The organism is Bradyrhizobium diversitatis (assembly GCF_016031635.1).
Lineage (GTDB): Bacteria > Pseudomonadota > Alphaproteobacteria > Rhizobiales > Xanthobacteraceae > Bradyrhizobium > Bradyrhizobium diversitatis.
This window is the reverse complement of the sequence record NZ_JACEGD010000003.1, coordinates 169,684-266,284: the sequence shown is the minus strand read 5'-3', so window position 1 is coordinate 266,284 and position 96,601 is coordinate 169,684. Positions and strand designations below refer to the sequence as shown.

At 64.5% G+C, this 96,601-nt stretch carries 94 protein-coding genes and 2 tRNA genes (1 of these 96 cut by a window edge); 45 read left to right on the top strand and 51 right to left on the bottom strand.

The genetic code is table 11. From position 1 onward, the window contains the following. Positions 1–410: 410 nt before the first annotated feature. Positions 411–1,391: an MBL fold metallo-hydrolase gene (locus H1B27_RS04275; protein ID WP_197965107.1), complete on the bottom strand. Its 981-nt coding sequence runs from the start codon at positions 1,389–1,391 to the stop codon at positions 411–413. A 517-nt stretch (positions 1,392–1,908) separates the two neighbouring features. Between H1B27_RS04275 and ffh the strand changes: the two genes are divergently transcribed. The 7 genes from ffh to H1B27_RS04240 all read left to right on the top strand — a co-directional run bounded on the left by ffh (position 1,909) and on the right by H1B27_RS04240 (position 7,968). Beyond that, positions 1,909–3,456 carry a signal recognition particle protein gene (gene ffh, locus H1B27_RS04270; RefSeq protein WP_061880171.1) on the top strand — a complete coding sequence of 516 codons (1,548 nt, stop codon included), beginning with the start codon at positions 1,909–1,911 and terminating at the stop codon, positions 3,454–3,456. A gap of 86 nt (positions 3,457–3,542) precedes the next feature. Beyond that, on the top strand, positions 3,543–3,875 hold the full coding sequence (rpsP, locus tag H1B27_RS04265) for a 30S ribosomal protein S16 (RefSeq protein ID WP_061880170.1): 333 nt from the start codon (positions 3,543–3,545) through the stop codon (positions 3,873–3,875). 9 nt (positions 3,876–3,884) lie between these two features. After that, positions 3,885–4,460 carry a ribosome maturation factor RimM gene (gene rimM, locus H1B27_RS04260; protein WP_197965106.1) on the top strand — a complete coding sequence of 192 codons (576 nt, stop codon included), beginning with the start codon at positions 3,885–3,887 and terminating at the stop codon, positions 4,458–4,460. Between the two features lie 126 nt (positions 4,461–4,586). After that, a complete protein-coding gene (trmD, locus tag H1B27_RS04255) occupies positions 4,587–5,342 on the top strand; it encodes a tRNA (guanosine(37)-N1)-methyltransferase TrmD (RefSeq protein WP_197965105.1) in 756 nt (251 codons plus the stop codon). Between the two features lie 110 nt (positions 5,343–5,452). After that, positions 5,453–5,833, top strand: a complete 381-nt coding sequence (gene rplS / locus H1B27_RS04250) for a 50S ribosomal protein L19 (RefSeq protein ID WP_011083318.1) — start codon at positions 5,453–5,455, stop codon at positions 5,831–5,833. Positions 5,834–6,258: 425 nt separating this feature from the next. Beyond that, on the top strand, positions 6,259–7,665 hold the full coding sequence (leuC, locus tag H1B27_RS04245; protein WP_197965104.1) for a 3-isopropylmalate dehydratase large subunit: 1,407 nt from the start codon (positions 6,259–6,261) through the stop codon (positions 7,663–7,665). 93 nt (positions 7,666–7,758) lie between these two features. Further along, positions 7,759–7,968, top strand: coding sequence for a hypothetical protein (locus H1B27_RS04240; RefSeq protein WP_197965103.1), 210 nt, complete (start codon positions 7,759–7,761; stop codon positions 7,966–7,968). Between the two features lie 156 nt (positions 7,969–8,124). On the opposite strand, the gene H1B27_RS04235 is transcribed toward H1B27_RS04240, so the two are convergent. Beyond that, a complete protein-coding gene (locus H1B27_RS04235; RefSeq protein WP_197965102.1) occupies positions 8,125–8,697 on the bottom strand; it encodes a hypothetical protein in 573 nt (190 codons plus the stop codon). Positions 8,698–8,874: 177 nt separating this feature from the next. Between H1B27_RS04235 and H1B27_RS04230 the strand changes: the two genes are divergently transcribed. After that, entirely contained in the window at positions 8,875–9,171 is a 297-nt protein-coding gene (locus H1B27_RS04230) for a DUF1330 domain-containing protein (protein WP_197965101.1), read from the top strand. A 4-nt stretch (positions 9,172–9,175) separates the two neighbouring features. Here the strand turns inward: H1B27_RS04230 and H1B27_RS04225 are convergent, their stop codons facing one another. Both H1B27_RS04225 and H1B27_RS04220 read right to left on the bottom strand, forming a co-directional pair. Continuing rightward, on the bottom strand, positions 9,176–9,439 hold the full coding sequence (locus H1B27_RS04225; RefSeq protein ID WP_194390786.1) for a hypothetical protein: 264 nt from the start codon (positions 9,437–9,439) through the stop codon (positions 9,176–9,178). Between the two features lie 52 nt (positions 9,440–9,491). Further along, on the bottom strand, positions 9,492–9,773 hold the full coding sequence (locus H1B27_RS04220) for a hypothetical protein (protein ID WP_197965116.1): 282 nt from the start codon (positions 9,771–9,773) through the stop codon (positions 9,492–9,494). 252 nt (positions 9,774–10,025) lie between these two features. Here H1B27_RS04220 and H1B27_RS04215 point away from each other — a divergent pair, with 252 nt between their 5' ends. The 5 genes from H1B27_RS04215 to H1B27_RS04195 all read left to right on the top strand — a co-directional run bounded on the left by H1B27_RS04215 (position 10,026) and on the right by H1B27_RS04195 (position 13,780). Further along, positions 10,026–10,424: a metallopeptidase family protein gene (locus H1B27_RS04215; RefSeq protein ID WP_197965100.1), complete on the top strand. Its 399-nt coding sequence runs from the start codon at positions 10,026–10,028 to the stop codon at positions 10,422–10,424. A 135-nt stretch (positions 10,425–10,559) separates the two neighbouring features. Next, a complete protein-coding gene (gene leuD / locus H1B27_RS04210) occupies positions 10,560–11,165 on the top strand; it encodes a 3-isopropylmalate dehydratase small subunit (protein WP_061880161.1) in 606 nt (201 codons plus the stop codon). A 141-nt stretch (positions 11,166–11,306) separates the two neighbouring features. Continuing rightward, the gene (locus tag H1B27_RS04205; RefSeq protein ID WP_061880160.1) at positions 11,307–12,092 is read left to right on the top strand and encodes a glycosyltransferase family 32 protein; all 786 of its coding nucleotides are present in this window, start codon (positions 11,307–11,309) and stop codon (positions 12,090–12,092) included. 292 nt (positions 12,093–12,384) lie between these two features. Beyond that, on the top strand, positions 12,385–12,804 hold the full coding sequence (locus H1B27_RS04200) for a DUF6455 family protein (protein ID WP_061880285.1): 420 nt from the start codon (positions 12,385–12,387) through the stop codon (positions 12,802–12,804). A 154-nt stretch (positions 12,805–12,958) separates the two neighbouring features. Then, positions 12,959–13,780: an LssY C-terminal domain-containing protein gene (locus tag H1B27_RS04195; RefSeq protein WP_061880159.1), complete on the top strand. Its 822-nt coding sequence runs from the start codon at positions 12,959–12,961 to the stop codon at positions 13,778–13,780. Between the two features lie 61 nt (positions 13,781–13,841). On the opposite strand, the gene H1B27_RS04190 is transcribed toward H1B27_RS04195, so the two are convergent. Both H1B27_RS04190 and H1B27_RS04185 read right to left on the bottom strand, forming a co-directional pair. Next, positions 13,842–15,326, bottom strand: coding sequence for a tetratricopeptide repeat protein (locus tag H1B27_RS04190; protein ID WP_197965099.1), 1,485 nt, complete (start codon positions 15,324–15,326; stop codon positions 13,842–13,844). A 179-nt stretch (positions 15,327–15,505) separates the two neighbouring features. After that, positions 15,506–16,387, bottom strand: coding sequence for an HpcH/HpaI aldolase/citrate lyase family protein (locus H1B27_RS04185; RefSeq protein WP_197965098.1), 882 nt, complete (start codon positions 16,385–16,387; stop codon positions 15,506–15,508). A 103-nt stretch (positions 16,388–16,490) separates the two neighbouring features. Here H1B27_RS04185 and H1B27_RS04180 point away from each other — a divergent pair, with 103 nt between their 5' ends. Then, positions 16,491–17,135: a carbonic anhydrase gene (locus H1B27_RS04180; RefSeq protein ID WP_061880156.1), complete on the top strand. Its 645-nt coding sequence runs from the start codon at positions 16,491–16,493 to the stop codon at positions 17,133–17,135. 247 nt (positions 17,136–17,382) lie between these two features. Here the strand turns inward: H1B27_RS04180 and H1B27_RS04175 are convergent, their stop codons facing one another. Next, on the bottom strand, positions 17,383–18,417 hold the full coding sequence (locus tag H1B27_RS04175; RefSeq protein WP_197965097.1) for an aspartate-semialdehyde dehydrogenase: 1,035 nt from the start codon (positions 18,415–18,417) through the stop codon (positions 17,383–17,385). Positions 18,418–18,533: 116 nt separating this feature from the next. On the opposite strand from H1B27_RS04175, the gene H1B27_RS04170 reads away from it, so the two are divergent. Continuing rightward, positions 18,534–19,328, top strand: coding sequence for a hypothetical protein (locus H1B27_RS04170; protein ID WP_197965096.1), 795 nt, complete (start codon positions 18,534–18,536; stop codon positions 19,326–19,328). A gap of 156 nt (positions 19,329–19,484) precedes the next feature. After that, complete coding sequence (locus H1B27_RS04165) at positions 19,485–19,871, top strand: hypothetical protein (protein ID WP_061880284.1); 387 nt, start codon at positions 19,485–19,487, stop codon at positions 19,869–19,871. Between the two features lie 75 nt (positions 19,872–19,946). Here H1B27_RS04165 and H1B27_RS04160 read toward each other — a convergent pair whose 3' ends face one another. Next, positions 19,947–20,582, bottom strand: coding sequence for a DapH/DapD/GlmU-related protein (locus H1B27_RS04160; protein WP_061880153.1), 636 nt, complete (start codon positions 20,580–20,582; stop codon positions 19,947–19,949). 159 nt (positions 20,583–20,741) lie between these two features. Then, entirely contained in the window at positions 20,742–21,854 is a 1,113-nt protein-coding gene (leuB, locus tag H1B27_RS04155; RefSeq protein WP_197965095.1) for a 3-isopropylmalate dehydrogenase, read from the bottom strand. Positions 21,855–22,096: 242 nt separating this feature from the next. On the opposite strand from leuB, the gene H1B27_RS04150 reads away from it, so the two are divergent. After that, positions 22,097–23,299, top strand: coding sequence for a YbfB/YjiJ family MFS transporter (locus H1B27_RS04150; RefSeq protein WP_197965094.1), 1,203 nt, complete (start codon positions 22,097–22,099; stop codon positions 23,297–23,299). 126 nt (positions 23,300–23,425) lie between these two features. Here H1B27_RS04150 and H1B27_RS04145 read toward each other — a convergent pair whose 3' ends face one another. The 4 genes from H1B27_RS04145 to H1B27_RS04130 form a co-directional block, all read right to left on the bottom strand. Then, positions 23,426–24,208, bottom strand: coding sequence for a molybdopterin-binding protein (locus tag H1B27_RS04145; RefSeq protein ID WP_197965093.1), 783 nt, complete (start codon positions 24,206–24,208; stop codon positions 23,426–23,428). A gap of 10 nt (positions 24,209–24,218) precedes the next feature. Next, positions 24,219–24,848 carry a cytochrome b/b6 domain-containing protein gene (locus H1B27_RS04140; protein WP_197965092.1) on the bottom strand — a complete coding sequence of 210 codons (630 nt, stop codon included), beginning with the start codon at positions 24,846–24,848 and terminating at the stop codon, positions 24,219–24,221. 183 nt (positions 24,849–25,031) lie between these two features. Next, the gene (locus tag H1B27_RS04135) at positions 25,032–25,586 is read right to left on the bottom strand and encodes a fasciclin domain-containing protein (protein ID WP_028179646.1); all 555 of its coding nucleotides are present in this window, start codon (positions 25,584–25,586) and stop codon (positions 25,032–25,034) included. A gap of 399 nt (positions 25,587–25,985) precedes the next feature. Beyond that, positions 25,986–26,747 carry an SDR family oxidoreductase gene (locus H1B27_RS04130; protein WP_197965091.1) on the bottom strand — a complete coding sequence of 254 codons (762 nt, stop codon included), beginning with the start codon at positions 26,745–26,747 and terminating at the stop codon, positions 25,986–25,988. 86 nt (positions 26,748–26,833) lie between these two features. Here H1B27_RS04130 and H1B27_RS04125 point away from each other — a divergent pair, with 86 nt between their 5' ends. Next, positions 26,834–28,363 carry a malonate--CoA ligase gene (locus H1B27_RS04125; protein WP_197965090.1) on the top strand — a complete coding sequence of 510 codons (1,530 nt, stop codon included), beginning with the start codon at positions 26,834–26,836 and terminating at the stop codon, positions 28,361–28,363. Between the two features lie 114 nt (positions 28,364–28,477). Here the strand turns inward: H1B27_RS04125 and H1B27_RS04120 are convergent, their stop codons facing one another. Next, positions 28,478–29,338: a sulfite exporter TauE/SafE family protein gene (locus H1B27_RS04120; protein WP_197965089.1), complete on the bottom strand. Its 861-nt coding sequence runs from the start codon at positions 29,336–29,338 to the stop codon at positions 28,478–28,480. Between the two features lie 524 nt (positions 29,339–29,862). On the opposite strand from H1B27_RS04120, the gene sdhC reads away from it, so the two are divergent. From sdhC to H1B27_RS04100, 4 genes are all read left to right on the top strand, one after another. Continuing rightward, entirely contained in the window at positions 29,863–30,261 is a 399-nt protein-coding gene (gene sdhC, locus H1B27_RS04115; RefSeq protein ID WP_061880145.1) for a succinate dehydrogenase, cytochrome b556 subunit, read from the top strand. Positions 30,262–30,299: 38 nt separating this feature from the next. Beyond that, complete coding sequence (gene sdhD, locus H1B27_RS04110) at positions 30,300–30,674, top strand: succinate dehydrogenase, hydrophobic membrane anchor protein (RefSeq protein ID WP_376708965.1); 375 nt, start codon at positions 30,300–30,302, stop codon at positions 30,672–30,674. A 3-nt stretch (positions 30,675–30,677) separates the two neighbouring features. After that, positions 30,678–32,513 (top strand): succinate dehydrogenase flavoprotein subunit, encoded by a 1,836-nt coding sequence (gene sdhA / locus H1B27_RS04105; RefSeq protein WP_197965088.1) that lies wholly within the window; start codon positions 30,678–30,680, stop codon positions 32,511–32,513. Positions 32,514–32,620: 107 nt separating this feature from the next. Beyond that, positions 32,621–33,403 carry a succinate dehydrogenase iron-sulfur subunit gene (locus tag H1B27_RS04100; RefSeq protein ID WP_027573040.1) on the top strand — a complete coding sequence of 261 codons (783 nt, stop codon included), beginning with the start codon at positions 32,621–32,623 and terminating at the stop codon, positions 33,401–33,403. A gap of 136 nt (positions 33,404–33,539) precedes the next feature. Here H1B27_RS04100 and H1B27_RS04095 read toward each other — a convergent pair whose 3' ends face one another. Continuing rightward, positions 33,540–34,703 carry a GAF domain-containing protein gene (locus H1B27_RS04095; protein WP_197965087.1) on the bottom strand — a complete coding sequence of 388 codons (1,164 nt, stop codon included), beginning with the start codon at positions 34,701–34,703 and terminating at the stop codon, positions 33,540–33,542. Positions 34,704–35,127: 424 nt separating this feature from the next. On the opposite strand from H1B27_RS04095, the gene H1B27_RS04090 reads away from it, so the two are divergent. The 7 genes from H1B27_RS04090 to H1B27_RS04065 all read left to right on the top strand — a co-directional run bounded on the left by H1B27_RS04090 (position 35,128) and on the right by H1B27_RS04065 (position 44,887). Beyond that, positions 35,128–36,741 (top strand): GMC family oxidoreductase, encoded by a 1,614-nt coding sequence (locus H1B27_RS04090; protein WP_197965086.1) that lies wholly within the window; start codon positions 35,128–35,130, stop codon positions 36,739–36,741. Positions 36,742–36,990: 249 nt separating this feature from the next. After that, positions 36,991–39,144 (top strand): hybrid sensor histidine kinase/response regulator family protein, encoded by a 2,154-nt coding sequence (locus H1B27_RS04085; protein WP_197965085.1) that lies wholly within the window; start codon positions 36,991–36,993, stop codon positions 39,142–39,144. Between the two features lie 54 nt (positions 39,145–39,198). Then, positions 39,199–41,157 (top strand): ABC transporter ATP-binding protein/permease, encoded by a 1,959-nt coding sequence (locus tag H1B27_RS04080; RefSeq protein ID WP_197965084.1) that lies wholly within the window; start codon positions 39,199–39,201, stop codon positions 41,155–41,157. 202 nt (positions 41,158–41,359) lie between these two features. Next, positions 41,360–41,746: a VOC family protein gene (locus H1B27_RS04075; RefSeq protein WP_061880138.1), complete on the top strand. Its 387-nt coding sequence runs from the start codon at positions 41,360–41,362 to the stop codon at positions 41,744–41,746. A gap of 65 nt (positions 41,747–41,811) precedes the next feature. Beyond that, positions 41,812–42,297 (top strand): pyridoxamine 5'-phosphate oxidase family protein, encoded by a 486-nt coding sequence (locus tag H1B27_RS04070; RefSeq protein WP_061880137.1) that lies wholly within the window; start codon positions 41,812–41,814, stop codon positions 42,295–42,297. After that, positions 42,297–42,536, top strand: a complete 240-nt coding sequence (locus tag H1B27_RS39955; protein ID WP_061880136.1) for a hypothetical protein — start codon at positions 42,297–42,299, stop codon at positions 42,534–42,536. The genes H1B27_RS04070 and H1B27_RS39955 overlap by 1 nt, the downstream gene beginning before the upstream one ends. Before the next feature lie 188 nt (positions 42,537–42,724). Continuing rightward, positions 42,725–44,887, top strand: coding sequence for an OmpA family protein (locus tag H1B27_RS04065; RefSeq protein ID WP_197965083.1), 2,163 nt, complete (start codon positions 42,725–42,727; stop codon positions 44,885–44,887). A 66-nt stretch (positions 44,888–44,953) separates the two neighbouring features. Here H1B27_RS04065 and H1B27_RS04060 read toward each other — a convergent pair whose 3' ends face one another. After that, positions 44,954–45,910 (bottom strand): homocysteine S-methyltransferase family protein, encoded by a 957-nt coding sequence (locus tag H1B27_RS04060; RefSeq protein WP_197965082.1) that lies wholly within the window; start codon positions 45,908–45,910, stop codon positions 44,954–44,956. Between the two features lie 228 nt (positions 45,911–46,138). Between H1B27_RS04060 and H1B27_RS04055 the strand changes: the two genes are divergently transcribed. Then, positions 46,139–46,759 (top strand): TetR/AcrR family transcriptional regulator, encoded by a 621-nt coding sequence (locus H1B27_RS04055; protein WP_061880133.1) that lies wholly within the window; start codon positions 46,139–46,141, stop codon positions 46,757–46,759. Positions 46,760–46,856: 97 nt separating this feature from the next. On the opposite strand, the gene H1B27_RS04050 is transcribed toward H1B27_RS04055, so the two are convergent. The 9 genes from H1B27_RS04050 to H1B27_RS04010 form a co-directional block, all read right to left on the bottom strand. Next, positions 46,857–48,614, bottom strand: a complete 1,758-nt coding sequence (locus H1B27_RS04050; protein ID WP_197965081.1) for an alkaline phosphatase — start codon at positions 48,612–48,614, stop codon at positions 46,857–46,859. Between the two features lie 355 nt (positions 48,615–48,969). Continuing rightward, positions 48,970–49,329 (bottom strand): hypothetical protein, encoded by a 360-nt coding sequence (locus H1B27_RS04045; RefSeq protein ID WP_197965080.1) that lies wholly within the window; start codon positions 49,327–49,329, stop codon positions 48,970–48,972. A gap of 230 nt (positions 49,330–49,559) precedes the next feature. Further along, positions 49,560–50,897: an argininosuccinate synthase gene (argG, locus tag H1B27_RS04040; RefSeq protein WP_197965079.1), complete on the bottom strand. Its 1,338-nt coding sequence runs from the start codon at positions 50,895–50,897 to the stop codon at positions 49,560–49,562. 93 nt (positions 50,898–50,990) lie between these two features. Continuing rightward, positions 50,991–51,767: a phosphatase PAP2 family protein gene (locus H1B27_RS04035; protein WP_061880130.1), complete on the bottom strand. Its 777-nt coding sequence runs from the start codon at positions 51,765–51,767 to the stop codon at positions 50,991–50,993. Continuing rightward, the gene (locus tag H1B27_RS04030; protein WP_156505111.1) at positions 51,764–52,108 is read right to left on the bottom strand and encodes a hypothetical protein; all 345 of its coding nucleotides are present in this window, start codon (positions 52,106–52,108) and stop codon (positions 51,764–51,766) included. The genes H1B27_RS04035 and H1B27_RS04030 overlap by 4 nt, the downstream gene beginning before the upstream one ends. A 26-nt stretch (positions 52,109–52,134) precedes the next feature. Next, positions 52,135–52,626, bottom strand: a complete 492-nt coding sequence (locus H1B27_RS04025) for a hypothetical protein (protein ID WP_197965078.1) — start codon at positions 52,624–52,626, stop codon at positions 52,135–52,137. A 127-nt stretch (positions 52,627–52,753) separates the two neighbouring features. Next, positions 52,754–53,956: a dual-specificity RNA methyltransferase RlmN gene (gene rlmN, locus H1B27_RS04020; protein ID WP_061880128.1), complete on the bottom strand. Its 1,203-nt coding sequence runs from the start codon at positions 53,954–53,956 to the stop codon at positions 52,754–52,756. Between the two features lie 192 nt (positions 53,957–54,148). Next, positions 54,149–54,841 (bottom strand): invasion associated locus B family protein, encoded by a 693-nt coding sequence (locus H1B27_RS04015; protein WP_197965077.1) that lies wholly within the window; start codon positions 54,839–54,841, stop codon positions 54,149–54,151. Positions 54,842–54,957: 116 nt separating this feature from the next. Next, positions 54,958–55,797 (bottom strand): SDR family oxidoreductase, encoded by an 840-nt coding sequence (locus H1B27_RS04010; protein WP_197965076.1) that lies wholly within the window; start codon positions 55,795–55,797, stop codon positions 54,958–54,960. A gap of 147 nt (positions 55,798–55,944) precedes the next feature. Between H1B27_RS04010 and H1B27_RS04005 the strand changes: the two genes are divergently transcribed. After that, on the top strand, positions 55,945–56,919 hold the full coding sequence (locus H1B27_RS04005) for an NADPH:quinone oxidoreductase family protein (RefSeq protein ID WP_061880125.1): 975 nt from the start codon (positions 55,945–55,947) through the stop codon (positions 56,917–56,919). 225 nt (positions 56,920–57,144) lie between these two features. Here H1B27_RS04005 and H1B27_RS04000 read toward each other — a convergent pair whose 3' ends face one another. Both H1B27_RS04000 and H1B27_RS03995 read right to left on the bottom strand, forming a co-directional pair. After that, positions 57,145–57,528 carry a YkvA family protein gene (locus tag H1B27_RS04000; protein ID WP_061880124.1) on the bottom strand — a complete coding sequence of 128 codons (384 nt, stop codon included), beginning with the start codon at positions 57,526–57,528 and terminating at the stop codon, positions 57,145–57,147. A gap of 111 nt (positions 57,529–57,639) precedes the next feature. Continuing rightward, positions 57,640–57,933, bottom strand: coding sequence for a 4a-hydroxytetrahydrobiopterin dehydratase (locus H1B27_RS03995; protein ID WP_283808227.1), 294 nt, complete (start codon positions 57,931–57,933; stop codon positions 57,640–57,642). 152 nt (positions 57,934–58,085) lie between these two features. Here H1B27_RS03995 and H1B27_RS03990 point away from each other — a divergent pair, with 152 nt between their 5' ends. Then, on the top strand, positions 58,086–59,531 hold the full coding sequence (locus H1B27_RS03990; RefSeq protein WP_061880122.1) for a TAXI family TRAP transporter solute-binding subunit: 1,446 nt from the start codon (positions 58,086–58,088) through the stop codon (positions 59,529–59,531). Between the two features lie 127 nt (positions 59,532–59,658). After that, positions 59,659–61,200, top strand: coding sequence for an alkaline phosphatase D family protein (locus tag H1B27_RS03985; protein ID WP_197965075.1), 1,542 nt, complete (start codon positions 59,659–59,661; stop codon positions 61,198–61,200). Positions 61,201–61,304: 104 nt separating this feature from the next. Here H1B27_RS03985 and H1B27_RS03980 read toward each other — a convergent pair whose 3' ends face one another. Further along, a complete protein-coding gene (locus H1B27_RS03980; RefSeq protein WP_061880120.1) occupies positions 61,305–61,688 on the bottom strand; it encodes a response regulator in 384 nt (127 codons plus the stop codon). A gap of 178 nt (positions 61,689–61,866) precedes the next feature. Here H1B27_RS03980 and H1B27_RS03975 point away from each other — a divergent pair, with 178 nt between their 5' ends. From H1B27_RS03975 to typA, 5 genes are all read left to right on the top strand, one after another. Beyond that, positions 61,867–62,631 (top strand): Crp/Fnr family transcriptional regulator, encoded by a 765-nt coding sequence (locus H1B27_RS03975; protein ID WP_061880119.1) that lies wholly within the window; start codon positions 61,867–61,869, stop codon positions 62,629–62,631. A gap of 221 nt (positions 62,632–62,852) precedes the next feature. Further along, a complete protein-coding gene (locus H1B27_RS03970) occupies positions 62,853–63,569 on the top strand; it encodes a prolipoprotein diacylglyceryl transferase family protein (protein WP_197965074.1) in 717 nt (238 codons plus the stop codon). Next, the gene (locus tag H1B27_RS03965; protein ID WP_197965073.1) at positions 63,550–64,992 is read left to right on the top strand and encodes a radical SAM protein; all 1,443 of its coding nucleotides are present in this window, start codon (positions 63,550–63,552) and stop codon (positions 64,990–64,992) included. Before H1B27_RS03970 ends, H1B27_RS03965 begins: the two co-directional genes overlap by 20 nt. Continuing rightward, positions 64,989–65,288, top strand: a complete 300-nt coding sequence (locus H1B27_RS03960; protein WP_197965072.1) for a hypothetical protein — start codon at positions 64,989–64,991, stop codon at positions 65,286–65,288. The genes H1B27_RS03965 and H1B27_RS03960 overlap by 4 nt, the downstream gene beginning before the upstream one ends. A gap of 237 nt (positions 65,289–65,525) precedes the next feature. Next, the gene (gene typA, locus H1B27_RS03955) at positions 65,526–67,352 is read left to right on the top strand and encodes a translational GTPase TypA (protein WP_061880115.1); all 1,827 of its coding nucleotides are present in this window, start codon (positions 65,526–65,528) and stop codon (positions 67,350–67,352) included. Here the strand turns inward: typA and H1B27_RS03950 are convergent. Beyond that, positions 67,349–69,502, bottom strand: a complete 2,154-nt coding sequence (locus tag H1B27_RS03950; protein WP_197965071.1) for a hypothetical protein — start codon at positions 69,500–69,502, stop codon at positions 67,349–67,351. The genes typA and H1B27_RS03950 overlap by 4 nt on opposite strands. On the opposite strand from H1B27_RS03950, the gene H1B27_RS03945 reads away from it, so the two are divergent. Further along, positions 69,431–70,678: a flavin monoamine oxidase family protein gene (locus tag H1B27_RS03945; RefSeq protein WP_197965070.1), complete on the top strand. Its 1,248-nt coding sequence runs from the start codon at positions 69,431–69,433 to the stop codon at positions 70,676–70,678. The genes H1B27_RS03950 and H1B27_RS03945 overlap by 72 nt on opposite strands. Before the next feature lie 8 nt (positions 70,679–70,686). On the opposite strand, the gene H1B27_RS03940 is transcribed toward H1B27_RS03945, so the two are convergent. The 5 genes from H1B27_RS03940 to H1B27_RS03920 all read right to left on the bottom strand — a co-directional run bounded on the left by H1B27_RS03940 (position 70,687) and on the right by H1B27_RS03920 (position 74,753). Further along, positions 70,687–71,586 carry an HNH endonuclease gene (locus H1B27_RS03940; protein ID WP_197965069.1) on the bottom strand — a complete coding sequence of 300 codons (900 nt, stop codon included), beginning with the start codon at positions 71,584–71,586 and terminating at the stop codon, positions 70,687–70,689. 68 nt (positions 71,587–71,654) lie between these two features. Continuing rightward, positions 71,655–72,062 carry a thiol-disulfide oxidoreductase DCC family protein gene (locus tag H1B27_RS03935; RefSeq protein WP_061880112.1) on the bottom strand — a complete coding sequence of 136 codons (408 nt, stop codon included), beginning with the start codon at positions 72,060–72,062 and terminating at the stop codon, positions 71,655–71,657. Beyond that, positions 72,062–73,381, bottom strand: a complete 1,320-nt coding sequence (locus H1B27_RS03930; protein WP_061880111.1) for an SDR family oxidoreductase — start codon at positions 73,379–73,381, stop codon at positions 72,062–72,064. Before H1B27_RS03930 ends, H1B27_RS03935 begins: the two co-directional genes overlap by 1 nt. An 8-nt stretch (positions 73,382–73,389) precedes the next feature. After that, positions 73,390–73,857: a DUF2269 family protein gene (locus H1B27_RS03925; protein WP_061880110.1), complete on the bottom strand. Its 468-nt coding sequence runs from the start codon at positions 73,855–73,857 to the stop codon at positions 73,390–73,392. Next, positions 73,854–74,753: an alpha/beta hydrolase family protein gene (locus H1B27_RS03920; RefSeq protein WP_061880283.1), complete on the bottom strand. Its 900-nt coding sequence runs from the start codon at positions 74,751–74,753 to the stop codon at positions 73,854–73,856. Before H1B27_RS03920 ends, H1B27_RS03925 begins: the two co-directional genes overlap by 4 nt. A 267-nt stretch (positions 74,754–75,020) precedes the next feature. Here H1B27_RS03920 and H1B27_RS03915 point away from each other — a divergent pair, with 267 nt between their 5' ends. Both H1B27_RS03915 and ppa read left to right on the top strand, forming a co-directional pair. After that, positions 75,021–75,530 (top strand): GNAT family N-acetyltransferase, encoded by a 510-nt coding sequence (locus H1B27_RS03915; protein WP_024338772.1) that lies wholly within the window; start codon positions 75,021–75,023, stop codon positions 75,528–75,530. Positions 75,531–75,708: 178 nt separating this feature from the next. Further along, on the top strand, positions 75,709–76,245 hold the full coding sequence (gene ppa / locus H1B27_RS03910; RefSeq protein WP_028177050.1) for an inorganic diphosphatase: 537 nt from the start codon (positions 75,709–75,711) through the stop codon (positions 76,243–76,245). 134 nt (positions 76,246–76,379) lie between these two features. Here the strand turns inward: ppa and folD are convergent, their stop codons facing one another. From folD to H1B27_RS03895, 3 genes are read right to left on the bottom strand one after another with little or no spacing between them, the layout of a single operon-like run. Further along, complete coding sequence (folD, locus tag H1B27_RS03905; protein WP_061880109.1) at positions 76,380–77,264, bottom strand: bifunctional methylenetetrahydrofolate dehydrogenase/methenyltetrahydrofolate cyclohydrolase FolD; 885 nt, start codon at positions 77,262–77,264, stop codon at positions 76,380–76,382. A gap of 10 nt (positions 77,265–77,274) precedes the next feature. Next, a complete protein-coding gene (locus tag H1B27_RS03900; protein WP_061880108.1) occupies positions 77,275–77,619 on the bottom strand; it encodes a DUF167 domain-containing protein in 345 nt (114 codons plus the stop codon). A gap of 16 nt (positions 77,620–77,635) precedes the next feature. Next, the gene (locus tag H1B27_RS03895) at positions 77,636–77,926 is read right to left on the bottom strand and encodes a YggT family protein (protein WP_028177047.1); all 291 of its coding nucleotides are present in this window, start codon (positions 77,924–77,926) and stop codon (positions 77,636–77,638) included. 204 nt (positions 77,927–78,130) lie between these two features. Between H1B27_RS03895 and H1B27_RS03890 the strand changes: the two genes are divergently transcribed. Next, a tRNA-Ala gene (locus H1B27_RS03890) sits at positions 78,131–78,206 on the top strand. Positions 78,207–78,310: 104 nt separating this feature from the next. On the opposite strand, the gene H1B27_RS03885 is transcribed toward H1B27_RS03890, so the two are convergent. From H1B27_RS03885 to H1B27_RS03855, 7 genes are all read right to left on the bottom strand, one after another. Further along, entirely contained in the window at positions 78,311–79,123 is an 813-nt protein-coding gene (locus H1B27_RS03885) for an enoyl-CoA hydratase (protein ID WP_061880107.1), read from the bottom strand. A gap of 98 nt (positions 79,124–79,221) precedes the next feature. Next, the gene (locus H1B27_RS03880; protein WP_197965068.1) at positions 79,222–80,016 is read right to left on the bottom strand and encodes a glutamine amidotransferase; all 795 of its coding nucleotides are present in this window, start codon (positions 80,014–80,016) and stop codon (positions 79,222–79,224) included. A gap of 128 nt (positions 80,017–80,144) precedes the next feature. Further along, positions 80,145–80,924: an SDR family NAD(P)-dependent oxidoreductase gene (locus tag H1B27_RS03875; protein ID WP_197965067.1), complete on the bottom strand. Its 780-nt coding sequence runs from the start codon at positions 80,922–80,924 to the stop codon at positions 80,145–80,147. Positions 80,925–81,146: 222 nt separating this feature from the next. Continuing rightward, positions 81,147–81,635, bottom strand: a complete 489-nt coding sequence (locus H1B27_RS03870; protein ID WP_061880104.1) for a tellurite resistance TerB family protein — start codon at positions 81,633–81,635, stop codon at positions 81,147–81,149. Between the two features lie 286 nt (positions 81,636–81,921). Then, positions 81,922–83,331, bottom strand: coding sequence for an adenylate/guanylate cyclase domain-containing protein (locus tag H1B27_RS03865; protein WP_197965066.1), 1,410 nt, complete (start codon positions 83,329–83,331; stop codon positions 81,922–81,924). Positions 83,332–83,381: 50 nt separating this feature from the next. Further along, entirely contained in the window at positions 83,382–84,752 is a 1,371-nt protein-coding gene (locus H1B27_RS03860; protein WP_197965065.1) for a cytochrome P450, read from the bottom strand. Positions 84,753–84,786: 34 nt separating this feature from the next. Continuing rightward, positions 84,787–86,160, bottom strand: a complete 1,374-nt coding sequence (locus H1B27_RS03855; protein ID WP_197965064.1) for a hydrolase — start codon at positions 86,158–86,160, stop codon at positions 84,787–84,789. Positions 86,161–86,296: 136 nt separating this feature from the next. Here H1B27_RS03855 and H1B27_RS03850 point away from each other — a divergent pair, with 136 nt between their 5' ends. Next, positions 86,297–87,985 (top strand): MFS transporter, encoded by a 1,689-nt coding sequence (locus H1B27_RS03850; protein WP_197965063.1) that lies wholly within the window; start codon positions 86,297–86,299, stop codon positions 87,983–87,985. A 109-nt stretch (positions 87,986–88,094) separates the two neighbouring features. Here the strand turns inward: H1B27_RS03850 and H1B27_RS03845 are convergent, their stop codons facing one another. Beyond that, a complete protein-coding gene (locus H1B27_RS03845; RefSeq protein WP_061880099.1) occupies positions 88,095–88,310 on the bottom strand; it encodes a hypothetical protein in 216 nt (71 codons plus the stop codon). Positions 88,311–88,473: 163 nt separating this feature from the next. Then, on the bottom strand, positions 88,474–88,782 hold the full coding sequence (locus tag H1B27_RS03840) for a hypothetical protein (protein ID WP_061880098.1): 309 nt from the start codon (positions 88,780–88,782) through the stop codon (positions 88,474–88,476). Between the two features lie 253 nt (positions 88,783–89,035). Between H1B27_RS03840 and H1B27_RS03835 the strand changes: the two genes are divergently transcribed. Next, entirely contained in the window at positions 89,036–90,079 is a 1,044-nt protein-coding gene (locus H1B27_RS03835; protein ID WP_197965062.1) for a polysaccharide deacetylase family protein, read from the top strand. Positions 90,080–90,162: 83 nt separating this feature from the next. Here H1B27_RS03835 and H1B27_RS03830 read toward each other — a convergent pair whose 3' ends face one another. The 5 genes from H1B27_RS03830 to H1B27_RS03810 all read right to left on the bottom strand — a co-directional run bounded on the left by H1B27_RS03830 (position 90,163) and on the right by H1B27_RS03810 (position 96,186). Then, positions 90,163–91,704 carry an alpha/beta hydrolase gene (locus H1B27_RS03830; RefSeq protein WP_197965061.1) on the bottom strand — a complete coding sequence of 514 codons (1,542 nt, stop codon included), beginning with the start codon at positions 91,702–91,704 and terminating at the stop codon, positions 90,163–90,165. 422 nt (positions 91,705–92,126) lie between these two features. Continuing rightward, positions 92,127–92,202, bottom strand: a tRNA-Thr gene (locus H1B27_RS03825). A 98-nt stretch (positions 92,203–92,300) separates the two neighbouring features. Then, positions 92,301–94,100: a heme biosynthesis protein HemY gene (locus H1B27_RS03820; protein ID WP_197965060.1), complete on the bottom strand. Its 1,800-nt coding sequence runs from the start codon at positions 94,098–94,100 to the stop codon at positions 92,301–92,303. A gap of 36 nt (positions 94,101–94,136) precedes the next feature. Beyond that, positions 94,137–95,375 (bottom strand): COG4223 family protein, encoded by a 1,239-nt coding sequence (locus H1B27_RS03815; protein WP_197965059.1) that lies wholly within the window; start codon positions 95,373–95,375, stop codon positions 94,137–94,139. Positions 95,376–95,439: 64 nt separating this feature from the next. Then, positions 95,440–96,186: a uroporphyrinogen-III synthase gene (locus tag H1B27_RS03810; RefSeq protein ID WP_197965058.1), complete on the bottom strand. Its 747-nt coding sequence runs from the start codon at positions 96,184–96,186 to the stop codon at positions 95,440–95,442. 151 nt (positions 96,187–96,337) lie between these two features. Between H1B27_RS03810 and tsaD the strand changes: the two genes are divergently transcribed. Beyond that, positions 96,338–96,601, top strand: the 5' end (the start) of a protein-coding gene (gene tsaD, locus H1B27_RS03805; protein WP_197965057.1) for a tRNA (adenosine(37)-N6)-threonylcarbamoyltransferase complex transferase subunit TsaD. Its footprint extends 810 nt past the window's final position; only the first 264 of its 1,074 coding nucleotides appear in the window; its start codon is at positions 96,338–96,340; its stop codon lies beyond the right edge, outside the window.

The following is a 96,601-nucleotide window of genomic DNA, read 5'->3' as shown; positions in this document are numbered from 1 at the left end:
CGTCGATCCAGTCCCAATCGACCTTGCCGGCAAGCTGAACCAGCTCGTGCTTCATATTGATGATCTGGTCCAGCCTGGCCCGGAACAGATCGCCCGATTCCGTCGTCCTGTGCTTCTTCGGTCGCATCGCCACCTCCGATGCGACGACGGAATCATGACTGGCGATTCGACGGAATCCTGAAAATGAAATTGCAAGGTTCCGATGCCCCAAGCATCAAAACCCTGCAATCGCAAAACAGCCCACAAAGACAAATGCGATTCTAGCTCAATCGCTTAGCCGCTCTTCACGGACGACTCGCCAAACTGAACCCTGTGGTTATGGGTCCCGGATCTGCGCGCGCTTGAGGCGCGCTTGTCCGGGACGACGAACAGTATGCCCAGGGACAGCGGAGGACGACGCGAGATCTCTGCTAAATCTCCACCACCTGTCCAGGCTTCATCGCCACGAACCGCTCCTGCGGAATCTTTGCGGCATCGAGCGCTTCGACCAAGGCTTTCGCCGGCGCGTCGATCGCTTCATCCGTCAGCTGGAACGTGCCGTGATGGTGCCCGAGCGCTTGCTCGGCACCGCAGTCGAGCAACGCCTTCACCGCATCTTCCGGGTTCATGTGCTGGTCGCGCATGAACCAGCGCGGCTCGTAGGCGCCGATCGGGAGGATCGCGAGGCGCAGTGGCCCGTGCTTGTCGGCGACGCGGCGAAAGTGCCTGCCGTCACCATAGCCGGAATCGCAGACGACGTAGATCTTGCCGGCCGGCGTCTCCAGCACGAAGCTCGCCCACAGCGCCTTGTTGCGATCGAACATGCCGCGCGCCGTCCAGTGCCGGGTCGGCACCAGATGCACGGCGATGCCGCCGCCGAGCTCGACGCGATCGTGCCAGTCGAAGGCTTCTACCTTGATCGTGGAATCCCGGCTGCGCATTGTGACGTCATTGCCGAGCGGGGTGACGACGCGCGGGGCGAAATTCTTGGTGAGCCGCGACAGCGTCGCGATATCCAGATGATCGTAATGCCCGTGCGAGACCAGCACGACATCGATCTTCGGCAGCTTCTCGAAGGCAATGCCGGGATCGTTGTGTCGCTTCGGACCGGCCCAGGCGACCGGGGAGACCCGCATCGACCAGACCGGATCGACCAGGATGTTGAGGCCGCCGGCCTGGATCAGCCAGCTGGCGTGGCCGACGAAGGAGAGCCGCACGTTGTCGCCCTCGATGCGCTCCGGCGGGATGTCGGCATGGGGGCTCGGCGCCCACATGGGCCATTTCGCGCGCTGCCGTCCGCCGCCCAATTGCCAGCGCAGCAGCTCGCGAAGCGGTTTCGGCGGCGCCCCGTCCGGATCGAAGAAGTGCAGGCCGTTGAAATGGTCGGAGGCGGGGCCGTCATAGGTTTTCATGCGGAGGATCCAGCGCGAGGACGCCGACCAGGGCACCGGCGCCGGCGAGCGGCCCCAAAAGTCGGGTGACCGGCAGGCTCGTAGGGCAGGCTCCTAGGGATAGTCGGGCGGTAAGACATCACCGGCTATATGGGCGGGCCTGGCAGAAAAGGAACCCATGGCCAAAAATGTCACATTTTCAGTACCTTGCCTTATCAAGGCCGCCCCGGCCCCCTAACTTTCCTTGACTTTTGGGCGGGAGCGGCGTTTAACCCCGCCACTTTCTCGGAAAGGCTTTCTTTTCGACCCGCCGACTGGCCCTGGAGGCCAGAGGTCAACGCCCGACAGCGCTGTGCGCCCTCGGGCGCAAAGGTGTTTGGTTTTCTGCTCCCTCGCCCCGCCCTTGCGGGGAGAGGGTCGGGGTGAGGGGCTCTCTCCGCGCATGGTGCGCGTAGATGGACCCGTACCCCCTCACCCGCCGCCAAGAGGGCGGCGACCTCTCCCCGCAGGCGAGGAGAGGTAAAAGAGGACAACGGCATTGTTCGACAATCTGTCGGAACGGCTTGGCGGCATTCTCGATCGTCTGACGGGGCGCGGCGCGCTGACCGAAAAGGACGTCGATGCCGCGATGCGCGAGGTGCGCCGCGCGCTGCTGGAAGCCGACGTCGCGCTCGAGGTGGTACGCAGCTTCACCGAGCGCGTCCGCGAGCAGGCGATCGGCGCCACCGTCGTCAAGTCGGTCACACCCGGCCAGATGGTGGTCAAGATCGTCCATGACGAGCTGATCAACACGCTCGGCGCCGAAGGCCAGACCATCGACGTCAATTCCGTGCCGCCGGTGCCGATCATGATGGTCGGCCTGCAAGGCTCCGGCAAGACCACCACCACCGCAAAGCTCGCCCGCCGCCTGGTCCAGCGCGACAAGCGCAAGGTGCTGATGGCCTCGCTCGACGTCTATCGCCCGGCGGCGATGGAGCAGCTCGCCGTGCTCGGCCGCGACCTCGACATTCCGACCCTGCCGATCGTTGCAGGCCAGCAGCCGCCGCAGATCGCCAAGCGCGCGCTGGAAGCCGGCAAGCTCGGCGGCTACGACGTCGTGCTGCTCGACACCGCCGGCCGCACCACGCTCGACGAAGAGATGATGGCGGAGGCGGCCGCGATCAAAGCCGCGGCCAATCCGCATGAAGTGCTGCTCGTCGCCGACAGTCTCACCGGCCAGGACGCCGTGAACCTCGCCCGCTCGTTCGACCAGCGCGTCGGCCTCACCGGCATCGTGCTGACCCGCGTCGACGGCGACGGCCGCGGCGGCGCGGCGCTGTCGATGCGCGCGGTCACCGGCAAGCCGATCAAGCTGCTCGGCACCGGCGAAAAGACCGACGCGCTGGAGGATTTCCATCCCGATCGTATCGCCGGCCGCATCCTCGGCATGGGCGACGTGGTGTCGCTGGTCGAGCGCGCCGCCGCCAACATCGACGCCGAAAAGGCCGCGCGCACCGCCGAGCGCATGCGCAAGGGTCAGTTCGACCTCAACGACATGCGCGAGCAGCTGTCGCAGATGTCCAACATGGGCGGCATCAGCGGGCTGATGGGCATGATGCCCGGCATCTCCAAGATGAAGAACCAGATCGCGGCGGCCGGCATCGACGACAAGATCCTGAAGCGCCAGGTCGCGATCATCGATTCCATGACCCGCGACGAGCGCCGGCATCCGGACCTGTTGAAAGCCAGCCGCAAGAAGCGCATCGCCGCAGGCAGCGGCCAGAGTGTCGAGCAGGTCAACAAGCTGCTCAAGATGCACCGGAACATGGCCGACGTGATGAAGGCCATGGGCTCGGGCAAGCGCGGCCCGCTCGCCGGCATCGCCCAGGCCATGGGCTTTGGCGGCGGCATGAAGCCTCCCTCGCCGGAAGAGATGAAGGCGCTTCAGGAGAAGATGCAGGGCGGCGGCGGACAGGGCCTGCCGAATTTGCCGAAGGATCTGCCGCCTGGCCTTCGCTCGGGCCTACCGAATTTGCCGGGGCTTACGGGCCTCAGCGGCAAGCCGACCCTTCCGGGGCTCGGCGGTTTTCCCGGCAAGAAGAAATGAGGAATTCGTCGCACGGGGTCATCAGCATCTCGTGCAACGCGAAAATACCGATCAACCGAACAAAACGTACTTTGAAGGAGAACTGAATGTCCGTCGTTATCCGCCTCGCCCGCGCAGGCACCAAGAAGCGTCCCGTCTATCACGTCGTCGTTGCCGACTCGCGCTTTCCGCGCGACGGCCGCTTCATCGAGCGTCTGGGCTATTTCAATCCGCTGCTGCCGAAGGACAACGAGGCGCGCCTCAAGCTCGACCTGGAGAAGGTGAAGGCCTGGGTCGCCAAGGGCGCGCAGCCGTCGGACCGCGTGGCGCGTTTCCTCGACGCTGCCGGCGTCAAGAAGCGCGAAGCGCGCAACAACCCGGAGAAGGCCGTGCCGCGCAAGGAGCGCAAGGCGCAGGCCGAAGCCGCAGCGAAGTCGTAAGGCCCGGCCATGTCGGCGCTGGTCTGCGTCGCGCGGATCGGCGCCGCGCATGGAGTGCGCGGTGCGGTCAAGCTGTGGACCTTCACCGAGGATCCCTTCGCCGTCAGGCGCTACGGTCCGCTGCTGTCCAAGGATGGCAAGCGCCAGTTCGAGGTCGCGACGGCGCGCGAGGCGAAAGATCATCTGGTCGCGACGTTCAAGGGCGTCACGACCCGTGATGAGGCCGAGCGCCTCAACGGCATCGAGCTCTACGTTCCGCGCGACAAGCTTCCCGCGACCGACGCGGACGAATATTACCACACCGACCTGATCGGGCTCGCCGCCGTCACCACGGACGGCAAGCCGCTCGGCCGCGTTGTCGCGATCCAGAATTTCGGCGCCGGCGACATCATCGAGATCGCCCCGCCAAAGGGCCCGACGCTGCTGCTGCCGTTCTCCAATGCGGTGGTGCCGGAAGTCGATCTCGCCGGCGGACGCGTGGTGATCGCGCTGCCGCAGGAAATCGAGGGCGAGGACGGGGACAACGATCCCTCCGTGAGTCGTCCCCGCCTAGTGCGCAAAGCGCACAGCGGCGGGGACCCATAACCACAGGCCGGAATTTTTCGCTAAGCTGATCCTCCAGCCATCGCAAAACGGGCTGTGGTGGCTATGGGTCCCGGATCTGCGCGCGCTTGGGGCGCGCTTGTCCGGGACGACGAGAACCGAGATCGAATGACCAACCCCGCACCCTGGCGCGCGACCGTGCTGACGCTGTTTCCGGAGATGTTTCCGGGGCCGCTCGGCGTGAGCCTGGCCGGGCGTGCGCTGGCCGCCGGACTCTGGCAGCTCGAGGTGCGCGACATCCGCGCCTCCGCTACCGACCGCCACCGCAGCGTCGACGACACCCCGGCCGGCGGCGGCCCGGGCATGGTGCTGCGCGCGGATGTTCTGGCTGCCGCCATCGACGCGGCCGGGAGCGGCTCTGAGCGACCCCGCCTGCTCATGAGCCCCCGGGGTCGGCCACTGACTCAGGCCCGTGTCGTCGAGCTCGCCAAGGGCCCCGGCCCCCTGATCGTCTGCGGGCGGTTCGAGGGGGTGGACCAGCGGGTGATCGACGGACGGGGCCTCGAGGAGATCTCGATCGGCGACTATGTCCTGTCCGGGGGCGAGATTGCGGCCCTGGCCCTGATCGACGCCTGTGTCCGGCTGCTGCCGGGGGTGATGGGCAAGGAGGCCTCGGGAACCGAAGAGAGCTTTTCGGACGGGCTGCTCGAACACCCTCAATACACCCGTCCGCAGCTGTTCGAGGGGGTCCCGATCCCGGAAATCCTGACCTCGGGCGACCATGCCAAGGTTGCAGGCTGGCGGCGGGCGCAATCGGAGGCCCTGACGGCGGCCCGGCGGCCGGATTTGTGGGCGCAAGTGCCGACCCCCGTCCCGAATCGGGCCGGGCGCCAAAAAAAGCCAAAAAGCACGACAGACGGGTGACAAACGCTCCGGCTTGCCTTATAGGAGCGGCCACATCCGCAATGGCTGGATAGACGAATTTCGCGCAGCCCCCGTTTGAAAAGGCTGGGCGCGCCGATGGAGATTTACCCATGAACCTGATCAAGCAGCTCGAGCAAGAGCAATTCGACAAGCTGTCCGCCGGCAAGGACATTCCGGAATTCGGCCCCGGCGACACCGTGATCGTCAATGTGAAGGTCGTCGAAGGCGACCGCACCCGCGTGCAGGCCTATGAAGGCGTCTGCATCGGCCGTTCCGGCGGTGGCCTCAACGAGAGCTTCACCGTCCGCAAGATCTCCTATGGCGAGGGCGTCGAGCGCGTGTTCCCGGTGATGTCGCCGATGATCGACTCGATCAAGGTGGTGCGCCGCGGCAAGGTGCGTCGCGCCAAGCTCTATTACCTCCGCAATCTCCGCGGCAAGTCGGCCCGCATCGTCGAGAAGCAGGACCGCCAGGCCGCCGTCGGCGAGTAAGCTCCGCGACCAGGGCAAGCTTTTCGAAAGCGCGGGGCTCGGCTCCGCGCTTTTTTGTTTTGCCGGATGCCTTCCCCGACCTCGTCATTGCGAGCGCAGCGAAGCAATCCAGGCTGATGCCTCGGAGGGATTCTGGATTGCTTCGTCGCAAGGGCTCCTCGCAATGACGATGCCGCTAAACTCTCGCGCTTTTGCCACTGCGTGCTATATAGCTTCTAGAATGTTTCCAGATCCGACCAGCTTCGCCACCATCCAGCGCATCGTCATCGACGATCGCTCGCGGCTGCCTGGCCGGTTCTTCGGACGCTTCGCGACCTCGGCAACGTCAGAGCTTACGCGCGCAGCCTAAAAGCTGCGCTGACGATTTGTTGCCCGCGCGGCCTGCCGCGCTCATCGCTGACACACATTCTTCGGAGCTCAAGCTCATGTCCAAGCCGACCACCCTGTACGACAAGATCTGGAACGACCATCTGGTGCACGAAGCCGACGACGGCACCTGCCTGCTCTACATCGACCGCCACCTGGTGCACGAGGTGACCTCGCCGCAGGCGTTCGAAGGCCTGCGCGCCACGGGACGCAAGGTGCACGCGCCCGAGAAGACGCTCGCCGTCGTCGACCACAACGTGCCGACCACCGACCGCACCAAGCCGAATCCCGATCCTGAAAGCATCGAGCAGATCAAGGCGCTGGCCGAGAACGCCAGGGAATTCGGCGTCGAATATTACAACGAGTTCGACAGGCGCCAGGGCATCGTCCACGTCATCGGCCCCGAGCAGGGATTTACGCTGCCCGGCACCACCATCGTCTGCGGTGACAGCCACACCTCGACGCATGGCGCGTTCGGCGCGCTCGCGCACGGCATCGGCACGAGCGAGGTCGAGCACGTGCTGGCGACGCAGACGCTGATCCAGAAGAAGGCGAAGAACATGCGCGTCACCGTCGACGGCAAATTGCCTGACGGCGTGACGGGCAAGGACATCATCCTCGCCATCATCGGCGAGATCGGCACCGCGGGCGGCACCGGCTACGTGCTGGAATATGCCGGCGAGGCGATCCGTGCGCTCTCGATGGAAGGCCGCATGACGGTCTGCAACATGTCGATCGAAGGCGGCGCACGCGCCGGCCTGGTGGCGCCGGACCAGAAGGCCTACGACTTCCTGCGCGACCGGCCGAAGGCACCGAAGGGCGCGGCCTGGGATGCGGCGATGCGCTATTGGGAGACACTGCGCTCCGACGAGGGCGCGCATTTCGACGACGAGCTGCGCCTCGATGCAGCAAAGCTGCCGCCGATCGTGACCTGGGGCACCTCGCCTGAAGACGTCATCTCCGTGACCGGCATCGTGCCCGATCCGGACAAGATCGCGGACGAGGCCAAGCGCATCTCCAAGCATCGCGCGCTGAAATACATGGGCCTGACTGCGGGAACGAAGATCACCGACATCAAGCTCGATCGCGTCTTCATCGGCTCCTGCACCAACGGCCGCATCGAGGATCTTCGCGCAGCCGCGAAGATTGCGGAAGGCAAGACCGTGTCGGCGAACGTCAACGCCATGGTCGTGCCGGGCTCCGGCATCGTGAAGGAGCAGGCCGAGGCCGAGGGCCTCGACAAGATCTTCATCAAGGCCGGCTTCGAATGGCGCGAGCCGGGTTGCTCGATGTGCCTCGCCATGAACCCGGACAAGCTGAAGCCGGAAGAGCGCTGCGCCTCGACCTCGAACCGCAACTTCGAGGGCCGCCAGGGTTTTAAGGGCCGCACGCATCTGGTGTCTCCTGCGATGGCGGCGGCAGCAGCGATTGCCGGTCACTTCGTCGATGTCAGAGACTGGCGGTAAGCCGGTTCCTGCAATTGTAGCGATCGCGGCAAACCGCCGTTAATCCGCCTCGCCCACATTGTGTCCTCGCGACGGTTCGCGAGGACACGCCTCATGGCCAACAAGCCGGAATATGTCGATCTGATCAGTGACGCGACGCGCCAGCACCGCCGGCGCGCAACGCCGCTGCGCATCGTCGCCAAGCCCGAGGTCGAGGAGACCTCCAGGCTCAGCCGCTGGCCGCCGGCGATGTTCAGGCAGTGGAAGGTCGAGAATTTGATGCGGTGGAAGGCTTCGTCATGGAAGCTGAAGGATTGGCTCTAACCAGCCTCTCCGTCATGCCCGGGCTCCTCCCGGGCATCCACGAACTCTCTGCGCAAGCCCCAAGAACGTGGATGGCCGGGACCTAGGCAAGCGGAAGCGACGCCGTCCTTCGGACGGCTATGCCCGGCCATGACGAATGCAGGGCCAGCACTCACGTCACCAATAGCGGTACGGATACTGCCAGCGCGGCCAGTGGCAGACGCGGCGCGGGCCGTAATAGGTCCAGATGATCCGGCAGCGGCGCGGATAGTTGTAGTAGGGATAATACCCGCCAACGTAATAGGGCCGGCGGAAGTGTCGATAGCCGTAGTGCGGGCGATGATGGCCCCAGTGACGGTGGTAGCCGCCATATCCGCCATGCCGAAAGCCGCCATAGCGATAGCCACCGCCGACATGACGGTGATGAAAGGCCGGCCCGGCGCGAAAGCCGCCAATATGGCCGCCGCGGAAACCGCCGCCATGGAAACCGCCGATATGTCGCCCGCCGCCATGGAATCCGCCTCCGCGGAAACCGCCGCCGTGAAAGCCATGTCCACCATGCCCGCCGCCGTGGCGAACCTGCGTGACGAGATCGTCGGCCGCGGCCTTCGTTGCGGGTGACGTCGCCGGATTGATCAAGGTGAGCGCTTCAGCGCGACGCGCGGTGCCGGCCGACAGCATCAGCGTCGCGGCGGCCGCAAGCCCGAGCAAGCGCATCGAGCTCGTCCCGAGGCCGAACATTCTCAGCATGGAATCCTCCCTGAATCTGGACAGCAGAGCTGCGGCGCGACGTCTCGGCCGCGCCATTGCTGTTCAATAACGGTCGCTCCCTCGGGTAAACTGAGGAGAGCGAGGTGAACGCGCCATGAATGAACGACGCTGGGTCCCGCGATGCGACGCAGTGCCGCGACGGGAGGAATTTTGCAGATGACTGTCTACGCCATTGCACAATTGAAGATGACGGACCGCGCGGCCTACGACCGCTATCAGGCGCGATTCTTTGACGTGTTCAAGACGTACAACGGACGGCTGCTCGCCGCCGACGAACATCCGCGCGTGCTCGAAGGCGCATGGCCGCATGACAAGCTTGTCATGATGTCGTTTCCCGACGAGGCCGCGTTCCTCGCCTTCTCGAACTCGCCCGAGTACGAGGACATCTCGCGTGATCGCAAAGCCGGCGCGCAGGCCACTGTGCTGCTGGTCAAGGGATTTGCGCCCGGCTAGCGGATCACCAGAAGGGCCCGTAGCTGAACACGAAAGGTGCGGGCACGCCGTAAGGATAAGGACGGTAGTAGACGGGCCGCGCGTAATAGCGTGGATCAGGGCGCGCAGCAGGCCGCACGATGTCACGGGTTCGCGCGTGTCGTCGTGCATCGAAAACCGCGATCCCCGCCGAGGCCTCCGGTATCGTCACCCTTTGCGCAGCGGAAGCCGCGCGAGGCAGGCCGGCGGCAAGCGCGACGGCAACGGCCAATGCGATCCATCTCGCCATCACGACCCTCACGAGGCCTCCGCGCTGTTCGCTGGCGCGGGCATTGAACTGGTCAGCCCCGGCGCCAATAGCAGCTCACGCGCGGCACGATCACGGTGCCGCTCGGCCGGTACTCCTGCACATAGGTGGCGTTGCACACGCGGAGCGCGTCGGGACCCGGGTTGTAGCGGGGATAGACACCATCTGGGCTGTAATAGGGCGTGACGCGCAAGCGCGCCGGGGGCCGCTTGCGCGGCGGCGGAACGTCGTCGGGTGGAGCCGCCTGGGCGAGGCGAACCCCGGGGCTGGCGGTCTGGGCTTCCGCGCCGACGCAAACTAGCGAAAACAACCCCATGCACAGTAGAGTCAGCGCTGTTTTCGCTCGCATTTTTCCGCCCACCTGAAACGTCCCATCGACGGCCCCACGCTCCCCGTTTTGGCGACGCCCGTCAACCTCGCCGCGCTTATAAAGCCAGATGCATCGCCGCGGAACCCGCGGCAGAGCCCGTTCCGATGGAATCGGAACAGGCCCCGGACTCTATTTTGACGCGTCTTCTTCACGCGAAACCGGTATCCACTACGCTCGAAAACGCTTTAGAAGAAGCCCATGTGGACGGAATTGAAAGCGCCCTCGCTGGCCGAGATGGAAGCGATGGCTCACGAGGTGTTCGAGCGGCTCCCGGCCGAGTTTCGCAAGCTCTGCGAGGGCGTGATTGTCCGCGTTGACGACTTCCCGACCGAGGAGGTCCTGGACGAGATGGGGTGCGACAGCGAGTTCGACCTGCTCGGCCTGTTCCAAGGCGTCGGCCTGCCGCAGCAGAGTTTTGGCGACGTGGCGCGGCTGCCGAACATGGTCTGGCTCTACCGCCGGCCGATCCTGGATTACTGGGCCGAGCACGACGAAAGCCTCGGCCATATCGTCCGCCACGTCCTGATCCACGAGATCGGCCACCATTTTGGCCTCTCGGACGACGATATGGCCGCGATTGAGGCGCGGGCGGAGTAGGAAGCGTAGAGGGAGCGCACCTCCTCCGTGGCTTGATCCCGCCAAGCAGACTAGACCTGCCGATTTCGGCCTAGGATTCCCGCCCCGATCGCGATAAATACCCGTTCCTCCAGACCCACCCGGGAAAGCGCAACCATGGACAAGTTCACCACGCTGGAAGGCGTCGCGGCGCCGCTGAAGATCATCAATGTCGACACCGACATGATCATTCCGAAGCAGTACCTCAAGACCATCAAGCGCACCGGCCTTGGCAAGGGGCTCTTCTCCGAGCAGCGCTACAAGGACGACGGCAGCGAGAACCCGGATTTCGTTCTCAACCAGCCCGCCTATCGCAACGCCAAGGTTCTGGTCGCCGGCGACAATTTCGGCTGCGGTTCGAGCCGCGAGCACGCGCCCTGGGCGCTGCTCGACTTCGGCATCCGCTGCGTGATCTCGACCTCGTTCGGCGACATCTTCTACAACAACTGCTTCAAGAACGGCATCCTGCCGATCCGCGTCAGCCAAGAAGACCTCGACAAGCTGTTCGACGATGCCGAACGCGGCGCCAACGCGACGCTGACGATCGACCTGCCGAACCAGGAGATCCGCGGCCCCGACGGCGGCAAGGTCAAGTTCGAGATCGATCCGTTCCGCAAGCACTGCCTGATCAACGGCCTCGACGACATCGGTCTCACCATGGAGAAGAAGGCCTCGATCGACAGCTACGAGGAGAAGCTCAAGCGCGAACGCGCCTGGGCCTGATCTCGTATTTTTTGAGCATGATCTTTCCGGAAAACCGCTGCACACTTTTCCTGATCATGCTCTAGTTCTCGTTCGAGCCCCGGTGCGCCATCCGCGCCGGGGCTTTTTCTTTGCTCCGGATATCCCGTATAGCTTTTCCTCATGCTGCCCGAGATCGTCACCTTCTGGCATGGCCCGATGGATGCGCTGCGCCGGACCTGCCTGCGCTCGCAGCTCGCTGCCGGCCACAAGATCACGGTCTACAGCTTCGACACCATTCCCGGCCTGCCCGCAGGAATCGCCAATGCGGATGCCGAGGCGATCCTGCCGCACGCGTTCTCCGAACGGCTGCGGCCGCCGCAGCCGGACGGCAGCTGGCGCGACTGGACCGCGCTGCAGTTCAGCGACTTCTTCCGCATGAAGCTGATGGCGAAGGGCCTCGGCCTCTGGCTCGATGCCGACGTGCTGCTCTTGAAGCCCATCGAGATCGATCCGGCAAAGCCGTACTTCGCCTGGGAGCGGCCGCGCCAGCTCGGCAACTCCGTGATCTATCTTCCGCCCGGGCACGGCATCGTGCGCGCGTTCGAGGAGCTGATGGAACAGGATGAGCTGACGCCGGACTGGCTGTCGCTGCGCCACCGCATCACCTTCATGATGCGCCGCCTGCGCGGCGGCTCGAACCGCCTTTCGGATATTCGCGTCGCGATCTACGGCCCTGCCGCGCTGACCGCGCTCGCGCGCCGCACCGGCGAGTTGCACAACGCACTTCCGAAGCAATCGTTCTATGCCGTGCATGCCGAGCCGAAACGCTTCTTCGACCCATCGAGCTATCTCGGCCTCGTCACCAGCCCCGAGATCATCGGCCTGCACATCTCGCCCAAGGGCCGCGGCGGCGAAAAGCCGATTCCGGGCAGCCTGTATGCCTGGGCGGCGGAAAAGTTTAGGTAGCTCTCCGCTACCTTGAACGATCGCATAGCAGCATAAGTGGTCGTCATGCCCGGGCTTGTCCCGAGCATCCGCGTTCTTTGCACTGCGCACCAAGGCGTGGATGGCCGGGTCAAGCCCGGCCATGACGATGTCGAGGGACTTACGCTCTTTCGACGACCACATCGTGCCCATCCCAATCGCGCTGCAGCGCGTCCGGGACACGAGACGCTGAATCCTGTTTGATCCAGCGCAACGCGCTCCTGCACCATTGTGCTTAATTCGCTCCAATTCCGACGTCCGAATGGAGCGTTCCATGAGCACCGCAAGCAAGCCTTATCCCATCGTTCAGGACCTCATCGAGTCCTTTGCGAGCTGGCTGAAGCATCGCCGCGAGATGAACGAGATGCGGCAGCTCGATCGCGCCGATTTCGACCGGATCGCGAATGATCTCAGGATCGCGCCCGACGATCTCGAAGAGCTGGTCCGTCACGGCCGGCACGCCGCCGACGAGCTGCCGAAGATGCTGGAGCAGCTCGGCATCAGCGCCGAAGGCCTCGGCCGCGCACAGCCCCTGCTGCTGCGCGACATGGAGCGGGTCTGCTCGCTCTGCGATCAGAAGGGGCAGTGCGACCGCGATCTCGCCGAGGGCACCGCCGCGGAGAATTACCACGGCTATTGCGGCAACGCCTCGACGCTGGAGTCGCTTGATCGCGCAGAGATCGTGCCGCACTGAGTCGCGGGGGGCTCGACCGACGAGTGAGATTTTCGGCGAGAACGGGGCCATCGGCTTGGCGCACGCCCCTGCGGGGGCAAACCTCGCACCGGACGTTGTCACGGACTATGCTGGATAGGTATGCTGTCGCGTATACTGGCTCGAACGATACCGCATGACCAATTCCGCGAAGACCGGGACGAGGAAGCGACGGTGGCCTTTCGTGCTGGCCTTTGTTGTGCTCGTCTATCTAGCCCTCGCATATGTTCTGGTGCCCACCCTGTGGATTCACCACGAACAAGAAGCGGGGCTCGCTTCGTTGCCGATGCTCACCAGGACATCGGACGATATCCCTGGTGACCCTCTGAACGTTGGACTTGTTGGCGAGGGCGGAGATGTCGTCCGCGCCATGAACGCGGCGGGATGGTCTGCGGCCGACGCCGTGACGCTGCGATCAAGCATCGAGATCGTCGGGAGCGTGGTACTGGATCGACCGTATCGCGACGCTCCGGTCAGCCCGCTCTACTATCTGGGAAAGAAGGAGCAATACGCGTTCGAGAAGCCTGCAGGGAAAAGTGCAGATCGGCGGAATCACGTTCGGTTCTGGAAGGCCCTCGAAAAGGGTGATGACGGTCGACCAGTCTGGCTCGGTTCGGCAACTTTCGACCGAGGCGTCGGGCTGAGCCACGATACGGGACAGGTCACCCATCACATCGCGGCCAACATCGATGCCGAGCGGGATCTCCTGATGGCCGACCTGCGAGCGGCCCGCGTCGTCAGCAGTTTCTTTCAGATCTCCGGCATAGGCCCCACTCTGTTCGGCCGAAACGGTGGCGGCGACCCCTACTATACGGATGGCGAGATCCACGTCGCCGTCCTGGTGCCGGGAGCGGCGAGCGGACCCGCCGATCCGCCGACCATTCCACCGCCCTCATTCATCGCTCTCAAGGATGCCATATGGCACGGCATCGCTCGCCAAGCCGAAACGACGCCTTAGCCCTTGCTCATTCCTGCAGGCACTTCGGTAAAGCTCCGGCTTAATTCTACCAAGGCCGACATCACTTGCCGGCCACGAAATAAAAATCCTGCCGTCCGGAGATCGAGCCGTAGCTGAACGGCTTTTGCCTGCGGCCGGTCGCTTCCATGACATCGTCGCGAACGAAATCGAACAGCCTGCGGACTTCGAGGCCCGGCGTCGGAAGATTCTTGACGAAGGCGGTCGCGAACGGACTGTTGATCCCGTCACCGTCGAGCGCGGTCTCGCCGTCCTTGGCGGCATAGACCACCAGCGTTCCAGCCTCCGGCTCGAGCGGGGCGAGGCCTCGCGACACGGAACGTGATGCCACCGTCATCGTGCGTTTCATCTGGGCGGCGAACGGATTGTCACGGCACGCATCGAGAATGACGAGGCGCAATTTTCTGGCGCGCTCGGCGGCATTGAGGACCTGATCGACCGGCACTGCTTCGAATCCGATTTCGCGGTCCGCGGCGATCCTCGCATCGGTCGGGATGAGATAATTGACGCCGCCGACCTCCATGCCGTGTCCGGCATAATACACGACCGCCCAATCCGCCGTCTCCGCGCGTGCTGCGAACTCGCGCAAGGCATTCACCAACGCATCCTTGCGCAGATTGGTCAGCAGCGTGACCGCTTCGAACCCGGTGAGCCTCAGCACGTCGGCGACGAGGCTCGCGTCGCGGACGGGGTTCGGCAGTGCGGCGACGTTTTCATAAGCCGAGTTGCCGATGACGAGGGCGATACGGCGATCACCGTTCGCAACCCCGGGCGCCACGACGGACGGAGGGACGCCCGCTTTCTCGACCAGGATCGTAGCTGGCGGCGGCGGCGGCGGCAGGGCGGAGAGCCGCTCACGCGCCTTGTCCAGAGCCCATCTAGTGGCGCTCTGGGTCAGTCCGAGCGTGGCGTTGAAATCGGCTCTTGCCTTGGCGAAATCGCCGCGCTTCTCGTGGGCCAGCCCGCGATTGACATAGGCGTTCGCATAGGTGGGATCCACGCGTATCGTTTCGGTGTAGTCGGCGATGGCGCGGTCCGCGTCGCCCTTGTTGCCGTAGGCGTTGCCGCGATTGAAATACGCGTTCGCATTCGCCGGCTGCAGGCGCACCGCTTCGGTGTAGTCGGCTATGGCCCGATCGGTGTTGCCCTTGTTGCTGTAGGCGTTGCCTCGGTTGTAGTACGCGTTGGCATAGGCCGGATCGAGCCGGATCGTCGCCGTGTAGTCAGCAATGGCACGGTCCGTGTCGCCCTTGCTGCTGTAACCGTTGCCCCGGTTGTAGTAGGCATTCGCATGCGCCGGATCGAGCCGGATCGTCGCCGTGTAGTCGGCTATGGCGCGGTCCGTATCGCCCCTGGCGGCGTAAGCGTTGCCCCGGTTGTAGTACGCATTCGCGTCCTTGGGATCTCGCCGTATTTGCTCGGAGGCGGCGGCAATGGCAGCGTTCGACTCGGCTTTGACGCGGTCAATAGCGGCTGCGGGTCCTGCGAGGGCAAGAATGACACAGCAATAGAATAATCTGCGAAACATGCGAAAGCCCACTCGCCATATCGGGGACGGGAAGCAGTATTCAAACAACGCAAATTTATCCGAGCAATCAGCCGGACTGTGTGATCTAAGTTACAGGAATCCCGGCGCACCAGGCGAGCGGCCTATCGATACTGACGGGAAATCCGCGCCAGGCGGATATCCGGCGCCAGGACCTCTCTTCAGCCCTTCCCCATCGCCGCGATCGCGTCCGCGATCTCGATGGTGCGGCGGGCCATGTCGGCGTGCAGGCGCTCCACCATGGCGCCGTCGAGGCGGATCGCGCCGCGCGAGGCGTTCTCGGGCAGCTCGAACGCGGCGATGATCTTTCGAGCGCGCGCGACTTCCTCTTCGGGAGGCGTGAAGATCGCGTTGCAGGCGTCGATCTGCGAGGGGTGGATCAGCGTCTTGCCGTCGAAGCCGAGATCGCGCCCTTGCGCGCATTCGGTGGCGAAGCCGTCGGAATTGGCGATGTCGCTGTAGGGGCCGTCGAGGATCTCGAGGCCGTGGGCGCGCGTCGCCAGGATGCAGTGGGTGATCATCGGAACCATCGCGGCGCGGCCCGGCAGCATCCGGATCCGCGTCTCGCGCGAGATATCGTTCGGGCCGAACACGAAGCCGGAGAGGCGCCGCGATGGATCGCGCCCGGCGGCGGCCAGTTCCTCGGCGTGCAGCACCGCGCGCGCGGTCTCGATCATGGCCCAGACCTTCACGCTCGGCGCGGCACCGAGCTCGGCGAGGCGGCGGCCGATGGCGTCGAGATCCTCGATGCTTGAAACTTTTGGAACCAGGATGCCGTCGGGCGAGGCCTTGGCGGCCATCGCGACGTCATCGGCCCACCACGGCGTGTCGAGGCCGTTAGTCCGGATCAAAACCTCGCGCTTGCCAAAGCCCTTGGCCGCGATCGCGGCGGCGATGCCGTCACGCGCCGCCGCCTTGGCCTCGGGAGCGACCGAGTCTTCCAGATCGAGGATCAGGCCGTCGGCGGCGAGATTGCGCGCCTTTTCCAGCGCGCGGGGGTTGGAGCCGGGCATGAACAGATGGCTGCGGCGCGGGCGGGTCATGCAAGCGTTCCTTCCTCGTCTGTCGTCCGACATCAGCCGATAGCACTTGGCCTGCCCATTCGAAAGGCTTGTTCACCCCAGCGGTCTATGATTAGGCATAGGTATGATGACATTCCCGAAGCATTTGCTGGAAGGCTACAAGGCCTTCGCCACCCAGCGGCTGCCGACCGAGCAGACCCGCTATCGCGAGCTGTCGGTGAAGGGGCAGTCGCCCGAAGTGATGGTGATCGGCTGCTGCGACAGCCGCGTCTCGCCGGAAGTGATCTTCGACGTCGGCCCCGGCGAATTGTTCGTCGTCCGCAACATCGCCAACCTCGTGCCGGTGTATCAGCCCGACGGCACCGCTCACGGCGTCTCGGCGGCGCTGGAATATGCCGTGACGGTGCTGAAGGTGAAGCACATCGTGGTGCTTGGCCACGCGCAATGCGGCGGCATCCGCGCCTTCGTCGACAAGATCGAGCCGCTCACGCCGGGCGACTTCATCGGCAAGTGGATGCAGATGTTCATCAAGCCGGGCGAAGTGGTCGAGCAGCGCGAGCACGAGAGCATGGCGCAGTTCGTCGAGCGCATCGAGAAGGCCGCCGTGTTCCGCAGCCTGGAAAACCTGATGACCTTCCCGTTCGTGCGCAAGGCGGTTGAGAGCGGCCAGATGCAGACGCACGGCGCCTATTTCGGCGTCTCGGAGGGCTCGCTGTTCGTGCTGGACAAGACGACGAAGGAATTCAAGAACGCGCGCAGCGCGGCTTGAGCGGTTTCGTATACTGCCGCATCAAACGAGATCGCCGTCCCGGACAAGCGCAGCTCTTGGCAACGCGTAGCGTTGTCCAGGGCGGAGCGCAGATCCGGGACCCATAGCCCCAAGCTTACGTTGTCGTGCGAGCTGACAACCACGTTCTTCGCCAAACCACTTCCTGTGGCTATGGGTCCCGGATCTGCGCGCGCTTTTGGCGCGCTTGTCCGGGACGACGAGAGGGGTGTGACCGCCGAGCGGCGGCTTACGCCGCCTTCTTCTTCGCGCTGATCAGCTTGCGGTTGATCAGCACTTCGGCGATCTGGATCGCATTGAGCGCGGCGCCCTTGCGCAGATTGTCCGACACGCACCAGAGCACCAGACCGTTCTCCACGGTCGCGTCCTCGCGGATGCGGCTGATATAGGTGGCATCCTCGCCGGCCGCCTCATAGGGCGTGGCGTAGCCGCCGGGCTCCTGCTTGTCGATGACGAGGCAGCCCGGCGAGGTGCGCAGGATGTTGCGGGCTTCGTCCGCGCTGATCGGGTTCTCGAACTCGATGTTGACGGCCTCGGAGTGGCCGACGAACACCGGCACGCGCACGCAGGTGGCCGTAAGCTTGATCTTGGGATCAAGAATCTTCTTGGTCTCCGCCATCATCTTCCACTCTTCCTTGGTGTAGCCGTCCTCCATGAAGACATCGATGTGGGGGATGACGTTGAAGGCGATGCGCTTGGGGAATTTCTTCGCGACCAGCTCGTCATTGGTGTAGACGGCCTTGGTCTGCGAGAACAGCTCGTCCATCGCGTCCTTGCCGGCGCCCGACACCGATTGATAGGTCGAGACCACGACGCGCTTGATCGTGGCCTTGTCGTGCAGCGGCTTGAGCGCGACCACGAGCTGCGCGGTCGAGCAGTTCGGGTTGGCGATGATGTTCTTCTTCTTGAAGCCTTCCGTCGCAGCCGCGTTCACCTCCGGCACGATCAGCGGCACGTCCGGATCCATGCGCCAGGCCGAGGAATTGTCGATCACGACGGCGCCGGCGGCGCCGATCTTCGGCGACCATTCCTTCGACACCGACCCGCCCGCCGACATCAGGCAGATGTCGACGTCGGAGAAGTCGTAATGCTCCAGCGCTTTGACCTTCAGGGTGCGGTCGCCATAGGACACCTCGACGCCGACGCTGCGGCGCGAGGCCAGGGCCACGACCTCGTCCGTGGGAAATTTGCGCTCATCCAGGATGTTGAGCATTTCCCGTCCGACATTGCCGGTCGCGCCGACCACTGCGACTTTGTAACCCATCGTTCACTCTCCGATGAAAAAGCCCGTTCCTGAAGCTGACGCTTAAACAGGAAGAGCAGCGCTTCTATGCGAGAACCGGCCTCAAGACAACGTTGGACCATGCCTTAGGGACGTGGATGCAGTCGCCTGAGGCCAGCATGGCCGTTAGCCCTACCCGGACCGCCATCCATCTGGCGCTGCTCGCCTTCGCCGACGAGGTCGTCGGCACGCTGGCGCACCTGTTCGCCTATGTGGGGGCGCTCGCCCTGTTTGCCATCCTCGCCCTCGCAGCGCTGGGCCAGCTGCCCGATCTGCGCGACAACGAGCCGGCCGGGAAACCGGGCTGGAGCGTGGCTGACCGTTCGCACCCGGCCTTCGCCGTCAGTCGACACGATTCTTCCGATAAAACAGTATCTTACCTCATCCTGAGGCACCCCGAAGGCGGTCGCAGGGACGTGCTGCGCTGGAGCGATGACGCGGGCAGGCCCGTGGCCGAGCTCGAAATCTACCGCCAGGGCGCCGAATTCGACGTGACACGTCCGGCGACCGCAGATCTCGCCGCCCGGATGGGCTTGGGAGCGGCCACCGCGCTCGAGCAGGCCGGCCTGATCGACACCAAATTCGGCCCCGTCGCCCTGTTCCGGCCAACCGGCACAATGGAGGGCGCGCAGGCCTGTCTCGGCTACCTCAAGCGCAGTGAGGAGCCGGCGCTCCAGATCTCCGGCTTCACCTGCCAGGGCGACAGCCTGCCCAGCCGGCGCGTGGCGATCGCCTGCACGCTGAATCGGCTGACGCTGCTGGCCTCGGGCAACGAGCCCAGGCTGGCGGAATTGTTCGCCCATGCCGAGCTGAAACGCGTCCGCTGTGACCCCGCAGGCCCGGCGGACTGGCTGCTGGGCGCCGCGAACGCGCAATTGCGCGGAGCGCTTTGATCAGCATCAAGCTCAAGTAGCTGGTTTGCATGCAACTTTTGCTGATGCGCACGATTATTCCCCGCTGGTGTGACCCAATTGACCTAGTTGCAGTCGCCCCCGCCGGGCTAGTATGCGGTGAAATCGACTGGCGGCCTGCCGCCTGAAGGGGACGTGATGAGCTTGAAATTTTCTGCCGCGAACAAATTGGCGACCTGGCTTGCGGCGGGCGCCGTGATTGCCATCGCGTTCGCGACTCCGGCCTCGGCCGACACCAAGTCCAAGCAGCGCTATGACGATCGCGGCCGGCCCATCTACGGCCCGAGCGGCCCCAACGCGGTCTATCAGCAGGGCCGCACCCGCATCTATGTGAGCAAGCGCTCCTGGCTGGATGGCGGCACCGAGGTCAATCCGGGCGACCGCAAGTTCAGCGACTACGCCTTCCCGCCGGCCGTGGGTTATCCGTCCTTCGCCCGCGAGAATCTCAACCGCCCGATCGATCGCCAGCCGCTCTCGCCGCCAGGCGATGTCGGCGGCTATCCGCAGAACTTCCCGCTGTACTGAGCGGACGCAAGGCGACCCGAATCAAAATGGCCGGGCTCTCGCCCGGCCTTTTTTGTTGTGATGAGATGGTCTGCCTCACGCGTTGGCCGCCGGGTCGTAACGCCTGCAAAATTCCTCGATCGCCTCGGAGCGGAAATCGCCGAGGCGCTCGAAGATGAGCGCATCCGGCCAATCCCACCAGGCGATCCGGCGCAGGCTTGCCGCGACGGACTCGGCAAAGCGCCTGCGGATGGGGCGCGCGGGAACGCCGCCGACGATGGTGTAGGGTTCGACATCGCGGCTGACGACGGCGCCTGCAGCAATCACCGCGCCGTCGCCGACGCTCACGCCCGGCAGCAGGATTGCGGCGTGCCCGATCCAGACGTCGTTGCCGACGATGACGCGGTCGCCGCGGCGCTCCGCGAAGAAGTCGCGGTCGCGCGTCGCGCTCGCATCGTAATATTCGGGGCAATAGGTGAAGCGATGCTGGGACGGCCGGCCCATCGGATGATTGGGCGCGCCGATCCGCACCGCGTTGGCGATGGCCGTGAACTTGCCGATCACCGCGTCGGCGACGTCGCAATTCTCGCCCAGATAGGAGTAGTCGCCGAGCGAGGCATATTCGATGCGCGTGCCCGCGAGCACCTCGCAACGGCGCCCGATCTGCGCCTCGCGCAGCCGCACCGTTTCATGGACGATGGTTTCCGCGATCTTGGGGCGGGGTGAATCCATGAGATGACTCCGAGTGCAGGTGCCGTAGGGTGGGTTAGCCGAAGGCGTAACCCACCACGTTAGTTGCCGCGGCGACAGAAGAGGTGGGTTACGCCCCGCGGTCTGCGCTTCGCGCAGTCCGCACGACTAACCCACCCTACGAGTGCGGTGCTTGCCGCCTTATGCGTGCAGCTTCTGCAATTCCTTCAGGATCGCTTCGCCCATCTGCGTGGTGGAAGCAGCCGTGGTGCCTTCCGACTTGATGTCGGCGGTGCGCAGGCCGCTGGCGAGCACCGCGGCGATCGCGGCATCGACCTTGTCGGCGAGATCGCCCATGTCGAAGGAATAGCGCAGCGCCATGCCGAAGGACGAGATCATCGCGATCGGATTGGCGAGGCCTTGGCCTGCGATGTCGGGCGCGGAGCCGTGCACGGGCTCGTACAGCGCCTTGCGCTTCTTGCTCTTGACGTCGATCTCGCCGAGCGAGGCCGAGGGCAGCATGCCGAGCGATCCCGTCAGCATCGCCGCGATGTCGGACAGCATGTCGCCGAACAGGTTGTCGGTGACGATGACGTCGAACTGCTTCGGCCATTTCACCAGCATCATGCCGCCGGAATCGGCGAGCTGATGCTCGAGCGTGACATCGGGATATTCGCGCTTGTGAACCGCCGTCATGACCTCGTTCCAGAGCACGCCCGACTTCATGACGTTGCGCTTCTCCATCGACGTCACCTTGTTCTTGCGCTTCCTGGCAAGCTCGAAGGCAACGCGGCCGATGCGCTCGATCTCGTAGGTGTCGTAGACCTGGGTATCGATGGCGCGCTTCTGGCCGTTGCCGAGATCGGTGATGGTCTTGGGCTCGCCGAAATAGACGCCGCCGGTGAGCTCGCGCACGATCATGATGTCGAGCCCCTCGACCGCCTCGCGCTTCAGGCTGGAGGCATCGGCCAGCGCCGGGTAGCACATTGCGGGACGCAGGTTGGCGAACAGAGCGAGATCCTTGCGCAGGCGAAGCAGGCCGGCTTCGGGGCGCACTTCGTACGGAACCGTATCCCATTTCGGGCCGCCGACCGCGCCGAAGATCACGGCGTCGGCGTCCTTCGCCTTGGCCATGTCGCCCTCGGAGATCGACACCTTGTGGGCGTCATAGGCGGAGCCGCCGACGAGGCCGGTGTCGGTCTCGAACTTGGCGATCCCGGCCGCATTGAGCCAGTCGATCAGCCGCTTCACCTCGCCCATCACCTCGGGGCCGATACCGTCGCCCGGGAGCAGCAGCAGTTTGTGGGTCGCCATGGTCGTGTCCTTTTCGATCCTCTCTCGTCATTCCGGGGCGCGAGCAAAGCGAGCGAGCCCGGAATCCATCAGGCCACAGCGCAAGCGGTGAAATGGATTCCGGGCTCGCGCTGCGCGCGCCCCGGAATGACGGTTCGGCCGGAGTGCTAGAGCGGCGTTGCGCGCTTGGCAAGACACCATTGCCGCCGCGCGGCTGTGCAAGACAGGCAGGGCCTGCCACAGTGCCGGCGCCGGAGTACCCCTTGCACGCCCCTGAGCGCCCCACGCCCAACCCGCATCCTGCGCGGCTGATCCTGACCCTGTCGCTGGCGGCGACGGTCGGGCTCGGCATCGGCCGCTTTGCCTATGCGCTGGTGCTGCCCGACATGCGGGAGGACCTCGGCTGGTCCTATTCGGCCGCCGGTTTCATGAACACGATCAACGCCGTCGGCTATCTCGTGGGCGCGCTGGTGGCGTCCCGGCTGATCCAGCGCATCGGCTGGTCCGCGGCGATCCGCGGCGGGACCCTGGCCTGCGTCGCCGCGCTCGCGACGTGCGCCCTATCGGGCAATTTCGTTGCGCTGAGCCTGGCCCGTCTGGTGCTGGGCCTGGGCGCGGCAGTCGGCTTCGTCGCCGGCGGCGCGCTGGCCGCCACCATCGCGCAGTCGCAGCCCGCGCGGGCCAATTTCCTGCTGAGCCTGTTCTACGCCGGGCCCGGCATCGGCATTCTCGCCTCCGGCCTGATCGCTCCGTTCACGCTGCAATATTTCGGGCCGGGCTCGTGGTGGATCGTCTGGTGGGCGCTGACGCTGCTGTCCGTCGCGATGACGATCCCGCTGTTCCTGATCCGCATCGAGAGCAGCGTCCGCTTCTCGGAAGGCAGCCACGCGTCGTTCGCGATCCTCCCCGTGCTGATCTACCTCGCCAGCTATTTCCTGTTCGGCGCCGGCTACATCGCCTACATGACCTTCATGATCGCCTATGTGCGCGACGGCGGCGGCGGGGCCGCGGCGCAGGCCGCGTTCTGGAGCCTGATCGGGCTGAGCGCCTTCGTCACGCCCTGGGCCTGGCGCGGCGTGCTGGCGCTGGACCGCGGCGGCCTCGCCACCGCCATCATCCTCGGTACCAACGCGCTGGGCGCGGCCCTGCCGATCCTCGGGCATTCGCCGGCATGGCTCGCGGTCTCCGCCGTCGTGTTCGGCGTCGCCTTCTTCGCCGTGGTCGGCTCGACCACGGCCTTCGTGCGCTTCAACTATCCATCCGAGGTGTGGCCGACCGCGATCGCCGCGATGACGATCTCGTTCGGCGTCGGCCAGACGCTGGGGCCGATCGTGGTCGGCGCGATCACGGATGCGCTGGGGAGCCTGAGCTACGCGCTGAACGTGTCGGCGGGGTTGCTGGCGCTCGGGGCGGTGCTGTCGCTGTGCCAAAGGAAGGTGGGACCCGCCAAGCAACCGGTGCCGTAGGGTGGATTAGCGAAGCGTGATCCACCAACTTCGTTCGGCGAACGCTGAAGCATGGTGGATTACGCCAAGCGACTGCGCTTCGCACAGCCGCTCGGCTAATCCACCCTACGGCAGCGGAGTTCGAGGTTAGCTTCCACTAAATGAATTGTACCCCTGGTCTTCCCAATAGCCGCCCTTGTAGTCGTTGGTGACTTCCATCGAGACCACGTATTTCGGGTTCTTGAAGCCGAGCTTGGTCGGCACGCGGATCTTCATCGGGAAACCGTAGGCGCGCGGCAGGATCTCGCTCGCATATTTGAATGTCATCTGGGTCTGCGGATGCAGCGCGGAGCGCATGTCGAGCGGCGAGTTGTAGCCGTCCTTGTCGGCGCACTGGAACCAGACATATTTGGCGCGGGTGTCGGCGCCGATCAGCTTGAGGAAGTCGCGCATGGGCGTCCCGGTCCAGCTGCCGATCGCACTCCAGCCCTCGACGCAGATGTGACGCGTGATCTGCGTGACCTGCGGCAGCTTGTAGAGCTCGTCCAGCGTCCAGGACTTCTTGTTGTCGACGAGACCGCGCACCTCGAGCTTCCAGTCTTTGCCGTCGATATCGGGCGCGTCGTCGAGATCGTAATAGGCATTGAACGGAAACGGCTTCGTGATCGCGCTCTCGGGAAAGGTCGGCGCCAGCGCATCCGGATTGAACATCCAGGCCTGCACGGCGTCGTTGAACTTCGAGACCTTGGCGAGCATGGTTTCGGCCGAGGACGAGTCGACGACGTCGCAGCCGGTGAGCAGCGTCAGCGCCCCGAGACTGGCACCGCCTGCGATGAAGCGGCGGCGGGTGACATCGGGCATCGTCTTGAGGGAGTCCTTGATCAGGAGCCGCTTGTCGACGCCGGGGATCAGGAATGAGCGCTTTGCCATAGTCTCCTCCTCAGCGACCGATGATCATGGCGCGCAGGCTCTTCGGCACCAGCAGCGCGAGCAGGACATGGATGACGAGGAATGCGCAGATCGCGGCCATGCAGAAGAAGTGGACATAGCGCGCGGCCGGATAATCGCCGAACAGCATCACGAGGTAATAGAGCTGTACCGGCTTCCATATCGCAAGCCCCGACAGCACGATCAGCACGCCGACCACGATGATGCCGGCGTAGAGCAGGCGCTGCACGTAGTTGTAGACGGTGAGATCGTCGTGACCGAGCTTGAAGGTGAGCGCGGCCCTGATGTCGTGAAGCACGCCGGACGCCGTGATCGGCAGCAGCTTCTTGGCGAAGCGGCCGGTGACGATACCGGTGACGAGATAGGCGAGGCCGTTGATCATCAGCAGCCACATCGCCGCAAAGTGCCAGAGCAGGCCGCCGCCGAGCCAGCCGCCAAGCGTATATTCGCGCGGGAAGCTGAAGCCGAACAGCGGCGAGGCGTTGTAGATCTGCCAGCCCGACAGGATCATCAGGATCATGGCAAGCGCGTTGACCCAGTGCATGATCCGCACCCATGCCGGCTGGATCACTTTGGCCGGGGTGGCCCCGACCCGCTCGTCGGTCACTGTGAGACTCGCCATGCTGGTTCCGTCCTGAAGATCGTCTGATGGTAATTATACGCCGAAGTTTCCGCTTTCGTTACGCCCTGTCCGGCATGGAATCGATGCCGCGAGCCTATTGCGGTCACAAAAAGGCGAGCCGGGCACCCCCGGCTCGCCGTCCTCAAAGCACCCTGTTCGGGGATGAAACAGGATCGCGCGGTGTTACGTCGCCGGCATCAGCACGGTGTCGACCACATGGATCACGCCGTTCGACTGGTTGACGTTGGAGATCGTCACCATCGAGGTGCCGCCCTTGGCATCGACGATCCAGGTCTTGCCGTCCATCTTCTTCACCGTCAGTTCCTCGCCCTCCGCGGTCTTCATCTTCTTCCCGTCGGTGAGATCGGAGGCCGCGAGCTTGCCGGGCACGACATGGTAGGTGAGAATCTTGGTCAGCGTCGCCTTGTTCTCGGGCTTGACCAGATTGTCGACGGTGCCGGCCGGCAGCTTGCCGAAGGCGGCGTTGGTCGGCGCGAACACCGTGAACGGACCCTTGCTTTCCAGCGTCGGCACCAGGCCCGCCGCCTTCACGGCCGCCACCAGCGTGGTGTGGTCCTTCGAGTTGACCGCGTTCTGCACGATGTTCTTCGACGGGAACATCGCAGCGCCGCCGACCATGACGGTCTTCTCCTCGGCGCTGGCCGGCGCGACGACGGTCGCGGTGATGGCGAGGGCGCTGAAGGCGGCGGCAGCGAGATAGGCAATGCGCTTCGACATGGAAAGTCTCCCGATTGAATGGTGACCGGCGATGGCCGGCGTTTGAGTTGGGCAACAACGGCGACTGCGACAGTTGAGAAGTGATGCAGCAGTGCCGTCGTTGGACCGAACTACGGGAGGGTTTGCGATGCGGTTTCGGAGAAAAATTCTTTGTGATGGGTGAAACTATGCGTGGGGATGTTCGTGCGGGGAGTGTGCGCCAAACTCTCCGCCGTCGTCCCGGACAAGCGGAGCGAAGCGGAGCGCAGATCCGGGATCCATAGCCACAGGAAGAGGCTGTCGCGCGAGACGGTCACTCCGAGTCTTCGCCAAACCACTCCCTGTGGTTATGGGTCCCGGGCTCGCGACTTTGTCGCGCCCCGGGACGACGAGGAGAGATTGCCGCGCGGTCGTCGCGTCTCAATCCCTGTTGTTCGGCGTCTGGATGAAGCCGCGATTATGCGTCGGGCTGATCAAGAGCTCGTTGATGCACACACGCGGCGGCATCGACGCGATGAAGGCGATGGTGCGGCCGAGGTCTTCGGATTGCAGCATCTTCGCCTGCTCCTCCTCGCTCGGCACCACCGGGCGCAGCTTCAGGATCGGGGTCGCCACCTCGCCCGGCATCAGGCAGCAGGCGCGCAGGCCGTTGACGCATTCATCCATGTTGAAGGAATGGGTCAACGCCAGCACCGCGTGCTTGGTCGTGGTGTAGGCCGGGCCCGGCATCTTCGAGACGTGGCGACCGGCCCAGGACGAGACGTTGATGATCGCGCCGTCCTGCTGCTTGCGCATCGTCGGCAGCACGGCGCGCATGCAATAGAGCACGCCGTTGAGATTGACCTGGACCAGCTTGTCCCAGCCCTCCAGTTCCATGTCCTTCCAGCTGCGCTTGGGAAGATTGATGCCGGCATTGTTGACCAGCAGGTCGATGCGGCCGTGCTTTGCGACGATCTGATCGGCCGCCTTCTGGGCCTCGGCCGCATTGGAGACGTCGAGCGCAATGGCCTCGGCCGCTCCGCCCGTCCCTATGATCCTGGCAACCACGGTATCCAGGGCATCCTTGCGGCGGCCCGAGACCACCACCGTCCAGCCGTCGGCAGCCAACGCCTCGGCGCCGGCTTCCCCGATCCCGCTGCCGCCGCCCGTGACCCAGGCCACGCGTTTCCCGTTTTTTAACATGCAAACTGTCTCCGTTGCTTCTGCGGGGCGGTTTTTGCTAATCCAGCCCTCGGTTTTGACCGGCCTCTGCCGGCGAGGAATGTTGCATGAACCAAGCTGCCAACGCCAACCTGTTTTCCCGCCTGTTCGATGGCCTGGACGATCCGAAGCGGCTCGCGATCGAGACGCATGACGGCGTCCATATCAGCTATGGCGATCTGATCGCGCGCGCGGGGCAGATGGCAAACGTGCTGGTCGCCCGCGGCGTGAAGCCGGGCGACCGCGTCGCGGTGCAGGTCGAAAAGTCGGTCGCCAATATCGTGCTGTATCTCGGCACCGTGCGCGCCGGCGCGGTCTATCTGCCCCTGAACACCGCCTATACGCTGAACGAGCTCGACTACTTCATCGGCGATGCCGAGCCGGCGCTCGTGGTGTGCGATCCCTCCAAAGCAGAAGGCCTCGCCCCCATTGCCGCCAAGGTGAAGGCCAAGGTCGAGACACTCGGGCCCGACGGCAAGGGCTCGCTGACGGAGGCCGCCGACAAGGCGAGCGGCGAATTCGCGACAGTGGCGCGCGAAAACGACGATCTCGCCGCGATCCTCTACACCTCGGGGACCACTGGCCGCTCCAAGGGCGCGATGCTGACGCACGATAATTTGGCGTCGAACTCGCTCTCGCTCGTCGATTATTGGCGCTTCACCGACAAGGACGTCCTGATCCACGCGCTGCCGATCTACCATACGCATGGCCTGTTCGTGGCGACGAACGTGACGCTGTTTGCGCGGGCGTCGATGATCTTCCTGCCGAAGCTCGACCCGGATCTGATCATCAAGCTGATGGCGCGCGCCACGGTGCTGATGGGCGTGCCGACCTTCTACACCCGCCTGCTGCAGAACCCCGCGCTGTCGCGCGAGACCACGAAGCACATGCGGCTGTTCGTCTCGGGCTCTGCGCCGCTGCTCGCCGACACCCATCGCGAATGGTCGGCGCGCACGGGACATGCGGTGCTCGAGCGCTACGGCATGACCGAAACCAACATGAACACGTCGAACCCCTACGACGGCGAGCGCGTGCCCGGCGCGGTCGGTTTCCCGCTTCCCGGCGTCTCCGTTCGCGTCACCGATCCCGAGACCGGCAAGGAATTGCCGCGCGAGGAGATCGGCATGATCGAGGTCAAGGGCCCGAACGTCTTCAAGGGCTATTGGCGCATGCCGGAGAAGACCAAGGCCGAGTTCCGGCCCGACGGCTTCTTCATCACCGGCGATCTCGGCAAGATCGACGGCAAGGGGTACGTCCACATCCTCGGCCGCGGCAAGGATCTCGTGATCTCCGGCGGTTTCAATGTGTACCCGAAGGAGATCGAGAGCGAGATCGACGCCATGCCGGGCGTGGTCGAATCCGCCGTGATCGGCGTGCCGCATGCCGATTTCGGCGAGGGCGTCACGGCGGTTCTCGTTTGCAACAAAGGTGCCGATGTCAGCGAAGCCTCGGTGCTCAAGGCGCTCGATGGCCGGCTCGCCAAGTTCAAGATGCCCAAGCGCGTCTTCGTCGTCGACGAGCTGCCGCGGAATACCATGGGCAAGGTGCAGAAGAACGTGCTGCGTGACGCGTACAAGGATATCTACGCGAAGAAGTGAGGCGCTTTAGCTTTCGTCATTGCGAGGAGCCCTTGCGACGAAGCAATCCAGACGGCCTCCGCGGAAAGATTCTGGATTGCTTCGCTACGCTCGCAATGACGGAGGGTGTGACGGCTACTGTCCGCCCACCAGACTCAGCACAAACCGGCTGCCCACGATCAACAGATAACACCCGAACGCGGCCTCCAGCGTGCGCTTCGACATCGCATGCGCGGCTTTCACGCCCAGCGGCGCGGTGACGAGGCTCATCGGCATCACCAGCACGGCACCAATCAGCGAGACGTAGCCGAGCGCGAAGGGAGCCTGCAGGGCCGCGACGGCCGGATATTTCGCCGCCGCCGGCCAGCCGGCATAGATGTAGCCGAGCGCGCCGGGAATCGAGATCAGCACCGCGAGCGCCGACGAGGTCGCGACGGCCTGATGGATCGGACGGCTATAGAAGGTCATCAGCAGGTTCGAGAACAGGCCGCCTCCGATGCCCATCAAGGTCGACAAGATGCCGACGCAGAAGCCATAGACGCGCATCAATGGGCCCTTCGGCAGATCATCGCCGAGCTTCCAGGTTTCGTGCGCGAAGATCAGCCGGACCGCGGCTGACCAGGCGACGGCCACGAACACGATCTTGAACAGCCGCTCCGGCGCGTAGCGCGCGATGACGCTGCCGGCGAGGACGCCGATCACGATCGGCAGCCACCAGACGCGCAGGATCGACATGTCGACCGCCCCGCGCTTGTAATGCGCCTGGAACGAGCGGATCGAGGTCGGGATAATCACGGCGAGCGAAGTGCCGACACACAGCGGCATCCGCACCTCGAGCGGCACGCCGGCGATACGGAAGCATTCATAGAAAACCGGCACGAGGATCGCGCCGCCGCCGATGCCGAACACGCCGGCCAGAAATCCCGAGAGCGCGCCGGTTGCGATCAGCAGCAGCGCGAGCTCGACGATTTCCTTGATATCGAGACCTGCGATCACCCCGAACTGCCCCGTCGACTGGCGCAGCTACTCCGAAGCATTGGCTCGGATCTGACTGCGGGCAAAGCTGTAGGCGATCTGCCTGATCTGGTCGACACGCCGGGGCAGCCCGGCTGGGGTGGAATGCGAGCTGCGCATATCGGCTGTCAGCGCGCCAAGGCGCCGTTGAGCTGCGTGCGAAGATCCGTCCCAGGAAATGAGCGGCAGGCTGCGCCGATGCGCTGGCCGGCACGAACCGCCGATGGCAAATGGGTGGATTAGAGGCGTTCCAATAGCGATTTCAATGCGCCTTGCCTGGTCGACCCAAAATATGAATTTATATTCCTATCTTGGCTGGTGGACCGCCGGTCTGGTATACCAAGAGCCGGATTGGCCTTGGTTCATCAAGACCATAGAGCTGAACCCAAGTTCGATTTATGGCGATTTGGTGATTGCGCCGGCCAAATCGACTCCGTAAATAGAGCCGACCTTTCGCGATCCCCGCGCGCCCCATGCTGGGCCGCAACAAACATCAAAAGCCGCCCATGACCGCACGGATCGAACGACCGCTTTCGCCGCACATCCAAACCTATCGCTGGACCCTGACGATGGCGCTGTCCATCGTTCACCGTGCCACCGGCATCGCTCTTTACGTCGGAACGCTGCTGCTGGCCTGGTGGCTGATCGCGGCAGCCTCCGGCCCGACCGCCTACGCCCACGTCCAGGCCTTCACCGGCAGCATCATCGGCCGCCTGATCGTGTTCGGCTACACCTGGGCGCTGATGCACCATATGCTGAGCGGCATCCGGCATTTCGTGTGGGACCTCGGCTACGGCTTCAAGGCCAACGAGCGCGAAGCCCTGACCTGGGGCGCGCTGATCGGCGGCATCGTGCTGACGGTGCTGATCTGGATCATCGCCTATGCGATCGGAGGCGGACGATGAGCTACAGCGAATCCCACGGCTCTCCCAAGCCGCCGTCCATGCGCACCCCGCTCGGCCGCGTCCGCAATCTCGGCGCGGCGCATTCCGGCACCTCCGATTTCTGGCGCCAGCGCATCACCGGCGTCGCCATGACGCTGCTGATGATTCCGGTCTTGGTCATCGTGATGATGCTGCTCGGCCGCAACCAGGCCGGCGCGGCCCAGATCCTCGGCTCGCTGCCGATCGCGGTGATCCTGCTGCTCTTCATCTTCGCCAGCGCCTGGCACATGAAGATCGGGATGCAGGTGGTGATCGAGGACTACGTCCATAACGAGAAGCTGAAGCTCACCGCGATCATGCTCAACAACTTCTTCTCGATCGCCGTCGCACTCGCCTCGACCTATGCGATCCTGAAACTTTCTTCCGGAGTGTAACCCATGGCCGCCACAACGAATGGCACGGGCAACGGCGCTCCCGCCACCAACGGCAAAGCCTATCCGATCGAGGACCACACCTACGACGTCGTCGTGGTCGGCGCCGGCGGTGCCGGCCTGCGCGCGGTGGTCGGCTGCAGCGAGGCCGGACTTCGCACCGCCTGCATCACGAAAGTGTTTCCGACCCGCTCGCACACGGTCGCGGCGCAGGGCGGCATCTCCGCCTCGCTCGGCAACATGCACAAGGACGACTGGCGCTGGCACATGTACGACACCGTGAAGGGGTCGGACTGGCTGGGCGACCAGGACGCGATCGAATACATGGTGCGCAACGCGCCCGAGGCGGTCTACGAGCTCGAGCATTGGGGCGTGCCGTTCTCGCGCACCGAGGACGGCAAGATCTACCAGCGCCCGTTCGGCGGCATGACCCTGGACTACGGCAAGGGCCAGGCGCAGCGCACCTGCGCCGCCGCCGACCGCACCGGCCACGCGATGCTGCACACCATGTACGGCCAGTCGCTGCGCCACGCGGCCGAATTCTTCATCGAATTCTTCGCCATCGACCTGATCATGGACGACCAGGGCACCTGCCGTGGCGTCATCGCGATCAAGCTCGACGACGGCACGCTGCACCGCTTCCGCGCCCAGACCGTGATCCTCGCCACCGGCGGCTATGGCCGCGCCTACGCCTCCTGCACCTCGGCGCACACCTGCACCGGCGACGGCGGCGGCATGGTGCTGCGCGCCGGCCTGCCGCTGCAGGACATGGAGTTCGTGCAGTTCCATCCGACCGGCATCTACGGCTCGGGCTGCCTCGTCACCGAAGGCGCGCGCGGCGAAGGCGGCTATCTCGTCAACTCCGAGGGCGAGCGCTTCATGGAGCGCTATGCGCCGTCGGCGAAGGACCTTGCCTCGCGCGACGTGGTCTCGCGCGCGATGACGATCGAGATCCGCGAGGGACGCGGCGTCGGCAAGAAGAAGGATCACATCTTCCTGCATCTCGACCATCTCGATCCCGCCGTGCTGGCCGAGCGCCTGCCGGGCATCTCGGAATCCGCAAAGATCTTCGCCAATGTCGACGTGACGCGCGAGCCGATCCCGATCGTGCCGACGGTGCACTACAACATGGGCGGCATCCCCACGAATTATCACGGCGAAGTCCTGACCAAGAGGGACGGCGACGACAACGCGGTCATCCCCGGCCTGATGGCGATCGGCGAAGCCGCCTGCGTCTCCGTGCACGGCGCCAACCGCCTCGGCTCCAACTCGCTGATCGACCTCGTCGTGTTCGGCCGCGCCGCGGCGCTCCGCCTCGCCGAGAAGCTGACGCCGAACGGCAAGCAGCCCGAGCTGCCGGCGAACTCGGCCGAGATGGCGCTCGGCCGCCTCGACCATTTCCGCTACGCCTCTGGCGGCACGCCGACCGCGAAGCTGCGCGAGGGCATGCAGCACGTGATGCAGAGCAATTGCGCGGTGTTCCGCACCGGCGAAGTCTTGAGCGAGGGCCAGAACCTGATCGCGAAGGTCCACAGCGGCATCACCGACATCGCCGTGTCCGACCGCTCGCTGGTGTGGAATTCGGACCTCGTCGAGACACTGGAGTTCGACAACCTGATCTCGCAGGCGGTGGTGACGATGAACTCGGCCGCCAACCGCACCGAGAGCCGCGGCGCCCATGCGCGCGAGGACTTCTCCGAGCGCGACGACAAGAACTGGATGAAGCACACGCTGGCCTGGCTGGACGATGCCGGCAAGGTCAGGATCGAATATCGCCCGGTTCACGACTACACCATGACCAACGACGTACAGTACATCCCGCCGAAGGCGCGCGTGTACTGATCGAATAGTAGCCGTCATTCCGGGGCGATGCGCAGCATCGAACCCGGAATCTCGAGATTCCGGGTCTGGTCCGTCGGACCATCCCGGAATGACGAAAGGTTAGAGCAATGGTTGAATTCGCACTTCCGAAGAATTCCAAGATCACTGGCGGCAAGACCTGGCCGAAGCCTGCGGGCGCGACCGAGCTCCGCGAGTTCAAGGTCTATCGCTGGAATCCCGACGACGGCAAGAATCCGAGCGTCGACACCTATTACGTCGACACCAATGATTGCGGTCCGATGGTGCTGGACGGCCTGATCTGGATCAAGAACCACATCGACCCGTCGCTGACCTTCCGCCGCTCCTGCCGTGAAGGCGTCTGCGGCTCTTGCGCCATGAACATCGACGGCCAGAACACGCTGGCCTGCACCCGCTCGATGCACGACGTCAAGGACGGCGCGGTGAAGATCAATCCGCTGCCGCACCAACCGGTGGTGAAGGACCTCGTCCCCGACCTCACCAACTTCTACGCCCAGTATGCGTCGATCGAGCCCTGGCTGAAGACGACCTCGCCGACGCCGCAGAAGGAATGGCGCCAGAGCCACGAGGACCGCGAGAAGCTCGACGGCCTCTACGAGTGCATCCTGTGCGCCTGCTGCTCGACCTCGTGCCCGAGCTATTGGTGGAACAGCGAGCGCTATCTCGGACCTGCCGCGCTGCTCCAGGCCAACCGCTGGGTCTCCGATTCCCGCGACGAGGCAACCGGCGAGCGTCTCGACAATCTCGAGGACCCGTTCCGCCTCTACCGCTGCCACACCATCATGAACTGCGCCAAGGCGTGCCCGAAGGGACTGAACCCGGCGGAAGCCATCGCCGAGCTCAAGCTCAAGATGGTCGAGCGCCAGATCTGATCGGCCCTGTGTGAGCGACGACGCGTCTCAGTGCGGCCCGGAGCGTTGTCGGCTCTGATCGAATCAGAACCGAAGCATAAGATCATTCTCAAACGATGATCCAGGCGCGACGTCGATCACCCGATCCCATCGCGCTTTATTGATGCTCCACGACACGCTTGGTGCCAGGCAGGGGCGACGCTGCCGCCGCGCCAGGCTTTGAGTTCCCGCGTTCGATTGCCCAGCGCAGTTGGCGGTCCGTGGCGCGCAACTTAATCTCGTCCGAGGCGAGCGCGGCGAGATTGGCAAGTATCTGCTTCTGCGTCTCGTCTAGCGCGCGTGGCCGAGTGTCGATCACGCAGAGCGATCCCAGGGTAAAGCCGTCGGGATCGCTCACTGGGCAGCCAGCGTAGAACCGAAACCCCAGCTCACCCTTCACCGCCGGATTCTCCGCAAAACGCGAGTCGGTCGCGAGGTTCTCGGCGACGGTGATACCTTTCTGCAGAATGGTGTAGTTGCAGAACGCCCAGCCGCGCGGCGTATCGACCATATCGAGCCCATAGCGCGACTTGAACCATTGTCGGGTCGGGGTCAGCATCGTCAGCAGTGCCACGGGAGCATCAAGGCTGTGCGCCGCCAGCCAGGTCAGGCGATCGAATGAATCTTCAGGCGGCGTGTCGACGAGGCCAGAGCGTTCGAGTGCGAGAAGCCGCTGGCCCTCATTGTCCGGGAAGGGAAAGGAAGGCGGCGTCTCGAACGGAAAGGGGTGTGCGGCGGCGGCCTTGAAAAGGGCTTCGATGGCTGCAGGCAACGCCGGCAATTCGTCGACGAACACCGTCGTTCTGGAGCCCGGCCCGCTCCCGCCTGATCGCCGGGTCGCAGCCGAGCGCCCAACGACAAGGATCTCGGTACTGCCGACTGATGGATCGGCGCGCAGGCTCTCCAGCATGGCGAGTCTGCTGGCGTCCGATGTTTCGGCTTCGATCACAACGGCAGCCGGCAACCGCGTGCCGATCGCAAGCAGCGCGGTGTAGATGTCGGAGTAACTCTCGACGACACAGAAATTGACCTTCGCCAAGGCCGCCTTGTAATCAGCCATGCGTTCTTGCCGTGCAACGAGGATCACCCGGGCGGAAGCAAGCATCGGCGGCTCGCCGGAGCCGGCGATCAGCCCGAGAACGTCGCGGCGGTAGACGCGGCGATGACCCCCCGGCGTTTTCCAGGACGGGATCGAGCCGCCTTCGATCAGCAGCTGCGCCGTCCGGACGGAGACGCCCAGTATCCTGGCAGCCTCCGCCGTCGTCAGAATGTCCTTGGCCATACCATCCATCTTTACCCCCGACCGCGCGCCGGCCGGCCTCGTCCCAGGCCTCACAATGTCGTGCTCCCACTTGTGTTGACAAGAGCCGATAGCTGCTATTTTGATAAATCTGATGATAACGATAGATTTGATAAATCTGATAGGATTGCTTCGTACTGCATGGCAGATGCGAATTGCCGAGAGGCACGTCTTCCTCTGGAAGAAGCCGGGCTCTGGCCCTGGGCCGCCCGGCGAATCGTCCTCGCGCAAGCCGAGCCGCTGCGCGGCTGGCCACTTCACACACTCTCAACCACGGGAATGTCGCGATCCGTGACGCCTCTCGACCGAGCTTCGTCCCGGCGACGCCCCCCTCTTCATCTCCCTTACCGCCGTCTTCCCTGGCGCGTTGCGTCTCCCGCACCGTCGATTTGTCTGGAGCATCCTCATGAGTGACTTTCTGCCTTCCGATCTTCCGGAGTTTGCTGACCGCGTTGCTGCCAATCAGCGTCGCCTCCACGAAAATTCCAGCGGCAGTTACGACTTCGTCGTTTGCGGCGCTGGCAGTTCCGGGTCGGTCGTCGCGCGCCGCCTCGCCGAAAATCCCTCCGTCACTGTTCTGCTGATCGAAGCAGGGGGAAGCGACGAGGTGCCGACCGTCATGGAGCCGGCGGCTTGGCCGGGCAACCTCGGGAGCGCGACCGATTGGGGCTTTGTCGCAGAGCCCAATCCGCATTTGAACGGCCGTGCGCTTCCAATGTCGATGGGCAAGGTTCTCGGCGGCGGCTCCAGCATCAATGTGATGCTATGGGCGCGGGGTCACCGCAGTGATTGGGATTTCTTCGCCGAGGAAACCGGCGATCAATCCTGGGGTTACGACGCAGTCTCGAAGATCTTCCGGCAGATCGAGAACTGGCAAGGCAAGCCCGATCCACGCCATCGCGGCACCGGGGGCCCCGTCTTCGTGCAGCCGTCACCGAATCCCGGTCCCGCCGCCCTGGCCATGCTCGATGCAGCAGAGGAAATCGGTATTCCGACTTTCGAGAGCTCCAATGGTGAGATGATGGAGGGCGAAGGCGGCTGCGCCGTTACAGATATCCTGGTCCGCAACGGCAGACGCCATTCCATCTTCCGCGCCTATACCTATCCCTATCTCGATCGGCCCAATCTCACCCTGCTGACCGGCACGCAGGTCTCCCGCGTCCTGCTCGAACGCGGGAGGGCCGTCGGCATCGAGGCGGTGCGTGACGGCAAGACATTGCGGATCAACGCGTCCAGGGAGGTCGTGCTCGCACTCGGTGCAATCCAGACACCGTCCGTGCTGATGCGCTCCGGCATCGGCGATGAGAACGAGCTTCGAATGCTTGGTATACCCGTGGTCCAGCACCTGCCCGGTGTCGGGCAGAACCTGCAGGATCACGTATCGTTCGGATGCATCTGGGAATATCGCGAGCCGATCGCGCCGCGCAACACCGGCAACGGGGCGACGCTCTATTGGAAATCCGATTCTGCACTCAGGACTCCCGACCTGCTGTTCTGCCAGGTCGAGTTTCCCGTGCCGAGCCCCGAGACGGCCGGCCGCGCGCCTGCCCATGGCTGGACGATGTTCGCCGGCCTTGCCTTGCCGAAGAGCCGAGGCAGGGTGAGGCTCCGAAACGCCGAGCCGCTTGCGACGCCGCGGATCGAAGCCAACATGCTGTCGCATCCTGACGATGTGAAGACGGCGATCGCCTGCGTCGATGTTTGCCGTGCGCTCGGCAATACAAGCGCCTTCGAGCCGCTGGTGGCGCGCGAGTCGATGCCCGGACCTCTCGGTGGCGCCGAGATGGAACGCTTCGTGCGCGACTCCGCGGTGACCTACTGGCATCAGACGTGCTCGGCGAAGATGGGACGTGATGCGATGTCCGTGGTCGATGGCAAGCTCAAGGTCTACGGCATCGACCGGCTTCGCATCGCCGACGGCTCGGTGATGCCGCGGATCACCACCGGGAACACGATGGCGCCGTGCGTCATCATCGGGGAGAAGGCGGCCCGCGCGCTGCGCGACGAGCACGATATCTGACGCCGCCCTCCGGTAGCGCGTTGGAGAGCGGATGCGCCGGCCTCCGCTCCGTTGCTCTGCATGCCACGAACTTGCCGCCCCTTGGCCGATCATGCGTGACATTCCAAGACCTGCCCCCATTTGAGTAGAATCGTTCTTGACCCGCACGGCGGGCGAATCCATAAAATTGCAACCAATGGTTACGATCGCAACCGACTTCCTTCCCGGCGCGAAATTCAGTTAAGCTTACGATCAGGGACCGGAGCGACTGTGCAGAGGGCGCAACGCAACTCGCTGAGGCTGTTGCAGTGGATGATGGCGGCATCCCTGGCGCTGCCGATTGCGCTCTTCGCCGTTGCCGCCAGGATCTCCTACACGTCCACCAGAGATATGGCCGACCGGGAGATCGAGCGGACGGTCGATGTCGCTCATGAGCACGCGCTCAAGGTGTTCGAGACCATCGACCGCAGCCTCGCCGAGCTCAACGAGGTCGTGCGCGGCTTGCCGGACGACATCATCCGCGCGCGGGAACCCGCACTGCATCGGCGCCTCAAGCGACTGACCGATGCGCTGCCGCAGCTGAAATCGGCCTGGATCTTCGATGCCAACGGAAAAGCGCTGGTCAACAGCCTCGTCTCGCCGCCGCCGGACCTCAGCTTTGCCGATCGCGATTACTTCTACGCCCACATCGACCATGGCATCGGCACTTTCATCGGCACGGCCCTGACGCCACGGCCACCCTATCAGGGCGCGCGCTTCTTCGGGGTCAGCCGCCGCCGCGACTCCGACGACGGCAGTTTCATCGGCGTGATCCAGGCCTCGGTCCTGCCGGAATATTTCGAAAGTTTCTACGCCAGAATTGGATCGGATCCCGGCAGCTTCTTCGCGATGGGCCGCACCGACGGCGCGATGCTCACGCATTTCCCCCGGCTTGACCGCGAGCTTCGGCTCGATCCGGCCGGACCGCTGGGCCAGAAGATCTCGGCTCAACCCGAGCACGGCCTCATCACCATCGGCTGGCCCTCGGACGGCATCGAGCGGCGCATCGCCTACCGGCGTGTCGCCGAATATCCGATCTATGTCAGTGCCGGGCTCGAGACCTCGGCGATCCGCGCGCGCTGGTTCGCCACCATGGGCCAGCATCTGGTGTTCGGCGTTCCCGCGACCGCGCTGCTGTTTCTGTTGCTGGCGCTCGCGTTGCGGCGAACGCGGCACCTTCAGGCGGAAGCTGCAAAGCGGCGCGAGGCCGAGGAGGCGCTCAGGCACAGCCAGCGCCTCGAGGCGCTCGGCCAGCTCACCGGCGGCGTCGCGCACGACTTCAACAATCTCCTGACGGTGATCCGCGCTTCGGTCGACCTCTTGAACCGGCCGCAGCTGACGGAGGAGCGCCGACAGCGCTACATCACGGCCATTGCGGATTCGGTCGCGCGCGCGGCCAAGCTGACCTCGCAGCTGCTCGCCTTTGCGCGGCGCCAGACCCTGAAGCCGGAGGTGTTCGACGTCGGTGCGCGGCTGCAATCGCTGCACGACATGCTCGCCACGCTGCTGGGTCCCGCGATCGAGATCGTCATGCAGCTACCGGCGGAACCGTACCTCGTCGATGCCGATGCCAGCCAGTTCGAGACCGCGCTGATCAACATGGCCACCAACGCGCGCGATGCCATGCGGGGCAAAGGCACGATCGTTTTCAGCGTCGAGGCCGCAACGACGGTTCCGGACACGCTGGCGAAGCTTTCGGCGAGCCAGACCTTGGCAAACCATGGCTTCGTCCGCGTCAACGTCAGCGACACCGGTGTCGGCATTCCCGCCGCACGGCTCGGGCGCATCTTCGAGCCGTTCTTCACCACCAAGCAGATCGGCCACGGCACCGGTCTCGGCCTGTCCCAGGTGTTCGGCTTCGCCCGGCAGTCCGGCGGCGAAGTGACTGTCACGAGCGAGGTAGGACACGGCAGCACCTTCTCGCTCTACCTGCCGCGCGTGCCGCCGGAGCTGCTGCCGCAGCGCCAGGCGCCCAACACTGCGCCGGCAATGGCCGGTACCGGCATGTCGGTGCTGGTGGTCGAGGACAATATCGAGCTTGCCAATTTCGCCGCCGATGGCCTCACCGAGCTCGGCTACTGCATCACGCTGATCGACAATGCCGCCGATGCGCTTGCCGAGCTCGCAGTGGACGCGGATCGCTTCGACGTCGTGCTCTCGGACGTGGTGATGCCCGGGATGACCGGGCTCGATTTGGTACGGGCGATCCGCGAGCGCGGCATCGCCGTGCCGGTCGTGTTGACCACCGGCTACAGCCAGGCCCTGTCACAGGAGGGCGCGGCCGGCTGCGATCTCGTGCAAAAGCCCTATTCGATCGAGGAATTATCGCGCGTTCTGCACCGGGCCGCGCGGCTGCGGCACGTCAGCGACGGCGCCGCCGAGTGACCCGGCGACCGGAACCGAAGGGAACCGTTTGATTTCCTTGTGCGTTGTCCGCTCATGCACAAGCCGGCCACAACGCACGAGGAGGGCAGCAAGCCGCCCATTGTGGAGATCAAAGGCGAGACCGGCGATGACGTAGCACCGCCCCCGCCCGAGCTGCTCGAACCCGACCCCGAGCTCTCAGCCGAGGAAGCCGAGCAGGCCCGCAAGGATTATCTGCTGACGCGGTTCTGGATCAGCGCTCGCGGCTTCTGGGGCCGCAACGGCAACCGCCTCGCCTGGCCGTTCTCGATCGGTCTCGGCCTGCTGATCGTGCTGACGGTCGGCTTCCAATACGGCATCAATGTCTGGAATCGCGCGATCTTCGACGCCATCGAGAAGCGCGACGCGGCGAGTGTCTTCCATCTCACGGTGGTGTTCTTCCCGCTCGCGATCGGCAGCATCGCGCTGGCAGTGGCGCAGGTGTTCGCGCGCATGGGAATCCAGCGGCGTTGGCGGGCCTGGCTCACGGCGAGCGTCCTCACTCGCTGGCTCGCGAACGGGCGCTACTACCAGCTCAACCTGGTCGGCGGCGATCACGAGAATCCCGAATACCGGATCGCCGAGGATCTGCGGATTGCGACCGACTCCCCAGTCGATTTCCTCGCCGGCGTGACGTCCGCGCTGCTGTCGGCCGTAACCTTCATCGTCGTGCTCTGGACCATCGGCGGCGCGCTCACCGTCACGCTTGGCGGCTCGGCCGTCACGATCCCCGGCTTCCTGGTGATCGCCGCGATCCTCTACGCCGCGATTGCGTCCAGCTCGATCGTGGTGATCGGCCGGCGCTTCGTCCAGGTCTCCGAGGACAAGAACCAGGCTGAAGCCGACTTCCGCTACACGCTGACGCGCGTGCGCGAGAACGGCGAGAGCATTGCGCTGCTCGGCGGGGAACAGGAAGAGCGCGACGGCATCGACCGCAATTTGACCCGCGTGCTGCGGCAATGGGCGCGACTCGCCGGCCAGCACATGCGCACCACGCTGGTGTCGCAGGGATCGAGCCTCGTTGCGCCGGTGGTGCCGCTGCTGCTCTGCGCGCCAAAATTCCTCGACGGCAGCATGACGCTCGGACAGGTGATGCAGGCGGCCTCCGCCTTCACCATCGTGCAGAGCGCGTTCGGCTGGCTGGTCGACAATTATCCCCGGCTGGCCGACTGGAATGCCTGCGCGCGCCGCATCGCCTCGCTGATGATGTCGCTCGACGGCCTCGAACGCGCCGAGCAGGGCGCCGGCCTTGGTCGCATCAAGCGCGGCGAGACGCGCAACGACGCCATGCTGGAGCTGAAGGATCTCTCCGTCACGCTCGACGACGGCACCGCCGTGGTCGGCGAGACCGAGGTCGTGATCGAGCCCGGCGAACGGCTGCTGGTCGCCGGCGAATCCGGCACCGGCAAGAGCACGCTGGTGCGCGCCATCGCAGGCCTATGGCCCTGGGGCGGCGGCGCCGTCAACTTCCATGCCGATCGGCGGCTGTTCATGCTGCCGCAGCGGCCTTACGTGCCCTCCGGCTCCTTGCGGCGGGCGGTCGCCTATCCAGGCGCCGCCGATCACTGGACCGTCGAGGAGATCGGCAAAGCCCTGCACAAGGTCGGACTCGATCATCTCAAGGAGAAGATCGAAGAGGAAGGACCCTGGGAACAGACGCTGTCCGGCGGCGAGAAGCAGCGCCTCGCCTTCGCGCGGCTGCTGCTGCACAACCCCGACATCGTCGTGCTCGACGAGGCGACCTCGGCGCTCGACGAGAAGGGCCAGGACAAGATGATGAAGATGATCACCGACGCGCTGCCGAAGGCCACGATCGTCAGCGTCGCGCATCGCGCCGAGCTGGAGGCCTTCCACAGCCGCAAGATCGTGCTGGAGCGGCGCAAGGGCGGCGCCAAGCTTGTCAGCGACATCGACCTGATTCCGCGCAAGGGCAAGCGCAAGCTGCTCGGCCGCTTTCTGCGCCAGCGCAAGGCGCCGCCGAAAAAGGCGGCGTAAGGTCCTCTCTCTCGGAGTGGGCGTCTCGCGCAACACTCCTTCCTATGGTCATGGATCTCGGGTTCGCTTCGCGCCCCGGCACCTGCGATCGAGCGTTGGAGTCGCCGGTAAAACCGGCTATGCGCGCGGTTTCGCGATGACATGCAGGAACCGAAGCAATACGTTGCTGTCACGCTGACAGGAGCGAACAAGAGAGGTTGCGATGATCGACCATCTGGGTATCTCGGTCTCCGACTATGAACGCGCGAAGGCATTCTACACGACGGCGCTGGCGCCGCTCGGCTACAGCCTGATCATGGAGGTCACGGCAGAGCAGACCGGCCACGCTTCCGCCGCGGGCTTCGGCGCCGAGGGCAAGCCCGATTTCTGGATCGGCGGCGAAGGCGCCATGAACAAGCCGGTGCATGTCGCCATTCGTGCCAAGGACCGCGCCACGGTCGACGCATTCTACAAGGCCGCAATCGCGGCCGGCGGCCGCGACAACGGTTCGCCCGGCATCCGCCCGCATTATCACCCGAACTACTACGGCGCGTTCGTGCTCGACCCTGATGGCCACAATATCGAGGCCGTCTGCCACGCGCCGGAATAGGACGTAGTCCCAGGGGAACATCGTTCCGGGCAGGCCGTTATCGTTCCTTGCAACAGGAGCATGACATGGCCAACGACAATGCCGGCGACGTCGATCGCGTCTGGGATCTGATGAAGAAGATCGGATTCGCGATGCTGGTCACGCGCGACGGCGACAAGCTCCGCGCGCGGCCGATGAGCGCCTATCTCGACCGCGACGCGAACACGATTTTTTTCCTGACCGATGCACGGCGTCACAAGGATGATGAAATCGCGCGTCATCCATCCGTCAACCTGTCGTTCGCGGATGCCGGCAGCCAGAAATATGTTTCTCTGACCGGCACTGCCGTCGTCTCCGACGACCGTGCCAAGATCAAGGAGCTGTTCTCGACGCCGGCCAAGGCATGGTGGGACTCTGCGGAAGATCCCAACATCCGCGTGCTCAAGGTCACGCCTGACGACGCCGAATTCTGGGACTCGCCGGGGACGGTGATCTCCTACGTGAAGATGGCGGCCGCGGCCGTCACGAATACACGTCCTGACATCGGCGAGAATCGCAAGGTCTCGATGTGATGCCGATCGAACCGCCCGAGATTCCGCCGTCGACGCCAGGCACGCCAACTGAGCCGCCGCCCGGAATCCCGCCTGGCAATCCGCAGCCTGAAATCACCCCACCGGTCCGCGAGCCAGGCGAATCACCGCGCCCCGACGAACTGCCTGGCCGCGTGCCTGAAGAGATTCCATCGCGCGGACCGAATGGGCCGCTCACTCCGAATCCTGCGACAGATGCAATGCCGCGGCATCACGCATGAAAACTCTCCAATCACATGTAAGGCGATTGCAGCCAGCATCTGAATGCGCAATGAACATCGCCATAGTGAGATGATTTGCGTGCAGAAATAAATCGGGCTGCGGCTGCATCGCCTGCCACAATGCGGCCTAACGCGTAGCTGTTCATCCCGACACTTCGTCAAAGAACCTTCCGGGGAAGTTCAACACCATGACCAACCTTCGTTTCGTGCTGCTTGCGACGACGGCTCTGACCGCGATGCAATTGGCAAACACCGCATCGCATGCGCAGGACGCTTCGCCGCTCGTGGTCGCGCAGGCCCAGCCTCAAGAGACGGGCCCTGACGGAAAACCGAAGCAGCCGCCGAAGGGACCGCCGGCAGCGGCTCCCCCTGCAGCACCCGCGCGCCCGGCGGCACCACCGCCCGCGGCTGCACCGCCCCATCCGCCCGCCGCGCCCCCGCCGGCAGCCGCACCGCCGCGTCCGGCAGCGCCGCCACCGCCTCCGCCTCCACCTGCGGCCCGTCCGGCGCCTCCGCCGCCGCCGGCCGCTCCGAAACAACCGTCGCCGCCTCCGCCGCCGCCCGCCCAGAAGCAGCCTTCGCCGCCGCCAGCTGCGGCGCCGCAGCAGCACGCCCCGACACCGCCTCCTCCGACGCCGCCTGCGGCGCGCCCGGCTCCCACGCCGCCAGCACCGCCTCCCGCGGCGGCTCCGCAGCCACGCACGCCGACGCCGCCTCCCGCCGCACAGCCGCACACGCCGTCCGGTGCCCGCCCGGCTCCGACGCCACCGGCCCCGCCGCCCGCAGCAGCTCCTCAGGGCCGGCCGGCGCCAGCGCCCACCGCGACGCCGACTCCTGCGCCCGCCGCACCGGCAGCACGACCGGGAGCACCTGCTCCGACCGCCACACCTGCTCCGACAGCCACGCCTGCTCCAACGGCAACGCCCGCTCCGGGCAGCACGCCTGGCGCGCCGCCGGCTGGTCGCCCGGGTACACCGCCGCCGGAACGCCCCGGCGCGCCTCCGGCTGCAGGAACGCCATCTCCAGCTCCGGGTGCCACGCCCGCTCCAACGACCACACCGACGACCACACCAACACCTGGCGCGACGCCGGCTCCGACCGCTACGCCGACGCCCGGCCGTCAGGGGGGCACGCCGCCTGCGGGAGCGCCCGCGACCGGAGCTCCGCCTGTGCCCCCGCAGGCTGGTGCCCCGGCCCGGCCGCCGGCGCCTCCGGCCGGCGCTGCGGCGCCGACGGTCGTTCCCGGCACGCCGGCCGCCGCACCGCCGCCGAACAGGGCGCAATACGCCCCGCCCACGGTGACGCCCGCGTTCCGGGCCGCTCCCACGGTTGCTGCACCGCTGCCGCCACCGCCGCGTCCACCGCAGCGTGACCTCACGCCGCTCGCGATCGGTGCGGGCGTCGTGGCCGGCGCCGTGATCGGTGCCACCATCGCCGATCTCCATAGCCAGCGCCGCGAGACCATCGAAGGCGGCCGCACCGTCTACACCGAGCCGGACCGCATCATCGTCCGCGATCCAGGCGGGCAGGCCTATGTCCGCGGCAACGATCTCTATCGCTTCCGCTACGGGGCCCGTGACATCCGCACCGACACCGTCGGCGGCGAAACCCGCACCGTCGTGATCCGTCCCGACGGCAGCGAGATCATCACCGTGGTCGGCACCGACGGCCGGCTGATGCGGCGCATCCGCAGGGACCCCGCCGGGCGCGAGGTCATCATCATCGACAACACCTACCGCGATCCGCGGTCGGTCGGCGGCTTCTATGTCGACGTGCCGCCGCCGGTGGTCAACATGCCCTACGATCGCTACATCGTCGATGCCCAGGAGGCGTCGCCGGACTTGATCTACGAGACCATGGAGGCACCGCCGGTGCAACGGATCGATCGGCGTTACTCGCTCGACGAGATCCGCTACAGCCCCAATGTTCGCATGCAGATGCCGAGCATCGACGTCAACACGATCAACTTCGAGACGGGATCGTGGACCATCCCACCGGACCAGGCGGCCCGGTTGCAAGCGATCGCCGACGGCCTCAACCGTGCGATCCAGCGCAACCCGCGCGAGGTGTTCCTGATCGAGGGGCACACCGACGCGGTGGGCAACGAGGTCGACAATCTGTCGTTGTCGGACCGCCGTGCGCAGTCCGCGGCCGAATTGCTGACGCAGCAGTTCGGTGTCCCGGCGGAGAACCTGACGTCGCAAGGCTACGGCGAGCAGTACTTGAAGGAGCAGACGCAAGGACCGAGCGTGATCAACCGGCGCGTCACCGTCCGCCGCATCACGCCGCTGCTCAACGGCGGCCAGGCCTCGCTGCCGCCGCCCCCGCCCGGCACCGCGCCGCCGCGCTGAGGCACAAGCCACGCACGCAACACGCAAATGGCCGGGAGCAATCCCGGCCATTTCATTTTGCATGTATTACGCACTCATCGCCTCTGGCGGCAGGCAGGCCTCGCAAACGGCCGCAACGTGCCGGTGATCGGTACCGCAACAGCCGCCGAGAATCCGCATCTGCGGAAACGCGCGCCTGAGCGAGAGGTAACGGCGGCCGAGATCGACGGGATCGCCGCTGTCGAGCGTCTCCGATTCGTCGAGCTCGGCATGGCTCTTGATCGACGCGTTGGCCCGGATGCCGTGGATGCGCTGGACCCACGATTCGCCAGCCGCGAGCGCGCCGTCAAAATGGGCCGGATGCGCGCAGTTGATCAGGAAATATTCGCAAGCACGGTGCGTTGCGTCGTCGACCGCTTCGATCGCCTCGCGCAACGACTCGCCCCTGACGAGGCGGCCATCGGTCTCGACCGTGAAGGAGATCGCGACCGGAATTTCCTGCGTCCTGGCTGCACGCACCACGCCGACGGCTTCGTTGATGCTGTTCAGCGTGAACGCAGTCACCATGTCGGCGCCAGCCTCGGCGAAGGCTGCGATCTGGGCCGAGTGGTAGGCTTCCGCCTCCGCCGCGTCCATGTTGCCGGCCTTGTAGCCGTCGCCACGCGGACCGATCGCGCCGTTGATCACGCATGGCGTGCGAGGCGATTCCCATGTGCTGCGCAATTCGTCGAGAAGGCGAATGGCGTCCATGTTGACGGCCTTGAGCCCGGCCGCATCGTAGCCGAGCCTGGCGCCCCAATCGGGGTTGGCGCGCCAGGTCGGACTGTCGAGCACGAAGCCGAGTCCATGCTGCCGCGCGATGCGAAGATAGGCCTCGTAGTACCGCTTCAGATGCGCGCGGCCATCGGCGCTGTCCAGCAGCACGAATGCCGCGAAGTGCGGCAGCTCCAGCCCTTGGTGAAAGATCAGGGTGATTTCCATGCCGCCATCGGTCAAGAAGATGCCGCCGCGGTGCTGCGGCAGATCGTGTCTGTATTTGGCCATTGATCGCTCCATCATTTGCACGGGCCGCTCTTCATTCGGTCGCGCCATGCCCTCCTTCGGTCTCGGCAATTGGTGCCGCATAATGTCGCGTCGCTCTAGAAGCCTGATGGTGCGGCTGAACTTCCTCCCGCAAACGGATACAAATCAAAGACTTGCGTGAGGCAATCGGACCGGCGCGCTTGCCTGCGCGGCAAATTCCGCACCGTTGGTACGGTTTTGGAGGCATCGATGGGAAAGGGCGAAGCGACGCGCGAGCGCATTCTCGAGATCGCGGAAGCGGCGGTGCTCGCGAAGGGCTTCGGAGCGACCTCGATCGACGAGGTCATCGCCGAGGCCGGACTGACCAAGAGCGGATTCTTCTATCACTTCAGGGACAAGAACGCGCTCGCGCGGGAGATGCTGCGCCGCTATGTGGAGACGAACGATCGCCTGTTCGAGGAGATCTTCCAGCGAGGGCGTGAGCTCTCGGACGATCCGCTGCAATCGTTCCTGATCTCGCTGAAGCTGCTGGCCGAGGTCATGGCCGATCTGCCCAACGGCCATCCCGGGTGCCTGATCGCCAGCATCTGCTATCAGGAGCGCCTGTTCGACCGCGAGGTTCGCGACCTGACCGCGCAATCGGTCCGGGCCTGGAATGCGCACTTCCGCGCGATCCTCGACGGCATCGCCGCGGTCTATCCGCCGCGCGAGCCGATCGACCTCGACGATCTCGCAGAGATGATCTCGTGCGTGGTCGACGGCGCGATCATCATGTCGAAGACACTCAACGATCCCAAGCGGCTGGAGCGGCAGATCCTGCTCTTCCGCAGCTGTGTCAAGCTGGTCTTCGCGCCGCCCCCCTCATCATGAAAGGCATGTGACGTGAGCGAGCCGGGTGCGGACCGCCCTGCCGCGCCCGTTTGCGGGAGGAGTGCAACCGGGCGCGGTTCGCAATCGAACTTCTGCATCATTGCCCCGCAGCCAGTCCCAACGCATCGGCCATGACGCGGAACACTTCGGTATTGTCCATCGAGCCGTGCACGCGCTCGCTGCCCGGTCCGGTCGCCGTCAGGATGACATCCTCGCCCGAATGCACGCTGGCGCCGATCATCGCCGAAAGATTGCCGGGGCGCAGCACCGCGCCCGGGACGTCCTTGTATTTGTCGTTGGCCTTGAAGGTCCCGTCGGCGCCGGCCTTGACGGTCGGCTCGTTGGGATTGTCTAGCTTCGGACGGAACGTCTCGTAGTGATCCGGCAGGCTGGCGGAGAAAATGGCCAGCCGGCGGCTGACGTCGATGCGCGCCGGATAGCCTTCCGCGTCGGGAGCCGGGTAATTGGGAAATCCAGCCCGATCGTAGACGCCGACGCGCTCGCGCAAGGGAACGTTGGGCACGGTGGCCATGTCATCATTCACCGTGCCGACGAGGCTGTTGGGATGATTGTGGTCTGCCAGCACCAGGATGAGGGTGTCGTCGCCGCGCGCCCGCGCCCATTCACGCGTCTGGCGCACCGCATTGTCGAGCATGATCGTGTCGTAGACGGCGCGCTCCATGTCGAGCAGATGCGCATATTTGTCGATCATTCCGGATTCGACCATCAGGAAGAAGCCGGCCTCATTCCGCGACAGCAGTTGCAGCGCGGCCTGCACCTGCTCGGTCAGGTCGGGCTGCTCAGGAAATTTCTTGACGCCGCCACCCTTCAGGAATTTGCGGTCGAGCACACCGTCCATGTTGCCGGTGGCGAACAGCCCGAGCAGCCTGGTCGTCTCGGGCTTTACCGAGAGAGCGCCGAGTTCGCTCGCGGTGGTCGCCACCTGATAGCCTGCATCGCGGAACTTGGCGATGTAGTCGGTCTCATCCTTGCGTTTCGAGCCGGCGGCCGACTTCGGCAGAAAATTCGCGCTGCCGCCGCCCATCAGGACATCCGGCTTCGCCGCAAAGAACTGCTCGACGATCTCGTCATAGGCGGCACGGCGGCGCGTGTGCGCAACCATCGCCGCCGGCGTCGCGTCTTCGATCTCGGTGTTGGTGACGATGCCGATCGCCATGCCGTGCCGCCTCCTCGCAAGGCTGGTGATGGTTTCGACCCGTGGATCGTCGAACGCGCTTGCGCTGCGGTCCGCATAGACGCCGAGGGCATTGACGGCGCTCTTGTGCCCGGTCGCATAGGCGCTGGCCGAGTTCGCGGAGTCGGTGATGATCGAATCCGAGCCTGCGGTTGCCACCAGCGCCATGTGAGGCATGTCGTCGATGGCGAGCTTGCCGCGGCTCTTGCCCTCCGAAATCCCCTTGGACAGGATTCGGGCTGCGACACGGTGCGCCGGCGACATGCCGTCGCCGATGAACAGGATGACGTTCTTCGCCTTGCGCGGCCCCGTATCGTAGACCGTCCATGTAACGCTGTGCTGGCCCATGCCGTCGCTCACGTCCACGACGACGTTGCCCGGCCTGGTCAGCGTGACGTCGCGCAGGATCAGGGCCGACTGATCCTTGCCGTCCTCGCGCTCGATGAAGCTGCCGGCACGGCCGAACGCGGTCGCGTAGTCCGCGCCGTTCACCGTCACCTTCAACTTGGCGGGATCGACCGGCCCGGGAAGCTCGACCTTGAAGTCGAATTTGGCTCCGGCCAGGATCTCGGCACGATCGATCGGATAGATCGTCTGCGCCGACAGTGACGATGCCCAACAGAGGACGATGAGAGAGGCGAGTGCCGATCCCCTGACCATGCTCGATGCTCCGCAATCCGGTTTCCGACATGAACGGCAAGCGTAGCGATCGAGAATGACACCGTCATTAAATTCGTAGCCCCGGATCGAGCGAAAGCGCGATCCGGGGCTACGAAAGGCTTAACCATTGTCGCTCTCCAGGCGGAAGATCTGCGAGCCTTCGCTGCCCGAGAGCAGGCCGGTGTCGCTGTAGAGCTTCAGCTTGGTGCGGGTGTCGGCGATGTCGAGGTTGCGCATGGTCAGCTTGTGCAGCGCATAAGTGAGGTTGGGCTGTCGCCGGTGACAGGCCCGCCTACGTCATCACACGTCGCCGCGTCCGCACATTGGACATCTTCAAAGCCAGTGAACGTTATTCCTACATCCAAATCGCTTGATACACCACCTCGCGTATGCGCTTGATGGTAGCATCTCCAATATAGTCTATCTGATCGAGCGTACGGTTGTCCGTCGTAGCAAGCTGACCAACCGTCGTGATTCCGGCCCCTGTCAGGCGTTCGATCAAATTGTCCGTTAGTCCATAAGGATAAGCTGCTGATTTTCCTAAGACCGTTACTGGTTTATCTAAAATGGCGAGACCATGCTCCACCGGCAATGGAGGCAACTGCACCTCATGGAAGGCTTGACCGGACACGTGAAATTCAGCCGGCTCCGGCAGCGCACCTATCCACTGATCTATCATATCAAACGTCAGCCGCTTCGAGGGAATGCTGTCCAATAGATTGCAAAGGTTGATTGCAAAGACGGGCCCGCGTCGCCGCAAATCAGTCGTCCAATATCCGGCATGTGGAGTAGCTCACGATCAAATATACACTGAAGCACAACATATACGAGAGATCTTTTCCACCACAACCTTAGTCGCAACGAACGAGCGCTTAGCCCCCAAGGGGAGGTCGCTTGCACCTCGAAGACAATTCACTCAGTACTGCAGGGTATGCACAGCGTGCCTCACCCCTTGTCGCTCTCCAGGCGGAAGATCTGCGAGCCTTCGCTGCCCGAGAGCAGACCGGTGTCGCTGTACAGCTTCAGCTTGGTGCGGGTGTCGGCGATGTCGAGGTTGCGCATGGTGAGCTGCCCGATGCGGTCGGCCGGCGTGAAGGCGGCGTCCTCCACCTTCTCCATGCTGAGCCGTTCCGGCGCATAGGTGAGGTTGGGGCTCTCGGTGTTGAGGATCGAATAGTCGTTGCCGCGGCGTAGCTCCAGCGTGACCTCGCCGGTGACGGCGCGCGCGACCCAGCGCTGCGCGGTCTCGCGCAACATCAGGGCCTGCGAATCGAACCAGCGGCCCTGATAGAGCAGCCGGCCGAGGCGCATGCCGCTGATGCGGTACTGCTCGATGGTGTCCTCGTTGTGGATGCCGGTGACGAGGCGCTCATAGGCGATGTGGAGGAGCGCCATGCCCGGCGCTTCGTAGATGCCGCGGCTCTTGGCCTCGATGATGCGGTTCTCGATCTGGTCGCTCATGCCGAGCCCGTGGCGGCCGCCGATGGCGTTGGCTTCGAGGAACAGCGCGACGGGATCGGAGAAGGTCTGGCCGTTCAGCGCCGTGGGCTGGCCCTCCTCGAAACGCACCACGACCTTCTCAACCTTGACGTTGCAGTCGTCGCGCCAGAACGGCACGCCCATGATCGGGTTGACGATCTTGATGCCGCTGTCGAGGCTCTCGAGATCCTTGGCCTCGTGCGTGGCACCGAGCAGGTTGCTGTCGGTCGAATACGCCTTCTCGGCGCTCATCTTGTAGGCGAAGCCCTGCACGGTCATGAACGCCGACATCTCGGCGCGGCCGCCGAGCTCGTCGATGAACTGCTGGTCGAGCCAGGGCTTGTAGATCTTCAGGCCGGGATTGGTGAGCAGGCCGTAGCGGTAGAAGCGCTCGATGTCGTTGCCCTTGAAGGTCGAGCCGTCGCCCCAGATGTTGACGCCGTCCTCCTTCATCGCTGCAACCAGCATGGTGCCGGTCACCGCGCGGCCCAGAGGCGTGGTGTTGAAATAGGTGATGCCGCCGGTGGAGATGTGGAAGGCGCCGGACTGGATCGCGGCGATGCCCTCGTGGACCAGCTGCGTGCGGCAATCGACCAGGCGCGCCTTCTCGGCGCCGAACTCCATCGCCTTGCGCGGGATCTCGTTGTAGTCGGCTTCATCCGGCTGGCCGAGATTGGCGGTGTAGGCGTAGCAGCGCGCGCCCTTCTGCTTCATCCAGAGCAGCGCCGCGCTGGTGTCGAGCCCGCCCGAAAACGCGATGCCGACTTTCTCGCCCTTGGGCAGGCTTTTCAGGATCGTGGTCATGGGGCTTCCAATCGGGTCTCAAGGGCTGGTGAAGGTTTCGAACTTGACCGCGCGAATATCAAATTTCGCAGGGCTCGGCACCCCTTTAATGGCCTAAACCGACGGCTCGGGACCGGTCTTGCGGCCGAACAGGCGCTGGCGGAGCCGGTAGCCGGGCATGCTCAGCCGGGTCAGGGCGGCATCGACCGCCTCGTCCGAAAACCGCGTCCGCGGCCAGCGGTAAATCACCGCGTAGGCGAACCAGATCACGACGAAGGTGACGAGGCCGGCGATGGAAACGTCGGTGAAGAAGTGACCCCCGAAGGCCATGCGCAGCCCGCTGGTCAAGGCGCCGAACACCACGGCGGCGGCATAGGCGAGCGGGCGCCACGGCGGCGGCGCCAGCGCGGCCGGCGCGAGCGTCCAGAACGCGGTCGCACCCTCGCCCGAGAAGAACGAGCAGTTGCGCGCGCAGCCGCCGCGCGGATCCCACCACGGCACGAATTGCTGGTCGCCGGCAAACTCGGTCACCACCACCGGGCGTGGCCGGCCCCAATAGGTCTTGAAGGTGAGATTGGTGAGGATGCCGGCCGACAGGATGATCGTGACCAGCAGGAACACCATCGCGCGGCCCGACACCATCAGCGGCCGGTCCGGCCGGATCATCTTGACCACGAGTGCGACCAGCGATGGCAGCACGAATGCCCAGGCGACCCACATCGCGGCGTCACGTGCGAAACTGGCCCAGCCGTTCAGCTTGAGCGGAAACGTCCTGGTCTCGGGATCGAAGAACAGCGCGGCGAGCTTGAGATCGAGCTCGGGATAGAGGCCGAAGACGACGCCGATCACGAGCCACAACGTCAGGGCGATGAAGAGTCCAGTCCGGTTCATGGCGCGCGGTTTAGCGGAGTGGGATGAGGTGACGCAATACTCTCAAGGTAGGTCCTAAGGGCATTTGCTGCTTGCTCGAACAGGATATCGACACCTTGATCTTCGTAGTAGGTAAACTGGCGCGGAGTATTGAGGGCTGCGGCACCATTTTTATTCTGCGTCTGAAAGACGTTCAGTACTAACTCATCCAGAAGTTTCCGGGTCGCTCCAGGCAAGGATGAGTCAATAGCCGGCAATTGAGCGAGGATATTTTGCTCTAGCTCGGGAAGTGACAATTTGCCCAACTGCGCGTTAATCACGCTTGCCAGGATTGCGGACGCCAGTCTCTGATTTGAATCCATGTCGATACGAGCTCTCTCGGCAAGGATTATGCCTTCGGCCTTGAATTCGACGGCAGGGGCGGAGGCGGCATGCGCGCAGGCGGCGGGTCGCGCCACGCGCCGGCATTGCGGCCGGCAATCAGCCAATAGACCATGCCGGCAACGATCCCTGCGCCGGTCATGATCTCCAGGTGCCGCCGCACGATGCCTTCGAACTGGAAGGTGTCGGGATGGAACGGCACGAGGCCGAGATAGCAGGCGAGTCCGACGAGGCCGCCGCCGAGGGCATAAGCAAGCGCGCTGCGGATGTAGAGCGCCTCGGTGATCGCGACGACGACCATTGCCGGCACCAGCGCGAAGCCCGAAACGAAGATGAAGCCGAAGCCGAGCAGGATGTCGATCGTGCCCTGATCCACGGGACCCGCGCCGAGATCGGCGAACTCCGGAAACAGCAGCGCGACGACGACGATCATGCCGCCGACGAAGCAGGCGGCGAGGAAGCCGATGAAGATGACGACGAGGCGGCCGATCAGGGACATGGCGCCACCCTCACCGTCATTGCGAGGAGCGTAGCGACGAAGCAATCCAGACTGCCGCCGCGGAAAGGCTCTGGATTGCTTCGCTTCGCTCGCAATGACGGGGATGCGAGAGCGCGGGCACGCATCCTCAATCCGTCATCGCCATGGCGCGCAGCGCCTGACGTTCGCGTGCGCTGAGCTTCTCGGTCTCCGACTTCAGCTGGCCGCAGGCGGCGAGGATGTCGCGGCCGCGCGGGGTGCGTACCGGCGAGGAATAGCCGGCGTTGAAGATGTATTCGGAGAATTTTTCGATCTGGTCCCAGTCCGAGCATTCATAGGCGGTGCCGGGCCAGGGATTGAATGGGATCAGGTTGATCTTGGCCGGAATGCCCTTGAGCATCTTCACCAGCAGCTTCGCATCGTCGAGCGAATCGTTGACGCCCTTGAGCATCACATATTCGAAGGTGATGCGGCGCGCGTTCGAGGCGCCGGGATAGTCGCGGCAGGCCTGCAAGAGCTCCTTGATCGGATATTTGCGGTTGAGCGGCACCAGCTCGTTGCGCAGCTCGTCGCGCACGGCATGCAGCGAGATCGCGAGCATGACGCCGATCTCCTCGCCGGCGCGCACGATGTTCGGCACCACACCGGAGGTGGACAGCGTGATGCGGCGGCGGGATATGCCGATGCCTTCATTGTCGCCGGCGATCAGCAGCGCATCGCGCACCGCGTCGAAATTGTAGAGCGGCTCGCCCATGCCCATCATCACGATGTTGGTGACGCGGCGCGTGCCGTCCTCGCGATCGGCCCAGTCGTTCAGACGATCGCGCGCGACCATCACCTGTCCGACGATCTCGCCGGCGGTGAGGTTGCGCACCAGGCGCTGCGTGCCGGTGTGGCAGAAGGCGCAGTTCAGCGTGCAGCCGACCTGCGAGGAGACGCACAGGGTGCCGCGGTCGGTCTCGGGGATGTAAACGCACTCGACTTCATGCGCCTTCTGAACGGAATCGCCGCTCGGCAGCCGCAGCAGCCATTTGCGGGTGCCGTCGTTGGAGATCTGCTCGGCCACGACTTCGGGCCGGTCGACCGTGAAATGCTGGGCGAGATCGGCGCGGATGCCCTTCGAGATCGAAGTCATGTCGTCAAAACTCTGGGCGCCCCGGAAATAGATCCAGTGCCACAGCTGCTGCACGCGCATCTTGCGCTGGGCCGGAGCGACGCCGATCTCGCCGAGGCGATCGGCAAGCTCGGTGCGCGACAGGCCGATCAGCGACGGTTTTGCCGGCGGCACATAGGTTTCGAGCGGAGTCTTCTCCACCAGGATTGCGTTGTGCGGCTCGGTCAAGGTTTGCATCGATGGGCCTGGAATTTGTTGTCGTCGTTCCGGGATGGTCCGAAGGGATCGCGAAGCGACCCTGAGGACCAGACCCGGAACCTCGAGATTCCGGGTTCAATGCTGCGCATTGCCCCGGAATGACGGAAGAAATCTGGAACCAGCCTTATATAGCAACCGGGACTGCCGATTGCGACCGTCACCTGCCTAGCCTTACCGCTTGCAGTCGTGGGCGATCTTGTCGAGCGCCTGGGCAAGGCCCTTCAGCGAGAAGGTGTCGGTCGTCTCCGTGCCCTTGGCCGAGACCCCCTTGACCACGAGGTCGGCGGATTTGCGCATGGCTTCGACCATCCGCTCCTCCTCGGCCGCGTTCTTGATCCAGAGGCCGTCTCCCTGCGTGTACATCGCGAAGGAGGCGCCACCGACCTCGACGGTCGATTCCGAGCCCGGCTTCAGCGCATAACCGATCATGACCGAGACTTCGTTGTTGACCTTCTCCGCCGGCCGGGTCGAGACGAACGCATAGGCGGGATCACGCGGCCGGTTCGGCGGATTGGTCTTCGACGACGAAGGCTTGGCCAGCGCGAAGCAGACCTTCTTGCCATTGGGCGTCGCCGCATAGGCCCCCCAGGTGCCGAACTGCCCGATCAAGGTCGGCTCGGCGCCACCCGCAACTCCCGCGGGCGAGGCCGCCGGTTTGCTCTCGGGCTTCGAAGCCCCCTTCGCGGTCGTATGGGCTGGCGGCGCAGCCGGCTTCGGTGTCGCCTCTTTTGGAGCGGACTCTTTTGGAACGGACTCTTTTGGAACGGACTTGGGCGCCGGTTGCGCCGTCTGCGCCCGCGCGGAATCGACGATTCCCCCGGCCATGACGCCAGTCATCAAAGCTAGAATCAGCACCCGCCACATGCTCGGAGTGGTTCCCTCAATATTGTGACTGGAAGATGGCCCGACCGCGCTTTGTCCCCGGGCAGGGATAGCCGGGAAAGTCCAATTTGGGAAGGCAGTTAGCGGTATCGCTGTGGCTAGGCCCTGGATCGCGCGGCGCGTTGCTCGGCCCATTGCGCCTCAGTCCAGCCGAGCAAATCCTCGGCGCCGGAACTGCGCAGATGCGCGCCGCCGTCGATCACCACCATCTCGCCATTGATGTAGCCGGCGCGGTCGGAGACCAGGAAGCTGGCGAGATCGGCAAGCTCGCTATGCTCGCCCGCGCGGCCGAGCGGATTGCGCGAGGCCCATCCTTCATCGCGGCCCTCGGGGCGTAGCTGCCCGGACGCCCCGGCGGTCGGAAACGGACCCGGCGCGATCGCGACGGTGCGAATGCCCTTCGGGCCCCACTCCACCGCAAGGCTCTTGGTCATCGCCAGCAGGGCGGACTTCGCCATCGCTGACGGAACCGTGAAGGCGCGGCCGGTGATGGTGGAGGTCGAGAGGATCGACAGCACGACGCCGCCATGCGTGCCCGCGATCCAGCGCCTGCCGGCGGCAAGCGTGCAATACATCGCGCCATGCAGCGTCGGCGCCAGGATCGCATCCGCGGCGCGGAAGGAGAGATGCTCGCTCTGTGCGATGAAGGTCGCGGCGGCATTGTTGACGAGGATGTCGAGCGGCGCCTCGCGCCAGATCTGATCCATCATGCTGTCGACGGCCGCGCCGTCGCGAATATCGCAGCTGATCGTCGTGACCTTGCCGTCCGCCTGCTCGCGCATCTCGCGCGCGGTTGCTTCCAGCCGGTCGAGCTTGCGGCCGCAAATCACGATCTCTGCGCCGAGCGCGAGGAAGCGACGGCCCATCGCCGCGCCAAGGCCCGAGCCGCCGCCGGTGACGAGGATGCGCTTGTTCTTGAGCAGGCTTGTTTCAAACATCGTTTGAATCCCTATTTCCGTGGATTTCGTCGTAGCGAGGATAGGGCTGCCCATGGCTTTGGGCAAAGAAACCGGATTGTCGCCCGTGTCTAAATCCGGCAGAAACGGGTCAACTATAATTCCACTCGAAACGCCTCAGGTGCCGCCATGAAAGCCATCCTCTGCTCGCAATATTGCCAGCCCGACGATCTCGTTCTGGCCGAGGTGCCGGATCCGGTGGCCGGTCCCGGCGAAGCCGTGATCGCGATCAAGGCGGCGGCGCTGAACTTCTTCGACATCCTGATGATCCAGGGCAAGTACCAGATCAAGCCGCCGTTCCCGTTCTCGCCGGCTGCGGAAGTCGCCGGCGTGATCGAGAGCATCGGCCCCGGCGTGACCGATCTGAAAGTCGGCGACCGCGTCGTCGCATCCTGCGGCCACAACGGCGCGCGCGAGAAGATCGCGCTGCCGGCGGCATCGATCGTGAAGATCCCCGACAATCTCGACTACGACCGCGCGGCCGGCATCATCATCATCTACGGCACCGCGCTGCATGCGCTGGAAGATCGCGCGAGCCCGAAGCCGGGCGAGACGCTCGCGGTGCTCGGCGCAGCCGGCGGCACCGGCCTCGCCGCCTGCGAACTCGGCAAGCTGATGGGCCTGAAGGTGATCGCCTGCGCCTCGTCGGACGAGAAGCTGGAATTCGCGAAAGCGCATGGCGCCGAGCTGACGCTGAACTACGGCAAGGAAGATCTGAAGGAAGGCCTGCGCAAGCTCACCGGCGGCAAGGGCGTCGACATCATCTTCGATCCGGTTGGTGGCGCTTACGCCGAGCAGGCGCTGCGCTCGATCGCCTGGGAGGGCCGCTTCCTCGTCATCGGCTTTGCCGCCGGCGACATTCCGAAGATGCCGCTGAACCTCGCGCTGCTGAAAGGCTGCGACATCCGCGGCGTGTTCTGGGGCGCCTGGACGAGACTCAACCCGGCCAAGAACCGCGCCAATCTGGAAAAGCTCGTGAAGTGGACGGCGGAGGGCAAGATCTCATCGCATGTCGACCGCACCTTCCCGCTGGCCCAGACCGCGGACGCGCTGAAGGTGCTGGCGGGACGCCAGGCCATGGGCAAGGTGATCCTGCATCCGTGAGGCGGCGTCCATCGCGACGCTGTTTCCGCATACTCAGCTGTCATCGCCCGGCTTCGACCGGGCGATCCAGTATTCCAGAGACTGCAGTGATTGAACCGAGAGGCCGCGGCGTACTGGATTCCCCGCTTGCCGCCTGCGCTAAAGCTTCGGCGCCCCTGGACCTCAACCCCGGCGAAGCCTTGGCGTAGCCGGGTCGCGGGGAATGACAGCGCGCTCGGGGTAAGCTCAAGCGTCTGCTTCCACTTCCTCCACCCCACGCCGCAGCGCGGCGCGGGCGGCCTCGCGATGCTCGTTCGTGATGTGGCCGGCAACCATGCGGATGGCAGTGGCGAGCACGGCAGCGTCATCGGCGAAGCCGAGCATCGGCATCACGTCCGTGACGAAGTCGAACGGCAGGATGAAGTAGGCAATCGCCCCGAGCAGCGAGGCCTGGACGTGGCGCGGCGTCTGCCGGTCGAACGCACAGTAATAAGCGGCAAGCAGGTCTTCCGCGAACGGCAGGTGCGCGGCGACACGCTTCAGCTTGCGCCAGAAGCGGCGGCGCACGCTCTCGCGATCTTCCGCGAGCCGATCGGCCGGCTCGAAGCCGACGCTGTGCTCGGCAGCCATGCTCAAAAACTCCCCGTTCTGCCGAAGGCGGAGGGTCGTCCCGTCCCGGCTGATCACAAGATGGGGATGCGGCCGATCCCTGCAAGACGTCAGCCAAGTATCCGTCAAGTGTCAGCCTGCGATGGCGTTCATCGCCTTGGCCAGCGCGATATCGCGCGTGGTGACGCCGCCGGCGTCGTGGGTCGACAGCACCACCTCCACCGTCTTGTAGACGTTGCGCCATTCGGGGTGGTGATCCATCTTCTCGGCCACCAGCGCGGCGCGGGTCATGAAGCCGAACGCCTCGTTGAAATCCCTAAAGACGAAGATCTTCCCGATGGCGTCGCGGCCTTGGACCTCACTCCAGTCCGGTAGTCCGCCCAGCGCCTGCCTGCGCTCCTCCGCCGAGAGCCGTTCTGCCATGATCGTCTCCTTGCCTTTTGGGGGGAACTTTACTCTAACACCGCGCCGCCGCCCGGGTTCATACGGGATTTCCTGCGTCCGCTAACCATGACGGAGATGTAACCCCGCCGGACAAAGAAATTTGCTACAATTGCAACGGTAGATCGCCGGCCAAGATGAAACTGAGCCTGAAGCGCCTGTTTGGGAGATCGATGACCGGGGGATTGGACCTGGCCGAAGCGCCCCCTCCGCCTTCGCCGCGATCGGCGGCGCGGAAGACGGCCCTCGTGTCCCTGGCACTCGTGCTTGCGATCGTGGGCGCGCTCGCCGGCGGGTATTACTTCGCGATGCGTCCGGTGACGCTCAAGATCGCGGTCGGCCCTGCCAACAGCGATGACATCAAGGTCGTGCAGGCGCTGACGCAGGCCTTCACCCAGACCAAGGCTCAGGTACGGCTGCGGCCGTTCCAGACCGACGGCGCCACGGCGAGCGCCGACGCGCTCGCGGAAGGCAAGGTCGATCTCGCCATCGTGCGCGGCGACGTCGACGTGCCCAAGAACGCGCAAGCGGTCGCGACCCTGCGCAAGAACGTCGTGGTGCTGTGGTCCGTCCCGGGCAAAGGCAAGAAGCGGGGCGCGAAGATCACCAAGATCTCGCAGCTCGCCGGCCATCGCGTCGGCGTGGTCGGCCGCACCCAGGCCAACGTCAATCTGCTCAAGGTGATCCTCCAGCAATACGGCATCGATCCCGCCAAGGTCGAGATCGTGCAGTTCCCGGCGAACGAAGCCGCCGAGGCGATCAAGGCGCAGAAGGCCGACGTCTATCTCGCGGCCGGCCCCGTCAACAGCAAGATCACGTCGGATGCGATCGCCGCCTCCACCAAGGATTTCGGGGCGCCCACCTTCCTCGCAATCGATTCGGCGGATGCGATCGCGCAAAACCATCCGGTCTACGAAGCGTCCGAGATTCCCGCCGGCACCTATGGCGGCTCGCCTGCCCGCCCGGAGGACGAGGTGAAGACCATCAGCTTTTCGCACCACATCGTGGCGCGCAAGGGCGTGGCCGAAACCACCATTGCGGCGTTCACGCGCCAGCTCTTCGCCGTTCGCCAGCAACTGGTCACGGAATTTCCGCTCGCGGCGAAGATCGAAACGCCCGATACCGACAAGGATGCGGTGATCCCGGTGCACCCAGGTGCGGCCGCCTTCGTCGACGGCGAGGAAAAGACCTTTCTCGACAAATACAGCGACTACATCTGGTGGAGCCTGATGGCACTTTCGGCCATGGGCTCGATCGGCGCCTGGTTCGCCGGATACCTGAAGAAGGACGAGCGCGACAGCAACAATCATCAGCGCGAACGCCTGCTTGACATGATCGCCGCGGCGCGCAAGTGCGAGACGGCCGAAGAGCTCGACCAGATGCAGACCGAGGCTGACGACATCCTGCGCGATACGCTGCGCTGCTACGATCACGGCGCGATCGAGGAAGGCGCACTCACCGCCTTCAACATCGCACTCGACCAGTTCCATTCTGCGGTCGCCGACCGCAAGGCATTGCTGATGAGCCTGCCGCAGAACCTGCAGCGCGCCGGCGCGCAGTTCAGGGCCGCCGGCAACGCGTAGGCGCTTGCCGGCGTAATGGCTGCGTCACATTGTCTCAATATAACTCGCACCGTCATTCCGGAGCGCGCAGCGCGAATCCGGAATGACGGTGTGAGAGGCGCACAAGCCAGTCAGCGAACCATCCTTCATGAACATCAAATTCTCCCGCCGCCGCTTCCTCGCCACCAGCGCCGGTGCGCTCGGCACGATGGCAATGCCGTATCTCTCGCGCGCGGCCGATCGGCCGGCGGTCACTCATGGCGTGCAGTCTGGCGACGTCACCGTCGATGGCGGTGTGGTGTGGGCGCGTACCGACCGGCCGGCACAGATGCTGGTCGAGGTGGCGACGACTGATACGTTCAGGGACGCCCGCGCGCTGCCGCCGATCGCCGCGCTGCCCGAGAGCGACTTCACGGCAAAAATGTTGCTGGAGAATCTGCCGGGTGGCCAGGACATCTTTTACCGCGTCCGCTTCCGCGATCTCTCGCACAGCGCGGTCGAGGGCGAGCCGTTGGTCGGCCGCTTCCGCACCGCGCCGGCCGACCGCCGCGACGTCAGCTTCGTCTGGGGCGGCGATGTCGCCGGCCAGGGCTGGGGCATCAATCCCGATGACGGCGGCATGTTCACCTTTTCGGCGATGCGCAAACACCGGCCGGATTTCTTCCTGCATTCCGGCGACACGATCTATGCCGACGGTCCCATCCAATCCGAGGTGAAGCTCGCCGACGGCAAGATCTGGAAGAACGTCACGATCCCGGAGAAGGCCAAGGTCGCGGAGACGCTGGACGAGTACCGCGCCGCGCACAAATACAATCTCACCGACGCGAACCTTCAAGCCTTCAATGCCGAAGTGCCGATCTTCGTGCAGTGGGACGACCACGAGGTGACCAACAACTGGTCGCTGTCGAAGGAGCTGCCGGCCGCCTACAAGGTGCGGGACATCTCGCTGCTCGCGGCCCGCGCGGGGCGCGCCTTCCACGAGATGTACCCGATGCGGGAAAGCATCGTGGAGCCCGGCCGGGTCTATCGCCAGATCCCCTACGGCCCGCATCTCGACGTGTTCGTGCTCGACGAGCGCAGCTATCGCGGCCCGAACGGGCCCAATATCGAGACCGCCTACGGCCCCGCCAACTACTTTCTCGGCCCGGATCAGATCGCCTGGCTCAAGCGCGGCCTCCTCAATTCGCGCGCGACATGGAAGGTGATCGCGTCAGACATGCCGATCAGCCTGATTGTCTCGGATACGCCGAAGGGAGGCTCGGAAGCCATTGCACAGGGCGACGGTCCGGTGCGTGGTCGCGAGTTCGAGATCGCCGACATCCTCCGCTTCATCAAGATGGCGCCGATCACTAACACGGTGTGGCTGACCGCGGACGTGCATTACGCCGCCGCGCATTATTACGATCCGAACAAGGCGCAATTCCAGGAGTTCGAGCCGTTCTGGGAATTCGTGTCGGGTCCGCTGCACGCTGGTACGTTCGGTCCGAACGCGCTCGACAACACCTTTGGCCCCGAGGTTCGCTTCGTCAAGGCGCCGGGCAAGGACAGCCAGAACCTGCCGCCGTCCGCCGGCATGCAGTTCTTCGGCCACGTCGAGATCGACGGCGCCTCGGGTCAAATGACGGTGACCCTGCGCGACCGCGCCGACGTGGCGCTGTGGTCGACCACGCTCGATCCGAAGCAAGGCTGATTGCTAAAGCGCGATGCGATGAGGATGAATCGTCATCGCGCTTTAGGTTGTTGGTCAAGCATGATCTTTTCGGAAAACCGCTGCGCACTTTTCCGGATCATGCTTCAATTGGCGGCGCGTAGCTTGAGCGCCGCTTCCAGCGCATCGCTCGAACACGGTTTCTGCAACCGCGGCCGGCCCGCCAGTTCGGGCGGAATGCGCGCCTCGGCGCCATAGCCGGTGACGAAAACGAACGGAACCTCCAGCGCGATCAACCGCTCGGCGACCGCAAAGCTGGTCTCGCGGATCAGTTCGACATCGAGCAGCGCGAAGTCGGGCGTACGCTTCGCAATGGCGTCCAGCGCCTGCGTCACCGAACCGACGGTCCGCACGCCGGTCACACCAAATCCGAGCAGACGGTCCTCGAAATCGATTGCGATGATCGGATCGTCCTCGACGATCAGAACATCGGCCGGCCAACCTGAGCCGTTGGGAAGTACGGGTGCCATGATCGCATCTTGCGTTGGGGTTTTAGGATCAGGACTGCCGCGACACGATGCCTGCGCGTAGCGCATCGGGGGTTCCCGGAACGAAACTCACCACATCATCGTTGTCCAGTCTGTCCACTTGTGCACACAGGGGAAGCGCGGAACTCGGTAAGGTGGGGGAAGGGACGGGAGTTTCACGATGGATGCGCGTATCGGCAAGGTCACCGAGGTCGAGAGCCGGCCGGCCAACAATCTGCTGCGGCGTCTGAGCCAGGCCGACTATGCTCTCCTTGCGCCGCACGTGACCTTCGAGGACTCCGCAGCGGGCCAATTGCTCTATAATCCCGGCGATGACGTGCAGGTCGTCCACTTCCCCTGCGGGCCGTCGCTCGCGACCTTCCTCGTCCCCAACGAGGACGGCCGCGACGTCGAAACCATTCTGGTCGGCCGCGAAGGCGCGGTAGGCGGCATCGTTAGCGAGGGATTTCTGCCGGCCTATACGCGGATCTGCGTGAAGTTCGGCGGGCCGTTTGCGCGTATTCACGTTGCCAAGCTGGAAGCGGCCAAGCTGCGCTCGGCGTCGCTGCGCAATATCTTCGCCCGCTATGCCGATTGCTTGCTGGCCCAGATCTTCCAGTCGACCGCCTGCAACGCGATCCACTCGATAGAGCAGCGCACCGCCAAATGGATCCTGGCGGCGATGGAGCGGACCGGCGACGAGACCAGCGTGCCGCTGACCCACGAACAACTCGCGACGTTGCTCGGGGTCGGGCGCAGCTATGCCAGCCGCGTGCTTCAGTCGTTCAAGGCGGAGCGAATTCTCGACACGAGGCGCGGCTCGATCCTGGTCCGCAACCGCGATGGCCTGAAGCTTCGCGCCTGCCTGTGCAACGATGCCGTGAAAATGCATTTCGAGGAGGTGCTGCGCGGGGTTTATCCAACCGAGGAGCGGGAGGCGGGGTAGAGGCACTTGCTTTCTTCCTTCTCCCCTTGTGGGAGAAGGTGGCGCGAAGCGCCGGATGGGGGTTCTCTCCGCGAGTCCCACGGTTGTTGAATTCGCGGAGAGATACCCCTCACCCAAATGAGCGTGTGGCAAATAGCGGAGCTGCCCTCTCCCACAAGGGGAGAGGGCACAAATATGTGCCGCGCGCTTCTCAACATCTGCCATGCTATAATATCCCCCGCATGGGCGGGGCTTTCCTTCACACTCTGTTCGATATCGCGGCGTGGCTGGCGGCGGCTGCCGCCGTCTATTGGCTGGCGCGACAGGGCCTGCAGTTTCCGGCGCAATCCTTCGAGCTGCCCTATATCGCCGCGCTGGTGTTCGGCGCCGGAATTGGCGCCTATCTGTTCGGCTCTGCCAATCTGTGGCTGTCGGGTCAGAGCGGCATCGCGCGCTCGGTCGAGGGCGCGCTGGCCGGCGGCACCGTGGCGATCGAGCTCTACAAATGGTCCGCAGGCATCGCGGTGCGAACCGGCGCCCGGTTTGCGCTGCCGCTGGCGCTCGGCATCGCGATCGGCCGCCTTGGATGCTATTTCGCGGGCCTCGACGACTTCACCTACGGCACGCCGACGGCGCTGCCTTTCAGCCACGATTTCGGCGACGGCGTCCTTCGCCATCCGGTCCAGCTCTACGAGAGTGCAGCCATGGCCGCCTTCGCGCTTGTCTATCTGCGGGCGGTCTTGAACCGAAACGCCTTCACCATCACCAACGGTTTCTACCTGGTTCTCGCCTATTATGGAGCGCAGCGCTTCCTATGGGAATTCCTCAAGCCCTACGGCACGCTGATCGGTCCTTTCACGCTGTTTCACCTGCTGTCGCTGTCCATCCTGCTCTACGCCGCATTCATGCTGGCGACGGCAGCCAAAGCGAGATCCCTGCATGAACGCGCCGTTGCGTAAGTCGCGTCCCTACATCTTCTGGGGCCAGACCCAATCCCTTTGCGAGACCTGCCTGAAGCTGGTGCCGACCAAGATCCAGATTCAGGGCAACGAAGTCTGGTACGAAAAGCGCTGCAGGGAGCACGGCACTCAGTCGACGCTAGTGTCGACGGATGCAGCCTATTGGCGGCTGTGCAAGGATTTCATCAAGCCGGGCGACCGGCCGCTGCAAGTCCAGCACCGCACGGAATTCGGCTGCCCCTATGATTGCGGCCTCTGTCCCGATCACGAGCAGCATTCCTGCCTGGCGCTGATCGAGATCACCGAGCACTGCAATCTCACTTGCCCGGTCTGCTTTGCCGAATCCTCGCCGGCACGAACCAAGTTCACTCCGCTCGCGACGGTGGAAAAGATGCTCGATGCGCTGGTCGCGAGCGAGGGCGAGCCGGATCTCGTGCAGATATCCGGCGGCGAGCCGACGCTGCATCCTGATTTCTTCGAGATCCTGGACGCCGTGCGCGCCCGCCCGATCCGCCACGTCATGATCAACACCAACGGCCTGCGCATCGCCCGCGAGAAGGACTTCGTGGCACGGCTCGCCGAGAACAGGCGCGGGCTGGAGGTCTATCTCCAGTTCGATTCGCTGCAGCGCGATGCGCTGATCAACCTGCGCGGCGCGGATTTGCGCAAGATCCGCCGGCAGGCGCTGGAAAATCTCGAGCATTACGGCATCTCGACCACGCTGGTCGCGACCATCAAGCGCGGCGTCAACGACGCCGAGATCGGCAACATCGTCCGCCATGCCCTCACCTGGAAGTGCGTTCGCGGCGTCACGCTGCAGCCGGTCCAGGATGCCGGCCGCAACGAGAATTTCGACAAAAATACCGACCGCATCATGCTGTCGGAGATCCGCAAGCGCGTCATCGAGACCGGCGTGTTCGGCGACAAGGACATGATCCCGCTGCCCTGCAACCCCGAGAGCATCTCGATCGGCTACGGCCTGCGCAGCGGCGAGAAGGTATTGCCGCTGACGTCGCTGATCCCGCAGGAGCAGCTCGTTGCAGTGATGCCCAACACCATCAGCCCGGAAAAATATCCGATGCTGCGGGAAAAATTCCAGGAGAAATTCTTGGACCTGTTCTCGCTGTCGTCGGGCCCGCTCAACACTTCCGAGCGCGTCTGCGAACTCTTGTGCTGCCTGCCGAGCTTCGAGGTGCCGCAGGGCCTCACTTACGAAAACGTCTTCCGCGTCACCATCGTGCAGTTCCTCGATCGCTTCAATTTCTGCGTCGGCAACGTCAAGCGCAGCTGCATCCATTTCGTGACGGAGCAGGGCGCGATCATTCCGTTCGACACGTACAACCTGTTCTACCGGAACGGACAGATCGACGGCATCCGCGCCGGGTTGGCCGCTCAGGCGGCCGACGGAGCCTTGCAGGCATGAGCATCAGCGACGCACCGCCGCCTGCGCCTCCCGTTCCGCCGACGCCTCCGCCGCCAGCGCAAAAGCGCAGCGGCTGCCTGACCGCGCTCATGGCGATGTTCGGGATCTTCATGCTGCTCCCGGGTGCCTGCGCGCTGCTGTTCGGAGGAGTGTCGGTGTTCGAGGATGGCAATATCGCCTCCGACATCGCTCCGCTGGTCTTCCTTGGGCTGGTCGTCGGGATCGGGGGCGTTGCCCTGATCTGGGCCGCCATCAGGGGCCGAAAGGCCCCGGCTCACCCAGGAACCCGGCCCTAAGCCCCGGGAATTCCCGGACAAAATTCAGTCAACCAACGGCCAAAGAACACATTGTTTTTTGGCCGTTTTTGCATATATTGCGCCGCAACGCGCAGGGTGCCCGGTCGATATGGCCGGGCTTCCCTTTTGGGCGGCGAGCGCCCGTTTCCAGTCTTCCAGCGTTGTTTCGAGAAGAGGTCCCGGTCCGACCGGCGAGATCGCGCTTAACCCATTGTTCGAACGCAAAGAAGCTCTCCCATGAACCTCCGCAACGTCGCCATCATCGCCCACGTCGACCACGGAAAGACGACCCTGGTCGACAAGCTCCTCCAGCAGTCCGGCACGTTCCGCGAGAACCAGAAGGTGACCGATCGTGCCATGGACTCCAACGACCTGGAGCGTGAGCGCGGCATCACCATTCTGGCCAAGGCAGCCTCGGTGCAGTGGAAGGACACCCGCATCAACATCGTCGACACCCCCGGCCACGCCGATTTCGGCGGCGAGGTCGAGCGCATCCTCAACATGGTGGACGGCGCCCTGGTGCTGGTCGACGCCGCCGAAGGCCCGCTGCCGCAGACCAAGTTCGTGGTGTCCAAGGCGCTCAAGGTCGGCCTGAAGCCGATCGTCGTCATCAACAAGGTCGATCGTCCCGATGCGCGGCCGACCGAGGTCATCAACGAGGTGTTCGACCTGTTCGCGGCGCTCGATGCCAGCGAGGAGCAGCTCGACTTCCCGATCCTCTACGGATCGGCGAAGCAGGGCTGGATGGCCGATAGCCCGGAGGGTCCGAAGGACAAGGGCATGGAGCCGCTGTTCGACCTGATCCTGCGCCACGTCGCGCCGCCGAAGGTCGAGGAAGGTCCTTTCCGGATGATCGGCACCATCCTCGAAGCCAATCCCTATCTCGGCCGCATCATCACCGGTCGCATCTCGTCCGGCGTGCTCAAGCCGAACCAGCAGGTCAAGGTGCTGAACGCCGAGGGCAAGCTGGTCGAGTCCGGACGCATCACCAAGATCCTGGCATTCCGCGGCCTCGAGCGCACCCCGCTCGATGAAGCCGAAGCCGGCGACATCGTCGCCATCGCGGGCCTCACCAAGGGCACCGTCGCCGACACCTTCTGCGATCCGACCGTCGAAGTGCCGCTGCCGGCGCAGCCGATCGATCCGCCGACCGTGTCGATGTCGTTCATCGTCAACAACTCCCCGCTTGCCGGCACCGAAGGCGACAAGGTGACGAGCCGCATGATCCGTGACCGTCTGTTGCGCGAAGCCGAGGGCAACGTCGCGCTGCGTGTGGTCGAAGCCGCCGACAAGGACGCGATGGAAGTCTCGGGCCGCGGCGAATTGCAGCTCGCGATCCTGATCGAGACCATGCGCCGCGAAGGCTTCGAGCTCTCGGTGTCGCGTCCGCGCGTCGTCTACCAGAAGGACGAAGCGACCGGCGCCACCATGGAGCCGATCGAGGAGGTCGTGATCGACGTCGACGAGGAGCATTCCGGCGTCGTCGTGCAGAAGATGAGCGAGCGCAAATCCGAGCTGATTGAGATGAAGCCCTCGGGCGGCAATCGTCAGCGCCTGGTGTTCTACGCGCCCACCCGCGGCCTGATCGGCTACCAGGGCGAGCTGCTCACCGATACCCGCGGGACCGCGATCATGAACCGCCTGTTCCACGGTTACGCCCCCTACAAGGGCGAAATCCAGGGCCGCCGCAACGGCGTCCTGATCTCGAATGACCAGGGCGAGGCAGTGGCTTACGCCATGTTCAAGCTGGAAGATCGCGGCCCGATGATGATCGAGCCGGGCTGGAAGGTCTACAAGGGCATGATCGTCGGCGAGCACACCCGCGACAACGATCTCGAGATCAACGTGCTCAAGGGCAAGCAGCTCACCAACATCCGCACGACCTCGAAGGACGAAGCGGTGCGCCTGACCCCGCCGATCCGCATGACGCTGGAAAAGGCGCTCGCCTATATCGAGGACGACGAGCTCGTCGAGGTGACCCCGAAGTCGATCCGCCTGCGCAAGAAGCACCTCGACCCCAACGAGCGCAAGCGCGCGGAAAAGGCCAAGGAAGCGGTGGCCTAAGAGTTACCCCCGGCTTCGCCCGGCGCGTCCTCGCCGCGACCGATGAGGTCGATCGTCGGTGTCCCGTCGGAAAGATCGACCGCGTCGCGCAGAGCCGCAAGATGCGGCGCCTTCCAAGTATCGGGCTTCCGGTCGACATTCCAATAGGCGGTGTGGGTGAAGAAGTCCGCACCGCCGGCCAATTTCGTCGAGACCGGCAGGTCGACGATGTGCCGGCCGAAGATCGGGGCTAACGGCCCGCCGATCGCGTCGCCCCAGAAGATCTGTTCGATCGGAAAGTAGATATTGGTCCAGCGCGTCAACCCGAACAGCGCACCGTGGTGGATCTGCCGTATCTTCTTCCTCGGATTGTCGAAGGCAAGCAAGCCATCCTGCTGGAGCCGCTTCGGCGGACAAGTCGGAAACTCGCGCTCCTCGACACGACGCCTGAAATCTGCGCGCAACCTTTCGTGTCCTGTCTTCTCGGCGGCATCAGGCTCCTTTGCCTCCTCGCACATCAGGAAATAAGCGTGGGACAGGGCGCTCCCGAGCGTGACGAAGTCGGTTACCAGCCAGCTCTTGAAATGCCGCTGTTCGACAGGCCGCCTGACGGTCACATCGGCGATGTTCGCGATCAACTGCCGTGCCTTGCGGCGGAGCTCCACTTTCTCCTCATGGGTGGCCATTTTCTCGGGCTGCCACGGCGCACCATCGACGTCCAAAAACTCCTGGCCGAGCAGTGTGATCGGCGGCAACTCGTCGCAAATCCTGCTGAAATAGGCCCGCAGCATATCGTAAGCGACGACAGTGCCCAGGCTGTGGGCGACGACGACAATACGGTCGTATCGGCCGCTATCATGCAGGCGCGCCAGCGTATCCACGGCCTCCTTCCGGATGGCCCGGCGAACGGCGACATTGGCCGGCGAGCCGCGGAAATAGCGCGCGGCATCGCCGAGATAAGGCTGGAGGAATGCACCGTTGGCGGCGAGATAGATGCCGATCACACCAAACGCGATGGGGGCGCTCCAGGGCGAATTCAGTCCCCAGGGCCATGCCCTGAGCACGGTTTCGGCTAGTGATCTGTCGTACCAGTGCTGATCGGCCCAGATGAAGGCAAGGGACACGAGCAGCGAGACCGCGAGTGTGCGCCAGAACGCACGCAATCCCTGCTGTCCCATCACAAGGTACGTCGCCAGCAAAGCATCCAAGGTCGGAAGACCGATCAGCGTCAAGACCTCGGCACCATCGAGGACTCCGTTTCCGCCGGGGAAGGCACCCTCAAGCCACAGATAGCCGAGGCCGGCGGCGAAACCCGCAACGCAGAAGACAGCCAGCCACAGGACGAGACGAAGAGCCTGCCATCTGAGCGCGACGTAGAGGCCGAACACGACGCTGCATAGAAGCAGAAGGAAGGGCGCAATCAGGATATTTTGCGCGCTGGTCTCCGAGAACAGCAACACGCCCCTGAGTGCCAGCACGGCGAACGAGAGGTTCATCAGGCATAGAAAGATGGACACGGCCCACCAGAGCGCGTTCAGCCCAGTTCTCATTACCGGCCCCTTGCGGCACAACTCGTAGAGCCAGAGCAGCACGGCGACCGCCTTGGTCTCGCTCATGAGATGAGCCCAGTAGAGTTCGTGAAAGTCGACCACGCGCTTGTCCGTCGATCCCGGCACTTCGCTGGTCGTCATCACCGTCAGATCGATGTCGACGCCGCTCTTCTCCGGATGCGTCCAGAGCTTGTTTTCCTTGTCGTCGGGATTGCCCTTGTTGCGCCAGACACCGCGGATGACACCGCGCACAGTTTCCAGCGCGCGCTGGCTGCCAATACCGTGAACCACCAGAACTGCGGTTCGCTTGTGCTCTACACCCGAGTCGATGTTTAGCATGGGGAAATCCCTTGAAGAATGGGCGAAAGAGAATACCAAATTGAATACAACCTCGGCACGAAAAACAAGTCGGCTCGGACCGATGCCGCACCGGTCTCCTTCACGAATGTCTGCAATCGGAGACAAGGTGGCGTCCTGGATCCGCGTGCGCTGCGGCAGGTATGCGTCGGCCGCCTTCAGCGCGCTCAGCGAACGTGCTAGAGCCCGCCCATGACCTCCCTCCCCTCCTCCGTCGACGTCGCGATCATCGGTGCCGGTGCCGCCGGCCTCGGCGCGGCGCATGCGCTGGCGGGCTCCGGCCTCTCCGTGATCGTGCTGGAGGCCCGTGACCGGCTCGGCGGCCGGGCCTGGACCGTGCAGGCCTCGCCCGAGGTGACGTTCGACGTCGGCTGCGGCTGGCTTCACTCCGCGGACAAGAACTCCTTCGTGCCGATCGCGCGACAGCTCGATTTCGAGGTCAACAAGGACCTCCCGCCCTGGCGCGAGCGCGCCTTCGGCAATGCCTTTCCGCAGGCGGAGCGCGACGACTTCATGCACGCGATGGACGCGTTCTATGAGCGCCTGTGGAAAGCCGCGCAAAAGGGCAGGGACGAACCCGCGAGCCTGAGCCTCGAGGCCGGCAATCGCTGGAATCCCATGATCGACGCGATCTCGACCTACATCAACGGCTGCGAACTCAAGGACATGTCCACGCTGGACTGGGACGCCTATGAGGACACCGACGCCAATTGGCGCGTTCGTCGCGGCTATGGTGCTCTGATCGCCGCATACGGCGCGCCCTGTCCGGTCGCGCTGAACTGCAACGTCACCCTGATCGATCATTCGAGCCTGCGCATTCGCCTCGAGACATCCCTGGGCACGCTGACCGCGGCCAAGGCGATCGTCACCGTTCCGACCAACCTGATCGCCGAGGAAGCGATCCGCTTCTCGCCGCCGCTCCCCGCCAAGGTCGATGCCGCAGCCGGCCTGCCGCTGGGCGTCGACGACAAGGTGACGCTGGCACTCGATGACGCCGAAGCCTTTCCGAAGGAGGCCAATCTGCGTGGCGCCACCATGCGCACCGACATGGGCACCTACCACATCCGACCGTTCGGCCAGCCCTGCATCGAGGGCTTCTTCGGCGGCAGCTTTGCGCGCGAGCTGGAAGAGGCCGGCGACGGCGCCATTGCCGCGCAGAGCATCGACGAGATCGCTGGCTTCCTCGGCAACGAGATCAGGCGCAAGCTGAGGCCGCTCTGCGAATCCCGCTGGGCCCGCGATCCGCTCGCAAGAGGCTCCTATTCGCATGCGCTGCCGGGTCACGCGGGGGATCGCGCGGTGCTGGCCGCACCGGTGGATGCCCGGCTGTTCTTCGCAGGCGAAGCAACATCGCCGACTTTCTTCACCACGGCGCATGGCGCGCGGGACAGCGGCGAACGGGCGGCAAAGGAAGTGCTGGCCGCGAACGGGAACCGCTAGTCTAGTCTCTAGCCCTTGAATACCTTGTCTCTGTGAAACTTCAGAAAGAGCGCGTTCGGGTAGAACGCTGGGTCGTTTGGGAGATTAATTACGCGACTTGGATTGAGGAGCCGCAGGGCATCGTCTGGAACGTGACGTTCCGCGGTCAGGATCTTGTAGTCATCTCCTATCGAGATAAGGCCCCGATCAAACATCCAGTGTACTGTGCCAGAAAGCGCGACCCCATTGCGAACCGAGTCCGGCCCTTTCTCCGCTACGGGCTGAATGTGCGCCGCCTGAACCTCGGGGCGCCCACCTCCATTGATAAGTCGAAGCCCGGTCATCGCGCATCGATTCTCGTACGCAGCACGAACGTTGTACATGAATGATTTATCGCGAAATGGACGAGAAACTGTCATCTCGATGATCGGGCGCTCAAAGGGAACGTTCGGCTCAGATATTTCGAACTGACGCGCCTGATGGTGCTGCGCCTCCTCACCAAGGATGGGCGCGAAGCCGGCCTTCAATATCTGATCGAACTCAGCATCCGGTATCAACCTAACTGCCCGACCGAAAGCACCCTTGTTGGTGCTTCCATCTGACTTTCTCAGGGAGCTTTCGTAATAGCGGCCACCCTCAGCGAACGGCACCGGTCGATCGAAATCCAAATAATCATCTACGAGAGCGTAATAGTGATCTGCTTTATCCCTGTCTTCAATGAGGTCCACTACGCGAGCGACCCCGAAGTACGATTGCCGTCCGCCGAAGCTCGATAGCTCTACTGTCGTGCGCCTGGGCTCGTAGTAGAGAACATAGTCTCCGACCGCCTGTCGAACCTGATTGAGATACGTACGAGGAAAATGATAACGGACCTCAGGCAGGTCTTTGTACCCAGGAGCTACTTTCGTTGTGAGAACTGCCTTCGACATCCCTTGAACTTTATCGCCCGAGGCTTGCCCTCTTATAGACTAACAGTCGATTCTCAGCACAACCAAAATCATTCGATCACCCGCGCCCGCAGATCGGCATCAGGCACGAAGCAAGCATCGTACTTGCCGAAGATGCGATAGCGGTTGCGCGCGACGAGACTGTAGATCGGGTCCCGCAACGGCTTCGGCACGACGAATAATGCGCGCACCCAGCCCCAGCCGGGGAGTTGCGAAAGCACGGTCAGTGCCGCATCCGACTTCATGAACGCCTCGCCGCCGTGGACGACCGCGTTGGTGTCGGGATCATCCGGATCGATGCCGAACGTGCGCGCAAGCCGAGCCCCATAATCAGACTGGATCGGCGTGAACCGGAACCGTTTCGCCGTGTCGCGCCTGGCGACGAAGCGGACCCAGCGCGAGCAGAAGATGCAGACGCCGTCGAACAGGATCACGTCATCGTCGGGCCACTTGTTCATCAGCGATTGTCCAGCATGAGCAGCGCGACGAGCATCAGCACGATTGCCGGCCCCGTCTTCACCAGCGCGCCGAGCGGCTCGATCCAGAGGTCGGGAGTGAGGATCGCCGCGCCAACCATGTAGCCGAGCGAGGCGACGATGCCCGCGACCAGCCCGATCGCCGCGGTCCGGCGGAAGGCGATCAATACGCCGATGCCCATATCCATCAGGCTGGTGCCGATGGTGATGGGGTCGACGAGCGCGGGCGGGAAGTCATGCGCGCTCAAGATGCCGGCGGCGGCGCGGTAGGACACGAACAGGGCGATGAACCCCGAGACGATCCAGAATGCGACCAGGCTCGCGAAGATCAGCGCCTTGACCAGGAACAGCCGCGCGAACCATTTGTCCTGGATGGTGGCGGGACGGCGCCCTACCACATCCGTCAGCGTCTTCGGCGCGATGCCCGTGGCGGCGATCCAGGCCGCGGGATCGCCTCGCACGCCGCGGCGCAGTTCGGCGATGGCCGTGGAACGCATCGGCGGCATCCAGCCGAGATGATTGGCGAGATCGCCGATCTTCGCGCCGAGATCGAGCATGAAGCGCGGCATCGCGACACGCGGCCAGCCCGCCGTGCCGAACGCGACGCGAAACGGCGCGATGACCCCGGCCATCGTGACCGGTTCCGCCTGCATCAGGTCCCAGCTCACCGCCTTCACGGCGGCATCGTCGGCGTCGCGTGCGGCGAGCCAGGCGATGGTCGCCGAAATATCCTCGACCGCGACGGGCTGGAATGGCGTGGCCATTTCCTTTGCAGGCAAATCGACCGGGAAGGCGGCAAGCGCGCGGAGCATAGCGCTGCCGCCATAGGCTGTCGGCGCGACCACGAAGCCGGGCCGTAGGACGGCACGGGGAATGCCGGAAGCCACGATCAGGCGCTCGGCCTCGCGCTTGGTCGCGGCAAAGGCGGTGCGATCGGTCTCAGCGGTGCCGGGAATCGAGATCTGCACCAGCCGGATCGCGCGGCCGCTGCCGCCGATCGCCTGAAGCAGGCGCGCGACGAAATCGCGATGCACCGCGCTCGTGCTGCTGCCGGGACCATCCTGGAGAACGCCGAGGCAGTTCACCACGACATCGACGGCATGCTCGCCGAGGAGACGCATCAGCGCGGCCACATCGAGCGAGAGGATCGGCCGCTCGATGTCCAGCGCGCTCATTTTCTGCGCCGGCGACAGGCTGCGCGCCACGCCAACGACGCGAAATCCTCGCCCGCGCAGATCGTCGGTGACGAAGCGGCCGATCAGGCCGGAGGCGCCGAGCACCAAAATGGTTCGCTCACTCATCGCTTCTCTCAGAACGGTTTTGCGATCATCAGCCAGAGGATCAGCACGGTCGCCCCGAAGCCGGGGAAGCCGAATGCGAACCAGCGGCGGAATAGCGCATGGTAGCGCTGCGGCAGCGCGCTGCGCTGAGCGGCGGCCTTGCGCGCGAGGTCGCGCATCTCGATCTGCATGAACACGACGGGAATCCAGAACAGGCCGGCGATAGCGTAGAGCGCCAGCGAAGCGAGCAACCAGCCTTCCGCAATCGACGTGGCAGACAACATCATCAACAGGCCGCCGCTGACCGGCTGGAGGATCACCGCCGACAGCGTGAAGATCGCATCCGCAATCACCACCACGGAAGCGGTACGCGCGATGAATTCCACGTCGTGCGTGCGATGCGCCATCAGCATGAAGAAGGCGATGCCGGTTCCTGTGCCGAGGATGACGATGGCGCCAAGCACATGGACGAACTTGACCAGGAAATACAGCGTCATGGCTTCTTTGTCGCCACTGGCTTGGCCGGGTTCAGCGCGCGTTCGAGCGCACTGCCTGCGGCTTTGACGCCGGCTTCGGTCTCGATCATCCAGTGGCCCTCGCTGCCGACGGCGGGCAGGAAGCGCAGGTCGGCGTTGCCACCACTTCCGCGAAATGCATCTGCGAGCTTCTGGGAGAATGCGGGCGCGAAATAGCTGTCATTGGCGGCAACGATCCACGTGACGGGAATGCGCGCCGCCTTGCCGAACTCCGCCGCGGCGGCGAGAAGCGCATGCGGCGCACAGATTCGGTTCGGCTCATCATTGGCATGGCTGCCGCGTCCCGGTGCAAACACTGTGATCGCAGAGATCGCCTTCGGATCGGCATTGGCGAGCGCCAGCGCACCCCATCCGCCGGCGGAATGGCCGATCACGATCGCGGCATCCTTGCGGATGAAATCCTGCTTTCGCAAGAAGCCCAGCGCGAGCGAAATCGCGTCGGCCGTTGCGCGGCCCGAGCGCACATAGTCGGCCTCGTCACATCCGCCCTGATCCTCGACATAGCGGCCGCCCGTCGCACCATGGCCGGGCCGCTCCGGCACCAGCACGGCAAAACCACGCGCGACGAGATAGGCGGCAAGCGGGCGGTATTCCGGCTGCGGCATTTGCGCACGACGCAGCGCGCTCTGCGTCGAGGCGTGCGCGATCACCGCGAGTCGGAACGGACCCGGGCCCGGGGGACGAAACAGGAGAGCATGCGCGGCAAGGTCGGTATCCGGCGCGGGCACCCGCCACGCTTGCCGGCGAAACGGCTCGCTCTCCCCTCCCGAGGAACCAAACGTGACCTCGGCGCACAGAGGGGACGCAGTCAGCAAAGCCAGCAGAGGCAGGAGCGCGATGGTGTTGAGGAGCCGCATGAATTGGCCGAGGGCAAGCGCGAACAGCGCCAGCCAGATTAGTAGGAACGAATCAATTTCGGCCGACTTTCTGCGCTGCCATTGCCGTCCCCTCGCCGCCGAGCCGTAGTTTTGCACCGACGCGCGGCACACGGTTGCGGTTCGAGGCAGCGGCTTGTCCTCTTTCGGTACAACATGGTCGAAATACTGATGCAGAAAGTCCACAGGTTAACCGATAATTAACGATAGGTCTTGCCGCCGGCGCGGTGACTTGGTTTGATCGTGTCCATGAGCACAACCCTGATCGAGGTCCGGCCGGCCAAAGCTGCAGATGCAACTGCGGTGGCGTCCACTCATGACGAAGCCTGGCGCTCGGCCTATCAGGGCATCATTCCCGGCGCAGAGCTGGAAAAGCTGATCAACCGCCGCGGTCCGCAATGGTGGGACAGTGCGATCCGCAAGGGCAGCCGCGTCAGCGTGCTCGTGTTCGGTGACAAGATCGCGGGCTATGCGAATTACGGCCGCAACCGCGCCCGCAGCCTGCATTTCGACGGCGAGATCTACGAGCTTTACCTGCGACCGGAATTCCAGGGTCTCGGCTTCGGCCGCCGGCTGTTCGCTGCTGCCCGCCGCGACCTCATGCAGAGCGGGCTGAAGAGCATGGTGGTGTGGGCGCTCTCGGACAACGACCCCGCCACCGAGTTCTACCGCGCCCTGGGCGGCCGCATGGTGGCGCGCTCTTCCGAGCGATTCGGGCCGAAGGCGCTCGACAAGGTTGCCTTCGCTTGGACCAATTGAGCTGCTGAAATCCTACCCGGCAGCGTTTTCCGTCCGTCGATACCGTTGCCTTTCGAGCCGGTGATCGCCGGATTCATTATTTCACAAAAACGCGATGGATCAGCGGGCCAAGCCCGCGTATGACAGCGCCAAAATCGCTGCCGGGCGCGATCTCACCTCGGCAACAACGGAGCCTTGAATGCGTATCGATGCGGTCTCGATCGGGAAAAACGTACCACACGACGTCAATGTCATCATCGAGGTCCCCGTGGGCGGCGAACCGATCAAGTACGAGATGGACAAGGAGGCCGGCACGCTGGTGGTCGACCGCTTCCTCTACACGCCGATGCGTTACCCCGGCAACTACGGCTTCATCCCGCACACGCTGTCGGATGACGGCGATCCCTGCGACGTCCTGATCATCAACACCCGCGCCATCATTCCCGGCGCCGTCATGAGCGTGCGTCCGGTCGGCGTGCTGTTCATGGAAGACGAAGCTGGCGGCGACGAGAAGATCCTGGCGGTGCCGTCGTCCAAGCTCACGCAGCGCTATGACAAGGTGAAGAGCTATTCCGATCTGCCTGATATCACACTGCAGCAGATCCAGCACTTCTTCGAGCACTACAAGGATCTCGAAAAGGGCAAATGGGTGAAGATCCTGCGCTGGGGCGACGCTGAGGAAGCCCACAAGCTGATCCTCGAAGGCATCGAGCGCGAGAAGAAAAAGAAGGGCTAGGTTTCTGTGCCCCGGACGCGGCGCAGCGTGAAACGATGCGCTGCTGAGCCGGGGCCCAGTACAGTGGCGCCATGGGTCCCGGCTCGGCGTCGCGTCATTTCATGCCGCGCCGCGTCCGGGACACGAGAGTTTACTTACACCGCCGGTTTCGGCAGCCTTGCAATCGCACAGGCGGCCCGCAGCGTGTTCACCAGCAGGCACGCCACCGTCATCTGACCGACGCCGCCCGGTACCGGGGTGATTGCACCGGCCACGCCGAGCGCTTCCTGATAGGCGACGTCCCCGACGAGACGGGTCTTGCCGTCTTCCTTCGGGATGCGGTTGATGCCGACGTCGATCACGGTCGCGCCCGGCTTCAGCCAATCCCCGCGCACCATCTCGGGCTTGCCCACCGCGGCATAGACGAGGTCCGCCTTCTTCACGAGACCCGGCAGATCGCGCGAACGCGAATGCGCGATCGTGACTGTGGCGTTTTCATTCAACAGCAGCTGCACCAGCGGGCGGCCGACCAGGTTGGAGCGGCCGATGACGATGGCGTTCATGCCCTCGAGCGAGGCGTGCACGCTCTTCGTCAGGATGATGCAGCCGAGCGGCGTGCAGGGCGACAGCGCCTCGAAACCGCCGGCGAGCCGGCCGGCGTTGTTCGGATGCAGCCCATCGACGTCCTTGGCAGGGTCGATGGCGTTGATGACGGCTCCGGTGTTCAGCCCCTTCGGCAGCGGCAATTGCACGAGAATGCCGTGCACGGCCGGATCGCGGTTGAGCTTTGCGACCAGCGCCAGCAGATCTCCCTGCGAGACGTCGGCCGGCAGCTTGTGCTCGAACGAGGCCATGCCGGCGGCCTGGGTCTGGGTGTGCTTTGAGCGGACATAGACCTCACTGGCGGGGTCGTTGCCGACCAGGACCACCGCAAGGCCGGGGATCAGATTGTGCTCGCGCCTGACCCTGGCAACCTCCTCGGCGACCCGGGCGCGCAGCTCCGCGGCAATGACTTTTCCATCGATGATCTTGGCCGTCATGTCAGTTTCCTTAGTCGTTCGATTTGGCCGACACAAGCTGGCGCAGGGTTTCTCCGAGCCGCGCCGGATCGCCGTCGATCACGATCTGCTTCAGCCGCGAGGTGGCTCCGGATAGCAGCTTTACACTGGCCTTGGGAACGCCGAGCGATTTCGCCAGCAGCACCAGAACCGCCTTGTTGGCCTCGCCGCCATCGGCGATGGCGCGCACCCGCACCTTGAGCACGTTGCGGCCATCGGCCAATTGCTCGATCCCGTCGATGTCGTCGCGGCCGCCGCGCGGCGTCACCCGCAGCGCGATGCTGATTCCTGTGGCCGAGTAGCGCCAGGGTTCTTTATGAGCTTCCTTGGCAACCAAAGGCGCTCCAGCCTGCTCAAATCACGTTCGGGTAGATGTAGTACAGGATCACCCGCTCGACGAACATGATGATCAGGATCAGGATGATCGGCGAGATGTCGAGACCGCCGAGGCTGGGCAGGAAATTGCGAATCGGCGCCAGCAGAGGCTCGGTGATCCGGTACAGGAACTCCGCCACCGCCGACACGAACTGGTTGCGGGTGTTCACCACGTTGAAGGCAATCAGCCAGGACAGGATCGCGGAGGCGATCAGCAGCCAGACGTAGAGGTCGAGCACGATGATGACGATGTCGAGAACGGCACGCATGGCTTATGAGGCCTCTGGCTTTTGAAAACTCTGGCTCGGTCGGGATTGACGCCTTTTGCTAGATATCGGTTCCGTCAGGCCCAAACAAGGGAAGTTCGGGCACCGGAATGGCTAAAACCGGGTTACGCCCGTCCTTGACTTGACCTTGGCGGGGACTTAAATGGCGCCCGGTTGTCGGCCGCATTCACCAGAGCGGCCAGCAAAGGGGCCATAGCTCAGCTGGGAGAGCGCGTCGTTCGCAATGACGAGGTCGGCGGTTCGATCCCGCCTGGCTCCACCACGCTTCGCCCTTCGGGCTACGCGTGGCGCAGCCACGACGGAGCCCGAAGGGCGAAGCGTGGTGTCCGGCGAAGGGCGAAGACGGACTGTCTCCGAATCCTTCCCCTACCTCCCCGTAAACCTCGGCGGCCGTTTCTCCATGAAGCTCGCCACGCCTTCCCTGAAATCACTCCCGTTCAACGCCACCATCATCTCCCGGTTGGCCTCGATCGTCGCCTCGGCAAGCGTCTGGAACGGCGCCTCGTAGAGCTGCCGCTTGATCACCGCCATCGCACTCGGCGAGACGAAATCGGCGAGATCGCGCGCATAGGCGTAGGTCTCCTCGCGCAGCTTCTCCGGCGGAGAGAGCCGGTTGACCAGCCCGACCCGCAAAGCTTCCTCGCTCGATACGCGCCGCGCCGAGAGCAACAGATCCAGCGCATTGGCGTGGCCGACGATCCGCGGCAGCATCCAGCTGATGCCGTGCTCGGCGATCAGGCCACGCCGCGCGAAGGCGGTCGTGAACACGGTGTTGTCGGCGGCAAAGCGCAGGTCGCAATACAGCGCGTGGACGAGGCCGATGCCCGCCGTGGCGCCATTGAGCATGGCGATCACAGGCTTCTTGATCGACGGATAATAGCCGTAGCGCGTCTGCCAATCCGGCCGGCGATTCATGTCGAAGGGCGGCAGGTTCGTGGCGCGCCTGACGTCATCGGGGGCGAGCGCCCTCAGCGCATCCATGTCGGCGCCGGCGCAGAAGGCGCGGCCCGCGCCGGTGAGGATAATGACGCGAACATCGTCATCGCCGCTCGACGCTTCCATCGCGTGGCGCACGTCGCGTTCCATGATCGGCGTCCACGCATTCATGCGATCAGGGCGATTGAGCGTGATGGTCGCGATCTTGTCGTTCACCTCATAGAGAATGTGTTCATAGGCCACGGCGCTCTCCCTTGTCGGCCGGCACGCGTTTGTGCGTGCTCGTTCGCAGTGAGCCTAGCATATCGAGGGAAGAGCCAAGGACTTGCGTGAAGGCGCGATCACTCGGCAGCTTGCGCCAGCATCGGCCGGCGTGCGAGCCAGCCGTTGATGAAGTGATCGAGCCAGGCGCGTTCGGCGACGTCGTAGACGGCGCGATCCGCGAAATGATGATGCCGCTGCCGCGCACCGGGCGCGCTGAAGCCGTCATAGCCGCGCGTGGTCCAGCGATGCATCATCGCGTAGGTCACGTCGGGGTGAAACTGCACGCCGAATGCATTGCCGGTCCGGAACGCCTGCACCGGAAAATCGTCGCCTTCGGCGAGCAGCTCGGTGCCGACAGGCAGCTCAAATCCCTCGCGATGCCAGTGATAGACCTGCGCCGGCCAGTGCGGGCAGAGCGCATGGCCTGCGGCGGTCGGCCTGATCGGGTAATACCCGATCTGCGTCAGCGCCTGCGCATGCGGCGCGACACGGGCCCCGAGTTGCATCGCCAGCATCTGCGCACCCAAGCAGATGCCGAGCAACGGGCGCTGCTCGCGGAGCGGAATTTCGATCCAGTCGATCTCGCGGCGGATGTAGTCATCGGGATCGTTGGCACTCATCGGGCCGCCGAAGATCACGGCGCCGGCATGCCGATCGAGCGTCTCGGGCAGGGGATCGCCGAAGCGAGGACGGCGAATATCGAGGCGATGACCGAGCGCGCGCAGCGCATTGCCGACGCGCCCCGGTGTCGAGCATTCCTGATGCAGGACGATAAGAACCGGCCGCCGGGTTTCAGAGGCGGCGGCGCTCGGCGCCTTCCGTGGGAAGGCCACCACCTCGGCGCCACCAAACCTGTCCGTCCGGAACGACATGGCCTCTGCGAGTGCTATCGGTTCAGACCGCCAGCATAGCTAAGCGATGGTTAACATCGTGTGAGTTCGGGCACACACGCCCCGATCCTGAAGCAAGCTCCGGGCCACTACGGGACTTCAGGATCTCTCTAGTGCCTCTGCCTCTGGAATCGGCTGGTGGCCGCCAGGATGAACCCGCGCGGGAAAAAACGCAGCGCGAATGGCACGATCTTGATACCCAGACCAGGCAGCACTGCCCGTTTGTTGGCCATCAGGCCGCGATACGCCTCCCGCGCAACTTCGGCGGCAGAGACGTTGAGAACGGCCGTATCATGTCCGGACCCAACGCCGGCGCGGGCCTGGAATTCGGTCGGCACCGGGCCCGGGCAAAGCACCGTGACGCGGACGCCGCGCGGTGCAAGCTCCGCCCGCAATGCTTCGGTCAAGGAGATCACATAGGCCTTGGACGCGTAGTAGACGGCCATGCCGGGGCCGGGGAGGAAACCGGCGACCGACCCGACATTGAGAAGACCGCCCTTGTTCCTGATGAGCTGATCGGCAAAGCGCAGCGACAGATCCGTCAGGGCCCGGACATTGACATCGACGATGCCGAGCTGCGCGATGCGATCGCGCTCGATGGCATCGCCGAACACACCGAAGCCGGCATTGTTGACGAGATGGTCGAGCTCGACGCCTTCGGCTGCAAGGGCTGCCGCGATCGTCTCGCCGGCATCCGCTTTCTCGAGATCGCAGGCGATCACGATCGGCTTCTTGCCGCCCTTGGCCGCGAGCTCGTTTGCGAGCGCTTCGAGCCGATCCGCCCGTCTCGCGGTCAATGCGAGGCGGTGTCCATTGGCGGCAAACACACGCGCCAGCTCCATCCCGATGCCCGCCGAAGCACCAGTAATCAACGTCACCCGCTCAGCCACGATGGAAGTCTCTTGAATTCAACTATTTTGGCCCCGCAACGGCGGAACGAGAGCATAGGCCGTGCGCAACAGGCAAGCGCCACTGGCAGCATGGCCGCTTGATCGGAACGACGGACAGTGGTGAAAAACCGTTGATTTGCAGGCGTATTCGGCGCCGGCGACGAACATATTAAACTTTCGTCATGTGTCCGTGCAGGCCGCGATTCGCGGGGTCCAGCGCCGTCAACCACCGACAGCGCTATCCTTGACCTGACCACCGGCACGCTCCGCGACCGCGTGCTTCAGCTCGATCCGGTCGCGCTGGGAAATCCCGAGCAGGTCGGAAGCACGCCAGACGACATTGTCCTCGAACTCGCTGACCTGGCCGTCGGCATAGACCAGCTCCCACATCATCCGGACGATGCGCTTGCGGCCCTCTTCGTCGAGTGAGCGCATGATGACGCTGGTGAAGTGATAAAGGTCTACCGCATCGCCCTCGACCTGGGTGGCGTCCGCGATCAGACGATCCGCAGTGCCGCGATCGAGCCCGAAATGGCTTTCGATCAGGCTGTGCAGCTTGCGCTGCTCAGCCGCGCTCGGCTCGCCGTCCAGCGAGACCACATGGACCAGCAGTGCAGTGGCCGCCAGCCGATAATCGCTGTCGCCGAATGCGCGGTCCGAGGCTTCAGAACCGACAATATCGGCGATGAATTGACGTAAGCCGTCGAGCATAAGGTCCTACCGAGATCGATGACGGCCGCGAGGAGCGCGGCCGTGACCTGCATTATATGAGCGGGAATCTCAACCTGCGCAACGTGCGTCAGCTCCGGGCGCGTATTACGTTTCGGCAATCTGGGCGCGCTTTCTGCCGTCATGGCCGGGCTTGACCCGGCCATCCACGCGTCACCGCGAGGAAGGACGTGGATGCCCGGACCTTCCTCGCCAAAGCGGCTTCGGCCGCGCAGGCGGGACAAGCCCGTGCATGACGGGGCTTGAGGCTGCGGCGCGGCCCACAAATTCACGGGATCTCGTACACCACCATCTTGTCGGCGATGCCACGGAGCGCGGCCTGCTTCTGGATCGGCTTGATCTCGCGCCGCTGGAGGAGTTCAGCCACCGCCGGCGCATCCGCTACCGGGCCGGTGATGTGAATCTCCTGCGCGGTCGACAGGTTCTGCACGCGAGCGGCGATGTTGACGGTCTGGCCGAAATAATCCTGCCGCTCGTTGAGCATGACCGCAAGGCAGGGGCCTTCGTGGATACCGATCTTGAGAATGAGGTCGTTGGCGCCGCGCTGCTTGTTCAATTCCTCCATCGCCGCGCGCATGTGCAGTCCTGCGATGATGGCGTGCTCGGGCCTGACGAAGGTCGCCATCACGGCATCGCCGATCGTCTTCACGACCGCACCCTTCTCGGCGGCGATGATCTCCAGCAGTGCGCGAAAGTGCGCCCGCACGAGATCGAAGGCATTGAGGTCGCCGACCCGCTCATACAGCGCCGTCGAGCCCTTCAGGTCGGTGAACAGGAATGTCAGGGACGTGATCTTCAGTCGCTGGTCGACATTGAGATTGTCGGCCTTGAAGACGTCGCGGAACGTCTGGTTGGACAGCATGCGCTTCGCGGTCAGGATCGGCTTGCGCTTGCCGATCATCTCATGCAGCGCGTCGGCGGCAATCCAGACCGAAGGCAACACGCGATTGTCCGACTGGTTCTCGAGCGTAAGACGCAACGGTCCGGGGCGCATCACGGTGGTCCCCGTCGGCGCCTCCAGCTTGTTGAACATGATCGAAAGCTGCTGACGCTCGCTCGTCGGCTCGCCCTGAACGTCGAGGAAATGGGCGGAATGGGTGACCGGCTCGAAGACGATGATGAACTGGCTGGGCAAGTTTAGCGACAAGATCGCCTTCTCGCCGGCGGGCAATTCGAGTGCTTCGAGCGTCACTTCGTTGATCAGGCGGGAAAAGGATTCCTCGTTGATGTCGACGCCCGAGCTCCAGAACATCTGCCGCACATACTCCCAGATCGGCAACGTCTCGGGATCATGAGCACCGATGCGGCGGACCCGCGGACTGACGGTGAAGGCCACCTCGACCATCTCATCGACGGAGGCCTCGTATCCGGCGGCGCAGAGCGCGCAATTGTAGTCGTCGTGCTTCAGCGACTTCAACGTGGCGTGCGCGCCCAGCACGCCACCGCAACCGGGACACAGCACGTTCCAGCTCATGTCGAACAGGCCGAGCCGCGAGGCGTGCAGGAATCCGGAAATGACCTTCTCCTGGTCGAGCCCGGTACGATTGGCAAAATCCAGCGCATTGATCCGGTTGAGGTCGCGGTCATGACCGTTGGCGATCAGTTGCGCTATGGCCTCCACGACAACGGGGTCGGCGGTCTGCTTCAAAACGGAGAACTGGGCCTGGATGTCGCTCATGGCGGGACTCTATCTAGGGTGGATCACGCCATCGGCCAGACGAGCGCCTGTCACCGACGCGTGATGCGGAACATGGGTGAGTGGTCCGGCTGGGTGGTGACGACGCCGAGCGGGATCACGGGATTCGCGGGGTCGGCAAGCTCGATGCGGAACGCTCCGATCAGCCGGGCCAGGGCCAGCACGGATTCGGCCTGGGCAAACGGCGCGCCGATGCAGACGCGCGGACCTGCGCCGAACGGCAGGTAGGCAAAACGGTCCGGCGCCTCCTTCGACATGAAGCGCTTTGGAACGAACGCGTTCGGCTGGTCCCACAGCTTCTCGTGCCGGTGCAGCAGCCAGGGCGCGATCATGATGATGTCGCCCTTGCCGATCTCGACGCCCGCCGCATTGTCCTTGTCGCGCGCGGCTCGCGCGACCAGGAAGGCGGGCGGATAGAGCCGCATGGTCTCGTCGATCACGGCGCGGGTGAATTTCTGGCGATCGATATCGGCCATGCTGTCGAGATGTTCGCCGCGGGTCTCGGATGCCACCTCCTCCTGCGTATCGGGATCGAGCGCGAGCAGATAGAGCGCCCAGAACAGCGCCGTCGCCGTGGTCTCGTGACCGGCGAGGATCATGGTCGCGACCTCGTCCACCAGCTGCTCGTCCGAGAAGCCCTTGCCGGTTTCGGGATCGCGTGCCTCGTCCATGAGATCGAACAGGTCGCGCGGCGGCGCGCCGTCCTTCTTGCCCATCGCGCGCCGTTCGGCGATCAGCATGGCGACGAACTCGGTCCAGCGCTTCCGGAAACGGGCGCGGGCAAAATCCATTGGACTGGGCCAGGACACCGGCAGCACCATGTCGAGGAAATAGGGACGCCCCAACCGCGCGGCATATTCCATGATGAAGCTGCGCAGGGTCGCGCCGTGCCGGTCCATGCCGAACGAGAACATGGTGCGCCCGGCGATCTCGAGCGTCATGCGCTGCATGACCTCGCGCAAATCGATGTCCTCGCCCATGCGGGCATCCAGTTTCGCGATGGTCTCGTCGAGCACCGCCGTCATGTGCGGAACGAGATTCGCCGTGGCGCGCGGCGTGAAGGCCGGCGCGAGGGTGCGGCGCTGAAATGTCCAGGAATGACCTTCCGCGATCAGAAGGCCGTCGCCGAGCACCGGGCGCAGCATGCGGATGCCGGCCGGCGTGCGCGTGTAGTTCTCGTAGTTGCTGAGCAGAACGTGCCGGATCGCATCCGGCTGGTTCAGAATGAAACTGTTGCGGAAGAAGAAGCGGCCCGGGATGACCTCCTCCTCATAGGCGCGCTGCCCCCAGGTCGCGATCATGTTCTGCCTGACAACCGCGAGACGGCCGAAGAATGACATGTCGTCGGGCGCACGCGGAGGAGCCGGAGGGATGATGGGCCGACGCACGCTGGCGAAGTTCATGGCTCTCTCCCGCAGATGTGACGCGGCTAAACAGCTAATAAGTCAGCTCGGCGATCGCAATCCTGTTCTCGGCGGCAGGCCAGGCGCGCGCCACGATCCGTTCTTCGCCGAATTGGGCCACGATGTTACGCCCGATCTCGCTGGACGGAAGCCGCAGGGTTGCTGCCGCATCCGTGGGCACGCCCGGCTTGACGTCGGCCGGCTCCTTGCCATCGAACAGAACCACGTCCCGCGGCAGGCCGAAATAGCCGCGCGGCCGCGACATGATCACGACCGCCCCTGCGTCCTTGTCTGCCGGCCCGAGCGGCCGCGCAGGCCGCAGGTGCACGACGTCGGACGAGCGTGGGAACGGAGAGCGGTAGATGTGCGTCGTCGGCGCATCCGGCGAGGTCAGGACGAATTCGAGCGTCCAGGCCGGATCGACCTGGGCCGGCCCCCAGCGGCCGTCGGCAGCGGTCTTTGCGGCGTGCAGCGCACCACCCTTGCGCTCCCCGGTATCAGGATCGACACGGAAGACATCGACGGTTGCGCCCGCGACCGGTCGATTGGTCGGCACACCGCCTGGCGCGCCGGTGACAAGCCCGCTCAGCTTCACGCTGGTTTCGGGCACGATCGCGATGCGGACGGGCTCGCGGCCGGCGATGAACTTGTAGATCTCGCGGAAGGCGCGAGGGTGAAATGCCACCTCGCGATGATCGAGCGCACCGAGCACGAGGTTGGTTGCGCCCTTCAGCTCAGGCCCCTCGGCGGTCACACCGGTCGGCGTGCCGGGCTTGCCGATGAAGCGGCCGTCGGCTTGCGCATATTTGTCCATGCCGTCGCTGCGCAGGGTGAGGAAGGCAACGCCCGGCGTCACCTCGCTCTCGCCCTCGTTCAGGCCGCGCAGGAATACGCCGCGGCCGTTGAACTCGTTGTTCGGCTGGTCATCGGTCGCGAACACGCCGTGATTGGGCGTGCCGCACAGGACGGCGTGGCTGACATCGCCCGCACCGCCGTTCCTGATGACGTTGCGGATCGCATAGCCCCCGCGCGAGCTGCCGACCAGGGCCACCCGCGCCGCACCGGTCCGGCGCTTCAATTCAGTGATGGCAGCGGCGAGCTCGCGGCGCTGGTCCTCGGTCGAGGAGCGGTTGGCCTGCTCGACCTTGTCGTCGCTGCGCGCCAGGGGATCGGTGAAATTGATCGCCATCATGCGCTCGCGGGCGATGCCGTTTGATTCCATCCGCCACAAGGTCGTCATCCAGAGCGCGTCGTAATCGCCATTGCCGTGGACGAACAGGATCGGCGGCACGTCGGTGCTCGGCGGGACGCCAGGTGCGGTCTGGGCGATCGCGCCGGCCCGCATGCTCGCAACCGCGAAAGGCAGGCTGCCGGCTCCCAGCAGGATCGTCCGTCGCGACAGCCTCATCTGTTCCTCCCGGCAAAACCATGCCTTTGCACCGCTTATACCTGCCTAACCACTGGACAGCGAAGGACTTTCGCAGGCATCAGTGATCCGATCGGAATCGCTGAAGCTAGTTCTGACACCCGATATGGAAGGGGATATGACCGAGCAGACGAACCGCCAGACATTTGCCGGCGACGGCATCACCGCCCCGCTGCGGTACACATTGTTCCGGCGCATCTGGCTCGCCAGCCTGCTCTCCAATCTCGGCCTCCTGATCCAGGGCGTAGGCGCGGCCTGGGCGATGACGCAGATGGCCGCCTCGGCCGACAAGGTGGCGCTGGTGCAGACCGCACTGATGCTGCCGATCATGTTGATCTCGATGCCCGCCGGGGCCATCGCCGACATGTATGACCGCCGCATCGTCACCCTGGTCTCGCTGTCGATCGCGCTGATCGGCGCGAGCGCGCTCACCGTTCTGGCCGGCCTCAACCTGATCACCCCCGAATTGCTGCTCGTCTTCTGCTTCGTCGTCGGCAGCGGCAATGCGTTGTTCGGCCCGGCCTGGCAGTCCTCGGTCAGCGAACAGGTGCCGCCCGAGGCATTGGCGTCCGCGGTGGCGCTCAACGGCATCAGCTACAACATCGCGCGCAGCTTCGGTCCTGCGGTCGGCGGCGTCATCGTCGCTGCGCTCGGCGCCGTGGCCGCGTTCGCCTGCAATGCGATCCTCTATCTGCCGCTGCTGGTGGTGCTGCTGCTCTGGCGCCGCAGCACCGAGCCCTCGCGCCTGCCGCGGGAAAAGCTCAACCGCGCCATGGTCTCGGGCGTGCGCTACATCACCAATTCACCGCCGATCAAGATCGTGCTGTTGCGCACGCTGGTGATGGGCCTGATCGGCGGCGCCGTGATGGCGCTGATGCCGCTGGTCGCACGTGACCTCCTGCATGGCGGGGCGCAGACCTACGGCATCATGCTCGGCGCCTTCGGCATGGGCGCGGTGATCGGCGCACTCAACATCCACGAATTGCGCAAGCGCATGAGCGGCGAGGCCGCGATCCGCGCCTGCACCATCTCGATGGCGTTCGCGATGGCCGCCCTCGCGGTGAGCAGCGAGCCGGTGCTGACGGCAACTGCGCTGGTGCTGGCCGGGGCGGTCTGGATGGCTGCGATCGCGCTGTTCAACATCGGCGTGCAGCTGTCGGCGCCGCGCTGGGTCGCGGGCCGCTCGCTCGCGGCGTTCCAGGCCTCGATCTCCGGCGGCATCGCGATCGGCGCCTGGGGCTGGGGCCGTCTCACCGACTATGCCGGCGTCGAGACCGCATTGCTGACGGCGGCAGGCCTGATGCTGATCTCGCCGTTGCTCGGCATCTGGCTCACGATGCCGCGCGTCGGCGCGCGCAACGAGGATGCGGACGTGCTGGCCGATCCCGAGGTGAGGCTCTCGCTGACCGGACGCAGCGGACCGCTGGTGGTCGAGATCGAATACCGGGTCTCGCAAGAAAACGCGCGCGCGTTCCACAACGTGATGCAGGACGTGCAGCTCTCGCGCCAGCGCAACGGCGCCTATGGCTGGTCGATCGCGCGCGACATTGCCGATCCCGAATTGTGGACCGAGCGCTATCACTGCCCAACCTGGTTCGACTACCTGCGCCAGCGCAACCGCTCGACCCAGTCCGAACGCGCCCTGCATCAGCAGGCGATCGACTTCCACGTCGGCCCCGAGCCGGTGCGGATCCGCCGCATGCTCGAGCGCCCGTTCGGTTCGGTGCGCTGGAAGGACGACACGCCAGACCGCGCGAACAGTGAGGTGCTGCCGGTGGTTGCGACCGCTGCGGGCAGCAGCACATGACGTTGTCATTCCGGGGCGCGCGAAGCGCGAGCCCGGAATCCATTTCTCTCAGGAGTTGGCCGCCCGATGGATTCCGGGCTCGCGCCTGACGGCGCGCCCCGGAATGACGTCACTGCCCGTGCTGGGTCAGCACCTTGTCGCAAGCCTTGCTCAGCTTGGTGCGGTTCTGCTTCAGGCAGGCCAGCACGGCGCCGTCGCCATTGTTCATCACGGGGCGGCAGAAGCGCGTGACGTCGCGCGCGCAGGCATCATGGCCGGGCTGCTGTTGCGCGGAGGCGCTCGATGCGCACAGGAGCAAAGGAATGATGAAAAGAAATCTGGCCATCGCGAAATGCCTCTTACCCGGAAGAATATGCGGGCGAAGCTAGTGCGGCGATCCCAAAGCCGCAACGGGTTTATTGTCCGGCGACCAGCGCCGCCGCGTAGCCCCGGCGCGAGCCCGGGGGACATGGCGAGGGGAGCTGCCGGCGCAATCGACGGCGTCGTGGTTACTGCTTGTCCTGGGCGTCAGCGACCTTGCGCGAGGCGCCCTTGGCGAGGGTCTTATCCATCACCGCGCGGCAGCCGGCGCTGAGATCGGAGCGATGCTTGATCATGCACGCCGTGATCTTCGGGATGTTGGGGATCTCCGCCGAGCAGAGGCGGAAGGCATCGCCGGTGCACATCTGCTGCGCCTCGGCCGAGAAGGCGAAGCTCGCGCCGGTCGAAGCGATCGAGACGATGGCGGCAAAGCCCAGAGCCAGGCTGGTGTCGCGGATCCTGCTGGTAAACGACTTGGCGTTCAGAGACCTGGTCATTCGAAGCTCCCAATGGCTCCGCGCAAAACGGGCCGGTTGTTGATGGGAGCCACGATGCTCCGGCAAAACCGTTTCCACTGTGATGACCCTCACGGGAGACCCATCCTCTGTGATCCCGGTCACTTAGGCGCACCCCGCTGAAATTCCTCCGCAACCCCTGTCGTGTTGGTGTCACGTTAACTCTTACTTCGCATTAATGGCTGATCGCGCGGAAAATTCCGCTTGTTTGGTTGCGTAATTGGAAAGAGCAGCGATGCGTAATGCGTTGGGCCTGATGCTGGCCAGTGTAGTTGCGGCGGTCGTGATCGCCGCCGGCGGTTGGTTCTATTATTCCGCGCGCGCCGACCAGGGCGCTCCCAAGACAGTTGCCGCTCGTGCCGCCGATCAACTGCCGGCACAAGCGAAGCTCGCCGCCAAGGATGACGTCGAGACCACCGCGGCGATCGCGGCCAAGCCCACGGCAGCCGCGCCCGCCCCGGCCGTTCCGATGCAGCCGAAACAGGCCTGCGCCAATCCGAACGCGCTGGGCGTGTCCCGCGTGGTCGAGATCGACACCACGGGCGGCCCCGGCTTCGGTTTCGAGCACTTCAAGCAGTTCGACTTCCTGACCGACAAGGAGGTCGTGCTGACCTTCGACGACGGTCCGTGGCCGGTCAACACGCCCGCCGTGCTGAAGGCACTCGCGGACGAATGCACCAAGGGCCTGTTCTTCTCGGTCGGCAAGCACGCGACCTACCATCCGGAAATCCTGAAGCAGGTGCTGGCCCAGGGCCACACGGTCGGCACGCACACCTGGTCGCACGTCAACCTCAACAGCAAGAAGATGACCGAGCAACAGGTCAAGGACGAGGTCGAGAAGGGTTTTAGCGCAGTGCGGTTTGCGCTCGGCACCAATCCGGCACCGTTCTTCCGCTTCCCGCAGCTTCAGCACAACCCGGCGATGGTGAGCTATTTCGGCACCCGCAACGTCGCGATGTTTTCGACCGACATCGACTCCTTCGACTTCAGGAAGGGTGCCACGCCTGAGAAGATCGTCGAGACCGTGATGACCAGGCTCGACAAGCTCGGCAAGGGCATCATCCTGATGCACGATTTCCAGAAGCACACCGGCGAAGCCATGCCGGCGCTGCTCGCGCGGCTCAAGGCCGGCGGTTACAAGGTCGTGCAGATGAAGGCCAAGGCGAGCCTCCAGACGCTGCCCGAATATGACGAGGCGCTGATGAAGGACATGAAGGTGCCGACCGCCGGCACGAATGCACGCCCGATCTCGAGCGTGGTGCAGACGGTGTCGCAGTAAAGCGCGATCGCGCGGGGCGCTGAGGTCGTCGTTGTTGTGGTCACGGCGGGAACGGTCACTCCAACAGGCGCGGTGATCGGGATCTAGGGGCTATAGCGGAAGTACATAGGCTTCTGCGGAGGCTCCGGATAACCCCGAATCTCGGCCAACCTCGGAGGTTTGGCCCCTGTTTCGATAAGTATCTTAAGGTCGTTCAACACATTTCGCGTTGTAGCGAACGCATTATGATTTAGCCCGAACAGTTCGTCGCCAATCGCGCTTACATCGATGGTCGAAACAGATGCGACAATGATTGGACCGGAAGGAGGCACGTCCCCTGCACGCGGGATGTTTCCGGCAACTCGCTTAGAGAGCTGCAATGCTTTGTCGTTCGCGGACGCATAAAGCGTGAGCCCTTTCGCAACTTTGGCTACCTTAGGAATGGCCTGCATAAACATGTCCCGATCCACATCTGGCGCAGCCATGACGAATTGAGCAATCAAGGTGGGCGATGTAGCCGCAGGAGCATTTGAAAGCGCATCGACTGCGATTAAATTGCCCATGCTGTGTGCTATGATGTCGATACTTTCAAATTTTGCCTTGCGAAGATTTTCTATCACCCGGAGTAGAGCTGCGCGTGAACCAAGCGCACTGTCCTTATCGTAAAGATAGTCCGCTATTTCACCCCGGGATGGCCATGAGAACAAAACTGCTGCACCGCTGTATTGAAGATCCCAGACTATTTGCGCCGTCCGGAAAACTGCGTCCTGGAATTTAGTATTGAACCCATGCACAAATATTACAGCTCTCTTCTTCTTCGTCGAAGAAAGCGACTTGATCCATTGATCTTCGCTCGTTTTGGCGATGCTACGAACCGTGAAATGCCTGGTTGGATCGGTACTATCGTTACGGAAAGTAATACCAAGAATCTTGATGGTCGATGGCAATTCGATCTTTCCGATCTGATGACCTTCCGGCACGCGAACGCGAGCCACGCCGAAGCTGAGCCCAGTATTTCGTTCTCCCGTGTAGCCGCTAACGGCCGTCCAACCGCTGGAGCTGAGGACGGTAGTGCTGTTGCCCTTAGAGATCGGCTTCGGATTGTCTTCTAGGGATACCGGCTGATCCGACTCTCTACGATTCGTGGCAAAAAAGAATTCGACGATGTTCGGTTTGCCCGGCGGCGAGCCAGTGAGAGTGTGAATTGTCTTGCTTGCTGAACTGGAAGGTGGCCTGGCTCGGAACGGCTCTTGCCATTCTTCATCACCTGCCAAGGTCACCGGTCTATAATGCCGAATCGAGATTTCTTTGATTGAAGTGTCGTCAGCGGAAAAGTGCCAGTAGCTCTCGTAACGGGTGTGTTGGAGCAAAAAAATCGTACCCGTTTGGCGCCATGACTTTGTCTCGATAGCTGACAAGCAACCGTCGAGCTTCCCGGAAAGCCGGCCGTAAGTCTCAAGAAACTGCTTGGCGGCTTCGGGCAAAACGATTGCCGGCATTTGCTCCAGGGACTTGCCAGAGAAAGCTTGGCAAATCTGCAAGACGACTTGAGCGTCAACGATGGGTTCTGCTCTGCAAACACCTAAGCTTTGTCCGAAGCCGACAAACACTGCGATCGCAAACAGATAAGACAAAATCCGACGCATGGCACATCTCCGCGATGTGTTCTGATAATCAGTCTACGCCTGGGTGAATGCCATCATCAACTAACGGAGGTGGTTCAAACAATGGCGGTGGCGTCTACGCCAATCCTCTTTGGTCCTGTAAAGTTAGGTATTTCCGCAGCTGCGGTCCGCTAATAATGGCAAGACGATTGATCGCCCGGTGAGCACAAACCAAGAATCACCGCTGATGTTTCGGATGTGATGAATAATCCTGAGGGAAGATCGAGATTCGCGAATATCGGCTGGTGTGGATGCCGCCTACTGCCGGTAGACTGAACGTAAGCTTGGCGTTTACGGTGAGCAAACAGGCGAGGGCCGACCAAAGCGTCTGCGCGGCCACCCGGTGGTCCCTTTCGCCGGCGCTCAAGCCACGCAAAGATGCTCTATTCAGTTCAATGAGATAGTGGTGCCGCAAGAGGGATTCGAACCCCCGACCCCGTCATTACGAATGACGTGCTCTACCGACTGAGCTATTGCGGCGACCCTGCCGGGCCTCGGCGATGCCGGTCCCGATACGCGCGCCCCTGATATCGGGCATGGCCCGAATTGGCAAGGACAAGCCGGGCTTGAAATGCGCCTCACGCGCCCCAGCGGGACCAGAATCCGCGCCAGCCGCCGGCCTGGGCCTTCGGCGTGCCGATTTGTTCCGTAAATTCGTCGCTCGGGCCGTCGTCGTCGATTCCGGGATCGTCAGGTGCGCGGACGATCGGGATGACGGCCTGGACCGGCGCCGATGCCGGCTTGCCGAGATCGGCCCGGGTCCGGAACACCGGCGTTGCAGCCGGCGGCGATGATTCGGCGGGCGCCGGAGCCGGATTCGCCGGCTCGGCGGGTGTCACGGCCGGCTCGTCGGCCTTCGCAGGTTGCTCCTCAGTGTCCTTGGCCACTTCCTTGGCAGCTTCCTTCGCGGCGTCCTTGGCCTGAGGGGGTAGATTGTCCTGGGCAGCCGGCGCTGACACCGAGGCCGTTACCGGCGGTTCCCCCGGAGCCTCGCTGGGAGCGGCGGCCACCCGCTTCGGCGGCGGAGCGGCCAGCATGGCCTCCTCGAAGGCCGAGGATTCGAGCGTGGGGCCCCTGTCCGAGGGCAGGCTCGCGACCGGTGTCTGCCACTGGAACGCATCGAGGCGGCCGGTGACCGGGGAGACCGGACGCCAGCGATCGCTGACATAGCCGTCCGCGGTCCAGGCGGGATCGAGGCGGGCGCGCACCGCGCGCAAGGTCCAGGCGCGGGCGCGGCCGCCGTCACCGTGCTCGGTGCGCTCGAGTTCGGCCATCAGCAGCGCGACGCGCTGGGTCGGATCCTTGAGATAAGGCGCGAGCACCTCGCGCGCGCGGGCGAACTCCGAGGCCTCGATCGCAGCGCGCGCGATCGCGAGCTGCCCCTCGAAATGACCGGGCTTGTCGGCGAGAGTCTTCGCGGCGAGGGTTTCGACCCTCTGCAAGCGGTGCCATGCGGTATCGCCGAGCTTCACATGCGCATAGGCGTCCGCGAGATCGGGATGCGGATTGGCGAGCCAGGCGGCCTCCACCAGCTTCATGGCGCGGCGCACCTGATGCGCCTCGCTCTCGAATTTTGCCGCGAGCACCGCCGCCGGCACCAGGGTCGGTGCGAGCTTGACCGCCTCCATTGCGCTCTCGCGCGCGACGTCGCGGTCCATCGTCTGCAATTCCAGCGCGCGCGCGGTGAGCAGGACGCCGCGCTGCCGGCGATAGGTCTGCCTGTCGATCTGCCCCGCGCGCAGATTCGAGTCGAGGATCGCGAGCGCGCCGCTCCAGTCGCCGCGCGCGCAACGGAAGCCGAGCACCGCATGCGAGGCCCAGGTCGAGGACGGCGACAGCTTGATCGCTTCCTCCGCGATCATCACCGCGCCGACCGCATCGTCGGCGCGCTGCGCCTCGATGAACAGGCCGCGCAGGCCGAGCAGCCGCGTATCCTCGCGCTCGGCCATGACGCGGAAGACGCGCTGCGCCTCGTCGCGATTGCCTTCGAGCTGGGCCGACTGCGCGTGCAGCAGCAGCGCGAGCGGATCGTTCGGCGCATGCCGCCGCGCCGCATCGGCGTGACGGCGGGCGAGCGCGGAATCGCCATGACCGATCGCGAGCAGGCCGTGGGTGATGGCGTGGCGGCCGCGGGCCTGGCGCTTTTCGTGGCGATGGCGGCGCAGACGCCCCGGCGTGCGCCAGATCGTGGTCAGGATGCTCCAGACCAGGACGACGACCGCGGCAAACAGGCCAAGCAAGAGAACGAACCTGGGAAGCGTCGTCGAGATGCGGAAACCAGCCGCGGTCAGCACGAGGTCGCCGGGCTGATCGGCAACCCAGGCCGCGCCGGCCGCCGCCAGTGCGATCAGGACAAGAAAGAGGACGATGCGAAGCATGGCGATCCCTATACGCGCCGATTGTTGCGCGAACTTTTACTGAAGAGGCTTGACCGGATCAGATTTGGCGAGATCCGCCATGGCATCGTCGGCGAATTTGCGGGACGCGGCGAGCGCGGCTTCGCGGGCATCGGTCTTGTCGAGCCAGGCCTGCGCCGGGGCACGATCGGCCTCGGGCAGAGTCTTCAGCTCGCGCCGCGCTTCCACGAAATCGTTGCGAAGCGCCGCCGCGGTCACGCGCGCAACGATGGCACCGCGATCGTTGCCGACCCCGTCGGTACGCTCGATGCGGACGAGCTTCGACGCGCCGGCCTGGAGACGCTCGACGATGCCGGCGTCGCTCGACGGAGCTTCCGCCGGCGGCGACAGCTTCGGCACGATGTTGAGGAGCTCGCGGCTCAGCGCGGCCGGCGTCGGGATGCCGGACGACGCAAACGCCTCGAGCGGCTTCAGCATGTCGGGCTTGGCCGCAAATGACCGCGCCGCGGCCAATTGCGATTGATAGGGATCGCCGTGGCGAACGGCGACGTCGAGCAGGGACGCCGCCACCACATGGCGGAGCGGCTTGTCGTCCATCGTCCTGGCCTCGGCGATCTTCTCGCCCTGCCGCGCAAGCTCGGTGCGCTCGGACTTGCCGGCGCGCTCGAGCTGGGTGATGCGGTCGATGACGGCGGCAAGATCAGGCGCTGCAGCAGGCGACGCAGCCTTCACGTCGTTCAAAGCGCTCGCAGTCTTGTCGGACTGCGCACGCAGATTGGCCATGTCGCCGCGCAGGCTGCTCGCGGACTTCTCCAGCGCATCGATCCGCGCCGCCATGGCCGGATCGGCTGCGGGCCTGCCGGCCCTGGCTTCGACCGCAGCAACGCGTGCGCTCAGTGCATCGATTGTCGCACGGCTGACCTCAGGCGCGGCCGGCGGCGCCTGCACCGCGGGCCAGCCCAGCATCCAGCCGACCGCGATCACGACCGCAGCCGCGACAGCGCCGGAAAACGGTGCGATGACCCAGGGGGAAATCGGCGCCGACGCGGGTGCGGCCGCGACGGAAACCTGCTCCTCTGCAGGCTCGGACTGAGGCTCGGCCTTGACCTCCTCGGATCCGGGCTCTTCGAGCCTGGCCTGCTCCTGCGCGACATGCTCGGACGCCTCGGGCTCGCCCGCGACCTGCTGCGGCTGGGTCGAGACTTCCGTCGCCTCAAGATCGATGGTGGGCGGGGTGCGCTTGGTACGACCCGTCTCGGGCGCCAATCCAGCGTCTTCAGGCTTGTCGTCGGCCATCGTGACGGTTCCTCACACTTCCATACCTGGGTGAACTAGATTGCGTCGGATTCGGCCTGACCTCTTACGCCAAACGGGTGCGCAACGCACGCTCCAAGGTGTCGAACAGGGCACTTTCGTCCGGCGTTGCGGCCACCAGAACCCGTGACGCTCCGGCGTCGCGCAGCACGCTCGCAACCGTCTCGGACAGGCAGCAATGCAGTATGGCCAGCGCCGAGATTTCGATGCCTTCGTCCCGCGCCGCATCCAGAAACGCGCGTGCGCTGCGCCGGGAGTAGTGCAGCACCGCCTCGACCCCGTGCGCGGCAAAGCCCTCGCAAACCCCGCGCGGCAGATGCTTGACCGGCGCCATGCGATACGTGGTCCGCGTGACGACGCGGAAGCCCTCCGCACCGAGTTCGCCGCCGAGATCGCGCGACAGATCGACGCCTGCGAGATACAGCAGCGCGCTCTTTTTCTTCAGCACCTTGTCGCGCGCGCTTTGCATCACCTTGTCGCGCAAGGAAGCAGCATCGCCGCCGGCGACGATCACCTCGGCGAAACCGGCCTCGCGCGCCGCAGCAGCCGTATGCTCGCCGACCGCGAACAAAGGCAGCTTCAGGAGCCCGAGCTCCGGCAATTGCGGCGCGACGGCGCGGATCGCGTTGGCCGATGTGACGAGAACGGCGCCGTAGGGACCTTCAGTCTCGTCATGGACGGCGACCGGCTCGAACTTGAGCACCGGCGCGAGCAGCACCGCATGCCCCCTCGCGCGCAGACTTTCCGCCGTCGCCTCGTTGTCGGGATGCGGCCGTGTGACAAGAATGGACATCGCTGGCGTTCCCGAACCACGTGGCGGTGGCGCATTGACCAGGACGGTTGCGCGTGACGATTGCGCAAGCCGACCCTGGAATGCTACCGGACGTACCAGAACGCTGCTTTACGGATGAGCGCAAGGGCGCAAATTGGATAACAACTCGCCAATGTTGGTGCTGGGCATAGAAACCACCTGCGACGAGACCGCCGCGGCCGTGATCGAGCGCGCGGGCGACGGCAGCGGCAGGATCCTGTCCAACATCGTGCGGTCGCAGATCGAGGAACATGCCCGCTTCGGCGGCGTGGTGCCGGAGATCGCCGCGCGCGCGCATGTCGATCTGCTCGACGGCATCATCGACCGCGCCATGCGCGAGGCCGGCATCGGCTTTGCCCAGCTCAACGGCGTCGCAGCCGCCGCGGGGCCGGGCCTG

Bases quoted from the DNA above. Each gene is read 5' to 3' on its own strand.
- H1B27_RS04070 (WP_061880137.1), top strand. From the start codon at position 41,812: ATGGCCAACGACAATGCCGGCGACGTCGATCGCGTCTGGGATCTGATG.
- H1B27_RS03860 (WP_197965065.1), bottom strand. From the start codon at position 84,752: ATGAACTTCGCCAGCGTGCGTCGGCCCATCATCCCTCCGGCTCCTCCG.
- H1B27_RS04035 (WP_061880130.1), bottom strand. From the start codon at position 51,767: ATGAACCGGACTGGACTCTTCATCGCCCTGACGTTGTGGCTCGTGATC.
- rlmN (WP_061880128.1), bottom strand. From the start codon at position 53,956: ATGCAAACCTTGACCGAGCCGCACAACGCAATCCTGGTGGAGAAGACT.
- H1B27_RS03880 (WP_197965068.1), bottom strand. From the start codon at position 80,016: ATGTCGTTCCGGACGGACAGGTTTGGTGGCGCCGAGGTGGTGGCCTTC.
- H1B27_RS39955 (WP_061880136.1), top strand. From the start codon at position 42,297: ATGCCGATCGAACCGCCCGAGATTCCGCCGTCGACGCCAGGCACGCCA.
- H1B27_RS03870 (WP_061880104.1), bottom strand. From the start codon at position 81,635: ATGCTCGACGGCTTACGTCAATTCATCGCCGATATTGTCGGTTCTGAA.
- H1B27_RS04230 (WP_197965101.1), top strand. From the start codon at position 8,875: ATGACTGTCTACGCCATTGCACAATTGAAGATGACGGACCGCGCGGCC.
- H1B27_RS04130 (WP_197965091.1), bottom strand. From the start codon at position 26,747: ATGTTAAAAAACGGGAAACGCGTGGCCTGGGTCACGGGCGGCGGCAGC.
- folD (WP_061880109.1), bottom strand. From the start codon at position 77,264: ATGACGGCCAAGATCATCGATGGAAAAGTCATTGCCGCGGAGCTGCGC.
- H1B27_RS03840 (WP_061880098.1), bottom strand. From the start codon at position 88,782: ATGACCAGGTCTCTGAACGCCAAGTCGTTTACCAGCAGGATCCGCGAC.
- H1B27_RS03855 (WP_197965064.1), bottom strand. From the start codon at position 86,160: ATGAGGCTGTCGCGACGGACGATCCTGCTGGGAGCCGGCAGCCTGCCT.
- H1B27_RS04185 (WP_197965098.1), bottom strand. From the start codon at position 16,387: ATGACCCGCCCGCGCCGCAGCCATCTGTTCATGCCCGGCTCCAACCCC.
- H1B27_RS04135 (WP_028179646.1), bottom strand. From the start codon at position 25,586: ATGTCGAAGCGCATTGCCTATCTCGCTGCCGCCGCCTTCAGCGCCCTC.
- H1B27_RS04065 (WP_197965083.1), top strand. From the start codon at position 42,725: ATGACCAACCTTCGTTTCGTGCTGCTTGCGACGACGGCTCTGACCGCG.
- H1B27_RS04030 (WP_156505111.1), bottom strand. From the start codon at position 52,108: ATGGATTCAAATCAGAGACTGGCGTCCGCAATCCTGGCAAGCGTGATT.
- H1B27_RS03845 (WP_061880099.1), bottom strand. From the start codon at position 88,310: ATGGCCAGATTTCTTTTCATCATTCCTTTGCTCCTGTGCGCATCGAGC.
- H1B27_RS03895 (WP_028177047.1), bottom strand. From the start codon at position 77,926: ATGCGTGCCGTTCTCGACATCGTCATCATCGTGCTCGACCTCTACGTC.
- H1B27_RS04090 (WP_197965086.1), top strand. From the start codon at position 35,128: ATGAGTGACTTTCTGCCTTCCGATCTTCCGGAGTTTGCTGACCGCGTT.
- leuC (WP_197965104.1), top strand. From the start codon at position 6,259: ATGTCCAAGCCGACCACCCTGTACGACAAGATCTGGAACGACCATCTG.
- H1B27_RS04055 (WP_061880133.1), top strand. From the start codon at position 46,139: ATGGGAAAGGGCGAAGCGACGCGCGAGCGCATTCTCGAGATCGCGGAA.
- H1B27_RS04160 (WP_061880153.1), bottom strand. From the start codon at position 20,582: ATGGATTCACCCCGCCCCAAGATCGCGGAAACCATCGTCCATGAAACG.
- argG (WP_197965079.1), bottom strand. From the start codon at position 50,897: ATGACCACGATCCTGAAAAGCCTGCCCAAGGGCGAGAAAGTCGGCATC.
- H1B27_RS04225 (WP_194390786.1), bottom strand. From the start codon at position 9,439: ATGGCGAGATGGATCGCATTGGCCGTTGCCGTCGCGCTTGCCGCCGGC.
- ppa (WP_028177050.1), top strand. From the start codon at position 75,709: ATGCGTATCGATGCGGTCTCGATCGGGAAAAACGTACCACACGACGTC.
- H1B27_RS03930 (WP_061880111.1), bottom strand. From the start codon at position 73,381: ATGAGTGAGCGAACCATTTTGGTGCTCGGCGCCTCCGGCCTGATCGGC.
- H1B27_RS04125 (WP_197965090.1), top strand. From the start codon at position 26,834: ATGAACCAAGCTGCCAACGCCAACCTGTTTTCCCGCCTGTTCGATGGC.
- H1B27_RS03810 (WP_197965058.1), bottom strand. From the start codon at position 96,186: ATGTCCATTCTTGTCACACGGCCGCATCCCGACAACGAGGCGACGGCG.
- H1B27_RS04195 (WP_061880159.1), top strand. From the start codon at position 12,959: ATGACCAATTCCGCGAAGACCGGGACGAGGAAGCGACGGTGGCCTTTC.
- H1B27_RS04170 (WP_197965096.1), top strand. From the start codon at position 18,534: ATGCAGTCGCCTGAGGCCAGCATGGCCGTTAGCCCTACCCGGACCGCC.
- H1B27_RS04275 (WP_197965107.1), bottom strand. From the start codon at position 1,391: ATGAAAACCTATGACGGCCCCGCCTCCGACCATTTCAACGGCCTGCAC.
- H1B27_RS04220 (WP_197965116.1), bottom strand. From the start codon at position 9,773: ATGGGGTTGTTTTCGCTAGTTTGCGTCGGCGCGGAAGCCCAGACCGCC.
- H1B27_RS04145 (WP_197965093.1), bottom strand. From the start codon at position 24,208: ATGGCAAAGCGCTCATTCCTGATCCCCGGCGTCGACAAGCGGCTCCTG.
- H1B27_RS03850 (WP_197965063.1), top strand. From the start codon at position 86,297: ATGACCGAGCAGACGAACCGCCAGACATTTGCCGGCGACGGCATCACC.
- H1B27_RS03985 (WP_197965075.1), top strand. From the start codon at position 59,659: ATGAACATCAAATTCTCCCGCCGCCGCTTCCTCGCCACCAGCGCCGGT.
- H1B27_RS03830 (WP_197965061.1), bottom strand. From the start codon at position 91,704: ATGCGTCGGATTTTGTCTTATCTGTTTGCGATCGCAGTGTTTGTCGGC.
- rplS (WP_011083318.1), top strand. From the start codon at position 5,453: ATGAACCTGATCAAGCAGCTCGAGCAAGAGCAATTCGACAAGCTGTCC.
- H1B27_RS03950 (WP_197965071.1), bottom strand. From the start codon at position 69,502: ATGCGCCGCGCCGAGGCCGGCGGCACCGGCACCGATGATCGCGACGTC.
- H1B27_RS04075 (WP_061880138.1), top strand. From the start codon at position 41,360: ATGATCGACCATCTGGGTATCTCGGTCTCCGACTATGAACGCGCGAAG.
- H1B27_RS04025 (WP_197965078.1), bottom strand. From the start codon at position 52,626: ATGTCCCTGATCGGCCGCCTCGTCGTCATCTTCATCGGCTTCCTCGCC.
- H1B27_RS03915 (WP_024338772.1), top strand. From the start codon at position 75,021: ATGAGCACAACCCTGATCGAGGTCCGGCCGGCCAAAGCTGCAGATGCA.
- H1B27_RS04175 (WP_197965097.1), bottom strand. From the start codon at position 18,417: ATGGGTTACAAAGTCGCAGTGGTCGGCGCGACCGGCAATGTCGGACGG.
- H1B27_RS03925 (WP_061880110.1), bottom strand. From the start codon at position 73,857: ATGACGCTGTATTTCCTGGTCAAGTTCGTCCATGTGCTTGGCGCCATC.
- H1B27_RS04235 (WP_197965102.1), bottom strand. From the start codon at position 8,697: ATGCTGAGAATGTTCGGCCTCGGGACGAGCTCGATGCGCTTGCTCGGG.
- typA (WP_061880115.1), top strand. From the start codon at position 65,526: ATGAACCTCCGCAACGTCGCCATCATCGCCCACGTCGACCACGGAAAG.
- H1B27_RS04165 (WP_061880284.1), top strand. From the start codon at position 19,485: ATGAGCTTGAAATTTTCTGCCGCGAACAAATTGGCGACCTGGCTTGCG.
- H1B27_RS03970 (WP_197965074.1), top strand. From the start codon at position 62,853: ATGGGCGGGGCTTTCCTTCACACTCTGTTCGATATCGCGGCGTGGCTG.
- H1B27_RS04050 (WP_197965081.1), bottom strand. From the start codon at position 48,614: ATGGTCAGGGGATCGGCACTCGCCTCTCTCATCGTCCTCTGTTGGGCA.
- H1B27_RS03990 (WP_061880122.1), top strand. From the start codon at position 58,086: ATGAAACTGAGCCTGAAGCGCCTGTTTGGGAGATCGATGACCGGGGGA.
- sdhC (WP_061880145.1), top strand. From the start codon at position 29,863: ATGACCGCACGGATCGAACGACCGCTTTCGCCGCACATCCAAACCTAT.
- H1B27_RS03965 (WP_197965073.1), top strand. From the start codon at position 63,550: ATGAACGCGCCGTTGCGTAAGTCGCGTCCCTACATCTTCTGGGGCCAG.
- H1B27_RS03865 (WP_197965066.1), bottom strand. From the start codon at position 83,331: ATGAGCGACATCCAGGCCCAGTTCTCCGTTTTGAAGCAGACCGCCGAC.
- trmD (WP_197965105.1), top strand. From the start codon at position 4,587: ATGACCAACCCCGCACCCTGGCGCGCGACCGTGCTGACGCTGTTTCCG.
- H1B27_RS03940 (WP_197965069.1), bottom strand. From the start codon at position 71,586: ATGTCGAAGGCAGTTCTCACAACGAAAGTAGCTCCTGGGTACAAAGAC.
- H1B27_RS04200 (WP_061880285.1), top strand. From the start codon at position 12,385: ATGAGCACCGCAAGCAAGCCTTATCCCATCGTTCAGGACCTCATCGAG.
- leuD (WP_061880161.1), top strand. From the start codon at position 10,560: ATGGACAAGTTCACCACGCTGGAAGGCGTCGCGGCGCCGCTGAAGATC.
- H1B27_RS03815 (WP_197965059.1), bottom strand. From the start codon at position 95,375: ATGGCCGACGACAAGCCTGAAGACGCTGGATTGGCGCCCGAGACGGGT.
- H1B27_RS04215 (WP_197965100.1), top strand. From the start codon at position 10,026: ATGTGGACGGAATTGAAAGCGCCCTCGCTGGCCGAGATGGAAGCGATG.
- H1B27_RS04100 (WP_027573040.1), top strand. From the start codon at position 32,621: ATGGTTGAATTCGCACTTCCGAAGAATTCCAAGATCACTGGCGGCAAG.
- H1B27_RS03820 (WP_197965060.1), bottom strand. From the start codon at position 94,100: ATGCTTCGCATCGTCCTCTTTCTTGTCCTGATCGCACTGGCGGCGGCC.
- H1B27_RS03835 (WP_197965062.1), top strand. From the start codon at position 89,036: ATGCGTAATGCGTTGGGCCTGATGCTGGCCAGTGTAGTTGCGGCGGTC.
- H1B27_RS04000 (WP_061880124.1), bottom strand. From the start codon at position 57,528: ATGGCTGCCGAGCACAGCGTCGGCTTCGAGCCGGCCGATCGGCTCGCG.
- H1B27_RS04180 (WP_061880156.1), top strand. From the start codon at position 16,491: ATGATGACATTCCCGAAGCATTTGCTGGAAGGCTACAAGGCCTTCGCC.
- H1B27_RS04095 (WP_197965087.1), bottom strand. From the start codon at position 34,703: ATGGCCAAGGACATTCTGACGACGGCGGAGGCTGCCAGGATACTGGGC.
- H1B27_RS04015 (WP_197965077.1), bottom strand. From the start codon at position 54,841: ATGTGGCGGGTGCTGATTCTAGCTTTGATGACTGGCGTCATGGCCGGG.
- H1B27_RS03945 (WP_197965070.1), top strand. From the start codon at position 69,431: ATGACCTCCCTCCCCTCCTCCGTCGACGTCGCGATCATCGGTGCCGGT.
- H1B27_RS04205 (WP_061880160.1), top strand. From the start codon at position 11,307: ATGCTGCCCGAGATCGTCACCTTCTGGCATGGCCCGATGGATGCGCTG.
- H1B27_RS03935 (WP_061880112.1), bottom strand. From the start codon at position 72,062: ATGAACAAGTGGCCCGACGATGACGTGATCCTGTTCGACGGCGTCTGC.
- H1B27_RS03980 (WP_061880120.1), bottom strand. From the start codon at position 61,688: ATGGCACCCGTACTTCCCAACGGCTCAGGTTGGCCGGCCGATGTTCTG.
- H1B27_RS03960 (WP_197965072.1), top strand. From the start codon at position 64,989: ATGAGCATCAGCGACGCACCGCCGCCTGCGCCTCCCGTTCCGCCGACG.
- H1B27_RS03975 (WP_061880119.1), top strand. From the start codon at position 61,867: ATGGATGCGCGTATCGGCAAGGTCACCGAGGTCGAGAGCCGGCCGGCC.
- H1B27_RS04080 (WP_197965084.1), top strand. From the start codon at position 39,199: ATGCACAAGCCGGCCACAACGCACGAGGAGGGCAGCAAGCCGCCCATT.
- H1B27_RS04060 (WP_197965082.1), bottom strand. From the start codon at position 45,910: ATGGCCAAATACAGACACGATCTGCCGCAGCACCGCGGCGGCATCTTC.
- rpsP (WP_061880170.1), top strand. From the start codon at position 3,543: ATGTCCGTCGTTATCCGCCTCGCCCGCGCAGGCACCAAGAAGCGTCCC.
- H1B27_RS04010 (WP_197965076.1), bottom strand. From the start codon at position 55,797: ATGTTTGAAACAAGCCTGCTCAAGAACAAGCGCATCCTCGTCACCGGC.
- H1B27_RS04240 (WP_197965103.1), top strand. From the start codon at position 7,759: ATGGCCAACAAGCCGGAATATGTCGATCTGATCAGTGACGCGACGCGC.
- H1B27_RS04140 (WP_197965092.1), bottom strand. From the start codon at position 24,848: ATGGCGAGTCTCACAGTGACCGACGAGCGGGTCGGGGCCACCCCGGCC.
- sdhA (WP_197965088.1), top strand. From the start codon at position 30,678: ATGGCCGCCACAACGAATGGCACGGGCAACGGCGCTCCCGCCACCAAC.
- rimM (WP_197965106.1), top strand. From the start codon at position 3,885: ATGTCGGCGCTGGTCTGCGTCGCGCGGATCGGCGCCGCGCATGGAGTG.
- sdhD (WP_376708965.1), top strand. From the start codon at position 30,300: ATGCGCACCCCGCTCGGCCGCGTCCGCAATCTCGGCGCGGCGCATTCC.
- H1B27_RS04190 (WP_197965099.1), bottom strand. From the start codon at position 15,326: ATGTTTCGCAGATTATTCTATTGCTGTGTCATTCTTGCCCTCGCAGGA.
- H1B27_RS03920 (WP_061880283.1), bottom strand. From the start codon at position 74,753: ATGCGGCTCCTCAACACCATCGCGCTCCTGCCTCTGCTGGCTTTGCTG.
- leuB (WP_197965095.1), bottom strand. From the start codon at position 21,854: ATGGCGACCCACAAACTGCTGCTGCTCCCGGGCGACGGTATCGGCCCC.
- H1B27_RS04005 (WP_061880125.1), top strand. From the start codon at position 55,945: ATGAAAGCCATCCTCTGCTCGCAATATTGCCAGCCCGACGATCTCGTT.